Origin of the sequence: Thermochromatium tepidum ATCC 43061, assembly GCF_009664085.1 — a bacterium.
Lineage (GTDB): Bacteria > Pseudomonadota > Gammaproteobacteria > Chromatiales > Chromatiaceae > Thermochromatium > Thermochromatium tepidum.
Genome location: NZ_CP039268.1, coordinates 2,387,878 through 2,502,250 on the forward strand (window position 1 = coordinate 2,387,878; position 114,373 = coordinate 2,502,250).

Annotated in this window: 108 protein-coding genes, 1 other RNA gene and 2 pseudogenes (2 of these 111 running past the window's edge); 28 read left to right on the plus strand and 83 right to left on the minus strand. The window is 63.3% G+C overall.

Annotation, left to right across the window (positions count from 1 at the left end):
• A protein-coding gene (cas3, locus tag E6P07_RS10995) for a CRISPR-associated helicase Cas3' (RefSeq protein ID WP_153975648.1) crosses the window boundary here: on the minus strand, positions 1-1,594 show its 5' portion. 962 nt of this gene lie to the left of the window's left edge; only the first 1,594 of its 2,556 coding nucleotides appear in the window; it begins with the start codon at positions 1,592-1,594; the stop codon falls past the left edge of the window.
• A gap of 325 nt (positions 1,595-1,919) precedes the next feature.
• Between cas3 and E6P07_RS11000 the strand changes: the two genes are divergently transcribed.
• The gene (locus tag E6P07_RS11000) at positions 1,920-3,164 is read left to right on the plus strand and encodes a transposase (protein ID WP_153975649.1); all 1,245 of its coding nucleotides are present in this window, start codon (positions 1,920-1,922) and stop codon (positions 3,162-3,164) included.
• Positions 3,165-3,372: 208 nt separating this feature from the next.
• Here E6P07_RS11000 and E6P07_RS11005 read toward each other — a convergent pair whose 3' ends face one another.
• Genes E6P07_RS11005 through rph form a run of 3 tightly spaced genes read right to left on the minus strand, consistent with a single transcriptional unit; the run spans position 3,373 to position 5,398 of the window.
• The gene (locus tag E6P07_RS11005) at positions 3,373-4,071 is read right to left on the minus strand and encodes a YggS family pyridoxal phosphate-dependent enzyme (RefSeq protein ID WP_153975650.1); all 699 of its coding nucleotides are present in this window, start codon (positions 4,069-4,071) and stop codon (positions 3,373-3,375) included.
• Positions 4,068-4,676, minus strand: a complete 609-nt coding sequence (gene rdgB, locus E6P07_RS11010; protein ID WP_153975651.1) for an RdgB/HAM1 family non-canonical purine NTP pyrophosphatase — start codon at positions 4,674-4,676, stop codon at positions 4,068-4,070. Before rdgB ends, E6P07_RS11005 begins: the two co-directional genes overlap by 4 nt.
• Positions 4,677-4,681: 5 nt before the next feature.
• A complete protein-coding gene (rph, locus tag E6P07_RS11015) occupies positions 4,682-5,398 on the minus strand; it encodes a ribonuclease PH (RefSeq protein ID WP_153975652.1) in 717 nt (238 codons plus the stop codon).
• A gap of 371 nt (positions 5,399-5,769) precedes the next feature.
• On the opposite strand from rph, the gene E6P07_RS11020 reads away from it, so the two are divergent.
• Entirely contained in the window at positions 5,770-6,927 is a 1,158-nt protein-coding gene (locus E6P07_RS11020; RefSeq protein WP_153975653.1) for a porin, read from the plus strand.
• A gap of 73 nt (positions 6,928-7,000) precedes the next feature.
• On the opposite strand, the gene rpiA is transcribed toward E6P07_RS11020, so the two are convergent.
• The 5 genes from rpiA to E6P07_RS11045 all read right to left on the minus strand — a co-directional run bounded on the left by rpiA (position 7,001) and on the right by E6P07_RS11045 (position 9,092).
• Positions 7,001-7,660: a ribose-5-phosphate isomerase RpiA gene (rpiA, locus tag E6P07_RS11025; RefSeq protein ID WP_153975654.1), complete on the minus strand. Its 660-nt coding sequence runs from the start codon at positions 7,658-7,660 to the stop codon at positions 7,001-7,003.
• A gap of 21 nt (positions 7,661-7,681) precedes the next feature.
• On the minus strand, positions 7,682-8,305 hold the full coding sequence (locus tag E6P07_RS11030; protein WP_153975655.1) for a 5-formyltetrahydrofolate cyclo-ligase: 624 nt from the start codon (positions 8,303-8,305) through the stop codon (positions 7,682-7,684).
• A non-coding RNA gene (gene ssrS, locus E6P07_RS11035) (6S RNA) lies at positions 8,295-8,480 on the minus strand. The genes E6P07_RS11030 and ssrS overlap by 11 nt, the downstream gene beginning before the upstream one ends.
• Positions 8,481-8,493: 13 nt before the next feature.
• Entirely contained in the window at positions 8,494-8,871 is a 378-nt protein-coding gene (locus E6P07_RS11040; protein ID WP_153975656.1) for a cell division protein ZapA, read from the minus strand.
• Positions 8,868-9,092, minus strand: coding sequence for a TIGR02449 family protein (locus E6P07_RS11045; protein WP_153975657.1), 225 nt, complete (start codon positions 9,090-9,092; stop codon positions 8,868-8,870). The genes E6P07_RS11040 and E6P07_RS11045 overlap by 4 nt, the downstream gene beginning before the upstream one ends.
• A 140-nt stretch (positions 9,093-9,232) precedes the next feature.
• Between E6P07_RS11045 and E6P07_RS11050 the strand changes: the two genes are divergently transcribed.
• The 8 genes from E6P07_RS11050 (at position 9,233) to yihA (ending at position 17,067) form a co-directional block, all read left to right on the plus strand.
• A complete protein-coding gene (locus E6P07_RS11050) occupies positions 9,233-9,799 on the plus strand; it encodes a UPF0149 family protein (protein ID WP_281346830.1) in 567 nt (188 codons plus the stop codon).
• Positions 9,796-11,106 carry a Xaa-Pro aminopeptidase gene (gene pepP / locus E6P07_RS11055; RefSeq protein WP_153975659.1) on the plus strand — a complete coding sequence of 437 codons (1,311 nt, stop codon included), beginning with the start codon at positions 9,796-9,798 and terminating at the stop codon, positions 11,104-11,106. Before E6P07_RS11050 ends, pepP begins: the two co-directional genes overlap by 4 nt.
• A 2-nt stretch (positions 11,107-11,108) precedes the next feature.
• Positions 11,109-12,341: a 2-octaprenyl-6-methoxyphenyl hydroxylase gene (ubiH, locus tag E6P07_RS11060; RefSeq protein WP_153975660.1), complete on the plus strand. Its 1,233-nt coding sequence runs from the start codon at positions 11,109-11,111 to the stop codon at positions 12,339-12,341.
• The gene (locus tag E6P07_RS11065; RefSeq protein WP_153975661.1) at positions 12,334-13,566 is read left to right on the plus strand and encodes a UbiH/UbiF/VisC/COQ6 family ubiquinone biosynthesis hydroxylase; all 1,233 of its coding nucleotides are present in this window, start codon (positions 12,334-12,336) and stop codon (positions 13,564-13,566) included. The genes ubiH and E6P07_RS11065 overlap by 8 nt, the downstream gene beginning before the upstream one ends.
• A 418-nt stretch (positions 13,567-13,984) precedes the next feature.
• Complete coding sequence (locus tag E6P07_RS11070) at positions 13,985-15,238, plus strand: 6-phosphofructokinase (protein ID WP_153975662.1); 1,254 nt, start codon at positions 13,985-13,987, stop codon at positions 15,236-15,238.
• Positions 15,239-15,331: 93 nt separating this feature from the next.
• A complete protein-coding gene (gene ppa, locus E6P07_RS11075; protein ID WP_153975663.1) occupies positions 15,332-15,880 on the plus strand; it encodes an inorganic diphosphatase in 549 nt (182 codons plus the stop codon).
• Positions 15,881-15,883: 3 nt separating this feature from the next.
• Positions 15,884-16,372, plus strand: a complete 489-nt coding sequence (moaC, locus tag E6P07_RS11080) for a cyclic pyranopterin monophosphate synthase MoaC (RefSeq protein ID WP_153975664.1) — start codon at positions 15,884-15,886, stop codon at positions 16,370-16,372.
• 26 nt (positions 16,373-16,398) lie between these two features.
• Entirely contained in the window at positions 16,399-17,067 is a 669-nt protein-coding gene (yihA, locus tag E6P07_RS11085; protein WP_153975665.1) for a ribosome biogenesis GTP-binding protein YihA/YsxC, read from the plus strand.
• An 18-nt stretch (positions 17,068-17,085) separates the two neighbouring features.
• Here yihA and E6P07_RS11090 read toward each other — a convergent pair whose 3' ends face one another.
• The 31 genes from E6P07_RS11090 to E6P07_RS11240 all read right to left on the minus strand — a co-directional run bounded on the left by E6P07_RS11090 (position 17,086) and on the right by E6P07_RS11240 (position 49,952).
• Positions 17,086-19,650 carry a glycosyltransferase gene (locus E6P07_RS11090; protein WP_153975666.1) on the minus strand — a complete coding sequence of 855 codons (2,565 nt, stop codon included), beginning with the start codon at positions 19,648-19,650 and terminating at the stop codon, positions 17,086-17,088.
• Complete coding sequence (locus tag E6P07_RS11095; protein ID WP_153975667.1) at positions 19,647-22,748, minus strand: glycosyltransferase; 3,102 nt, start codon at positions 22,746-22,748, stop codon at positions 19,647-19,649. The genes E6P07_RS11090 and E6P07_RS11095 overlap by 4 nt, the downstream gene beginning before the upstream one ends.
• Positions 22,749-22,812: 64 nt before the next feature.
• Positions 22,813-23,280 (minus strand): DUF2802 domain-containing protein, encoded by a 468-nt coding sequence (locus E6P07_RS11100; protein ID WP_153975668.1) that lies wholly within the window; start codon positions 23,278-23,280, stop codon positions 22,813-22,815.
• 9 nt (positions 23,281-23,289) lie between these two features.
• On the minus strand, positions 23,290-23,691 hold the full coding sequence (locus tag E6P07_RS11105) for a hypothetical protein (RefSeq protein WP_153975669.1): 402 nt from the start codon (positions 23,689-23,691) through the stop codon (positions 23,290-23,292).
• Positions 23,692-23,814: 123 nt separating this feature from the next.
• Complete coding sequence (locus tag E6P07_RS11110; RefSeq protein ID WP_153976215.1) at positions 23,815-24,297, minus strand: chemotaxis protein CheW; 483 nt, start codon at positions 24,295-24,297, stop codon at positions 23,815-23,817.
• Positions 24,298-24,366: 69 nt separating this feature from the next.
• Entirely contained in the window at positions 24,367-25,269 is a 903-nt protein-coding gene (motD, locus tag E6P07_RS11115) for a flagellar motor protein MotD (RefSeq protein ID WP_153975670.1), read from the minus strand.
• A gap of 5 nt (positions 25,270-25,274) precedes the next feature.
• Positions 25,275-26,018, minus strand: a complete 744-nt coding sequence (locus tag E6P07_RS11120) for a flagellar motor protein (protein WP_153975671.1) — start codon at positions 26,016-26,018, stop codon at positions 25,275-25,277.
• Positions 26,019-27,095: a protein-glutamate methylesterase/protein-glutamine glutaminase gene (locus tag E6P07_RS11125; protein WP_153975672.1), complete on the minus strand. Its 1,077-nt coding sequence runs from the start codon at positions 27,093-27,095 to the stop codon at positions 26,019-26,021.
• The gene (locus tag E6P07_RS11130; RefSeq protein WP_153975673.1) at positions 27,092-29,185 is read right to left on the minus strand and encodes a chemotaxis protein CheA; all 2,094 of its coding nucleotides are present in this window, start codon (positions 29,183-29,185) and stop codon (positions 27,092-27,094) included. The genes E6P07_RS11125 and E6P07_RS11130 overlap by 4 nt, the downstream gene beginning before the upstream one ends.
• Positions 29,186-29,211: 26 nt before the next feature.
• On the minus strand, positions 29,212-29,979 hold the full coding sequence (locus tag E6P07_RS11135) for a protein phosphatase CheZ (protein WP_153975674.1): 768 nt from the start codon (positions 29,977-29,979) through the stop codon (positions 29,212-29,214).
• 4 nt (positions 29,980-29,983) lie between these two features.
• The gene (gene cheY / locus E6P07_RS11140) at positions 29,984-30,364 is read right to left on the minus strand and encodes a chemotaxis response regulator CheY (protein ID WP_153975675.1); all 381 of its coding nucleotides are present in this window, start codon (positions 30,362-30,364) and stop codon (positions 29,984-29,986) included.
• A gap of 49 nt (positions 30,365-30,413) precedes the next feature.
• A complete protein-coding gene (locus tag E6P07_RS11145) occupies positions 30,414-31,163 on the minus strand; it encodes an RNA polymerase sigma factor FliA (RefSeq protein ID WP_153975676.1) in 750 nt (249 codons plus the stop codon).
• On the minus strand, positions 31,163-31,993 hold the full coding sequence (locus E6P07_RS11150; RefSeq protein ID WP_153975677.1) for a MinD/ParA family protein: 831 nt from the start codon (positions 31,991-31,993) through the stop codon (positions 31,163-31,165). Before E6P07_RS11150 ends, E6P07_RS11145 begins: the two co-directional genes overlap by 1 nt.
• Positions 31,980-33,263, minus strand: a complete 1,284-nt coding sequence (gene flhF, locus E6P07_RS11155; RefSeq protein WP_153975678.1) for a flagellar biosynthesis GTPase FlhF — start codon at positions 33,261-33,263, stop codon at positions 31,980-31,982. The genes E6P07_RS11150 and flhF overlap by 14 nt, the downstream gene beginning before the upstream one ends.
• A 34-nt stretch (positions 33,264-33,297) precedes the next feature.
• Positions 33,298-35,394: a flagellar biosynthesis protein FlhA gene (flhA, locus tag E6P07_RS11160; RefSeq protein ID WP_153975679.1), complete on the minus strand. Its 2,097-nt coding sequence runs from the start codon at positions 35,392-35,394 to the stop codon at positions 33,298-33,300.
• Complete coding sequence (gene flhB / locus E6P07_RS11165) at positions 35,391-36,545, minus strand: flagellar biosynthesis protein FlhB (protein ID WP_153975680.1); 1,155 nt, start codon at positions 36,543-36,545, stop codon at positions 35,391-35,393. The genes flhA and flhB overlap by 4 nt, the downstream gene beginning before the upstream one ends.
• Positions 36,546-36,548: 3 nt before the next feature.
• The gene (fliR, locus tag E6P07_RS11170; RefSeq protein ID WP_153975681.1) at positions 36,549-37,331 is read right to left on the minus strand and encodes a flagellar biosynthetic protein FliR; all 783 of its coding nucleotides are present in this window, start codon (positions 37,329-37,331) and stop codon (positions 36,549-36,551) included.
• Between the two features lie 32 nt (positions 37,332-37,363).
• Positions 37,364-37,633, minus strand: coding sequence for a flagellar biosynthesis protein FliQ (gene fliQ, locus E6P07_RS11175; RefSeq protein WP_153975682.1), 270 nt, complete (start codon positions 37,631-37,633; stop codon positions 37,364-37,366).
• A 92-nt stretch (positions 37,634-37,725) separates the two neighbouring features.
• Complete coding sequence (gene fliP, locus E6P07_RS11180; RefSeq protein WP_153975683.1) at positions 37,726-38,475, minus strand: flagellar type III secretion system pore protein FliP; 750 nt, start codon at positions 38,473-38,475, stop codon at positions 37,726-37,728.
• Positions 38,472-38,888 (minus strand): flagellar biosynthetic protein FliO, encoded by a 417-nt coding sequence (gene fliO, locus E6P07_RS11185; protein ID WP_162008632.1) that lies wholly within the window; start codon positions 38,886-38,888, stop codon positions 38,472-38,474. Before fliO ends, fliP begins: the two co-directional genes overlap by 4 nt.
• Positions 38,889-38,896: 8 nt before the next feature.
• Positions 38,897-39,355, minus strand: coding sequence for a flagellar motor switch protein FliN (gene fliN, locus E6P07_RS11190; protein ID WP_425505133.1), 459 nt, complete (start codon positions 39,353-39,355; stop codon positions 38,897-38,899).
• A 54-nt stretch (positions 39,356-39,409) separates the two neighbouring features.
• On the minus strand, positions 39,410-40,387 hold the full coding sequence (gene fliM, locus E6P07_RS11195) for a flagellar motor switch protein FliM (protein WP_153975686.1): 978 nt from the start codon (positions 40,385-40,387) through the stop codon (positions 39,410-39,412).
• Positions 40,388-40,395: 8 nt separating this feature from the next.
• Entirely contained in the window at positions 40,396-40,971 is a 576-nt protein-coding gene (locus tag E6P07_RS11200; protein ID WP_153975687.1) for a flagellar basal body-associated FliL family protein, read from the minus strand.
• Positions 40,972-41,164: 193 nt separating this feature from the next.
• Positions 41,165-42,538: a flagellar hook-length control protein FliK gene (locus E6P07_RS11205; RefSeq protein ID WP_153975688.1), complete on the minus strand. Its 1,374-nt coding sequence runs from the start codon at positions 42,536-42,538 to the stop codon at positions 41,165-41,167.
• Between the two features lie 5 nt (positions 42,539-42,543).
• Positions 42,544-42,999: a flagellar export protein FliJ gene (fliJ, locus tag E6P07_RS11210; protein ID WP_153975689.1), complete on the minus strand. Its 456-nt coding sequence runs from the start codon at positions 42,997-42,999 to the stop codon at positions 42,544-42,546.
• Between the two features lie 13 nt (positions 43,000-43,012).
• Positions 43,013-44,398 (minus strand): flagellar protein export ATPase FliI, encoded by a 1,386-nt coding sequence (gene fliI / locus E6P07_RS11215; protein ID WP_153975690.1) that lies wholly within the window; start codon positions 44,396-44,398, stop codon positions 43,013-43,015.
• Entirely contained in the window at positions 44,395-45,285 is an 891-nt protein-coding gene (locus E6P07_RS11220) for a FliH/SctL family protein (protein ID WP_153975691.1), read from the minus strand. The genes fliI and E6P07_RS11220 overlap by 4 nt, the downstream gene beginning before the upstream one ends.
• Positions 45,282-46,298, minus strand: a complete 1,017-nt coding sequence (gene fliG, locus E6P07_RS11225) for a flagellar motor switch protein FliG (RefSeq protein WP_153975692.1) — start codon at positions 46,296-46,298, stop codon at positions 45,282-45,284. Before fliG ends, E6P07_RS11220 begins: the two co-directional genes overlap by 4 nt.
• Positions 46,285-47,910 carry a flagellar basal-body MS-ring/collar protein FliF gene (fliF, locus tag E6P07_RS11230; RefSeq protein ID WP_246173011.1) on the minus strand — a complete coding sequence of 542 codons (1,626 nt, stop codon included), beginning with the start codon at positions 47,908-47,910 and terminating at the stop codon, positions 46,285-46,287. The genes fliG and fliF overlap by 14 nt, the downstream gene beginning before the upstream one ends.
• Positions 47,911-48,050: 140 nt before the next feature.
• Entirely contained in the window at positions 48,051-48,389 is a 339-nt protein-coding gene (fliE, locus tag E6P07_RS11235; RefSeq protein WP_246172830.1) for a flagellar hook-basal body complex protein FliE, read from the minus strand.
• A 189-nt stretch (positions 48,390-48,578) separates the two neighbouring features.
• Positions 48,579-49,952 carry a sigma-54 interaction domain-containing protein gene (locus E6P07_RS11240; RefSeq protein ID WP_153975694.1) on the minus strand — a complete coding sequence of 458 codons (1,374 nt, stop codon included), beginning with the start codon at positions 49,950-49,952 and terminating at the stop codon, positions 48,579-48,581.
• A gap of 379 nt (positions 49,953-50,331) precedes the next feature.
• Between E6P07_RS11240 and E6P07_RS11245 the strand changes: the two genes are divergently transcribed.
• Positions 50,332-50,652, plus strand: a complete 321-nt coding sequence (locus tag E6P07_RS11245) for a late competence development ComFB family protein (RefSeq protein WP_153975695.1) — start codon at positions 50,332-50,334, stop codon at positions 50,650-50,652.
• Here E6P07_RS11245 and E6P07_RS11250 read toward each other — a convergent pair.
• On the minus strand, positions 50,649-52,058 hold the full coding sequence (locus E6P07_RS11250) for an HDOD domain-containing protein (protein ID WP_246172831.1): 1,410 nt from the start codon (positions 52,056-52,058) through the stop codon (positions 50,649-50,651). The two genes, E6P07_RS11245 and E6P07_RS11250, sit on opposite strands and share 4 nt — an antisense overlap.
• A 163-nt stretch (positions 52,059-52,221) precedes the next feature.
• Between E6P07_RS11250 and motA the strand changes: the two genes are divergently transcribed.
• Together motA and motB are read left to right on the plus strand one after the other, a co-directional pair.
• Positions 52,222-53,076 carry a flagellar motor stator protein MotA gene (motA, locus tag E6P07_RS11255; protein ID WP_153975697.1) on the plus strand — a complete coding sequence of 285 codons (855 nt, stop codon included), beginning with the start codon at positions 52,222-52,224 and terminating at the stop codon, positions 53,074-53,076.
• 21 nt (positions 53,077-53,097) lie between these two features.
• Positions 53,098-53,983: pseudogene (gene motB / locus E6P07_RS14235) on the plus strand (flagellar motor protein MotB).
• 54 nt (positions 53,984-54,037) lie between these two features.
• Here motB and E6P07_RS11265 read toward each other — a convergent pair.
• Positions 54,038-54,454: a protein phosphatase 2C domain-containing protein gene (locus E6P07_RS11265; RefSeq protein WP_281346831.1), complete on the minus strand. Its 417-nt coding sequence runs from the start codon at positions 54,452-54,454 to the stop codon at positions 54,038-54,040.
• Positions 54,455-54,789: 335 nt separating this feature from the next.
• On the opposite strand from E6P07_RS11265, the gene E6P07_RS11270 reads away from it, so the two are divergent.
• From E6P07_RS11270 to E6P07_RS11290, 6 genes are all read left to right on the plus strand, one after another.
• Complete coding sequence (locus E6P07_RS11270) at positions 54,790-55,203, plus strand: hypothetical protein (protein WP_153975699.1); 414 nt, start codon at positions 54,790-54,792, stop codon at positions 55,201-55,203.
• Positions 55,204-55,285: 82 nt separating this feature from the next.
• Positions 55,286-55,417, plus strand: a complete 132-nt coding sequence (locus E6P07_RS14020) for a hypothetical protein (RefSeq protein ID WP_281346815.1) — start codon at positions 55,286-55,288, stop codon at positions 55,415-55,417.
• Entirely contained in the window at positions 55,414-56,868 is a 1,455-nt protein-coding gene (locus E6P07_RS11275) for a DUF3375 domain-containing protein (RefSeq protein ID WP_153975700.1), read from the plus strand. The genes E6P07_RS14020 and E6P07_RS11275 overlap by 4 nt, the downstream gene beginning before the upstream one ends.
• A 130-nt stretch (positions 56,869-56,998) precedes the next feature.
• Positions 56,999-57,541 (plus strand): DUF4194 domain-containing protein, encoded by a 543-nt coding sequence (locus E6P07_RS11280; protein ID WP_246172832.1) that lies wholly within the window; start codon positions 56,999-57,001, stop codon positions 57,539-57,541.
• Positions 57,534-60,902, plus strand: a complete 3,369-nt coding sequence (locus E6P07_RS11285) for an ATP-binding protein (protein WP_153975701.1) — start codon at positions 57,534-57,536, stop codon at positions 60,900-60,902. The genes E6P07_RS11280 and E6P07_RS11285 overlap by 8 nt, the downstream gene beginning before the upstream one ends.
• Positions 60,902-62,119, plus strand: a complete 1,218-nt coding sequence (locus E6P07_RS11290) for a DUF3322 domain-containing protein (RefSeq protein WP_246172833.1) — start codon at positions 60,902-60,904, stop codon at positions 62,117-62,119. The genes E6P07_RS11285 and E6P07_RS11290 overlap by 1 nt, the downstream gene beginning before the upstream one ends.
• A 446-nt stretch (positions 62,120-62,565) precedes the next feature.
• Here the strand turns inward: E6P07_RS11290 and E6P07_RS11295 are convergent, their stop codons facing one another.
• The 15 genes and pseudogenes from E6P07_RS11295 to E6P07_RS11365 all read right to left on the minus strand — a co-directional run bounded on the left by E6P07_RS11295 (position 62,566) and on the right by E6P07_RS11365 (position 73,537).
• Positions 62,566-62,844: a hypothetical protein gene (locus E6P07_RS11295; RefSeq protein WP_153975703.1), complete on the minus strand. Its 279-nt coding sequence runs from the start codon at positions 62,842-62,844 to the stop codon at positions 62,566-62,568.
• Between the two features lie 187 nt (positions 62,845-63,031).
• Positions 63,032-63,313: a zinc ribbon domain-containing protein gene (locus tag E6P07_RS14240; protein ID WP_425505134.1), complete on the minus strand. Its 282-nt coding sequence runs from the start codon at positions 63,311-63,313 to the stop codon at positions 63,032-63,034.
• On the minus strand, positions 63,274-64,548 hold the full coding sequence (locus E6P07_RS11305) for a glycosyltransferase (RefSeq protein ID WP_153975704.1): 1,275 nt from the start codon (positions 64,546-64,548) through the stop codon (positions 63,274-63,276). Before E6P07_RS11305 ends, E6P07_RS14240 begins: the two co-directional genes overlap by 40 nt.
• Positions 64,545-64,751, minus strand: a complete 207-nt coding sequence (locus tag E6P07_RS11310; RefSeq protein ID WP_153975705.1) for a PIN domain-containing protein — start codon at positions 64,749-64,751, stop codon at positions 64,545-64,547. The genes E6P07_RS11305 and E6P07_RS11310 overlap by 4 nt, the downstream gene beginning before the upstream one ends.
• Before the next feature lie 177 nt (positions 64,752-64,928).
• Positions 64,929-66,476, minus strand: coding sequence for a methyltransferase regulatory domain-containing protein (locus E6P07_RS11315; protein WP_153975706.1), 1,548 nt, complete (start codon positions 66,474-66,476; stop codon positions 64,929-64,931).
• Positions 66,477-66,497: 21 nt separating this feature from the next.
• Complete coding sequence (locus E6P07_RS11320) at positions 66,498-67,070, minus strand: DUF8196 domain-containing protein (protein ID WP_153975707.1); 573 nt, start codon at positions 67,068-67,070, stop codon at positions 66,498-66,500.
• A gap of 203 nt (positions 67,071-67,273) precedes the next feature.
• Positions 67,274-67,486 (minus strand): annotated as a pseudogene (locus E6P07_RS11325) (transposase); the annotation flags it as partial.
• A 24-nt stretch (positions 67,487-67,510) separates the two neighbouring features.
• Positions 67,511-68,290, minus strand: a complete 780-nt coding sequence (locus E6P07_RS11330; RefSeq protein ID WP_153975708.1) for a cephalosporin hydroxylase family protein — start codon at positions 68,288-68,290, stop codon at positions 67,511-67,513.
• 3 nt (positions 68,291-68,293) lie between these two features.
• Positions 68,294-68,956, minus strand: coding sequence for a NeuD/PglB/VioB family sugar acetyltransferase (locus tag E6P07_RS11335; protein WP_162008634.1), 663 nt, complete (start codon positions 68,954-68,956; stop codon positions 68,294-68,296).
• The gene (locus tag E6P07_RS11340; protein WP_153975710.1) at positions 68,949-70,058 is read right to left on the minus strand and encodes a DegT/DnrJ/EryC1/StrS family aminotransferase; all 1,110 of its coding nucleotides are present in this window, start codon (positions 70,056-70,058) and stop codon (positions 68,949-68,951) included. The genes E6P07_RS11335 and E6P07_RS11340 overlap by 8 nt, the downstream gene beginning before the upstream one ends.
• Entirely contained in the window at positions 70,055-71,278 is a 1,224-nt protein-coding gene (locus tag E6P07_RS11345) for a class I SAM-dependent methyltransferase (protein WP_153975711.1), read from the minus strand. Before E6P07_RS11345 ends, E6P07_RS11340 begins: the two co-directional genes overlap by 4 nt.
• Entirely contained in the window at positions 71,275-71,835 is a 561-nt protein-coding gene (locus E6P07_RS11350) for a dTDP-4-dehydrorhamnose 3,5-epimerase family protein (RefSeq protein ID WP_153975712.1), read from the minus strand. Before E6P07_RS11350 ends, E6P07_RS11345 begins: the two co-directional genes overlap by 4 nt.
• 158 nt (positions 71,836-71,993) lie before the next feature.
• Positions 71,994-72,608 (minus strand): DUF8196 domain-containing protein, encoded by a 615-nt coding sequence (locus E6P07_RS11355; protein ID WP_153975713.1) that lies wholly within the window; start codon positions 72,606-72,608, stop codon positions 71,994-71,996.
• 286 nt (positions 72,609-72,894) lie between these two features.
• On the minus strand, positions 72,895-73,179 hold the full coding sequence (locus E6P07_RS11360) for a helix-turn-helix domain-containing transcriptional regulator (RefSeq protein WP_246172834.1): 285 nt from the start codon (positions 73,177-73,179) through the stop codon (positions 72,895-72,897).
• Positions 73,148-73,537 carry a type II toxin-antitoxin system RelE/ParE family toxin gene (locus E6P07_RS11365; protein ID WP_153975715.1) on the minus strand — a complete coding sequence of 130 codons (390 nt, stop codon included), beginning with the start codon at positions 73,535-73,537 and terminating at the stop codon, positions 73,148-73,150. Before E6P07_RS11365 ends, E6P07_RS11360 begins: the two co-directional genes overlap by 32 nt.
• A 117-nt stretch (positions 73,538-73,654) precedes the next feature.
• Between E6P07_RS11365 and E6P07_RS11370 the strand changes: the two genes are divergently transcribed.
• Positions 73,655-74,092, plus strand: coding sequence for a hypothetical protein (locus tag E6P07_RS11370; protein ID WP_246172835.1), 438 nt, complete (start codon positions 73,655-73,657; stop codon positions 74,090-74,092).
• A 714-nt stretch (positions 74,093-74,806) separates the two neighbouring features.
• Complete coding sequence (locus tag E6P07_RS11375) at positions 74,807-74,989, plus strand: type II toxin-antitoxin system YafQ family toxin (protein WP_281346816.1); 183 nt, start codon at positions 74,807-74,809, stop codon at positions 74,987-74,989.
• 119 nt (positions 74,990-75,108) lie between these two features.
• Here E6P07_RS11375 and E6P07_RS11380 read toward each other — a convergent pair whose 3' ends face one another.
• The 5 genes from E6P07_RS11380 to E6P07_RS11400 all read right to left on the minus strand — a co-directional run bounded on the left by E6P07_RS11380 (position 75,109) and on the right by E6P07_RS11400 (position 77,213).
• Positions 75,109-75,507: a type II toxin-antitoxin system VapC family toxin gene (locus tag E6P07_RS11380; RefSeq protein ID WP_211363110.1), complete on the minus strand. Its 399-nt coding sequence runs from the start codon at positions 75,505-75,507 to the stop codon at positions 75,109-75,111.
• Complete coding sequence (locus E6P07_RS11385) at positions 75,504-75,734, minus strand: type II toxin-antitoxin system Phd/YefM family antitoxin (protein WP_153975717.1); 231 nt, start codon at positions 75,732-75,734, stop codon at positions 75,504-75,506. The genes E6P07_RS11380 and E6P07_RS11385 overlap by 4 nt, the downstream gene beginning before the upstream one ends.
• 114 nt (positions 75,735-75,848) lie before the next feature.
• Positions 75,849-76,004, minus strand: a complete 156-nt coding sequence (locus E6P07_RS11390; protein WP_153975718.1) for a hypothetical protein — start codon at positions 76,002-76,004, stop codon at positions 75,849-75,851.
• Entirely contained in the window at positions 75,971-76,285 is a 315-nt protein-coding gene (locus tag E6P07_RS11395) for a transposase (RefSeq protein ID WP_153975719.1), read from the minus strand. Before E6P07_RS11395 ends, E6P07_RS11390 begins: the two co-directional genes overlap by 34 nt.
• Positions 76,257-77,213, minus strand: a complete 957-nt coding sequence (locus E6P07_RS11400) for a LysR family transcriptional regulator (RefSeq protein WP_153975720.1) — start codon at positions 77,211-77,213, stop codon at positions 76,257-76,259. Before E6P07_RS11400 ends, E6P07_RS11395 begins: the two co-directional genes overlap by 29 nt.
• Before the next feature lie 107 nt (positions 77,214-77,320).
• On the opposite strand from E6P07_RS11400, the gene E6P07_RS11405 reads away from it, so the two are divergent.
• From E6P07_RS11405 to E6P07_RS11415, 3 genes are read left to right on the plus strand one after another with little or no spacing between them, the layout of a single operon-like run.
• A complete protein-coding gene (locus tag E6P07_RS11405) occupies positions 77,321-77,887 on the plus strand; it encodes a type 1 glutamine amidotransferase domain-containing protein (protein WP_153975721.1) in 567 nt (188 codons plus the stop codon).
• 2 nt (positions 77,888-77,889) lie between these two features.
• Positions 77,890-78,753 carry an SDR family oxidoreductase gene (locus E6P07_RS11410; protein ID WP_153975722.1) on the plus strand — a complete coding sequence of 288 codons (864 nt, stop codon included), beginning with the start codon at positions 77,890-77,892 and terminating at the stop codon, positions 78,751-78,753.
• Positions 78,754-78,799: 46 nt separating this feature from the next.
• The gene (locus E6P07_RS11415) at positions 78,800-79,429 is read left to right on the plus strand and encodes an NADPH-dependent F420 reductase (RefSeq protein WP_153975723.1); all 630 of its coding nucleotides are present in this window, start codon (positions 78,800-78,802) and stop codon (positions 79,427-79,429) included.
• Positions 79,430-80,335: 906 nt separating this feature from the next.
• On the opposite strand, the gene E6P07_RS11420 is transcribed toward E6P07_RS11415, so the two are convergent.
• The 10 genes from E6P07_RS11420 to E6P07_RS11465 all read right to left on the minus strand — a co-directional run bounded on the left by E6P07_RS11420 (position 80,336) and on the right by E6P07_RS11465 (position 91,091).
• Positions 80,336-80,536, minus strand: coding sequence for a DUF2905 domain-containing protein (locus E6P07_RS11420; RefSeq protein WP_153975724.1), 201 nt, complete (start codon positions 80,534-80,536; stop codon positions 80,336-80,338).
• 1,072 nt (positions 80,537-81,608) lie between these two features.
• The gene (locus E6P07_RS11425) at positions 81,609-82,868 is read right to left on the minus strand and encodes a glycosyltransferase (protein WP_153975725.1); all 1,260 of its coding nucleotides are present in this window, start codon (positions 82,866-82,868) and stop codon (positions 81,609-81,611) included.
• Complete coding sequence (locus tag E6P07_RS11430; RefSeq protein ID WP_153975726.1) at positions 82,865-83,293, minus strand: type II toxin-antitoxin system VapC family toxin; 429 nt, start codon at positions 83,291-83,293, stop codon at positions 82,865-82,867. Before E6P07_RS11430 ends, E6P07_RS11425 begins: the two co-directional genes overlap by 4 nt.
• A complete protein-coding gene (locus E6P07_RS11435) occupies positions 83,290-83,538 on the minus strand; it encodes a FitA-like ribbon-helix-helix domain-containing protein (protein WP_153975727.1) in 249 nt (82 codons plus the stop codon). The genes E6P07_RS11430 and E6P07_RS11435 overlap by 4 nt, the downstream gene beginning before the upstream one ends.
• A 171-nt stretch (positions 83,539-83,709) precedes the next feature.
• Positions 83,710-84,345, minus strand: a complete 636-nt coding sequence (locus E6P07_RS11440; RefSeq protein ID WP_153975728.1) for a class I SAM-dependent methyltransferase — start codon at positions 84,343-84,345, stop codon at positions 83,710-83,712.
• Between the two features lie 2 nt (positions 84,346-84,347).
• The gene (locus E6P07_RS11445) at positions 84,348-84,971 is read right to left on the minus strand and encodes a DUF3782 domain-containing protein (protein WP_153975729.1); all 624 of its coding nucleotides are present in this window, start codon (positions 84,969-84,971) and stop codon (positions 84,348-84,350) included.
• A gap of 27 nt (positions 84,972-84,998) precedes the next feature.
• Positions 84,999-86,219, minus strand: coding sequence for a transposase (locus E6P07_RS11450; protein ID WP_246172836.1), 1,221 nt, complete (start codon positions 86,217-86,219; stop codon positions 84,999-85,001).
• Positions 86,220-86,260: 41 nt separating this feature from the next.
• Positions 86,261-86,500 (minus strand): DUF2442 domain-containing protein, encoded by a 240-nt coding sequence (locus tag E6P07_RS11455; protein ID WP_153975730.1) that lies wholly within the window; start codon positions 86,498-86,500, stop codon positions 86,261-86,263.
• An 11-nt stretch (positions 86,501-86,511) separates the two neighbouring features.
• A complete protein-coding gene (locus E6P07_RS11460) occupies positions 86,512-86,781 on the minus strand; it encodes a DUF4160 domain-containing protein (protein WP_153975731.1) in 270 nt (89 codons plus the stop codon).
• Between the two features lie 290 nt (positions 86,782-87,071).
• Positions 87,072-91,091, minus strand: a complete 4,020-nt coding sequence (locus tag E6P07_RS11465) for a beta strand repeat-containing protein (protein WP_153975732.1) — start codon at positions 91,089-91,091, stop codon at positions 87,072-87,074.
• 561 nt (positions 91,092-91,652) lie between these two features.
• Between E6P07_RS11465 and E6P07_RS11470 the strand changes: the two genes are divergently transcribed.
• From E6P07_RS11470 to E6P07_RS11485, 4 genes are all read left to right on the plus strand, one after another.
• A complete protein-coding gene (locus E6P07_RS11470; protein WP_153975733.1) occupies positions 91,653-92,987 on the plus strand; it encodes an ABC transporter ATP-binding protein in 1,335 nt (444 codons plus the stop codon).
• A complete protein-coding gene (locus tag E6P07_RS11475) occupies positions 92,956-93,750 on the plus strand; it encodes a glycosyltransferase family 2 protein (protein ID WP_153975734.1) in 795 nt (264 codons plus the stop codon). Before E6P07_RS11470 ends, E6P07_RS11475 begins: the two co-directional genes overlap by 32 nt.
• Before the next feature lie 69 nt (positions 93,751-93,819).
• Complete coding sequence (locus E6P07_RS11480; protein ID WP_211363112.1) at positions 93,820-94,824, plus strand: sulfotransferase family protein; 1,005 nt, start codon at positions 93,820-93,822, stop codon at positions 94,822-94,824.
• A gap of 2 nt (positions 94,825-94,826) precedes the next feature.
• The gene (locus E6P07_RS11485; protein WP_162008636.1) at positions 94,827-95,675 is read left to right on the plus strand and encodes a sulfotransferase family protein; all 849 of its coding nucleotides are present in this window, start codon (positions 94,827-94,829) and stop codon (positions 95,673-95,675) included.
• On the opposite strand, the gene E6P07_RS11490 is transcribed toward E6P07_RS11485, so the two are convergent.
• From E6P07_RS11490 to E6P07_RS11540, 11 genes are all read right to left on the minus strand, one after another.
• Positions 95,654-98,449 carry an RCC1 domain-containing protein gene (locus tag E6P07_RS11490; RefSeq protein WP_162008637.1) on the minus strand — a complete coding sequence of 932 codons (2,796 nt, stop codon included), beginning with the start codon at positions 98,447-98,449 and terminating at the stop codon, positions 95,654-95,656. The genes E6P07_RS11485 and E6P07_RS11490 overlap by 22 nt on opposite strands.
• Before the next feature lie 158 nt (positions 98,450-98,607).
• Positions 98,608-99,321, minus strand: a complete 714-nt coding sequence (locus E6P07_RS11495; protein WP_153975738.1) for a methyltransferase domain-containing protein — start codon at positions 99,319-99,321, stop codon at positions 98,608-98,610.
• 13 nt (positions 99,322-99,334) lie between these two features.
• Positions 99,335-100,741: a CAP domain-containing protein gene (locus E6P07_RS13760; protein WP_211363114.1), complete on the minus strand. Its 1,407-nt coding sequence runs from the start codon at positions 100,739-100,741 to the stop codon at positions 99,335-99,337.
• A 127-nt stretch (positions 100,742-100,868) separates the two neighbouring features.
• Positions 100,869-103,154, minus strand: a complete 2,286-nt coding sequence (locus E6P07_RS11505) for a S8 family peptidase (RefSeq protein ID WP_162008638.1) — start codon at positions 103,152-103,154, stop codon at positions 100,869-100,871.
• 180 nt (positions 103,155-103,334) lie between these two features.
• Positions 103,335-105,182: an asparagine synthase (glutamine-hydrolyzing) gene (gene asnB / locus E6P07_RS11510; protein WP_153975740.1), complete on the minus strand. Its 1,848-nt coding sequence runs from the start codon at positions 105,180-105,182 to the stop codon at positions 103,335-103,337.
• 20 nt (positions 105,183-105,202) lie between these two features.
• A complete protein-coding gene (locus tag E6P07_RS11515; protein WP_153975741.1) occupies positions 105,203-106,258 on the minus strand; it encodes an acyltransferase family protein in 1,056 nt (351 codons plus the stop codon).
• A 6-nt stretch (positions 106,259-106,264) separates the two neighbouring features.
• Positions 106,265-110,797 (minus strand): glycosyltransferase, encoded by a 4,533-nt coding sequence (locus tag E6P07_RS11520; protein WP_162008639.1) that lies wholly within the window; start codon positions 110,795-110,797, stop codon positions 106,265-106,267.
• Between the two features lie 26 nt (positions 110,798-110,823).
• Complete coding sequence (locus E6P07_RS11525) at positions 110,824-111,657, minus strand: ABC transporter permease (RefSeq protein ID WP_153975743.1); 834 nt, start codon at positions 111,655-111,657, stop codon at positions 110,824-110,826.
• Between the two features lie 29 nt (positions 111,658-111,686).
• On the minus strand, positions 111,687-112,775 hold the full coding sequence (locus E6P07_RS11530) for a glycosyltransferase (RefSeq protein ID WP_153975744.1): 1,089 nt from the start codon (positions 112,773-112,775) through the stop codon (positions 111,687-111,689).
• On the minus strand, positions 112,772-114,106 hold the full coding sequence (locus E6P07_RS11535) for an HlyD family type I secretion periplasmic adaptor subunit (RefSeq protein WP_153975745.1): 1,335 nt from the start codon (positions 114,104-114,106) through the stop codon (positions 112,772-112,774). The genes E6P07_RS11530 and E6P07_RS11535 overlap by 4 nt, the downstream gene beginning before the upstream one ends.
• Positions 114,107-114,113: 7 nt before the next feature.
• Positions 114,114-114,373 carry the final stretch of a type I secretion system permease/ATPase gene (locus E6P07_RS11540; RefSeq protein WP_246172837.1) on the minus strand. 1,474 nt of this gene lie beyond the right edge of the window, so only the last 260 of its 1,734 coding nucleotides appear in the window; its start codon lies beyond the right edge, outside the window — the gene reads right to left on this strand; it ends in the stop codon at positions 114,114-114,116.

Here is a 114,373-nt window from a genome sequence, read left to right on the forward strand (position 1 = left end):
CTGCGATCAGCCTGGGGATCAGGGCTTCGTCATCGTCCAGCAGGGGTGCGCATTCGACCTGGACTGTCCGCTCGCGCGCCGCGGGCATGGGCCAACGCCCGTTGCGTCCGGAAATGAGCGGATAAGGGCGCGCGCTGGCTTCGGCGAGGGAAAGCGGCGCCCGCGCAAAGAACTCGGCGGCAGCGGTTTCGCCCAGCGTCGCCGAGAGGAGCAGCGCCCAGCCACCCCGCTGCAGATGTCCTTGCAGGAGACCTTTGAGCACCTCGCGCATGTAGGGGTCGGAGGCATGCACCTCATCGACGACCAACAGGTGCCGGTCGAGACAGACCGAACGCAGCAGGCTGTGCTTGACCTGCAGTGCGGACAAAAGCGCCTGGTCGATCGTGCCCACGGCAACCGGCGCCGCCAGGAATCGCTTGGGCCGTTCCGCCGACCACAAACGCTCGCGCCGTCGGTCTTGTGCGTTGTCGTCCCAGAGTGCGCCTTGCGGATCGGTGAGGATGTCGTGCACCGGGCGACCATCGATCTGCACGTAGCCCGGGGCGGCGAGCAGCACCGGGCCGGGGCGCTGATGCGGCTCGAAGGCCGCGTCCACCGCCCGACGCACCCGCTCGTAGAGTTCGCGCGCTGCCACCCGTGTCGGCAGCGCGAAGTAGAGCCCGTCGACTTGGCCTTCGGCATAAAGGCGCAGAAACCAGGCCAGCGCCGCTTCGGTCTTGCCGGAGCCGGTGTCCGATTCGACGAGAAGCAGCCGGTTTTCGTCGTCCGTCGCCAGCGCTCCGGCCAGTGCGCCCTGAAGCGCAGTGGGTTTGAAGCGGAAGGTCTCGGCAAAGGATCTGGGCTGTCTTGGTTCCGGGGGGATGAGACCGATGGCATGCAAGGCACGGTCAGCAGCCTGTCTGGCAAACGCCAGGCGGTCTTCGCTGGCGCTTTGGCGATAAGGGAAAAACTGCGTGTCCGAGCCGATCCAGTCGGCGAGCATCACAAGGCCGGCAAAACGGTGCTGGAGTTCGGGAGTGGCGTCGATGGCAGGAGTATTTGCGCAGAAGGCGTTTGGGAACGTTTTACGGGCGGCGGCAGCCAATTCTTCAAGGGCGGCCTTGGGGTCGTAGTGGTCCGCAGGTTGCCAAAGCGCTTTGTGATGGGCGTTGGCAGGGTCACACAACCAGGCATTAAGGTCGTTCTCAGAGATCGGCCGGCCGTGATGCGAGAGGCTGGCGATGAGCATCTGCACCACTTGTTCTTCGTCGGCAAACCAGCCCTGGATGTTTTCCAGCACTTCTCGCCACTGTGGCAGTCGATCGTTCGGGTCGCCATCGAACAGAAAGGCCAAGGCTTCCATGACATGGCCTGCCGTTCGTTTAGCATCCGGGTCGGCCTTCGCCTGAAAGCCCGAATTGCATTTGCCGAAATCGTGCAAAAAGGCGATCACCGCCAGGCGGTCCTTGACGACCCCCGGCAAGGGAATGAATGACCGCGCAAGCACGCCTTGCTCTAGCAGCTGTCGCAAGACAATGGCCACATCGAGGCAATGATCGACGAGCGGATGAACGTGTCCATCTCGATGATATTTTCCCCAAACAGTCGCGGGCATCTTTGTATCTCCAGGTTGTTGATGCAGTTACACTGAGCAACACCAGTTTATAAGGTGGACCTGGGACAGAGCCGGTGGGACAAACTTAAGGAAACGCTGAATAACACCCTCTGGGAGAGGGTTGGGGTGAGGGAAATTAAGCCCATGATTTCATGACCCCCTCACCCTGCCCTCTCCCCCGCCCGCGGGGGCATGGGTATCTACACAAACCCGGCTCTATTCGGGGGATTTCTCGCGGGGAAGATGAGGTACAAATAAGCGGTATGCGACGAATTTTGGTGACAAGCGTCTTGACGAACGCTACGGGAAGCTGTTGAAGGGGCATATGAACTGTACTGGCCCCTTGGCAGCGGGAGTCAAAGCCGTGCCGGACGGGAAGAAAGCCGCGTCGCACGCCCAGGCGATGTGGCGATTTCTGGCGAATCCACGGGTGACGCCTGAGGGGCTGTCGGTTCCGCTGTTGGCGGCGACACGGGAGGCCGTGACGGCGGATGGCGGTGAGTATGTGTTGGCGGTGGCGGACTGGTCGAGAGTGAACGATGGAGGGCACGCCTCGAAACGGGATCGCCTGCAAATGACCCATGCCACGGATGTGGGCGACGAACTGCAAAGCAGCCTCCTGGTCAGTGCCGAGGATGGCGCGCCCTTGGGGGTGCCGGTGCAGGATCTGGTGACGGCCCAAGGCGTCTGGAGCTCGTGTGCCGACACGATCAGCCCCAAGGTGTCTTCGCCTCTGGACGAATTGAGCGAGCGGATGAGTTGGCTGGAGCAGCAGAAATTCGGCCCCCGGTTGGTACATGTGATTGATCGCGAAGCGGATTCGGTCGGCCATCTGCGCCGCTGGACGCGCGACGGCCAGTTGTGGCTGGTGCGCGCCAAAGGGAACTCGACGGTACGTTACGGCAACGGCTCGATGCGCATCGACGCGGTGGCCAAGCAACTTGGCTATACCCGAGAACGCCAGGTTCTCTGCCAAGGCCGACCGATCCAGCACTGGATTGCCAGTGCGCCGGTAGTTCTGACCCGGCCAGCGAAACCGAAGAAAATCGGCGCTGACGGGCGGCGGCAGCGACCGGTTCCGGGCGAACCGCTGAAGGCCCGGCTGGTGGTCAGTCGCCTGTACGACGAAGCCGGACATCTGGTGGCCGAATGGTTCTTGCTCACGTCGGTGCCTGAAACCGTCAGTGCCGCGCGTGTAGCACTGTGGTACGACTTCCGCTGGCAGATCGAATCGTTCTTCAAACTGCTCAAACAGGCAGGCCATCAACTGGAGCAGTGGGAACAGGAGAGCGGGGGAGCCCTATTCAAGCGTCTGCTGATCGCCACCCAGGCCTGTATCCTGGTGTGGCGCCTGGCTGCGCAGCAGACCGAGGAGGCACAAGCCGCCCGGCAGTTTCTCGTGCGCTTGTCCGGCAGGCAGATGAAGGCATCTCGCCTTGTTACCCCCTCCGCCTTGTTGGCTGGCGCTTTCATACTGTTCGCCATCCTCGATTCGCTTGATCACTCTTCCATCCCGGAACTCCGGGCCTTCGCCAACTCGATTCTTCTTGCTAACGGAGGGGATGGATGAAATTGTGTAGATACCTATGCCGCGGGGGAGAGGGGATTTATTCAGCGTTTCCTGAAATCACTTGCACCCAAGTGCAACGGCGTCCCCGTGCAGGGAGAAGGGAAAGCAGAAGAGGACCGGGGTTAAGGGGAAGGGGTGACTGAACCAGCACCACCAGTTCTGAAGGTGATCGCGCCAAGCCCTCCGGCTGGACTTGAGGCCTAGGCGATCAGCCTAGGCGCGCGCCAAAGATCGCTGACCCGATGCGCACCAGGGTCGCGCCCTCCAGGATGGCGGCCTCGAGATCGTCGGACATCCCCATCGAGAGCACCTCGAGCGGACAGTCGGGGGTCGCGAATCGATCGCGCAGTTCGCGGAGTTGACGAAACGGACGGCGCTGGGTGGCCTCGTCCTCAGACGGCGCCGGCAGGGTCATCAGGCCGCGCACGCAGAGCCCTGGGAGCGCGCGACAGTGTTCTAGGAGCGGACCCAGCGCCTCGGGGGCGACGCCGCCCTTGGTGGTCTCGCCGCTCAGATTGACCTGGAGACAGACATTGAGGGGCGAACGGCCCACCGGACGCTGTTCGCTCAGACGGCGTGCGTGCCCAGGATCGGCCAGGCCGTGCACCCAATCGAAATGGGCGGCGATCTGGCGGGTCTTGTTGGACTGGATGCGCCCGATGAAATGCCACTCGATGTCGGTGAGGTCGGTCAGCTGAGCCTGCTTGGTGAGCGCCTCCTGGAGATAGCTCTCGCCAAAGGCACGCTGGCCGGCTCGATAGGCGGCGCGGATCGCTGCGACCGGCTGTTGTTTGCTCACCGCGATCAGGCCCACCGCATCGACTGGCCGACCCGCACGCTTCGCTGCCGCCTGGATGCGCGCCAGGACCTGGTTGTGATGCTGGGCGATGATGTCGTCGAGCGTCATACCACAAGCTGCTCCTGCAACCGGCACAAGGCCTGACCACGATGACTGAGCCGGTTTTTGGTGTCGGGATCGAGTTCGGCGGCACTACAGCCCTGGGTCGGGACCAGAAAGATCGGGTCATAGCCGAAGCCGTTGGTTCCGCGCGGCTCAAACAGGATGCGCCCCTCCCAGGTGCCCTGACAGATCAGGGGCGTCGGGTCTTCGGCATGCCGCAGATAGACCAGGACACACTGGAAGCGTGCCGTGCGTTCGGCCTCGGGCACCTCTGCAAGCTCGGCAAGGAGCTGGCGCAGATTGGCCTCGTCCGTCGCGCCTGGGCCGGCATAGCGGGCCGAGTAGACGCCAGGGGCGCCGCCCAATGCATCGACCTCCAGTCCAGAGTCATCGGCGAGGGCCGGAAGCCCGGTGTGGCGCGCCGCGTGGCGCGCCTTGAGGATGGCGTTCTCGACGAAGGTCAGACCGGTCTCCTCAACCTCCGGGACGCCATATTCTCCTTGCGGGCAGATCTGGATCCGGGACCCGGCGAGCAGGTATTCGAGCTCGCGGACCTTGCCGGCATTGTTGCTGGCCAGGACGATGGTGGTGCTGAGCGGCGCTCGGGTCATACGGCCTAATCCTCCAGCGCGGCCCGTTGTGCGGCCTGGATGGTGCGGATCCCGGCGGCACCCAGCTCCAGGAGGCTATCGAGCTCAGCGCGGGTGAAGGGATGGCCCTCGGCGGTGCCCTGGATCTCGATGAGGCGCCCCTCGCCATCCATGACCAGATTCATGTCGGTCTCGGCAGACGAGTCTTCGGCATAGTTGAGATCGAGGATGGGAACCCCTCGATAAAGACCGACCGAGACAGCAGCCACCTGGCTCTGAATCGGATCGGTGTCAAGTTCGCCGTTGGCCAGCAGGCGGTCGATGGCCTCGCGCAACGCGACCCAGGCACCGGTGATGGCGGCCGTGCGGGTTCCGCCGTCGGCCTGGAGCACGTCACAATCCAGTGTCAGGGTCCGCTCGCCGAGGGCGCTGAGATCCACGGCGGCCCGCAAGGCGCGTCCGATCAGGCGCTGGATCTCCAGGGTACGCCCGCCCTGTTTGCCGCGTGCGGCCTCGCGCGGCGTGCGCTCATGGGTCGCGCGCGGCAGCATGCCGTATTCGGCGGTGATCCAGCCCTGCCCCTTACCCTTTAGAAAAGGCGGTACGCACGGTTCGAGGCTGGCGGTGCAGAGGACGCGGGTATCGCCGAACTCGACGAGCACCGAGCCCTCGGCATGGCGGGTGAAGCCGCGCGTGAAGCGGATCGGACGGAGTTCGTCGGGGCGGCGTTGGGAGGGTCTCATGTTGCTTAGCGGCTCCGGCATTGAGTACAGATCGGTACAGTGTACTGCGACCGTGGCGCGCGTGGCCAATGTCGCTAACCCAAACGTATGAAATGCACCGACCTGGGGCAATCCATGTGGCATCCGGAGTGACTTGCAGCTAAGATGCGCATGATTCATCTTGGATCCTGCGACAGGGTTTTGAGTCGAGGGTGTCCGCGACTCCACTGAAACCAGGAATGCTGCAAAAAAGACACACCTATTACTGGTGTGTCTTTTTTCGCCCAATCTGTTGCAAAACACCATTTCGTACTCTATAGTTCACAGCGCAAAGCATGATTGCGCTCGGTTTCTGCAGTCAAATTGACAAATTCACAACAGCGGAGAACAGCATGAACAAGAAACTTCTAAGCCTAGCGGTTGCCGCCGCGATGGTTGCCCCGACCGCCGCGATGGCCGATGCCATTCTGTACGGCAAGCTACACATGTCGATCGACTGGGCCGATGTCGAGGATACCGGCAATAAGGGTGAGCCCGGCTACAAGAAAGGCTTTGAGGGCTGGGGTCTGAACGGCCGCGCTGGGATTCCAGGTGAGAGTCGCGCTAACCGCATCGGCGTCAAGGGGTCCGAGGATCTTGGCAATGGCATGAAGGCCATCTATCAGGTCGAATTCGGTATCAAGATGACCGAAGAGAGCACCACTGGCAATGCCGCCTCCGGCTCCAACGACAGCATCACCATGCGTAACAGCTTCGCCGGGCTGACCGGCGATTGGGGTACCTTTGTCGTCGGTCGTAATGACACCCCGTACAAGACCTCGACTGGTAAGCTCGACCTCTTCTCCGACACCATGGCCGACTATAACGGCACCGTCCGCTTCGACGACGTCCGCGCCGATAACGCCATCGCCTATGTCAGCCCGAGTCTGAGTGGCTTCCAGCTGTCCGCTGCTGTTCATGCGGGTGGTGCCTCCACCGCCGGCTATGGTGAAAACATCAATTCCGACAGCCTGGCCGAGGCCTACTCCATCGCCGGTATCTACAGCAACGGCCCGTTCTACGCCTCGCTGGCCTATGAGTCACTCGGCAGCGAGCTGTTCATGAACACGGCCACCAGCGACAACAATCTCTCGCAGGGCTATGTCGACGACGATTACACCAAGTGGCGTGTCGGTCTGGGCCTGATGGACTGGAATGGCTTCACCCTGACCGGTATCTACGAAGAGCAGTCCAACCTGCCCGCGGGCCAAATCAACCCTGCTGCCAACAACGAGAAGCTGAAGGCCTGGCAGCTTCAAGCGGGTTACTCCTTCGGCAACAACATGGTCAAGGCCATGTACGGCAGCGGCAATCGTGACGGTCGCATCAATATCGGCGCCCCCAAAGATCTCAGGGACACCATCGAGGGTGATTACTACACCTGGGCTATCGCCTTCGATCACAACCTGAGCAAGCGCACCAAGGCCTATGTGCTCTACACCCAGGTCGACGACGATCGTCCCTCCGCGGATTGGGACGGCTTCTCGGTCGGTATGATCCACAACTTCTAAGCCTCAGGCTCAAAGTCATGTGAACTGAGAACGGGATCCTTAAGGATCCCGTTCTCATTTGGTTTAACTAGACTCAAGACCGGATGATCGTCCGTGGTCCCTGCGCCGAACCCAGGATCAGCACGTCTGCCGGACGCAGCGCAAAGATCCCAACCGTAACCACCCCGGCGATGTTGTTGATCCGCTGCTCCAAGCCCTTGGGATCCGTGATCTCCAGATTCTGAACGTCCAGAATCAAATTGCCGTTGTCGGTCACAAACCCCTCGCGCCACACCGGCGTACCGCCGAGTTGAACCAGCTCGCGCGCCACATAGCCACGCGCCATTGGAATCACCTCGACTGGCAGCGGAAAGCGCCCGAGCACCTCTACCAGCTTGCTCTCGTCGGCGATGCAGACGAAGGTGCGGCTGGCCGCCGCGACGATCTTCTCGCGCGTCAGCGCCCCGCCGCCACCCTTGATGAGCTCGAGTCGATGGTTGGACTCGTCGGCACCATCGACATAGAGGTCGAGCTCGCCCACCGCATTGAGATCGAACACCGGGATACCATGACGCCTCAGCCGCTCGGTCGAAGACTCCGAGCTGGAGACCGCACCCTCGATGCACCCCTTGATGCCGGCCAGGGCATCGATGAAGTGATTCACGGTCGAGCCGGTGCCGATCCCGATGATCCCACCCTTGACATACGCGAGCGCGGCCTCGGCGGCCTGTTTCTTTAGATCGTCTTGCTTCACGGATTGTCCTCCGATTTTTCGTTAGTAGAGACGGGATTCAGTGACAACCGCATCGAGCCGGATGTCCCAGGGACGCGGCTCGATCCGGTCGAGACGCTGACATTCGTGCGCCACACCAATCAGCCAAGGCCGGCGCCAACTCGGGTGACGCCGCCGCAAGGCCAGGGTGCGATCATAGAAACCGCCGCCCATGCCGAGTCGGTACCTCTGGGCGTCGAACCCGACCAGCGGCAAGATGATCAAATCGAGACATCGCACCCGGATCAGATGCCGGCCCCGCCCAGTTGGTTCGGGAATACCGAAGCGATTGGGTCGCAACCGCTCGCCTGCACGATAACGTGCAAACCAGAGTGCGCCCTGGCGCGGACGGCGTTTGAGCGGATGCAGAACCGGAAGATAGAAACGCGCACCCCGGGCCGCGAGGGGCGTCATCAGCCCGCGCGGGTCGATCTCGCCATCGGCGGGCCAGTAGAGCGCGATCTGCCGCGCACGCTTCACACGCAGAAGCCGAACCAGTCGACGCACCAACGCCTTGGACTGTTGGCGTTTCGCACGCTCACCCAGTGCACGGCGTGCCGCTCGCAGCTGCTGTCGGATTCGATTGAGGGGAGGTCTTCGGGGAGGTAAAGGAGAGACACCCCCCATCTGTGCCGTTGCCGACCCTCGTTCTTGAACCATAGGGTTCAAGTGGGGACGACGGGCGATGCTTCAGGCTTTCCGCTCGGAGGCGGACATGCACAACTGCCTTGCCGCGTTATCCCCGGGGTAGTGATTAGGCTCAAGAAAATACCCAGGCCGCTCTCGAACACTACAGGGGGTGTCTTGAATACAGGCTATACCCTTTCGCGCGGGGCGTCTAGGCCTGATTGCCCCAGATTCTCCGATTTGCCCTGGACGGACGTCTCCTCGTTCGCACCTCCGGCCAAAGCATGGTTGATACGATCCTGCAATTGTTGCAAACGCCTGGTCAGATCACCTTCGGAACTGGAACGGGCACGCTGGAGCTGGATGAGGTCATACGCGATGTTGAGCGCCGCCATGATCGCGATCCGGTCGGTGCCGACCACGCGCCCGGACTGGCGGATCTCGCGCATACGTCCATCAAGCAGCCGCGCCGATGCCTTCAGGTCGTCCTGCTCATGAAACTCGCAGGCGATCCGGTATTCCTTGTCAAGGATCTTGATAGTCAGTTGCAACGGCTCTTCGATCACAGATTCTCCTCCATCGCGCGCAATCGGGATAGCATGGATTCGACACGGCTCCTGGCTTGTTCGGTCTTTTCAATCAACTCGCTCCGCTCGGCAACAAGCAGCTCCTGACGCGCACGCAGCGAGGCATTTTCCTCCTTGAGCCTCTCGTTCAAGCGAATCAGGGCCATTACCTGAAGCTCAAATTGATCGAGGTCAAATTTGGACAAAGTCCGCGACTCCATTGGAATTCTGCGCACTATAGAAGGGGCTTGGCGGACGGTCAATCGGGCAGGTGTGCGTGCTATGATGGGGAGCCTTGTATCTAAAAGCCCAAGCATGCCTTCAATGACGGGAGGTCGCCACGGACATCCTCAACCCTGATATCGGGCGCTATCTCGACGCCGGACCGCTGACTCCCTCGCCCAGTGAGGCACACGGCCTGCTCTGTGGTCTGATCTGCGGGGGGGATCCGCACGCCCTGGAATCCTGGCTCGGCCAGGTCGCGCCCAGGCCCGAGGCGGGTGCGACCCTGGCCGCCGAGGGGCGAGCGGCCCTGCGTCAATGCGGTCTGGCCATCGAGCGCGAGTTCCAGGGGCCTGAATCCCTGATTCGGCTCCCCTCCCCCGCCGAGGATGCCGCCCCGCTTGGCGAACGCGCGCTCCGACTCTACGACTGGATCCGCGGGTTTCTCTATGCGTTTGGCCTGGTCGGGCGATCCGAAGCCGATCTTTCCGAACAGGTCCGCGAAATCCTGCGCGACCTGACCACCCTCACCCGGATGGATCTCGATACCCTGGAAGAGACCGAGGACAACGAGCAGGCGCTCGCCGAGCTGATCGAGTTCGTGCGGGTGGCGGCCATGCTGATTCATCACGAGTGCGCCGTTGTGCGCTTGCCGACCCGCGGCGGTCCAGCGCCCTCCACCGATCAGGAGACGGACCCCGGATGACAGGTGCCGAATATAGACGTCGCCGCCGCATCCTGGCCAAGGCCATCGGCCCGGAGGCGCTCGCCATCCTGCCGGCGGCGCGCGAGGTGACGCGCAATCGCGACGTCCACTACCCCTTCCGCCAGGGCAGCGACTTCAGCTATCTGACCGGCTTCCCCGAACCAGATGCCTGGCTGGTGATCGCGCCCAGGCGCAAGGAAGGCGAATTCGTTCTCTTCTGCCGCCCACGCGATCCGGAGCGCGAGCAGTGGGACGGGGCGCGTCTCGGGGTCGAGGGCGCGGTCGAGCGGTTCGGAGCCGACCAGGCCTATCCGCTGACCGAGCTGGATACGTTGATGCCGACGCTCATCGACGGACGCCAACGGCTCTACTATCCGATCGGCACGGAGGCGGCGCTGGATGCCCAGGTCATGGGCTGGGTCAGACAGGTGCGGGCCAAGGCGCGGACCGGTGCCGTCGCCCCCGAGACCTTCGTTACCCTCGAATCCGTGCTCCACGAGCAGCGTCTCATCAAGAGTCCGTCCGAGATCGCCGTCATGCGTCGTGCGGCCCGGATCTCGGCGTGCGCGCACAGCGATCTGATGCGTCTGTGTCGCCCTGGTCTGAACGAAGCCCGGCTGGAGGCCGAGTTCCAACACAGGTGCGCGCTGGCCGGCGCACGTCATCTGGCCTATCCGAGCATCGTCGCCGGCGGTGAACACGCCTGTGTGCTGCACTATGTCGAGAACAACGCCCCGCTGCGCGATGGCGATCTGGTGTTGATCGATGCCGGCTGTGAGCTGGATGGCTATGCCTCGGATATCACCCGCACCTTTCCGGTCAATGGTCGGTTCACCCCGGTCCAGCGGACGATCTACGAGCTGGTACTGAGGGCGCAACGGGCCGCCATCGAACGCGCGCGTCCGGGACGCCGTTGGAACGAACCGCACGAAGCGGCGGTCAAGGTCTTGACCAGGGGGCTGGTCGAACTGGGCATCCTCAACGGCAAGACCAAGGATCTGATCAAGGACGAGGCCTACAAGCCCTACTATATGCACCGCACCGGCCATTGGCTGGGGATGGATGTGCACGACGTCGGCGCCTACAAACGCGACGGCGATTGGCGTGAGCTACAACCCGGTATGGTACTGACCATAGAGCCTGGGCTCTATCTGGGCCAGGATGAGACCATCCCTGAACCCTATCGGGGGATCGGCGTGCGGATCGAGGACGATGTGCTCATTACCGAGCAGGGCCACGAGATCCTCTCCGAGGCAGCGCCCAAGGAGCCCGATGCAATCGAGACACTGATGCGACACAGGGGGTGACGATGGCAGAGTTCGATGTGGTGATCGTGGGTGGCGGTCTGGTCGGCGGCAGTCTGGCCGCTGCCCTGCGTGCGCTGCCGCTGCGGGTGGCGCTGATCGAATCCGCCCCAGTGCGCACTCCGAACCAACCGAGTCCGGACGAGCGCGTGATTGCGCTCTCGCTCGGCAGTCGGCGTATCTTCGGTGGGCTCGGTGTCTGGCCAGCCATCGCACCCGTGGCCGAACCCATCCTGAGCGTGCATATCTCGGACCGGGGGTATTGCGGTTTCACCCGACTCGAATGCCATGAGGTCGGCGTCGAGGCGTTCGGTTATGTGACGCCGGCGCGCGCCCTGGATCAGGTGCTCCAGGAGGTGCTCGAACCTGCCACCAATATCCACATCCTGCGTCCGGCCCGGTTGCTCGATCATCAGGCGGGACCCATAGGGGTCGCGCTGGACATCCAGGTCGGGGACGAACGCCGGGGCATCACGACCCGGTTGCTGGTGGCCGCCGACGGCGGCGACTCCAGTGTGCGCGACCGGCTCGGGATCCGGGTCGAGGGACACGACTATGGACAGGACGCGGTCGTCACCACCGTGCTGGCGGATCGACCCTGCCCCGGCCAGGCCTTCGAGCGCTTCACCGACACGGGCCCCTTGGCCATGCTGCCGATGCCAGGCGGACGCTACTCGGTGGTCTGGACCTGCCGCCCGACCGAGACTGCCGAGTTGCTCGCGCTCACAGAGAGCGATTTCAGCGCCCGTTTGCAGGCGCGTTTCGGTTGGCGTCTCGGACGACTGAGCGCGCCCTCGCCGCGTCAGGCCTATCCGCTCAGGCTCAGGCTGGTGCGCGAGACCATCCACGAGCGTCTGGTGCTGATCGGCAATGCCGCCCACACCCTGCATCCGGTCGCGGGTCAGGGCTTCAATCTGGGTCTGCGCGATGTCGCCGCACTCGCCGAGGTCTTGGGTGAGGCGGCTCGATGCGGTCAGGATCCAGGCTCAGCCGACACGCTCGCTGACTACAAACGCTGGCGCGGACGCGATCAGGTCGCGACCGCCTGGCTGACCGATACCCTGGCACGGCTGTTCGTGGTGCCCTGGCGTCCAGTGCGCCTTGCACGCAATCTCGGTCTGCTGGGGCTGGATCTGGTGCCCGCCGCGCGCCGGCGACTGGCGCGACGCCTCATGGGGCTCGCGGGGGCGCTGCCGCGTCTGGCCCGTGGTCTACCCTTGGAGGCACATCATGTCTGACACCCACACCGACTTCACTGTGGTCGTGGTCGGCGGCGGCATGGTCGGTGCCGCCTTTGCCGCCGCCTGCTCGGGGCATGGGTGCTCGATCGCTGTGGTCGAATCCCAAGAGCCCGTCCGCCGTTGGCCTCACGGCGAGATCGATCTGCGGGTCTCGGCCCTGAATCGGGCCAGTCAGTCCTTTCTAGAGCGGCTCGAGGTCTGGGATGACATCCGGGGGCTCGGGGTGAGCCCCTATCGCGAGATGCATGTCTGGGACGCCCTCAGCGGCGCCCAGATCCATTTCGATAGTCAGGCGCTCGGCGAGCCGGATCTGGGGCACATCGTCGAAAATCGCGTCATCCAGCGCGTGCTCTGGGAGCAGCTCGAAAACGCCGATGACGTCCAGCTCTTCTGCCCCATAGGCATCGTCGACCTGGAGCTTAACCCCGAGTGTTCGCGCCTGATCCTCAGCGATGGTCGCGCGATCACGACCCGGCTGCTGGTCGGCGCCGATGGTCGCGATTCGCTGGTGCGCGCCCTGGCCGGCATCGAGACTGAGGGCTGGGACTATGGTCAGCGTGCCATCGTCGCCCATGTCCGGCCGGACGAATGGCATCGCGAGACGGCCTGGCAGCGTTTCCTGCCGACCGGTCCGCTGGCACTCTTGCCGCTGGCCGATGGGCGCTGCTCGATCGTATGGTCGGCCGACGAGGCGCGCGCAGACGAGCTCATGGCGCTCGACGATGCCGCCTTCTCGACAGCGCTGAGCGAGGCCTCCGAATTCAAGCTCGGCACCCTGAGGCTCGACAGTCGGCGTGTCGCCATCCCGCTGCGCCTACAACACGCCAAGACCTATGTGCGTCCGGGGGTCGCGCTCATCGGCGACGCGGCCCATGCCATCCATCCGCTCTCCGGTCAGGGCGTCAATCTCGGCTTTATGGACGCCATCGCCCTGATCTCAGCCCTGGAGACCGGGCTGGCGCACGGGCGCGACCTCGCTGGGCTTTGGACCCTGCGCCGCTACGAGCGCGCGCGACGCGGTGAGAACCAGCTCATGCTCCAGGCGATGGACCTCTTCAAGCGCATCTTCGGCTGGGAGGGGCCGGCCCTGGTGCGCCTACGTGGGCTTGGGCTGAATGCAACCGATCGCCTGGAGCCGCTCAAGCGGCTGATCATGCGGCAGGCGCTTGGACTCGGATACGAGCCCGGTACCGGAGACAGGGAGGCCCCCTGTAGGCGGTGACCTGAGGCGCCCTGCGCCGTGCAACCATAGCGTCATGTACGATCGGTATAAGACCCGCCTCCAGTGTCCAGCCGCTCCAGGGGCCACCGGGCGGATCACTTCCAAGCGACCGGAAATCGCCTTGAGAAGCGCTGAAGCCCAGTCTCCCTGTGGCTGTGTGCCTCAAGGAGAGGCTGAAAAATCCATGGATGGATTGTTTCAGTGCCCCCTAGGGAGGCGCTAGATTGAGATTCGCGGCTAAAGTCGCTCCTACAACCCATTGATTTTGTAGGAGCGGCTTGAGACGCGATTCAGGGAGACATTGATTGTGTAGAGTGGCTTTAGCCGCGATTCAGGGAGACGTGATTTATTCGGCGTTTCCCTAGGATTCGGCCTGAGTCGCTCAGGATCCACTGCAACGAACCGAGGAGAGTCAATCGTGTCAGCCAAGAATGCCTTCTATGCCCAATCCGGTGGGGTGACCGCCGTCATCAATGCCTCTGCCTGTGGTGTGATCGAGACCGCGCGCCGTCACCCGGACCGGATCGCCAAGGTCTATGCCGGACGCAACGGCATCATCGGCGCGCTCACCGAGGATCTGATCGACACCAGCCTGGAGTCTGACGAGGCCATCGCGGCGCTGCGCTACACCCCCGCCGGCGCCTTTGGTTCCTGTCGCTACAAATTGAAGAGCCTGGAGGCCAATCGGCGCGAGTACGAACGTCTGATCGAGGTCTTCAAGGCCCACGACATCGGCTATTTCTTCTACAACGGCGGCGGCGACTCGGCCGACACCTGTTACAAGGTCTCCCAGCTCTCCGCGGGCCTGGGCTATCCGGTCCAGGCCATCCATGTGCCCAAGACGGTCGATAACGACCTGCCGATCACCGACAACTGCCCGGGGTTCGGCTCGGTGGCCAAGTACATCGCGACCTCGGCACTGGAGGCGTCCTATGACGTGCGCTCCATGGCCAAGACCTCGACCAAGGTCTTTATTCTGGAGGTCATGGGGCGACATGCCGGTTGGATCGCGGCTGCCGGCGGTCTGATCGAGGATCAGGGTATCCCGGTCGTGATCCTCTTCCCCGAGATCGAGTTCGATCAGGAGCGCTTCCTCGCCGCCGTCAAGTCCAGGGTCGAGCAGTATGGCTATTGCACCGTGGTGGTCTCGGAGGGCGCCAAGTATGCGGACGGACGCTTCCTCGCTGAACAGGGCACGCGCGATGCCTTCGGTCACGCCCAGCTCGGCGGTGCCGCCCCGGTGGTGGCCAATATGATCAAGGAAGGACTCGGCTACAAGTTCCACTGGGCGGTGGCCGACTATCTCCAGCGCGCGGCGCGCCATCTGGCCTCCAAGACCGACGTCGAGCAGGCCTATGCCATGGGTCGGGCGGCGGTCGAACTCGCGCTCGCGGGTCACAATGCCGTGATGCCCACCGTCAAGCGCATCAGCCATGATCCCTATGCCTGGGAGGTCGGCGAGGCGCCGCTGTCGGAGGTGGCCAACGTCGAGAAGTTCATGCCGCGGGAGTTCATCTCCGAGGACGGCTTTGGCATCACCCCGGCCTGCAAGCAGTATCTGATCCCCCTCATCCAGGGTGAGGACTATCCGCCTTTCGAACGCGGTCTGCCCAAATACGTCACCCTCAAGAACACCCCGGTCGAGCGCAAGCTCGGGGCGTTCGAGCTATAAGAATTGAAATCATCAAAGCTTATTTGAGCTACAATTGACGCCTTGTCGCGGGGGCGACAAGGCGTCAAGCTTATTCATTCATAAGGCCTGTTCATGGATCTGTCCAAGGTTTCGCGCGGGGACAATGTCCCCTATGCCATCAACGTCATCATCGAGATCCCGGCGCACTCCGAACCGGTGAAATACGAGATGGACAAAAAGACCGGCGCCATGTTCGTCGATCGCTTCATGTCCACCGCCATGCACTACCCCTGTAACTACGGCTATGTCCCGCATACCCTGTCTTCGGACGGCGATCCGGTCGATGTCATGGTGGTCACCCCCTATCCACTGATCCCGGGCTCGGTCATCAAGTGCCGCCCAATCGGTCTACTCAAGATGACCGATGAATCGGGCGACGACGCCAAGGTGCTGGCGCTGCCGATCGACAAGCTCTACAAGGGCTATCGTCAGGTCGAGAGTTTCCGCGACATGCCGCAACACCTCCTCGACCAGATCGCCCATTTCTTCGAGCACTATAAAGACCTCGACGAGGGCAAGTGGGTGCGGATCGCCGGTTGGGGCGACCGCGAGGAGGCTTGTCAGGAGATCCTGGCGAGCGTCAAGATGTTTGATGACGCCCCCGAGAAACCGGCCTTCTGATCGATGCTCACACACTTTACCCCAAGCGGCGAGGCCCGGATGGTCGATGTCGGCGCCAAACCCGAGACGGTACGGCGCGCGCTGGCCGAGGGCTGGATCCGGATGCAGCCTGAAACCCTGGACCTGATTGAACGAGGGGGCCATGCCAAGGGCGATGTGCTCGGGGTCGCGCGGCTGGCGGGTATCATGGGCGCCAAGCGCACGTCCGATCTGATCCCGCTCTGCCATCCGCTGAGCCTCACCCGCGTCGAGATCGAACTGACACCTGTTGCGGAGGCATCCGCCGTTCGGTGTCGCGCGAGGGTCGAGACCCTTGGCCGGACTGGGGTCGAGATGGAGGCGCTGTGCGCGGTGCAGATCAGTTTGTTGACGATCTATGATATGTGCAAGGCCGTCGATCGCGGTATGCGGATCACCGACGTCCAGCTGGTCGAGAAGTCCGGCGGACGCTCCGGGCACTGGAGGCGCGACGACCAAGACCCGACTCGCTGATCTGGGATCCGGGGTCGCTGCCAGAGATGCGTGATTCTCAGCCGACAGGGTTCAATGCCTTCTACCAGGGGGCGCGCTTTCTCACCGCCGCCGCCCGGCTCGACCAGGCGCCGGACGACCGGGGGCGCGAGGTCGCCTTCGCCGGGCGCTCCAATGCCGGCAAGTCGAGCGCCATCAACGCGATCTGCCACCAGAACGCGCTCGCCCGGACCAGTAAGACCCCAGGTCGCACCCAGCAGTTGATCTTCTTCAAGCTCGACGACGAGCGCCGCCTGGTCGACCTGCCCGGCTATGGCTATGCCAGGGTGCCCGAACGCGTCAAACTCGAGTGGCAGCGCCATCTTTCGCACTATCTGGAGCACCGCCGGTCGCTGGTCGGGCTGGTGATCGTCATGGATATCCGCCATCCCCTGACCGATTACGATCGTCAGATGTTGGACTGGGGGCAGCGTGCAGGGCTTTCGATCCTGCTGCTGCTCACCAAGGCCGACAAGCTCAAGCGCGGCGCGGCCAAGGCGGCGCGTCTGGCCGTCGAGCGTGCCCTGGCCGAGGCAGGGTCTGGTCAGGTCGAGGTTCAGGTGTTTTCGGCCCACGAGCGCCTGGGTATCGGGTGCGTCCAGGCCGTCCTGGATCGCTGGCTCGCGGTCGACACCTCAGTTCCAGACACCCCTAACCGGCTGGCCGCACCGCAGTGACCACGAGCGCGACCACCTTCAGCCCGAATCGACCAGCTCCAGATAGCGCGCGGCGATGGTGCGCCAGTCCAGCGCCGTGACAAAGGCGCGTGCCGCCGCGCCCAGATGCGCGCGCCGTTCGGGGTCGGCGAGCAGCTCGGCCACCGCCTGGGCGAAGGCGTCGTGGTCATCGACGATCAGCGCCTCGACCCCCGGGGTGATGGGGATGCCCTCGGCACCCTTGGCGGTACTCACCACTGCCAGTCCGGCAGCAAAATAATCCAGGATCTTCATGCGCGTGCCGCCTCCCTTCTGCAAGGGCACCACGGCCAGGTCCGCGCCCTTGAGATAGGGCGCGACCGACTCGACCGGTCCGGTGAAGCGCAGAGAGGGATGGAGCTCATTGGCCGGCGGATGGGGACCGATCGCCAGCACCCTGACTGCAACCCCCAACTGCTCGAGCCGCGGCAGGATCTCGTCCGCCATGACCTTCATCGCCTCCAGATTCGGCGGATAGAGATAGATCCCGTGATAGACCAGTACGGCACATTCGGGCGGGATGGCATAGAGCGCCCGGAGATCGAGCGGTGCGGCGCGTGCGAATGCCTCGAGATCGACCCCGTGCGGGATGAGATGCAGCCGCTCGGGCGCCACACCATCGGCCAGCAGACGCTGGCGGTCGGATTCGGAGACCACGACGACGGCATCCGAACGCTTGCACCACCCAAGTTCGACCTTGCGCAACACCTCATAGCCATGCGGGGACAGGTCCGGCACCTGTTCGGCCAGGCGCCGATACTCGACATTGTGTTCGACCAGGAGCGCGCGTCCGCCCAACAGGTCACGTGTCCAGCAGGTCGCGCGCCCATAGGCCGGGAACTCGGCCTGATAGACGCGCGCGCCGGTGATGAGCGCCAGATAGAGGGTACGCGCGATGAAACTCCAGTCGGCGACCGGTCGATAGAGGAAGGCATCCTCGGCTGGGATACCCGAGTCGAGCAGGAAGGCGCGCACCTGCTCTGGATCCGGCCCGAGCAGCTGCAACCAGAGCGGAAAGCGGCGCTCGCTCCACTGACCCTGGCGCACCTCGTGGTAGCGGACGCGATCCTCGCTGATCAGATAGACGGCCTCGACCGCGAACGACAGGCCCCAGGCGGTGCGCTCGATCTTGACCGCCGCACCGTGATTGGCCGGATGGATGTCCGAGCGCGAGACCAGGATCACAGCACGGCGCCGACCGAGACGCCCGAGACCGCGCATCAGGGTCGTCACCAGCGGCTTGAGCCAGGGGCGCGCCTGACCGAGTGCGGTGCGTGCCAGGGCCTTGAATCGCGCAGAACCTCGTGGCAGAACCCTGGCCACTGGGGTCTGGATGGACGGCTCGCACGGCGCGGCAGCAGATTGATCGGCCCTGGGCGGAACGGCTGGCGCGGTTGATTTCAGGTCGATCAGCGGCGCGCCTGGACAGGCGCGAACGGGTGTGGCCAGGAAATCGAGGACGGGTTGAATGGTTCGACCATAGTGGAAGCGTTCCTCGACCAGCCGCAGGGCATTGGCTGACTTCTCGGCGATCGTTTCGGGCCGCGCAAGGAGCGCAGTGACCAAGCCGTCGATGTCCTCGATCCGATCGATGACCCAACCGGCGTCATAGTCGCAAACCAGTCCGGCCAGCTCGGTATAGCGGTTGCAGATCAGCGGCAGACCCAGGCTCAAGAACTCCATGGCGCGAAACGACTGGCTGTGCCAGCGCTCGGGGTTTTCGTCGGCCAATTCCAGCCCGATGTGGCAGGTACGACGCAGATACTCACGCATCGCACCATAGGGCAGGAGTCCATGCCGCTCGACGATGGATTCAGGCCAGGCGCGCTCAGATTCACTGAGTTCCAGCGGCGCCTGATCGGCGTCATAGACATAGCGACCACTCAGAACCACCAGTCCCGCCCGCCCCCGGCCCTGACGGTCCAGCGCCCAGACCAGGGCATCGAGCCAGTCTTCGGTGCGGCGCCAGGGCCAGGAGACCCCGCCGGTGACCAGACGCAAGCGCGTCTCCGGTGAACAGGTCAGTGGTTTAAGACACTCGAAGCCCGCCGAGATGGGCACCACATCGATGGGTGCGGCGACGCGACAGTCGAATCCAGCCAGGAGCAACCAGGGCAACAGAAAACTGGCCTGGCGCTGGTTGCCGACCAGGAAGCGATCGGCACGCCGATAACAGAGGAGCGTCCGCCGGACCTCATCGGCCAGATCTAGATGCTCTTGATACATGGCCTCTAGGATCCGGGGGGCCACCACGTCGAGGATGAGCGGTAGGTCGAGCGACTCGGGCAGGAGCTCGATCAGCTCCCAATAGCCGACCAGCAAGGCATCCGGGGCCTCCTCCGCGATCAGGGCCGTCAGGGCATCCCGATCGCGATAGCTGCGCGCGCGCAGGCCAGCTCGGACGCCCCGTGGGGGCGGCCCACCCAGGGTCGCAGGATAGACCTGAACCAGCGTATGGCCGGCGTCGCTAAGTCCGAGCGCCAGGCCCCGCGCGCGCACACTGTTGCCGGAGGCGATGCGCCCAGGGTCAAGCGGCTCGCCATGGGTGATGAGCAGGATCTTCATGCCGCATGCCCCGCGAGGAGTCGTTCCAGGGTGGCGCGCGCGACCCGGCGCGAGAAATGCCGTTCGATGTTGTCGAACCCGGCCTGCACCAATCGCTGCCACAGCGAGGAGTCGCGATAGAGTCGGGCCACGGCAGCGGCGAATGCCTCTGCATCCGCGCCGATCAAGACATCGACCCCATCGGTCAGATACATCCCCTCGGCGGCACAGGGCGTGGCCACGACTGGCACGCCATAGGCCAGGCTCAGGTTGATCTTGCCCTTGACCCCGGCCCCGTAACGCAGCGGCGCGATCGATAGCCGGGCGCGTTCGAAATAGGGCCTGGGGTCCTCCACATAGCCAGTGACATGCAGCCCACGACGCGGATCTTCGAGTGCGCGGATCCCCGGCGGCGGGCGGCTGCCGAGGATGAAGGTCGGCACCGGACCGAGTTCGGACTCAACCCGGGGCAGGATCTCCTCGACGTAATAGAGCACGGCATCGACATTGGGGTCATGGTTGAACCCACCGATGAAGAGGATGGCATCGCGTTCCTCGAATGGGGTGTGGGTTGGATGGAGATCGTGGATATTGCTCAGGACCTCCAGCCGTGCCCCGGGGAGCTCGCGCGCCAGCAGATCGCGCTCGACCGGGCTGACCACCAGGGTCAGGTCGGCGCGCGCGATCAGGTCGAGTTCCTGGCGTCGGCGTTGGGCGGCGCGTTTGAGCGCCGCTGGGTCGTTCTTGAGTTCGGCCTCGCGCTGTTCGCGCAGGAAGTGCAGGTCAACGGTGTCGAACCAGACCTCGGCCTGTGGCGCATACCGCCGAACGACCTCGAAGAACTGGTCCGCGATACTGGCCCGACTCAGGATCACCAGGTCGTATCCGGCGCCACGCGCCTGCAGATGAGAGTGGATAGACTCGATCCGGGGTGCCGTGAGGACCTCCACCCCCAGGCGCTGGAGTCGCGAACCATAGGGCTCGACAGACTCGAGGTTGGAGGGGGCGAAGGCCACGTGCCAACCGAGCGCCAGGAAGGTCTCCAGAAGGTTGAGCATGCGCAGCGAACCCGAATCCTGATCCGGGGTCAGCATCACGGCATCGATCACCAGGAGGCGTCCCTGTTCGGCGCCCGCCGCGGCCGACCGTTCGAGACACACCAGGGTCACCTCGGGTTGATAGAGGAGCGTCCAGCCCTGGCTGCGCAAGGCATCCAAGAGCTCGGATATCTCTGTGGGGCGGGCGGTGCCCAGGACCGACTCCAGGGCACTCCGACTCAGCAACAATCCAACCTCGGAGGCCGAATCGATTGTACGCGGATAGCTGTACTCGGGCGCCTGGGGATCGGCGCCGGCACCGATCGGCCAGACCGTCCCGTCCAGGGCGCGGCGCCGTCCGGCCTCGATCAAGCGCCCGTCAGAACCGACGAGCTTGGGGCTGACCGCACCGACCCTAGGCACCTCCGGGTCGCCCTCCGGCACGCCGTGCAGCAGACACCACAGCCAGTCGCGCGGTCTGGCCTCCAGACAGTCGAGCATCAGGATCCAGTCGGCCTTGGTGGCGGCGAGCACAGCGTCAAACCGATCGGCGACGGACGCCCCCGGTTCGAGCGCCAGATGGCGCGCCTCGGGCACCCGACGTTCGAGCAGCTCGCCGATCAGATGTCCGGACGGGTGCAAAAAGAGCGGCTCGAACGGCGGCGTAGAGCGGCTCTGGATCAGTTCCTCCAGCAACCAGAGGGTGTGGATACAGACCCGTTCAAGATCGACCAGCAGCGCCACCTGAGGCTGGGGCTCGGGTCTGAGACCGAGCGCAGCGATCCGCGCGACCTGCCAGAGCGTCGCCAGCCCAGCCGTGCCTCGCCCGTCCGCGCGGCCCAGCTTGGCCACCAGCGCACGCGCCACCGGCCCGGCTCCATGAAACCTCAGGATCTCGACCAGGTGTTCGGCGTGCGACCCCAGCCTTGAGGCCGGGTCTGCGAGCGGGGCCAGGAGCCTCTGCACCTGGCGAGAGGCGGCACGCACTGGCCAAGTCAGCCAGTCGGTCAACCCCAGGATCCAACCCAGCCAGGAGCGGTAACGTTCCAGATCCGCGCGACACTGGAGCGCATCGCGCAGCGACCGGATCCCAAGCAGGTCGAGCAACTCGCGATCGGCATCCTGGCTGGAACGGGCGCTGAGGAGCTGCTGGTGCAGCGCCTGGAGTCGGGCCTCGAGCGCCTCTTTCTCGGATGCCAGCAAGGCATGACGGATCTTCCAGTCCTCGCGCTCGAGCCGCAGCGCGTGGGTCTGTTCGATGAGTCCGCGCGTCTCAGCGGCACACCGCTCGCGCAGCTCCAGATACATGGGCCGATGCTTGGCATACTCCACGAGTCCCAGCAGCTGGTCGAGCGTCCAGCGCGAACGCCACTTGTCGAAGAAGGCCGCCAGCCCATGCCTCAGTCGCTCATCGTCCTGCTGCAAACCGAACCCGCTCGCGCCCTGGATGCGATAGACCCCGGTGACCCGATCGACATGGATCAGCGGAGTGAGGGCGCTCAACTGAAGCCAAAAATCCCAGTCCTCATAGACCTCGAGTGACTCATCGAAGCGCAACATGTCGCCGACCAGCGAGCGGGCAAAGAGCACGGCATGGATCGGCAGATAATTCTCGAACAAGAGCCGCAGCGGATCATAGGGCTGGTTGAAGACGTGCACGACCTCCCACTCGCCTCCTGCCGTCTGGCGCCGGCACTCGATCCCGGCATAGGCCGCCCGGGCGTCGGTTCGCGATTCGATCGCCTCGACCAGACCGGCGACATGCTCGGGCAGCAGCCAGTCGTCGTCGTCAAGGAAGAGCAGAAAATCACCCTGGGCCGAGTCCAGGCCCAGGTTGGCCGCCGCCCCCCGTCCCAGACGGCGCCCGCTGGAGACCAGGCGGACCAGGTGTCCAGCGCAGGGCGGTGGGTCGAGTTCGCGACGGCCCCGGACATCGATCAGCACGACCTCGATGCGGGGATAGGTCTGGGCTGCGACCGAGTCGAGCGTCTCGGCCAGGGTCGCGCGCCCCAGGGTACGGATCAGGATCGAGACGAGCGGGCGGGGGGGAGGGTTGAATGGTTCCTGATCGGCTGGGGTCATCGCTCGGGCTCGTCGTCTTCGGCGGGGGATAGCGGCCCGCGGATGATACCACCTGTCAGTGGTCTCATGGCTTAGACGACGACTGTGTTCGCGCCACACCTGCACCGTGCAGGCTGAAGAGTAGATCGACCTCGGCCTCGCTGAGTCCGCAGAGCTTGCGGACCTCGTTGCGTCGGTGACCGAGCCGGATCAGTTCGATCGCCTGGACATAGAGCCCCTCATCGACGTCGCGCAGACGCAATTCGCTCTGCTGATCGGCGAGCCGGTCGAGCGCGCGCCTGACGTTCGACTGGTGCTGCCCCTGATCGATGACATCCTCGGCCACGGCCTTGATGGCGCCATGCAAGGCCAGGATCGCGGTATCCAAACCACGCTGATCGTGCCGCAACCTGGCCAAGCGCGCCTCCAGGGCGCGCTGCCGCGCCGCGCCGCGCACGGCCAACAAGAGGGCCACCAGGGCGATGAGCAACGCCAACACCGCGACCCAGAGTGGATCGAGCCGAATGATCTGCACCAGAGACGCAGCATCCATCACGATCCTTCAGGCGTACTCGTCAACATGGCCGCTGCTTCGCCCCTGGAGACGGGGCAAGGCGCCGGCCATCTGGGTCGGCAGACGCGCCTCGGCCTCGCGTGCCCTCGAACGCCGATCGGCTTGACGGCGATCACGCACGCGCCGCTCGGCCTGACGGCGATCGCACACACGCCGATCCAAGCCTGGACGATCGATCAGGCGCCGATCCTGCGTGCGACGCTCCTGGATTCGGCGCTCGCCGCGGCGCCGCTCGCCGCGGCGCCGCTCCTCGCGCTGGCCACGCCGATCGGCGCGGCGACGTAATAGCCAGGTACGCTGCTGTCTTAGTCGGCGCTCATGATCATCGCCCAGGGTTCGCGAAGGGGTTTGAGCCTGGACCGGCCCCAGCTCTCTGGTGGGTTCGTTCATGACCTCGCTACCCTTAAAAAAGGCTACCTGACCACCGTAGGGGCACGGCGCGCCGTGCCCCTACTGGATTCATCGGCCAGCGGAAGCGAAACATAAACCATGACGGACCACTCAAGTCCGTTCTCATAGCTCGCGCAGGCTTGCCCACTCCTCGTCGGAAAGCAGCTTGTTGAGGTCGACTAAGATGGTCAGACCCTCGTTGGAACTGCTGACGCCCAGGATAAAGCGACTGGTCTGGTCGTTGCCGACGGCAGGGGCCGGATCGATCGATTCTGCTGGGATTTGGACCACCTCGGCCACAGAATCAACCAGGATGCCGATGTTTTGGTTATCAACATCGATGATGACGATGCGCGATGACTCGTCCGGCTCGCGCACCGGCAGGGAGAGACGCCGACGCGCGTCGATCACTGTGACGACGTCGCCGCGCAGGTTAATGATGCCTAGGATGTAATCAGGCACACCAGGCACAGGTGTGATCTCGGTGAGTTTGAGCACCTCTTGGACCTGGAGGACGTCGATGGCATAGGTTTCGTCGGCCAGGCTGAAGGTGACATAGGAGGAGGAGCCGCTCGGCTGGCTCGCCCGCGAATCGGATGCGGTCATCATGTTGGCTCTCGGTTCGTCGTTGAATGCCTGTCTGGATGCGCCTGAACGTCACTTTACGATTAGACGTCAGCCAGGTTCCAGATCCGTTTTCAGACGTTCGGGCGCCCGCTGCCCACTCGCTTGGGCGGACTGTAAAACGGGCAGCACGATCACAGCGACCCGCCGGTTGCGCGCCCGCCCAGCCTCCGTGGCGTTGCTGTCGATGGGATGGAACTGGCCATAGCCAATGGCGACCATCCGCTCCGGATCGACGCCGTTCTGGGCAAACAGGTTGACCACGGTCGCCGCACGTCCGGACGATAGCTCCCAATTGGAGGGGTAGATGGTGTTGTTGATCGGCAGGTTGTCTGTGTGTCCCTCGACATGGATGCGCACGTCGTGCCCTCTGAGCAGCTGGGCAACCCGGATCAGGGCCGGACGCGCCGCCGGCTGCAGGGTCGCCGAGCCGCTGGAGAAGAGCAGATTGCTGTTGATTGAGACCTCTATCCAGTAAGGCTGGCGCTTGACCTCGATGTTGCCGGCCTCGATCAGCGACCCCATGGCCTCCTGCAATTCCTCCGCCATCTCCCGGATCTCACCGATGATGCGCCCAAGCTGCTCCTCGGAGGCCGTGCCGATGAGGGCGGCGAGCGCCACATCGGTCGGCGAGGAAGGTTCGAGACCCGGCGCGGGGGCCTCCTCGTCCGGGCTCGGGACGATGATCTCGACCGGGGCGAGCGAGCGGCGCACGTCCTCACTGATCGGGTTGAGCGCCTGCGTCGGTTCGCCGATCTGGATCGGATCGACGGCCGCCGGCGCGCCGAACGCCTCGATCAAGGACTCGGAGAGCACACTGTACTTACCGGCATCCACCACGGAGACGGCGTACATGACCACGAAAAAGGCCATCAGCAGCGTCACCAGGTCGCCATAGGGGATGGCCCAGGCCTCGTGGTTGAGATGTTCCTCACGCCGGTTATGTCGCGTCATCGTCTTTAGCCCTGGATGAAGCCATTGAGCTTGTTCTCGATGTTGCGCGGGTTCTCGCCCTCGGCGATCGCGACCAATCCCTCGACCAGCATGGTCTGATAGGTGATGCGCGCCTGAACAATCGATTTGAGCTTGTTGGACACGGGTAGAAAAAAGAGGTTGGCCAGACCCACGCCATAGATGGTTGCCACGAAGGCGGACGCGATCCCCTGTCCGAGCTTGCTCGGCTCAGCGAGGTTCTGCATCACCGCCATCAGGCCCATGACAGCCCCGATGATGCCGAGGGTCGGCGAATAGACCCCCATGCTCTCGAAGACACGCGCCCCCTGGAGATCGAACGACTCGCTGTTGTCGAGGTCGGATTCCAGGACCTGGCGCAATATCTGCGGCTCGGTGCCATCGACCAGGAGCTGCAATCCCTTACGCACGAAGAGATCCGGCTCGGTGTTCGAGCGATCCTCAAGCCCGAGCAGCCCCTCCTTACGCGATAGATGCGACCACTCGACGATACGCTTGATCATGGGTCTTGGCTCCAGTCGCGGCGGCTTGAAGACCCAGGGAAACATCCGGAGCGCATGTAAGAAGACAGGGACCCGGGTCTGCACCAGGGTCGCGCCCAGAGTACCGATCACCACGATCAGGAAGGCCGCCAGATTCCACAGCGCCTCGACCGAACTACCCTTGGCGATGACGCCACCGAGGATGGCTGTCAACCCGAACGCGAGCCCGATCAGGCTCAGGATGTCCATTCAGCAGAAACCCTTGACCAAGGCCGGTCCGACCTCCTTGAGCGGCAGGATCTGATCGGCCAGTCCGGCGTCGATCACCGCCGCTGGCATCCCATACACCACGCAACTGGCCGCGTCCTGCGCCCACACATGGGCACCATTGGCCTTGAGCTCACGCGCGCCCTCGCGTCCATCGGCGCCCATACCTGTCAGCACCACGGCCAGGACCTGGGAACGCAAGGCCGCGACCGCCGATTTGAATGTGATATCGACGCTCGGCTTGTAGATGGTGCCGGGTGGACTCTCCTCGATGCGTACTCGAGGCTGGGCACCGCCTTCGAGCACGAGCTGCACCCCGCCGGGCGCCAGCAGTGCACTGCCGGGTTTGAGGAGGTCACCTGACGCGGCCTCCTTGACCTCGATCTGGCACAGGTTGTTCAAACGCTCGGCAAAGGCCGGCGTGAAACTCGCCGGCATGTGCTGAACCAGGATGATCGGCAGCGGAAAATTCTTCGGCAATCCCTTGAGCACCTCTTGCAAGGCCACGGGCCCACCGGTCGAGGTGCCGATCAGCACCGCGCGCAGGCTACTGAGGGGGGTCGCGCTCGGCGAGAGGCGTGGGGCCTGGGCCGGACGTGCAGGCACCGCCCCGGTCGGCGCGGGACGATCGAGGGGCGCTGGGGTCGTCGGGCGCGCGAGCCGGGTGCGACCGAGCGCGCGCACCCGCCGGCGCAACAAGATCTTGGCCGAATCCTCGTCCTTGGCCATCTCGCTGAAGCGCTTGGGCAAAAAGTCCATGGCACCGGCGTCGAGCGCATCGAGCGTCGCCTTGGCGCCCTCGGTGGTTAGGGTCGAGAACATCAGGATCGGGCACGGCGATTCGGCCATGATCCGGCGCACCGCCGTGATGCCGTCCATCACCGGCATCTCGATGTCCATGGTGACGACGTCCGGTTTGAGACGCTTGACGACCTCGATCGCCTCCTGGCCGTTGGCGGCGGTTCCAACGACCTCGATCCCGACATCGGCATTCAGGATCTCGACGATACGTCGGCGAAAGAAACCTGAATCGTCGACCACAACGACACGCAGACTCATGCCGGCATCCCCATCTCGGCCAGTCGCGGTCGCGCATGCGAGGCCCGTCCGCCATAGCCCGGCTGGCTCATAAGACGCAGCAGCGCCGGGATGTCGATGATGAGCGCAATCCCACCGTCACCCGTGATGGTCGCGCCGGCCAGCCCCGGAACGCCGTGTAACCCCTTGCCGAGCGGCTTGATGACCACTTCCTCCTGACCAATCAGGTCATCGACGACCAGGCCGATCTTACGCTGTGCGACATGGACCACGACCACATGGGCATCGGGCTTGGGCTCGACCAGACGCTGGGGATGCAGCCAGCGCACGGCGTAATAGAGCGGTAGGGCATGGTTGCGCACCATGATGGCCTCCTGATCATCCACAAAATGAGTTCGAGTCAGATCCAGTTCCAGGATCTCCGAGACCGAGGCAAGGGGGATGGCAAAGCGGCGGCCATCGAGTATGACCATGAGCGCTGGCAGGATGGCGAGCGTCAGCGGCAGCTTGACGTTGAGCTTGGTGCCCACACCGACCTTGGATTCGATCTCGATGGTGCCATTGAGTTGGGCGATGCGGGTCTTGACCACGTCCATCCCGACCCCACGTCCGGAGACGTCCGAGATCTCCTCCTTGGTCGAAAAGCCGGCCATGAAGATCAGGTCGAAACACTCGCGTGTCGACAGACGTTCGGCCTGACTAGGGTCGAGCAGGCCCTTCTCGACGGCCTTGGCACGCAGCTTTTCGGGGTCCATACCGCGCCCATCGTCCTGGATCAGCAGCGAGATGTGATCACCTTCCTGGGCCGCGCCCAGCACCACGGTCCCGCGGCGCGGCTTGCCCTTGGCCTCGCGCTCATCGGGCGGCTCGATGCCGTGGTCGACCGCATTGCGGATCAGATGCACCAAGGGATCGGCGAGCGCCTCGACCAGATTCTTGTCGAGATCGGTCTCCTCGCCGAAGGTCTCTAGTTCGATCTCTTTGCCGAGATTGCGCGCCAGGTCGCGCACCACGCGCGGGAAGCGGCTGAAGACCTTCTTGACCGGCTGCATCCGGGTCTTCATGACTGCCGCCTGGAGGTCCGAGGTCACAAGTGCCAGCGAGGCGATCGCCTTGCCGATCTCCTCGTCGCCGGTGCGCATGCGCAGCATGCTCAGGCGATTGCGCACCAGCACCAGCTCGCCGACCAGATTCATGATCTCGTCAAGCCGCTGGGTATCGACCCGCACCGAGGTCTCGCCAACAGGGGCAGCCGGGGTGCGCTGAGTCTTGGTCGCCTCGGACGGATCGGTGACCGATTCGGGCGGAGAACCGACCACCTGAAGGCCCGAGGCCTGGACCGGCGGCGGACTCGGCCTGGGCGATGCGGACGGGGCGGAAACTGGCTCGATGGTCTTCTCCGCCCCCCTACCATGCAACTGGTCGAGCAATGACTCGAATTCTTCATCCGTGATCAGGTCACTGGCGTCGGTCGACGGTTCAGACGCCGCCGTCGCACCGGATGGATCTGAGTCGGCCGGCGTCGTCGGCGCCCGTGGCTGATCGGTGGGCGCCGCGGGCTGTCCCGAAAGGGCGTCGAGCAGCGCCTCGAACTCGGCCTCGGTGATCTCGTCGGTCGGCTCCGGCCTGGATTCAGCCTCGCTGGGTGGCGCCGGCATCGGATCTGGGACGGCGACCGGTCTTGGTTCGGGTACAGGCCTTGGCGTGGGCGCCCCGGCCGCGTCAGGGACAGCCAGCGCCGCCAGATCCGCAATCAGTGCGGGCGGGGCCGACTCGGGCTCACGCCCAGACTTGAGATCACCGAACATGACGTTGAGCACGTCGAGCACGCGCAGGACCGCATCCATGAGGGCCGGATCGATCCGGCGTTCGCCGTTGCGCAACAGATTAAAGACGTCCTCGGCATGATGACAGACCACGACCAGTGCGTTGAGATTGAGGAAGCCCGCACCACCCTTGATAGTATGGAAACTGCGAAAGACTGCATTGAGCAGGTCGCGATCGTCGGGATTTTGCTCCAGTTCGATCAGTTGCTCGTTGAGCGCCTCCAGCAGTTCACCGGCCTCGACCAGAAAGTCCTGGAGGATTTCATCGTTCGGATCTATGGCCATGTGAGATCACTCTAGGGTTCGGTGGGCTAGAAACCCAGGCTGGAGAGCAAGGCATCCACGTCGTCCTGGCTGCTGACAACATCGGCGACCATGTCCTGGGTATTGGGCACGATCGGACCATGGCCGCGCGAGTCCATCGAGTCACCCCCTTCTGCGACGACGGCCTTGTCCACCCTGGGCAGATCCATGCGCGCGCTTGACAGCCGGATGAGTCCGACCAGATTCTCCTCGACCTCCTGCACCAACCGGATGACGCGACGGATGATCTGCCCCGTGAGATCCTGGTAGTCCTGCGCCATCAGGATCTCGGACATCAGCGACTTGAGCCGCTCGGTCTCCTGACCCGTCTGGATCAGGAAGTCATCGAGCTCGCGGGCCAGCTCGCGGAACTCGTCGACCGACAGCTCGCGATGGCGAAATCGGTTCCACTGTTCGCGTAAAACCCCCGAACGCCCGTGGAGCGATTCGGCGATGGGCATGGACTCGTCAAGCGCATTGAGTGTGCGATGAGTCGCCTGTTCAGTCATGGAGACGACGTAGTTCAGGCGCTCCTTGGCGTCCGGGATCTCGTCGCGGCTCAGTTCGATCAGACGCGCGTCACCACGGAAGCTTTTGAGGGCCTCGTGGAGTTCGCGCGTAAGCTTGCCGAGCTCCTCGAAGAGCTCGCGCTCGTAGGGCAGACGCAGCTGCCGGATGATGTCATCGGCCTCCGAGCGCTGCCCCTTCTCCAGGCACTCGACCAGTTGCCGCGCCAGATCCAAATGGAGATTCAAGCGTTCTTCATCGGTATCCATCGACTCATCCCTGTGCCTCGATGCGTTCGAAGATCTTGTCGATCTTTTCCTTCAGGGTCTCAGCTGTAAAGGGTTTGACGATATAACCGTTGACACCGGCCTGGGCGGCCTCGACGATCTGGTCGCGCTTGGCCTCAGCCGTGACCATGAGCACGGGCAGCGACTTGAGCATGGGATCGGCGCGCACGGCCTTGAGCAGCGCGATGCCTTCCATGTTGGGCATGTTCCAGTCGGTGATCAGAAAATCAAAGCCACCCCCCTTGAGCATCGGCAAGGCGGTGCTGCCATCGTCGGCCTCTGCCGTGTTGTTGAAACCCAGATCGCGCAACAGGTTCTTGATGATGCGTCTCATGGTGGAGAAATCGTCCACGATGAGGATTTTCATGCCTTTGTCCATGCCATGCTCCACATGGAATCTGTGTTGGTTTGAGAATTCAGGCGTCCGGTCGCCCTACTTGGATCCAGTCGCTCAAACGGCCCCGCAGACGATGCAGGGCCTGACTGCGAATCTGGCTCACGCGCGATTCGGTGACGTCGAGGATAGCGCCGATCTCGCGCAGATTGAGTTCTTCGTCATAATAGAGCGCGAGTACCAAACGCTCGCGTTCCGGCAAGTCAGCCAGCGCCTCGGCCAGGGCAGCCGCGAACTCCTCACGCTCCAGCTGTTCGGTCGGCGTGGCGCCCCCACCCGGCAGCAGGCGGTCGCTGTCGGCGTCATCGCCGAACAGATCCTCCAACCCCAGGATCTGGCAACTGGCACTATCCTGCAACATGCCATGATAGTCGTCGAGTGTGACACCCAGTGCCTCGGCGATCTCGCGATCATTGGCTGAGCGCCCCTCACGCGCCTCGATCTGGCGAATCGCCTCGGCGATGCGCCGGCTGTTGCGATGCACAGAGCGCGGGGTCCAGTCGGCGCGTCTCAACTCGTCGATCATGGCCCCCCGGATCCGGATACCGGCATAGGTGGCGAAGTTCGCGCCCTGCCCCGACTGGAACTGGCGCGCGGCCTCGATCAGACCAACCATGCCGGACTGTATCAGGTCCTCGACCTGAACCGAGGCCGGCAGACGCGCCATCAAATGATGCGCGATGCGCCGCACCAAGTCGACATGCTCGGACACCAGCCGCGCCGTCTCCTCACCGGCGCTCGCATATCCAGTCCGAGAGCGACTCCGGATCATCAGACGCCTTGTTGCAATAGACGCTCAACAAAGAAGCCAATGCCACCGACATCGGTCACCCCAACGCGCCCTGCATCGATCCGGCGCGCTAGATCGCTGAAGACGCGACCGGACGGACTGCCCGGATAGAGGCTGACCACCGGCTGACGTCTCTGCACCGCCAGACGCAGCTTGTCGTCCACAGGGATCATGGCGGCCGGCTCCAGCACCACGTCCGGCAAATAGTTGGCGCAGACAGACGAGAGTTTGCGCATCAAACGCTGGCCAGACTCGCTGTCGCGCAGCATATTGCAGATGATCCGAAAACGACGCACCCCGTGCTCCTGATGGAGAACCTTGATCAGCGCATAGGCGTCTGTCAAGGAGGCCGGTTCGTCACAGACCACCACGAACACCTGCTGCACGGCCTTGCAGAAACTCGTGACCGAGTCATGGACACCAGCGGCGGTGTCGACGACCAGGATGTCGAGGGGTTTATCGTAGCTGCTGAAGGCGCGGATCAACCCTAGATGTTCTGCCGGGCTCAGGTTGGCCATGGACGCGATCCCCGAGGCCGAGGGTACCAGCAGCAAGCCGTCCGGACCCTGGATCAGGACATCCTCCAGGCGCTCGACGCGCCCGGCGACCAGGTCGTGCAGGGTCTTGGTCGGGCGTAATCCTAACATCAGGTCGGCATTGGCCAGACCCAGATCGGCGTCAAAGAGCATGACGTTGCGTCCCAGCCGGGCCAGGGCCACGGACAGATTGACCGCGACATTGGTCTTGCCGACACCACCCTTGCCGCTGGAGATGGCGATACTCTGAAAAGGCCGGTTCCTAGTAGGCTGCATGCATGGATTTCCTGAAGGGGACTACGGACTCCAACACGAGGCTGTCGCGTGTCGTGACGCACTGGGGACCGAGCGTCCGTGCGGCTGGGGTCTTGGACGCTGAGGGTCTGGAAGGAGGCTCGGACTCGTCGCGCGGCGCAAACCAGTGAGCCTCGATCCCGGCGGGTGCGGATGCCGCGGCCATCTGCACCGCTGGCTGGAGTCGTGGACTCGGCTCGCCCAGCGCTAGGCGCGTCAGATGCGCCGTGTCGGCCGGATGGAAGTCTTCCTCGATGCGCTGTCCGTCGCTCTGGAAGACCAGACCCAGCTGCTGTTCCAGCAGCACTGAGAGGATCTCGCCGAACCGTTCGGCCTCGTCGATCTTGGTCAGCACCAAGGCCGAGGGCTCGCAGCCTTGAAAGGCCCGAAGCACCTGACGCAGCACACTGGCCTGATGGGTCGCCGGGATCACCAGCCAGGTCTCGACCTCGACCAGGTGACGAATCTGGGCAAAGGGCTTGTGCTCGGCCGCGTCGCGCGCCGAACGCCCGGCGGTGTCGACCAGAATGAGATGACCGCTGGCGCAGCGACCGGCCAGACCGATGAGATCGCGTTCGCTCTCCAGTAGCATGACAGGCACGCCGGCCATCTGGCCAAAGACCTGGAGCTGCCTGTGTGCGCCGATGCGCTGACGGTCGAGCGTGACCAGTGTCACTGAGTCTGCACCCAGACGCCGGATGCGACGTAGGGCGAGCCGACACAGGGTTGTGGTCTTGCCCGCGCCTGTTGGACCAACGAGCGCCAGCACGCCGCCGTGCTCCAGTACATTGGGCGACACACTTGCGATCGAGGCTGAAAGTCGTGCGCGCAGACGGCCCCAGGCCTCCTCGGGCGTCTGCTCCTCCTGGATGCCGCCGACGAGCGAACGCACGAGCGTGTCGTCGAATCCACACTCGACGAGCCGCTCAGCGATCCCGGCGGCGAGCGGATGACGCACGGCCCATTGATCGCGTTCGCTCAGACCCTGCTGTTGTGCCAGCAGGGCGCGCAGATCGCGCAGTTCACGGCGCATCGCGGCCAGTTCGGAATCGGCGACGCTCGGGCGCGCCGCGCGAGGCACGCCGGGGCGCGTCTGTGCGGTCTGTTCGGACGGGACCTCGGTCGCCGCCACCACCTCCAGCAGTCCGTCAACGCGACGGCTCGACAGGATCACGGCATCCGGTCCCTGTTGTTCACGCACCTGGCGCATGGCGTCCTGCATGTTCTTTGCCTGATAGCGCCGTACATTCATCGCTCAAACTCCCGTTACTCGATCAGGCCCGTGCCTAGGTGTTGTCGCTCTTGCCCACGGTGGCCACAACCCGGATGCGTCGATTGTCGGGGATCTCGGTGAAGGCCAGCACGGTCAGGTTGCGCACCGCACCCCTTAGCCAGCCTGCGATCCAGGCACGGATCTCCGGAGCCACCACCAAGACAGCTGGCGCACCCTCGGCCTCTTGCTTGTGAGCCGCTTCCGCCACCGAGCGCTGGAGCCGCTCAGCCAGACCGGGCTCGATGCCGATGGTTTCGCCCTGACTGCCTTGCAGCGATTTGTGCAACAATTGTTCCAGGGATGGATCAAGCGCGATCAGCGGCAGCTCGTCGTCGGGGCCGACCAGATCCTGCACGATCGAACGGGCCAGCGCCACCCGCACCGCGGCGGTCAGGGTGGCGGGATCTTGACTCTTGACCGAGCGTTCCGCCAAGGTTTCGACGATGGTACGCATGTCGCGGATCGAGACCTGCTCGGCCAGCAGGTTCTGGAGCACCTTGAGCACCACACCCAGTGAGATGGTCTTGGACGACAGCAGGTTCTCGACCAGCTTGGGTGAACGGCGTCCGAGCTGGTCGAGTAGGTGCTGGACCTCCTCGTGCCCGATGAGGCGATGGGCGTTCTCGCGGAAGATCTGTGACAGATGGGTCGCGATGACAGTGGCGGCATCGACCACTGTATAGCCGGCGGCCTGGGCCATGTCGCGGTTGGCCGGGTCGATCCAGAGCGCATCCAGGCCGAAGGTCGGATCCTTGGTCGGCGTACCCTCGACGGTGCCGAACACCTGACCGGGGTTGATCGCCAGGTCACGATCGGGGAAGACCTCGCCCTCGGCCACGGTCACGCCCAGGATCGCGATGCGATACTGATTCGGCCCCAGCTCCAGGTTGTCGCGGATGTGCACCGGCTGGATAAGAAAACCGAACTCCTGCGAGAGCTTGCGCCGGATACCCTTGATCCGGGCCATGAGCTGACCGTTCTGGGTGCGATCGACCAGGGGGATGAGTCGATAGCCGACCTCCAGCGACACCAGATCGACAGGCGGCACATCCTCCCAGGATAGATCCCGATCCTCAGGTGCGGGCAATTCCAGCCCCGGCGGCAGACGCTCGACCATCTCTAGCGAGGGGGCTGCCGGCTTGGCGCCGATCAGGTAGGCGGCCCCGATCAGGCTGGAGGAGATCCCGAGAAAGACCAGATTGGGCATGCCAGGAATCAGCCCCAGAACCCCGATGATCCCGCCCGAGATATAGAGCACGCGCGGATTGGCGAACATCTGGCTGAACACCTGCTGGCCCATGTCCTGGGGCTTGGAGGTGCGGGTGACGATGATGGCGGTGGCCGAGGACAACAGCAGCGAGGGGATCTGGGCGACCAGACCATCGCCGATACTGAGCAGGATGAAGGTGTTGGCCGCGTCGGCAAAGCTTAGCCCGGCCTGGGTGGTGCCGATGACGATGCCGCCGATGACATTGATGAACAAGATCAGGATGCCGGCGATGGCATCCCCGCGCACGAACTTGCTCGCGCCGTCCATGGAGCCGTAGAAGTCGGCCTCCTGGGCCACCTCCTCGCGACGTTTGCGCGCCTCCTCCTGCGAGATCAGACCGGCGTTGAGATCGGCGTCGATCGCCATCTGCTTGCCCGGCATGGCGTCCAGGGTGAAGCGGGCGCTGACCTCGGAGACGCGCCCGGCGCCCTTGGTGACCACCACGAAATTGATGATGACCAGGATGCAGAACACCACCACCCCGATGGCAAAGTTGCCACCGAGCACAAACTGGCCAAAGGCCTCGATCACCTTGCCTGCCGCCTCGGTGCCCTTGCCACCGTTGAGCAGGATCACCCGGGTCGAGGCGACATTGAGGGCCAACCGCAGCAAGGTCGCCAGCAGGATCACGGTCGGAAAGGAGGCGAAATCGATCGGGCGCGGGGTATAGATCGCGACCATGACCACGATCAGCGACAGGGCGATGTTGAATGTGAACAACAGGTCAAGCAAGAACGGCGGCAGGGGCAGCACCAGCATCCCGAGCAGCGCGATCAGCAGGAGGGGCGTGCCCAGCCCCAGGCGCCCAATATCGCTCAGACGTTGAACCAGGGTCGTCATCGACGTCCTCGCCGACGACGCGGGGCGGTACGCGGATCCAGATAGGCCTCGGGCACCGGCAGGTCATCGGCCAACTCCACATCCGGATCCTCGCGCCGGATCTGATACACATAGGCCAGGATGCGCGCTACGGCGATGAACAGTCCGCTCGGGATCTCCTGATTCAGATCCGTGGTGAAATAGATGGCGCGTGCCACGCGCGGCGCCTCGACGCGCACGATCCGGTGTTCCTCGGCCAGCGCACAGATGGCTTTGGCCACCTCATCGGTGCCCTTGGCCAGCAGCCGGGGCGCAGACATGGTCGCGGGCACATAGGCGATGGCCACGGCATAGTGGGTCGGGTTGGTGATGATGACATCGGCCTTGGGCACCTCGGACATCATGCGCCGCTGGGCCATCTCGTGCTGCAACTGGCGCAGGCGGCCCTTGACCTCGGGTTTACCCTCGGTCTCCTTGAACTCGTCCTTGATCTCCTGGAGCGTCATGCGCAGTTGTTTCTGATAGTTCCAGATCTGGAAGGGTACATCGATGGCGGCCACCACCAGCAGGGCTGCCGCGGCGATGAGAAAGAGCCAGGCGGCCATGTGCGCGGTCTGGATGATCGCCTGATCCACCGGAAGTTCGCCCAGTGTGAGCAGATTGCCCCAAATACGCATCATGCCCAGGGTCGCCATCCCACCGACCAAGCCAAATTTGCCCAGTCCCTTGAACAGCTCTATCAGTCCCTGCACCGAGAACATACGCTTGAGACCGGCGATCGGATCGAGCTTGGAGAACTTGGGCATGAGTGCCTGGCTAGAGAAGTTCAAGCCCCCGACCAGGAGCGGCCCCATAAAGGCCATCACCATGAGCAGTCCGAACAAAGGCGCCAGGACCAGGAGCGCGCGTCCGAGTAGATGCTGGAGATGGGGGACCAGCAGACCCTCATCGAAGATCAGACCGCGCTCCAGCGTCCAGCCCTCGATCATCAGCTGACTGAGGCGTGTCGCCAGGCCGCCGCCGAGAAAGAGCAGAAAGGCCCCACCCATGATCAAGATAACGAAGGTATTAAGCTCGCGTGAGCGCGCGATCTGGCCCTTCTCGCGCGCCTCGCGCAAGCGTTTGGCGGTGGGGGCCTCGGAACGTTCCTGGCCGTCTTCGTTTTCGGCCATGGCTCAGATCCTCGCGATCCGCTCGACCAACGGCAGGGCCGTCAGCAGGAATTCGCCGATGCGCGCCGTCAGGCTCGGCAGCGTCAGCAAGACGATGAAAAAGCCGATGAAGATGGTGATCGGAAAACCGACGGCAAAGATATTGAGCTGGGGCGCGGCGCGGGTGACCACGCCCATGGCCAGATTGACCAGCAGCAGCGAGGCGACCGCCGGTAGCGCGATCAGCAGGGCAGCGGCGAACATTTGACTACCAAAGCTTACGAGATACCAGAGGTCATCGCGGTCTGGACCGGCCACCCCGATCGGAAAGGTCTCGAAGCTCTTGAGCAGCAGATCGAACAACACCAGATGCCCGTTCATCGCTAGGAAGATCAGGGTCGCTAGGATCGAGAGGTACTGCGAGATCATCGGCACCTGAATCCCGCCGACCGGATCGACCGCCGAGGCAAAGCCCAGCCCCATCGAAAGCGCGATCGCCTCACCGGCCTGATTGATCGCCGAGAACACCAGGGTGAATATGAAGCCCATGCTGATCCCGATCAGCACCTGTTCGATCGCGACCACCACACCGCCGACACTGAGCGGATCGATCGCCGGTACCTCGGGCAACTGAGGTACGATCATCCAGGCCAGCAGCAGCCCTAGCCCCAACCGCACGCGCGTATTGATCTGGCGCGCGCCGAAAACGGGCATCACCAGCAGCATGGCGCTGATACGCACGAAGGGCCAGACCAGTGAGACGACCCAGCGCAGGATATCGTTGGCCTCGAACGTAAGGGTCGACATGGTTAGGATGGCAGACGCGCGCGTCTATCCATTCAACCGATCAGGCTGGGGATGCTCTCGTAGAGCCGGGTGACATAGTCGGTGACCAGCTTGAGCATCCAGGGCCCGGCGATGATCAGGGCCGCCCCCACCCCGACCAGCTTGGGGATGAAGGTCAGGGTCATCTCCTGGATCTGGGTTGCGGCCTGAAACAGACTGATGGTCAGACCGATGATGAGACCAGCAAGCAAGGGCGGGGCGGATATCAGGAGGATGACCTCCCCGGCCTCCTTGCCGACATCCAGGACCATTTCGGGTGTCATCTTGGGTATTCCTCGTGATCGGTTCGCGTTGGACACAGGTCTTTGCGGTCAGGACATGCAGGATCGGGGCCGAATAGCCCAACCGACGCCACTTACATATAGAAACTGCGCGCCAGGGTGCCAAGCAACAACGACCAGCCGTCGACCAGCACGAACAGCATCAGCTTGAACGGCAGCGAGATGATCAGTGGCGAGAGCATCATCATCCCCATGGACATCAGCACGCTCGCGACCACCAGATCGATGATGAGAAAGGGGATCAGGATCAGAAATCCGATCTGGAAGGCCGTCTTCAACTCGCTGACGACAAAGGACGGGATCAGCAGCGTCAGCGGAATGTCGTCGGGCGACTCAAAGCCGTCGATCCCCCGAATCCCTGCGAATAGCGCCAGATCGGATTCACGCGTCTGGGCCAGCATGAAGGCACGCAGCGGTTTGACGGCCTTGGCCAGCGCCTCCTCGGTCCCAAGCTGCTCCTCCATGTAGGGCTGGATGGCGGTGTCGTAGATCTCCTGAAAGATCGGCGACATCACGAACAGCGTCAGAAAAAACGCCAGACCGATCAGCACCTGGTTGGAGGGGGTTTGGGTCGTACCCAGCCCCTGACGCAAGATACCCAGCACGATGATGATGCGGGTAAAGGAGGTCATCATGATGAGCGCCGACGGCAAAAGCGTCATCAGCGTCATGATGATCAGGATCTGGAGCGTGACCGAGTAGATCTGACCGCCATCTGGGGCGGTGGTGACGGTCACAGCCTTTAGACCACCGATCTGGGCCAGGACGAGGCCCGGCATCAGTGCCCCGGAGAAGAGCAAACCCAAGCGTGCGAGCCGTTTCATTCGGGCCTTTTGCCGTGCTTGAAGCGTTTGAGCAGCTCAGCGAAATCCCCGGGCGCGTCCGCTGGCAGCTCGATGGGTTGGGTGAGTCTGTGCAGAGGCGTCACACCCATTGCCGTCGCCGCGATCAGGATCTGCTCGGAGCCGACCTGGATCAGCATCAGCCGCTCGCGCGCACCGATCGCGCGTACGGCGAGAACCTGGATGACACCCTGTCCGGGCGTCGCCACACCCGGCACCCGGCGCAGAAACCAGGCCAGGACGACGATGGCCAGGAGCACCAGCACCAACCCGCCGACCAGCTGGCTCAGATAGCCGGTCGCAGGCACGGCGACAGACGCCTGGGACTCGGCCCAGACGAGACCGGGCGCAAGCCAAATGCTAGAGATGACCACCAGGCCGGATCGTGCGCGCACAGGTATCCTCACCTCAGCTTACGCACACGCTCGCTCGGACTGATGACATCGGTCAGCCGAATGCCGAATTTTTCATTGACCACCACTACTTCACCATGTGCGATCAGTGTGCCGTTGACCAGGACATCGAGCGGCTCGCCGGCCAGACGGTCGAGCTCGACCACCGACCCCTGGTTGAGCTGCAATAGATTGCGGATCGGAATCTTGGTACGCCCGATCTCCATGGAGATGGTCACGGGCACGTCCAGCACCATGTTGAGATTGACCTCGGAGACAGGTTCCGGCTTGGTCCCAGTGAAATCTTCCGGGCTCATGCGACGGATCTCCTCGGTGCCAGAGCGCGTCCCAGGCCGCCCGCCCTCTTTCTGTTCCTCGAGCGCGGCGGCCCAGGCATCGGCGATGGCCTCATTTGGGTCGATCTCGCCTGGATCCTTAGTCTTGTCGTTGCTCATGTGCAAAACCTCCATCCGTCATAGGGTATCGGCGAGTGTGCGCCATCGGATCGCTCGCCACCGGATGAATCAGCGCTTGATCTGCTCCAGGATCTTGATGGCATTGATGCCATTGGAGACCCCGAACTTACCACGAAAGAGCGGGATATCCTCAACGTTAAGGATGACGGTCTCTGGAAGGTCGATCGGAATGATATCGCCAGGCTTGATTTCAAGCAGTTGCTCGATCGTCAAGGTCGCCTCAGTCAGGATCGAGCTGATCTCGACCTCAGCAAGCGGGATTTCCTCCTCCAACGCCCGCTGCCAGCGCTGGTCGACCCCGCTGCGATCGGAGTGCAACCCCGTGTCCAGCACCTCGCGGATCGGCTCGATCATCGAATAGGGGAAGGTGACATGCAGATTGCCGCCGCCGCCCTCGAGTTCGATATGGAAGTCATTGATGACCACGATCTCGGTCGGGCTGACGATGTTGGCGAACTGCGGATTGACCTCGGCGTTGATGAACTCAAACTGCAGATCCATCACAGGTTCCCAGGCCTTTTGCATGTCTTCAAACGAGGCATTGAGCAGATTCCTGATCACACGCATCTCCATCGGCGTGAAATCACGCCCCTCGATGCGCGAATAGAAGCGCCCATCGCCACCGAAAAAATTATCGACGAGATTGAAGACCAGTTTGGGATCAAAGACAAACAGCGCCGTTCCATGCAGCGGATAGACGCGCACCAGATTCAGACTGGTGGGGACGTAAAGGGAGTGCAGATACTCTGAGAACTTGGTCACGCGCGTACCGATGACCGAGATCTCAGACGAGCGGCGCAGCATATTGAATAGATGGACGCGCAGATAGCGTGCGAAACGCTCGTTGATCATGTCGAGCGTCGGCATTCGACCGCGGACGATGCGATCCTGGGTCGCGAAGTCATAGGGACGTACCTGACCATCCGCCGGAAAGGGATTGGAATCGGTATCGATATCGCCGCTATCGACGCCATGCAGCAGGGCGTCGATCTCGTCTTGACTGAGGATGTCGGATTGCTGTGCCATCGTGCGATCTATTGCATGATGAGCTCGTTGAAGAGAACGTCGCGGATATCAGACGGCTCGCCGGTACGGGCCAGCAGCCGCACCAGGGTCTGGCGCAGTGATTCACGCAAAATGTCCTTGCCCTCGGGCGTATTGAGCGTGGCGTATTCCTGAGCCGCGAGCACCGTCAGGATGTCGTTGCGCAACATCGGCATGTGTTTGTCCACGGCGGCGATCACCGCCGAGTTCGGCGTGGCAATGTTCAGGCTGACACGCAGAAAGCGGACCGGGCCGCCAGGCGAGAGGTTGACGGTGAAGCTCTCGAGCTTGTGATAGACAAGCGGCCCGGCCACGGGTGCGGGTGTCGCGGCCATGCCCTCCTCGGACCGTCCGGCCGCCGGCGCGGCCCCATTCGTGGTCTCGGCGGACGCCTCCGGCTCGTCGGCGGACTTGCCACGAAAGAGGAAATAATAGGCCGCACCTCCGACGCCTGCGAGCAGCAGCAACAGGATCACCAAGAGGATGATCCATTTTATCCGACTGCCTGGCCCCTTCTCTGCCCCCTTTTCGGGCTGTTTCTTGTCGGCTTTTTTCTTCTCGGCCATGCTCAGATCCTCTCAAAGTCAGATTGCGCGTTCCATGGCGCGCGCACTGCAAACCCATGGATCCGGGCGCCCGACGCAGACGGCTGGGACTTCCGGATGAAGATGATCAAGGGACGATTTTAAGCCCTACCGCGGTGAACACCAGCCGCCACCCAGGGACGCCAATGCCGCGTCGACTCGACAGGTGACGGACTCAGGTAAAGACGTCGAGCCGCCGCGACAGCACCGAGAGGGTGTCATGGGACTGGATCGGATCATCCTCATCCTCGATCTCGAGAGACTGAACTCCAGTGGATTCAGCGCCTTCGCGACCGTTCCTACCGCGATCTTGCGGCGCTTGATCCGAGACCGAGACAGCGCCTAACAAGACGCCGTCCTGGGCGAGCGCCTCGCGCAATCTGGGTAAGGACGCCTCTAGCACCTCGCGCGCGACTGGATGCGCGGAGATGAACTGAACATGGGTCTTTTCGCCCTCCTGAACGACGCGCACGTCTAGGGTACCTAGACTGGGCGGATGCAGCTTGATCTCGGCCGTATCAAGTCCCCGATCGATCGACCAGCGGATATGGTCGGACAGGCGCTGCTCGCCGCCAGGTTGGAGCAAGCGGTTGAGATCCAGGGTCTGGAGACGCGCGCCGATCGGCGAGATCTCGGGTGTGGCGGCCGGCGTCCTGGGTGTGCCCGCTGGAGCCAGGACGGTCGATTCATTGGATTCCGGAACGGTCTCAAGCCCCAGGATCGACTCGAGACGGGGCTCGCTGCGCAGCGCCAGACCCGACCGTGCCTCAGCGATGGCAGGTAAGGCCGCATCAACGTCCGTGTTTGAGGCCGTGGCGATATTCGACCGGGCTTGCAGGGCATCACTGTTGAGCTGACGAGCAAGCCAAGCGGATGGGAACGAGGCCGACGCGTTCGATTCCAGGGTGTCGGGCTGTTGAGCCTCACCAGCCGCCGCTCGCCTGTCTTGACGCCAGGGGGTGTGCGCCAAGGTCTCCAAAACGGTGGAAGACACTTCCAGAAGCCCCCTCGAATCAGTGGCGACCCCAGGGGTGGACGAGGGGTCCGACGCAACGAGCGGCGCCGCTGTCGAGGTCGGCAGGATTCGGCTCGCTTCGCTCAATCGCTCCAGAATCACAGTCGGGAGCATCGTAAGCCAAGCAGGGGCCTCCGACACCGGCTGTGGCGCATCATCACCGGATGACGTCTCGTCGGAGGTCCGCCCCTCCTTGGTGAGACCCAGCGCTTCTGGGTCACCCACCTGTTCGCCAAGCCCCATTGCCACGGACAGTCCAAGGGAGGTCGAATCATTCCGCCCCTGGACGAGCGTCAAAAACTCCACCACCAGGGTCTGGTTTGGGATGGATGCGATCTCAGCCGGATCGGCCCCGCGCTTGATCAAGAACGACTTGATCTGGCCGGCCAGCGACTGAACAAATTCGCCAATACCGGCCTGGTCCAGCATCTCAGTCCAGCCCGAATTGCCCAAGCGCTGGAGGTCATCCAGGTCGCCCAGGAGGCCTGACAACAGGCCCGAGAGCCCGCTCGGCATGGTCGTCGTCTGCATCATCGCGATCACTCCTCGCCAGACGCCGAGAAACCGGCGTCTCGATCGGAATCAAAGGCCTTACGTGTAGCCCACATATCGAGTTCGTGCTGCTGGCGTCGCCCCTCAGCGATCGACTCGAAGCGACGGCGGCGCTCGATGAGCTTTTCGAGCGAGCGACTGGCCTGATGGCGCTCCATCCAGGCCGAGCGTGCCTGATCGACCTGGATCTGGGCGGCCGCCACGCGCAGATCCTGTTGTTGCAGCGCCTCGCGCAGCTGATGGTGCATGAACGAGAGCTGTTTCATCAGATGCACATCGTTTGGAACAGGGGCATTGAGATAATTTTTCTGGTATTCGAGCAGCAAGGTGCGTTGCTGCTCAAGCCGGTTGAGCTCGGCCAGACGGCCGGCAAGCGCCACAGCCGCCTGGTTCTCCTGGGCTTGACGGATCTTCAGCAGGCGCTGGAAGCGTTTGACGCTCATCTAGATCCACTCCTCACTGGGATGGTGGCAGACCCACCAAGTCGAATAGCTGCCGACGCGACTCCTCGAAGCCGGCCTTCTCCAGCCGACCCTGGGCCAGATAGGCCTCCAGACGCGGATGCATGGCCACGGCCTCGTCGAGCGCCGGGTCCGCGCCCTTGCGATAGGCACCGACCGCGATCAGGTCGCGATTGCGTTCATAGGTCGACATCAGGCGGCGAAAACGATGGGCCGCCTTCTGGTGCTCGGGGGTCACCACCGCGCTCATGACGCGCGACACCGAGGCGCCGACGTCGATGGCCGGATAGCGCCCGGTCTCGGCGATGGCGCGTGAGAGCACCACATGACCGTCGAGGATGGCGCGTGCCGAATCGACGATGGGATCGTTCTGGTCGTCGCCCTCGGCGAGCACGGTATAGAAGGCCGTGATCGAGCCGCCGCCCCGGTCGCCATTGCCGGCGCGCTCGACGAGTTGCGGCAGACGCGCAAACACCGAGGCCGAATAGCCCTTGGTCGCCGGCGGCTCGCCGATGGCCATGGCGATCTCGCGCGCACCCTGTGCAAAGCGGGTCAGTGAGTCCATTAGGAGTAAGACGTTCAGACCGCGGTCGCGGAAGGATTCGGCGATGGTCGTCGCGACCCAGGCGCCGTGCTGACGCAAGAGCGGCGACTGATCAGCCGGCACGGCCACGACCACGGTCCGGCGGCGCGCCTCCTCGTCGAGGATATCGTAGATGAACTCGTTGACCTCGCGCCCACGCTCGCCGATGAGTCCGACCACGATGACATCGGCCGCGGTGTGGCGCGTCATCATGCCCAGGAGCACGCTCTTACCCACGCCGCTGCCGGCAAACAGCCCGATGCGTTGACCGCGCCCGACCGATAGCAGCCCGTTGAGCGCGCGAATCCCGACATCGAGCGGCTCGGTGACCGGTGCGCGCCCAAGCGGGTTGATCGGGCGGCCCTCGATCGGCGCCATCTCGGCGGTCCGGATGGGACCAGCGCCATCGAGCGGCCTGCCGAGTGCGTCGATGACGCGCCCAAGCAACGCCGGACCGACCGGGATGCGCCGTGCCTGTTCCAGCGGCTCGATGCGTGCGCCCGGCGCCAAACCCTCGAGCTTGCCTTCGGGCATCAAAAAGGTGCGCTCGCCCTGAAAACCGACCACCTCGGCCGCCAGCCGCTTGCCCTCGACGGTGTGGATGGCGGCCCGTCCACCGACCGGCAGGCGGATACCCTCGGCCTCGAGGGTCATGCCAACCATCCGCGACAGCCGCCCCTCGGGTTGCGGCGGTGGGACCTCTTCGAGACGCCGGCGCGAGCGCGCCAGTCGGTCGCTCAGACCATGCACCAGCCGTTGTGAGCCTTGTTGTTTCAGCGTCTCGATGACATCGCTCATCTGGGCAGCACCTCGGTCTCTGGGTCCGGGACAGACAGGGGTTCGACAAGGACCTCCCCTTCGGATTCGGGCCGGGGTTCAGGCATGGACCCAGCTGGGCGCTCTCCGACCGTCGTCTCGGTCCTTCCGGCCTCAGGGACTGACTCGGGCTCGGCCACCGGCTCGGGCGGCCCCAGTTCAGCCCAGATCGCCTCGATTCCCTGACGCAGCCGTGTCTCCAGGGTCGCGTCGATCCGGCTCGGGCCGCTGATCAGGATACAGCCGCCCGGCTCGACCTCGGGGTCAGCGATCCAGGTCAGCTGCTCGTCGTTGGCCTCGGCATAGGCGGCCAGAGGACCATGATCGCGCGGATTGATGTGAATCCGCAGCGGATGCTTGCGCGAGGGCAGCTGCTCGATCGATGCGCGCAGCACCTGCTGGATGAGCTCGGGCCGGGTGGTCAGCTCGGCCATGACCACGCGCCGCGCCAGCGCCGACACCAGTGCCAGCAGCTCGGGTTCTAGGGCATCGACCGACTCGGCCAGCGGATCGGCCAGGGCGCGCGCGATCCCCTCGAGCGCGGCCACCGTCTCGCGCAACGTCCGCTCCTGGGTCTCGCGCCACTCCCGCTCGCGCGCCTCGCGCTCGGCGCGTTCGGCCTCCGCCTCACGAGCGGCCTGCTCGCGCCCCTCGCGATAGCCCGCCTCATAGCCGTCGCGATAGCCGGCCTCGGCCCCCTTGCGCCGCGCCTCCGCCTCCAGGTTCGCAATCTCCTCTGGTGTGGGCGGCGGTGGCCCCTCGGGCTCGGGATTCACCACGGCATTCGGATCGAAGTCGACATCGGGCGGTAGCCAGCGCCGGATGTCGGCGGCCAGACGTGCGTCAGCGGACGAGATGAGGCGATTCACAGCATGGCCTCCCCACCCTTGCCGCCGAGCACGATCTGACCACTATCGGCCAGACGCCGCGCCACGGCCAGGATCTCCTTCTGCGCCGCCTCGACATCGCTGACGCGCACCGGGCCCTTGGTCTCCAGATCCTCGCGCAGCATCTCGGCAGCGCGCTTGGACATATTCTTGAAGATCTTGTCCCTGAGCTCTTCGTCAGCACCCTTGAGCGCCAATACCAGGGTCTCGGTATTGACCTCGCGCAGCAGGGTCTGGATACCGCGATCATCGACATCGACCAGATTGGCGAAGACGAACATCAGCTCCTGGATACGCTCGCTCAGGTCTTCGTCGACCTGCCGGACGCTCTCCATGATGGATGACTCACGCGTACCCTCCATGAAATTGAGGATATTGGCCGCGGTCTGCACCCCACCGATCATCGAGGACTTGGCCGTGCTCTTACCCGAGAGCTGGCTCTCTAGGATCTCATCGAGCTCTTGGAGGGCCGCCGGCTGCACGCCGTCGAGGGTGGCAATGCGCAGGATGATATCGGACTGCATACGTTCGGGGAGATACGAGAGGGTCTCGGCCGACTGGTCTGGATCCAGGTGCGAGAGCACGATGGCCACGATCTGCGGATGCTCGTGGCGGATCATCTCGGCGATGGCGCGCGGGTCGAGCCACTTGAGCGCCTCAAGCCCCCTGGAGTTGCGACCGATCAGGATCCGATCGATCAGACCGGCTGCCTTCTCGTCCCCCAGGGCCGAGCGCAGTACGTTGCGGACATAGTCATCGGCCCCGATGCCGAGCGCGGTTTGGTCCTGGATCAGCTCGGAGAATTCCTTGAGCACGGCATCGATGTCGCTGCGCGTGACCCGCTCCAACGAGGCCATGGCCGTACCGATCTTCTGCACCTCCTTGGGCCCCATGTGACGCAACAGCTCAGCGGCACATTCCTCGCCGAGGCTCATCATAAAGATAGCAACCCGCTCAGCACCGCTTTTCTTTTTATCCGTTTTATCCGTTGCCATCTTCGGCCAACCACTGTTTCATGACCTGGACCACGCGCTTGGGATCCTGGCGCACCATCTCGCGCACTGCCTCGAGGTCGAGTTGCTGGCGATCCGGCCCCTTCGGCCCTATGAGTGCCGCAATGGCCGAAGGCTCGTGCGTCAGCGACACGATCTCTTCGCCTTCCTCGCCCTCGGCTTCGCCCTCGCCTTGGGTCTCGTCCGTCAGCGCGGGCACCTCCTCGCCTTCTTCCAATGCCTCGGGTTCAGGCGGCTTGGGCAGGATCTGATTGAGTGCCGGCTTGACGACGGCCAGTATCACGATGAGTGCCAGCAGCAATCCGCCAATGATCTTGACCAGTTCCAGGAACCAGGGTTGGGTCCAGATCGGCTCTGCCGGTGTGTCCGGCTCAGGCACAAAGGAGACCGAGCCGACCTGGAGCGAGTCGCCGCGCGCCTCATTAAAGCCGATGGCCTCACGCACCAGATTGCGGATAGTTTCCATCTCGGCCTCGGAACGCGGCACACGCACAGGCTCGCCGGCCTCGTTGACCTGGTCGACATAGTCGACCACCACCGCCGCCGTGATACGTCGCACACTGCCGGGCGTCTCCTTGATGTGGGCAATGGAGCGATCGACCTCGTAGTTGCGAGTCGTCTGCTGGCTACGGCTGCTCGGTACCACCGTATTGGCCTGAGCCTGTTGCTGCTGACCGACTACGCCGCCCGCCGGCGGCTGATTGGTCAGGGCCCCCGGGATCCCGCCGACGAGCGGATCGGCACCGATGCGCTCTTCTTCGTTCAGCTGTTCGGAACGAATCGCCGTCTTGTCCGGATCATAGGACTCTTGAGTGCGTTCGACACGCGAAAAATCCAGATCTGCGACCACCTGCACCCTTAACCGGTCACGTCCGACGACGGGCTCAAGCAGCGTCAGAACCCGTTCGACATAGCGTGACTCGACGCGATGCGCGTAGTCGAGCTGATCGAGTGCCAGACGCTCCTCGCGCTCCTGGTCGTTGGCGGTCAACAGCCGCCCGGACTGATCGACTACAGTCACCCGTTCGGGGGTAAGCTCCGGTATGCTGGAGGAGACCAGATGCACGATGGCCCCGACCTGCTGCTCGGTCAGCTCGCGATTGCCTTTGAGGTGGACGACCACCGAGGCACTCGGCGGCACACGCTCGCGCACGAACACCGAACGCTCGGCACGGGCGATGTGCACCCGTGCCCTTTCAACCGGCTCGAGCGCGGCGATGGATCGGCCCAGCTCGCCCTCGATGGCGCGCTGGTAGCGAGCCCCCTCGATCAGACGGCTGGTGCCGAAACCAGACTCCTGCTGGAGGAGCTCGAAACCGATGTCGGCCTGTTTCGGCAGGCCCTGCCCGGCGAGCAATAAGCGTGTCTCGGCCACGCGCTGCTGCGGGATCTCGATGCGTCCAGAATTGTTGTCGACCCGATAGGGCACACCTAGCCCGGTCAGGGCCTCCATGATCTTAGCGGCCTCGGTGGCCTCAAGCTGGCTGAAGAGCGGCACATAGGTCGGTCTGAGCGCCCAAAACAGGATGGCCACGACCGCCACCAGTCCGCCGGCGAGCATGCTGATGAGCGCGATCTGGCGCCCGACCGGCATCTCCCGAAAGCCCTGGAGACCAAGCGCCAGGCGCCCGCCCAGGGTATTCGGATCGGCGGATGGGGGTTGATCCTGAGTTGGATTCTCGGTGATGGCGGTATCGATGGCGGCCATATCGGGCTAACCCTAGATGCCTCGACCTAAACCTGCATGCTCATGACTTCTTGATAGGCCGACAACAACCGGTTGCGCACCTGGTTGGTTGCCTCAAACGCGATACTGGCCCGGTTCATGGCCACCATGACCTGGGGTAGGCCGACCTCCTTGTCGCCCAGTTCGAAACGTGTCTGCAAGGTTGTGGATTCCTGCTGAATTGCATTGACGTCGCGAATGGCGTCGCGCAATTTGGCGGCAAAATCGTCATTCATGCCGCGCCCTTCCTTGACCTCGGCGATCGGCGCCACGGTCTCGACACGACCCGACTGGGCAAGCGCACGCATCTGCGCCAGCACATTCTGGATCTGCATCTCGCCGCTCATCACTCTAGGAAACTCCTGGCTCATGCCTCTTAGGGTCGAGGCCCGTCACCGCACCGTCCCGCGTCGATTCGTCGGGGGAAACGGCCATCACGTGGATTGCAAGGAGATAAGCAAATTGGATGCCGACGCCAGTCGGCACAGACGGGACTCAAAACGACGTCTTTTTGACGCTCGGGTCAGGAGCCTGTCTTAAAGATCGAGATCCGCAGATTCGTCGCGCGCGTCACGCTCCAGCCCGAACTTGCGCATCCGCTCGACGAGGGTGGTGCGGCGCATCCCGAGCCGGCGCGCCGCCCGGGCGACGACGAAGCCGTTCTGTTCGAGCGCGGTCTGGATCATACGCCGCTCCAGATCGTTGAGATACTCGCGCATCTCGGTACCCTCGGGCGGCAACAGATCCTCGCCGAGTCCGGGTGGCGCACCGCTCAGGGGCGACCCCGACGCCCTGCGTCCATCCGGCACGAGCTCCAGACCCTCGGGCCGAAAGCGACCGGGCAGCTGCGCCAGGTCGACGAGCTGATCTGGATACATGATGGAGAGCTGCTCGAGCAGATTGGCCAGCTCACGCACATTGCCAGGCCAGGTCTGTGCACTCAGGTGCTCCAGCACGCGCGGGGTGAGCCGGGCCGGCCTGCCGCCCTGCTCGCGCAGACGCGCCTCAAGGTTGGCGATCAACAAGGGGATGTCGCTGGCGCGCTCGCGCAGCGCCGGTAGCTCGATCGGGAAGACATTGAGCCTAAAGAACAGATCCTGGCGGAAGAGCCCGGCCGCGACGGCCTCCTCGAGATTGCGATGGGTGGCCGAGATGATGCGCGCATTGGTCTGGATGGGTTTGTTGGAGCCGACGCGCTCGAAGGTGCGCTCCTGGAGGACGCGCAGCAGCTTGACCTGCATCGGCAGCGGCATGTCGCCGATCTCATCGAGGAAGAGCACGCCGTCACCGGCCAGCTCGAAACGACCGGCGCGCGCCGTGAAGGCACCGGTGAAGGCGCCCTTCTCATGACCGAAGAGCTCGCTCTCGAGCAGATCGCTCGGGATCGCCCCACAGTTGACGGCGACGAAGGGCTTGTCGGCGCGATTGGATGCAGCGTGGATGGCGCGCGCGACCACCTCCTTGCCCGATCCCGTCTCGCCGAGGATGAGCACGGTCGCATCGGTGCGGGCGACCTGGGCGATCAGACGCTTGACATTCAGCATCCGCGGATGCTGACCGACCAGGTCGATCCCAGACGGCGGCTCCGGCTCGGATTCGACCTGCAGGCGTTGCAGGACCTGAATCACCAGACCGGGGGTCAGAGGCGTGTTGACGACATAGGCGCGTCCATCGGTCCGGACCGTGCTGCCGTCGAGCGGCTGGCAGACGAGCGGCGGACGCGCAGACGCCGGCAGACACGCCAGTACCCGCGCGACGCCGTCGGCCGTGTCACAGACCCAGAGCGCCGCCAGGTCTGCGTTTACGGATGCCTCCGGACGTGCGAGATCACACACCTCGCATCCCAGGAACTCCAGAACATGCCGCGTGGCGAGACGCGCGGACTCATCGCCATACAGACCGATTCTCATCACCGAGCGTTTTCCCCTCTCTCCCCTCAAGCCAGCCGTAACGAATGAGAACTGAGCGGCCGCGCTCCTATTAACGCGACCCTAAAAGGGATATGGATCGCGCCTTACGGCGCTCCCGCCATCCTCGCGCCTTACGGCACCCCTAAAAAACCCGCCGACCCGCTCCTCCGAGATCCACCTTGACAGGGCCAAGGCGTGAAATCGTTCTATGGTTCACGCCTTCCCGGAAGACCGCTCGAGGCATGTTTTAGCCTCTTGGCCCGATGGTCTTTATGGGCGATCTTAATAACTGCTCCAGGGACAGTGGATAAAGTCATTCAGCAAGACCAGATCCAGTCTTGTAAGATGATGTGATCGACAGATTGTCTGAGTTGAGATCATGCTCGCGAATATCCAGAACTATTACGAACCCCTGGTCATGCAGTCCATCCGGGACAAGCTCTCGGGGCGAGACGAGGAATACGACGCCGACCTCGTGGCCGACCTCGCCTGCCTGGCGCTCAATGCGCTGCCGGCCCGTTATGTGCGCCACACGGTGGACCTCTGGTCCCATCTCGGGGACAGCGAACGCGCCGCTGTGTCTCGCGAGGTCGAGGAGGCCGTCGAGTCCGCGTTCGTTGTGATGCGCCGCCGTCGCGAAGCGCGCCGCACCGAGATCGAAGCCCAGGAACCGTCCAAGACCCGCCTGCCCTGGACCTAACCAGAGGGCGAGCACGGGCCGAGACACTCCAAGGCCCTCTCGGCGAGCGCCGACAGCTCCAAGAACCCCTGATAGGCGCGAGCGTCGAGCGCACAGTCGGACGATCGGCGATCGGCATAGACCAGTCCGACCGGACGGCCCGCCACCCACACCGAGCGCGCCATGAAATGCCCCACAGACGTCAAGTTCTTGACGTCTGTAGGCACCTGGTCGCTCAGTTCGGCGTGGTTCGCCTCGTTCATCCACAGCGCCCCGGGTGCCGCCATCAGTTGGGCGAAGATTCCGCCCCGGTCGAGCGACAGACTAAAACGATTAAAGCGAGGCTCAAAATCCGTGCCGACGAGCTGCTCGGCCCTCAGGGTCTGCCGAGGCAGATCGAAGGCCGCGTAGACGACCCGATTCAGCCCGAGGCCGCGATGGAGTCCATGCAGCCAGGCCAGGATAAGCCTCTCGCGGTCGTTGATCCGATCGGCAGACAAGGCCCTGGCGGCACGCATCCACTCATCGGCACGTGGCGCTAGACAGAAGGGCGCCGCGCACAGACGATCAAGCCGCGCCGGCTCATCGCGCGGCAATGCCTCCAGCGGCCTCAGACCGTACAACAGCGCACGCTGGTTGAACCGACCGATCACCCGATCGAGTCGGTCGAACAGCGTCATCGGATCGCATCCAAGCAATTCCGAGACCAATTCCAGATCCCGCCCCTGCCCTGCATGCCGCCAACCGGCGAAGGCATGGCGCGCGATCTGGTTTGCCAGCATCACGTACAGCGGGCGCGGGTGGCGCGCGTTACGTCCGCGCATCGACTCGCGCGCCATCTCGGGCAGATTCCAGGCGCAGGCCAGGCCGTAGCCTAGCGCCTCCAGGCTCAGGCTGAGCGTCACGTATTCGGCCTCGTGTGGCAGGACGTGAGCGCACTCCATCATGTCCAGGTAACGGTCGATCCGGGCATCGCCATGCGCCAGCAGATACAGCTCGCCGAGGTTGTTGAGCAGGGCCGCGAGCGCGATCTCGGTCGGCACACGGTCACGGTCGATTTCGGCCCAGTCCAGGGCCAGCAGGGCGGCGAGCAAGGCCCGGCCGCAACCATGCTGATAATGCCTGAGTCGCTTGGCATCGAGCACATCCTCGGCCAGCGGGGCCTGGCGCTCGAGCTCCGCCAGCGTGTGCGTGCCAAGCATGTGGATGGCGTCCTCGAGCGTAGCGATCTCGAATCTGAAATGGCGATGCTCGACAGTGTTGGCACGCTGCAGAACGCGCAGCGCCAACCCGGGATCGCTCATCACCACCAGCGCGATACGCCCAAGCGATGCCCCTTTGTCAGACAGCACCCGCGCCAGCTCGTGGCGCGTGCGCGCCTGCACCGGCAGCTCATCGAGCCGGGCCGTTGCGATCAATTCGTCCAACCATCGCGATCCCATCGCGTCTTGAAACCTCAAACCGAATCATGGACGCCACCGGATGGGTGGGCATACGCTCGACGGGTGCTATATTAACGGGCACACGAAAGGCGCGTCATGCGTTCTCGCCCCCAGCCCCATCCGCCAGCGGCTCGGATAACAGATCCACGTGAACTTCATCCTGGGTTCGATCATCGTCGTCGCCTCCGTCTTGGGTGGCTTTGCCGCCGGCGGCGGACACGTCATCGCGCTCTGGCAACCCTTCGAACTGGTCATCATCCTGGGCGCGGCCGGGGGTGGCTTTGTTATCGCCAATCCGATGGGTGTGGTCATCCAGTCGCTCAAGTCTATCCCCGCGCTCTTTTCCGGCCCGAGGTACAAAAAGGCACACTACATGGAGGCGCTCGCCTTCATGTATGAGCTCTTCAACAAGGCGCGCAAGGAGGGACTCATGGGCATCGAGGCCGACATCGAGGAACCCGAGAACAGCGCGCTGTTTCAGAAGTACCCGCTCCTGCTCAAGAACCATCATGCCGTCGAGTTCATCTCCGACTACATGCGGCTGGTGGTCAGCGGCAACATGAACGCCTTCGAACTCGAAAGTCTCATGGACATCGAGCTTGAGATCCATCATCACGCCGCTGCCGAGGTCTCTCATGCCATACAGCGGGTGGCCGATGGTCTGCCCGCCTTCGGTATCGTCGCCGCTGTGCTCGGCATCGTGCACACCATGGCGGCGCTCGGTGGCCCGATGCACGAGATCGGCAGGCTGGTGGCCGCCGCGCTGGTCGGAACCTTCAGTGGCATCCTGATCTCTTATGGCTTCGTTGGTCCCATCGCCAGCTACCTGGGACGGCTGGCCGACGATGAGACGCACTATCTGTCCTGTCTCAAGGCGTGCATCCTGGCCACAGTGCAGGGCTACAGCCCCCAGGTCGCGGTCGAGTTCGGACGCAAGACCATGCCGCCCGAGCTGCGTCCCACGTTTCCGGAGTTCGAGCAGCACCTGCGAGGAACCAAGTAGCGCGGGAGTCGCAACCAGTCCATGGCGATCAACGAATCCAAACAGCCCATCATCGTCAAGAAGATCGTCAAGGGGGGCGGACATCACGGCGGGGCCTGGAAGATCGCCTTCGCCGACTTTGCAACCGCCATGATGGCCTTCTTCATGCTGCTGTGGATCCTGTCCGCAACCACAGAGGAGCAGAAGGCGGCGATCTCGGACTATTTCAACAATCCCTCGATCTTCATGGGCGTCGCGACCTCGCCCTCGCAGGCCATCGGCGAGGGCACAGGCTCCAAGCCCTCGATCCTCGACTTCGAGGGCGCGATCGACATGGGCCCCCCCCCAGGATCCCAAGCTGACACCCGAGCAGATCCAGGCCCTGGCCGATGCGCAGGATGCCGAGCGCTTGGCCTCGCTCAAGGAGATCCTGGAGCGCAAGCTAGATCAGAGCAGCACGCTGGCCCCCTACAAGGACCAGCTCCTGATCGACATCGTGCCCGAGGGGTTGCGCATCCAGATCGTCGACAAAGAGAACCGCCCCATGTTCGATCTCGGCAGTGCCAAGCTCAAGAGCTACACCGAGGACATCCTGCGCGAGCTGGGGGCGCTGATCAATCAGGTGCCAAATCGCGTCAGTCTCACCGGACACACGGACGCGCGTCCGCTGGGCGGCCCAGCCTACAGCAATTGGGAGCTGTCTACCGAGCGGGCGAATGCGGCGCGGCGCGCGCTGGTGGCCGGTGGGATGCGCGAGGACAAGGTCGGGCGCGTGGTCGGTTTTGCCTCAACCATCCCCTTTGACAAGAACGACCCGAACAACCCAATCAATCGTCGGATCAGCCTCGTCATCATGACCCGTGAGGCCGACGCGGCCATGCGCGAGGAGCGCACCCTACTCGAATCCGATGGCAAACCGGTACCCTAGAGTCAACCGCGCCTTCGGGGCCTTCTGGGTCTTCAATCGATTGACGTCAGCACATCAGGTTCCTTGCCGAAAGAGACGCAGGAGAGTGGCCGGCGGGGATGCCGGCTGGGGGCGCGACTCGAGTTCCGCTGCCCGCGCTGCGGGCAGCGCGAGGGCGGCAGATCGGCAGGCGAGAGCGCATCCGAGCGCGGATGTCAGGTCATGCGCCACCCACAGCGCGGGCAACGAAACTCGAGCGGTGTCGATAAACATCGTCTGGTTCGCAAACTCCCCTTTGGCCGACGACGAGTCGCTCAGGCTGCGCAACCCCGCATGCGTCTGAGCCACGATCGCCTCATCCCCCACCTGCCACCAAAAGACATGGAAGCGTCCAACCGCTGCCAGCAGCAACGTGGCGCGCAAATCCCTGGGGTTTCGCCGCTGCAACGCTGCGTAGTCGTCAAGCAAGCCTGAGGAGTCGGACAAGGCCATCGTCGTGGAGAAACAGGTGAACAAAACCGAGCCAAGAAGCCGAGTGGCGGAATCTGTGGAGCGAATGGCCTTGGCGAAGAGGAAACCCTGAAAGGATGCCCGTGACCGGGACGCAGAGCCTGGGGCAAGCGGAGAGCGGACTGGGCAGGGTATGTGCAGCGGCAACGTCTTCGCGTCTGACTCGAGGCAAGCGCCGGATGCGTTAGCAGCGCACGTCCGGATCTGTGCCGGGGGATTGGTCGATGAGAAAAACCCTTGTCAATCAATTCTCTACGTCGACTTGAATTTTTCCCGACAGCCTGTCAAGCTCATAGACCCAGATTAGCGAGGTAATCATGGCATTCACGGAATTTATTTTCGACCGACAAGCGATCCAAGAACGGGCGGAGCAGGCTCGCGCCAATCTCAAGGCCAAGCGAGGTCTATCGGATGCGCTTGGGTTCGCGATCGATGTCATCTGGGATCGCCTCAATCGTGACCCCATGAACTACCGGTCCTATGGCCCCTACTGGTGGACGGTCAAGGACGTGCTCCAGCGGCACGGCAAGGAGATCGGGCAGGACTCACATGAGATGGTGCGGTCGGTTTATTCCTTTGAAGATGATTACGAGAGCCTGATCGCCGCTGAGACCTTCCGTGACTGGTATCTGGACACGCAGTTCAAGGGAACCAATCAGTTCCTGCTCGACCGCGAGACCGGGGAGACCTATACCCTGTTCGACTCGGACATGGAAATACCGCTGATCTAAGCCAGCGCGCGGCAGACCTATGTCACACTGAAAAGTGGCGGGCCTTCCCGTTCCTGACCGTGCAATTTCTCAACAGCGCGACTTGTTGGAAGGACTGAACCGACAAACGCTGGCGCCCGACGCCAAGCGCCTCGAAGCCACCGCCATGCGCCAGTCGGCCTGGGCCACCTTCGAATCCGCGCTGTTTACTCCCGGCGAGCTGGATACTGCATGACGCTCGACTTCGCCACCCTCGATGCCCTGCGCACCCACCACCCGGCCTGGCGGCTGCTGCGTTCGGATCATGCGCCGCTGGTGGCGAGCTTTCTGCACCGGGTGTTCGTCGCCCCCAATGTGCGGGTGATGAGCGAGGCCGATTTGGCGGAGGCGCTGGAGGATGAGTTGTATGCACTGCGACTGCAACTGGGCGAGACCGCGTTTCCCAAGCCGGCGACCGAATACCTGAACGACTGGGCCTTGCCGGATAAAGGCTGGCTGCGCAAGTTTTACAAGCCTGGCAGCGACGAGGCGCAATTCGATCTGACGCCGGCGACCGAGAAGGCCATCGCCTGGCTGGGGCAACTTTCCGAGCGCCAGTTCGTCGGTACCGAATCGCGCTTGCTGACGCTCTTTGACCTGCTCAAGCAGATGAGCGAGGGCAGCGAGACCGATCCGGAAAAGCGCATCGCCGAACTGCAAAAAAAGCGCGATGCGATCGATGCCGAGATCGCCCGCGTGCGCTCGGGCGATGTGCCGCTTTTGGATGATGCGGCGTTGAAGGATCGTTTCCAGCAGTTCATGCAGGGCGCGCGCGAGTTGCTCGCCGATTTCCGCGAGGTCGAGCACAACTTCCGCCAGCTCGACCGGCGCGTGCGCGAGCGCATCGCGCTGTGGGAGGGCGGCAAGGGGGCGCTTTTGGAGGAGATCATGGGTGAGCGCGATGCGATTGCCGATTCCGACCAAGGCAAGAGCTTCCGCGCCTTTTGGGATTTTTTGCTCTCCAGCCGCCGCCAGGAGGAGCTGTCCGAGCTTTTGGAACGAGTGTTGCAACTACCGGCGGTAGTGGCCATGCGACCCGATGCCCGTATCCGCCGCGTCCATTACGACTGGCTGGAGGCTGGTGAGCACACCCAGCGCACCGTGGCGGCGCTGTCGCAACAATTGCGCCGCTTTCTCGACGATCAGGTCTGGTTGGAAAACCGCCGCATCATGGATATCCTGCGCGGCATCGAGAGCAAGGCGCTGGCGCTGCGGGAGGCCCCGACGGCAGGCGCCGTGATGGAGCTGGCCGAGGCACGGGCCGACATCGAACTCATCATGGATCGCCCGTTGTTTACGCCGGCGGTCAAGCCGGTTTTTGCCCACCTGGACTTGCTGGCGGGCGACGAGGCGATCGACCCTTCGGCCTTGTTCGAGCAGGTGGTGGTGGACAAGGCGCGGCTGATGCGCCACATCCGCCATGCCTTGCAAAACCGCAGACAAATCACCCTGCGTGAACTGGTCGCCGCCCAGCCGCTGCAACAGGGCCTGGCGGAACTGGTGGCCTACCTGCAACTGGGCAGCGATGCATTCAATGCCGTGGTGGACGAGGACACGCCGGAGGCCATCCACTGGCAGGCCGAAGATGAACAAGGCGAAGCGGTGACGCGCACGGCCCGCCTGCCACGGGTCATTTTCATGCGCTGACCGCGAACGGACACGGAAACGTCATGGAGCAAGACTTCACCACTGCCCCGGTTGGATCGAATGCCGATTTGTCGTCTTTGCTGATCGGGCTGCTCAAAGGGGTGCAATACCGGGAACAGGATGAGCGTCAGTGGGCCGCCTGCTCAGCCTGCAAGCGCGGGTGCGGGATTATGTCGCGCTACTCAATCTGGATTTGGTGCTGGACGAGGCCGAAGGCTATGCCTTCCTGAAAAACCGCCCTGAGCCGGCGGAGGATGATCCGGCGCCACGCCTGCCGCGCCTGATCGCGCGCCGGCCGCTGTCGTTTGCGGTCAGCCTGTTGCTCGCTTTGCTACGCCGGAAGCTGGCCGAGTTCGATGCCGGGGGCGGTGAGACGCGCCTGGTGCTGTCGCGCGACGAGATCGTCGAGCTGGTGCGCGTCTTTCTGCCCGACGGGCCGAACGAGGCCCGGCTGATCGACCAGATCGAGACCACCCTCAACAAGGTGGTCGAGTTGGGGTTTCTGCACAAGCTCAAGCCCGCCAGCGGTAGCGCGACGGGGCCGGCGCATTACGAAGTGCGGCGCATCCTGAAGGCCTTCGTCGATGCGCAGTGGCTGGCCGAGTTCGATGCCCGACTGGCGGCCTACCAATCCGCCCTGTCGGGATCGGCCAAGGAGGCGCGCGATGGCTGAGGCGCAAACCCTGGGACTCGATTTCGTGGCGGACGATGCGTTGTCGGGTTTTCGCCTCGCCCGACTGGAGGTGTTCAACTGGGGCACCTTCGATGGCCGGGTGTGGACGCTGCGCCTCGATGGCAAAAATGGCCTGCTCACCGGCGACATCGGTTCCGGCAAGTCCACGCTGGTCGATGCCATCACCACGCTCTTGGTGCCGGCCCAGCGCATCGCCTACAACAAGGCCGCCGGCGCCGACAGCAAGGAGCGCAGCTTGCGTTCCTACGTGCTCGGCTATTACAAATCCGAACGCAACGAGGTCACCGGCACCGCCCGGCCGGTCTCCCTGCGCGACCACAACAGCTATTCGGTGATCCTCGGCGTATTCCACAACGCCGGTTACGACCAGACGGTGAGTCTGGCGCAGGTGTTCTGGATGAAGGAGGCGCAGGGTCAGCCCGCCCGCTTCTTCGTTGGCGCGGAGCAAAATCTGTCGATTGCCGAGGACTTCGCCGACTTCGGCAGCGATATCACCGCGCTGCGCAAGAAGCTGCGCAGCAGTGGCACCGAGCTGTTCGACAGCTTCCCGCCTTATGCCGCCTGGTTCAGACGCCGTTTCGGCATCGAAAACGATCAGGCGCTGGAATTGTTCCACCAGACGGTGTCGATGAAATCGGTGGGCAACCTCACCGACTTCGTGCGCAACCACATGCTGGAGCCTTTCGAGGTGGTCACCCGCATCCAAGCCTTGATCGGACACTTCGACGACCTCGATCGCGCCCATCAGGCCGTACTCAAGGCCCAGCAGCAAGTCGAGCTGCTCACGCCGCTGGTCGCCGACTGCAAGCGACATACTGAACTGGCGAACGAGGTAAATCGTCTGCGGCAATGCCGCGATGGTCTGCGCGCGCATTTCGCCGGCCTCAAACTGGGCTTGCTGGAAAAACGGCTTGGCCTGCTCGATGAAGAGTGGCGCAAGATCGATGGCCAGTTGCGACGCCTGGAAGATCGACGCGCGGAGCAAACCCGGCAGATCGATGAACTGAAGCAGGCCATCCACGCCAACGGCGGCGACCGTCTGGAGCGGCTGGCCAGCGAAATCCGCAAGAAAGAGCAGCTGCGCGATGCGCGCAAGGCCAAGGCGGCACGTTACCGTGACCTGGCCGCCGTGCTGGCCGAGGCGGTGCCCAGCGATGAGGCCAAATTTGCCGCACAGCATGCGCGCTTTGGCCAGTGGCTGGAAGAGGCGAACGAGCGCGACGCCGAGTTGCAAAACGTACTCACCGAGCACGGCGTCAGCCTGCGCCAGGGCAAGCTGGAGCACGACCAATTGACGGCTGGAATCGACAGCCTCAAGCGCCGGCGCAGCAACATCGATGATCAGCCGATCCAGATCCGCGCCGCGCTGTGTGCGGCGCTGGGAATCGATGCGGAGGACATGCCGTTTGCCGGCGAGTTGATCCAGGTGCGCGAGGAGGCGCGTGACTGGGAAGGCGCGGCCGAACGGCTGTTGCGCGGCTTTGGTCTTTCCTTACTGGTGCCGGATGTCCACTACAAGGCAGTGGCCGAATGGGTGGATGCCCACCATCTGCGCGGTCGCTTGGTCTATTTCCATGTACGCGCCCGCAAAGGCATCGATCTACCGCAGCTCCACCCGGATTCGCTGGTGCGAAAGCTCGCGATCAAGCCCGATTCGCCCTATTACGACTGGCTGGAACGCGAGCTTGCCCATCGCTTCGACTTCGCCTGCTGCGCCACCCAGGAGCAATTTCGCCGCGAGACGCGCGCGATCACCCGCGCCGGCCAGATCAAGGACCCGAGCGGCCGGCATGAAAAAGACGACCGCCATCGCATCGATGACCGCAGCCGCTACGTGCTGGGTTGGAGCAACAGCGCCAAGATCGCCGCGCTGGAGGCCAAGCGTCGCCAGCTCGAAAGCCGCCTTGGCGAGCTGGGCCATCGGATCGGCGAGATCGAGGCCGAGCGCCGCAGCCTGCAAGCCCGACGCGATGCGCTCACCCGCCTGGAAGAATTCACCTCTTTCGAAGAAATCGATTGGGCCAGCGTGGCAGCGGAGATCGCCATCCTCGACGAGGAGCGGCGGATGCTTGAGCAGACCTCGGATGTGCTCCAGCAGTTGAACGAACGCTTGCGGGCGCTCCAGCAGGCGCTCGCAGGCACCGATAGGGAAATGAATGAAGCGCGCGAAAAGCGCGCCAAGCTCGAGCAGCGCCGTGCCGATGCCGAGGCGCTGAACGCGCAGACGGCCCCGTTGGCAGAAGAAGCCGATGCCGCGCTCTTCGACACCCTGGAGGCCATGCGCGCCGAGGCCCTGGGCGAACACCAGCTCACCGTGGAATCGTGCGACCACCGCGAGCAGGACGTGCGCGGCTGGCTGCAAACGAAGATCGACAACGAGACCAAGACGGCGAACCGCCTGGCCGAGAAGATCATCAAGGCGATGGCCTCGTTCAAGGAGCGCTTCCCGCTCGAAACCGCCGAGATCGATGCCAGCCTGGCAGCGGCCTTCGAGTTCGAAAACCTGCTCGCCAAGCTCCATCGCGATGATCTGCCGCGTTTCGTGGCGCGCTTCAAGGAGCTGCTCAACGTCAACACCATCAACGAGATCGCCAACTTCAATGCCCAGTTGGCGCGCGAGCGCGAGACCATCAAGGAACGCATCGCCCAGATCAACAAGTCGCTCGCCGCGATCGACTACAACCCCGGTCGCTACATCGTGCTGGAATCGCAGGCCAGCCCGGATGCCGAGATCCGCAACTTCCAGCAGGATCTGCGCGCCTGCACCGAGGGCGCGGTGACCGGCTCCGACGACGCCCAGTATTCCGAAGCGAAGTTTTTGCAAGTCAAGGCGATCATCGACCGCTTCCGTGGCCGGGAAGGTCTGTCGGAGCAGGATCGGCGCTGGACGGCCAAGGTCACCGACGTGCGCAACTGGTTTTTGTTTGCCGCCAGCGAGCGCTGGCGCGAAGACGACACCGAATACGAGCACTACTCGGACTCGGGCGGCAAGTCGGGCGGCCAGAAGGAGAAGCTGGCCTACACCATCCTCGCCGCCAGCCTGGCCTACCAGTTCGGTCTGGAATGGGGGGCGCTGCGCTCGCGCTCCTTCCGCTTCGTGGTCATCGACGAAGCCTTCGGTCGCGGCTCGGACGAATCGGCGCAGTATGCCTTGATGTTATTTCGCAAACTCAACTTGCAACTGTTGATCGTCACGCCCTTGCAGAAGATCCACATCATCGAGCCCTTTGTTTCCAGCGTCGGTTTCGTGCACAACGAAGGCGGCCGCGCTTCCAGGTTGCGCAACCTGACCATCGAAGAATACCGGGCGCAGAAGGCCGCCAGCGGAAGGCAGGCGTGATGTGGACCACCGCGAAGGATCTGAAGGCGCAACTCATGCGGCTGTGGCAGCGCGGCGAACTGCTGCGCGATGCCGTGACCGGCCACGACCGTTTCCCCTTGCGGCTGACGATCAAAGGCCCGGCTTCGGCGGACATCACCGCGCGTTTCGAGGCCGTGCGCGTCTGGGCGGCGGAATTGGCCCATGCCGGCCCCGTGCGCCTGGAGTGGCAGGAGGTTCGCCACCGCGTGCAAGGGGTACAGCGGATGCCCTCGGCCGCCTGGATCGACGCGATGGAAGCGGCGCTCGCCTGGCTCGGCAAGCGCCGTGATTGGGAGCGCTTCAGCAAGCTGGCTGAGCTCACCCGGCGGCAAAATCCATCGTTGCTGCCCTGGCTGGAAAAGCGGCCTTTTCAGGCCCTCGAACTCGAAGCCGAATGGCCGCATTTGCTGGCCGTGGTGGATTGGATCGCGCAACACCCCCGGCCGGCGATCTATCTGCGCCAGGTGGATGTGCCGGGCGTGCACAGCAAGTTCATCGAGAGGCATCGTGCCGTGCTGGCCGAGTTGCTCGACCTGACCCTGCCTGCCAACGCCATAGACGCCAGCAAGACCGGTGTTGCCCAGTTTGCCGCCCGCTATGGTTTTCTCGATAAACCCACGCGGATTCGCTTCCGTCTCCTCGATCCCTCGATCCACGCCGTCGCCGGGACGTCGTGTCCGGACGTCACGCTGGATGCCGACAGTTTCAGTCGTCTGAGCATCGAGGTGCGACGGGTGATCATCACCGAGAACGAAACCAACTTCCTCGCCTTGCCAAACATACCGGGGGCGATGGCCCTATTCGGCGCCGGATATGGCTGGGAAGCGCTCGCCCGGGCGCGCTGGCTCGAACGCTGCGCGATCCACTATTGGGGCGACATCGATACGCATGGCTTTGCCATCCTGGACCGACTGCGGCAACACTTTGCCCACGTCGAGTCCTTCCTCATGGATCGCGCCACGCTCGAAGCCCACGCCGCCTTTTGGGGGCGGGAGGATACGCCGCAACGGGCCGACCTCGCTAGGCTGACGCAGGAGGAGCGGCGCCTCTACGACGACCTGCGCGATAACCGCATCGGCGAAAATCTACGCCTCGAGCAGGAGCATATCGGCTTTGGCTGGGTGAGCGAGCGGATCGGGCAAATCTGCCTTTATGGAAGCGATGAACCTAACGGACAGGACGACAACCACCCCTGAATATCGCCAGTCCGTTCCCTCACCCCAGCCCCTCTCCCCCGCAAGGCTACCGTATGCACACATTTTTTAGCCGCAAGCCATCATGGATCGCGTAGGCGCGGGTAGATGGGTCTGTAGGAGGGCCTTCATAGACCCTCCGCAAGGAAACCCGCGACTTGAGTCGCGGGAGGAATGGCGGGTGCGCGAAGCGCACCATGTGGTGTATAATACAGTGTGGTCTCCGGGCGCACGCCGACTGCAACGCCAGTCGAAACCTTGCCCGGATTGGCAGCGGGGCCCCGCTGCCAAGGGCGGCTGTAAACACGCCCAATGTTGGGGATGCGGTCAACCATGTTTGCTGCGTCTTACAATAAAGCCTTCGACTTCAGTCGAGGGTTGTTTACACGATGGCCTTGTCCGACTCCTCGTCCCGCTCTGCTTGCCGATCGGTCCTTCGACTTGGGCCATCATTGGCATCGCTGCCCCGCGGGCGAGGCCTCCCGGGTTCCGCTGCATTCGACTGCCACGAAGGTATCGCCACCGACCACCAACAGGTCGATCTCGATGGTCTCGCCGCCGCGGCGCGAGATGACGCGCCGGTGGACTTCGCTGATATCGAGCCCGCGCGTGCAAAAGAGATCCACGAGCGCCGGCTCGACCATCGCCTCGACGAACTCACCCAGCCGGTTGCCCAGGTCACCAAAGCGGCGCGAGAGTTTGTCGAAGCGCTCGAACACCTCGCGCATCTGCGCTTCGGTCTCCTGAAACCGGCGGTCGGTCTCCTGGCTAGGTCTTGTTTTAGGGCGGTGCAGTCACCGTTCCATCAGACTTACTCATTCCTGCTCACACAGGAACAAAGCTGATTTCCTGCTTCGCAGAGGCCGGTTTCGTCTTGAGCGCGCCCAAGACCAGAGCCCACCTCTCCACAGGCTGTCACCGAGCAATCAGCTTGTCGCTGAAAGGGCTGGCAGCCGCCAACCGAACTCTCGGCCACTTTTTCAGATTGATCGCCGCGTTCGCATCGCGGTCGTGGATACTTCCGCAATCTGGACACGTCCACTCACGCACCGACAGCGTCTGAGGACACACCCCCAAGAACTCGGCGGCCTCTTGAATGCATGACCATCTTGCGTGACATGCAGATATTACAACATTCTCGCAAAAAAGTTCAACTATTAACGAAACTGGTCGAGCCCCCAAAACCCCTGCACCCACGCGATCTGTTTGGGCAGGCAAACCGTCTTGAGGTCATAGTGCGCCTGGGCAAAGGCGCGGGCGTTGGCACCCAGGCGCTGCCGCGCTGGCGGGTCAGCAAGCAGGGCGCAGATTTCGTTGGCAAGACCCTCGATGTCGAAGAAGTTCACCAGCCGCCCGGTGTCGTCGTGGTAAATCGCCTCGCGCAACGGCTGGGTGTCGCTGGCGACGATGGCACAGCCGGCGCTCATCGCCTCCAAAAGGCTCCAAGAGAGCACGAAGGGATAGGTCAGATAGACGTGGACGCTGGACAGTTGCAACAGCGCAATGAAGTGCGGATACGCAATGTTGCCGAGGAAATGCACCCGCTGCCAGTCGGCATCCGCAATCTGCGGGCGCACCTCGTCGATGAAGATCTGCCTCCAGGGGCGGTTGCCGTAATGCTCGGGGTCAGGCCGTGCGCCGTAGCTCACCTCACTGCCGCCGACGATCAGCACGCGGGCGTTCGGGCGGCGTTTCAGGATCTCCGGCAACGCCCGCATGAAAACGTGATAGCCCCGGTAGGGTTCGAGGTTGCGGTTGACGAAGGTGACGACCTCGTTGTGGCGTGTGAACCTGATCTGTTCGCCGACCTGGGTGGTCAGGGTGAGTGACACATTCGGGTTGGGCGAGATCGCCTCGGTGTCGATGCCGTCGTGCACCACGGTGATCTTGGACCGGAGGGGCTCGGGAAAGGTGCTCGCCTGCCAGTGGGTGGGGCTGATGGCGGCATCGGCCAGCTCAAAGTGCAGGAGGTTATTGAGATTTTTGAGCCGGAGCCGACACGCCTCTCCTTCTGGGTCGGCGGAAGGAAACTCCGGGTCGAAGCCCACATCGGCCCCCTGGGGGTGATAGAAGAACTCGCAGTAGATGCCGAGTTTGGTCTGGGGCCAGACCTCCTTGACAAAGAGGCTCTCGCCCCAGCCGGGGTGGGCGATGACCGCATCGGGCGCAAAGCCCTGGGCTTTGAGGGCCTGCAGCGCGCGAAAGGCGGCCTCAGCCCGGATCACCTTGGTCTCGAAGTCAGCGACCCACGGGTGCACCGTGGGCGAGGTGCCGCGGCCGACGGTGTAGGGCACGAGTTTTACACCTTGCCATTCCCCGGCCTCGATCTTCTGCAGGGTCATCGCGACAACCCTGTGGCCCTGCGCCGCCAAGGCGGGTGCTAAGTGCTTGAACTGCCAGGGGAAGTTTTGGTGGAGGAAGAGGAGCTTCATGCTGCTGGCTGCCATGGATCGAGGGGCGCCAGGCCCTCGATGCCGGCGAAGTCGTGCGTATGGCGCGTGACCCAGTTGATCCGGTGCGCCAGGGCAATGGCGGCGATCTGCGCGTCTTCGACGTTGATCGGACGCCCTGCGCCGGTGCACCGCGCAACGATGGCGGCGTAGCGGCTGGCCGCCTGCGCATCGAAGGCAGGCAACGCCCGGCAACATCTTCGGCAAACATGGCCGTCGCCGCCTCGCGCAACCCGTTTTTGCGCTGCCCATCGGGCAACAGGGCGATACCCAGTTCGATTTCGGCGCGGCTGAACATTAAACAGCAATACCATCGCTTTACAGGCGCCTCGCCACGCAACGGTGCCAGGGACTGGCGCCGCTCAGGCCACCTGAAGTGCCTTCCATAGGGGCAGGTGCTTTTCAGCAAAGGTCTGGGCCTGGGTGCTGAGCTCGGCGAGGTTCTCTTCGGGGGTTTGCAGGGCCTGCCCTTCCTTGATCAGGCGCTGGCCTTGGGCGGCGAGAAGCTGCCAGACAAAGTTCGCCCAGTCGGGCGGGGTTTTGTGGCCCTGTTGTTTGGCCAACACAAAGAGCTGGTGAAACCGAGGCGCGCCCACACCGCCTGCAGTGACGGGGCTGGCCAGATACCCGATGTCACTGCTGCCGCGGCTTTTGAGCATCAGGTGGGCATTGAGCCGCTCGGTGACCTTTTTGGCTTTGGCGCTGTGGGCCTCGTCTTGCGCGGGGGCGAGCGCGCCGTTGCCCATGAGCACGAGCACGGCTTGCAGCAGCTGGCCAAAGGTGATGGCTTGGCCGCTGGCGCTGGCCTGCAGCGCGGTTTCGAGCTGGCCCAGGGTCTTGGGCTTGTGGTCGGCCAGTTGGTCGAGGATGGGGGTGTAGATGGCCTCTTGCAGCGCGGCTTCGCCCAGGCTGCCTGTGACCTTGAGGGCGACGTCGGCGCGGGGCTGCACCAGCACCACGCGCTCATCGCGCAGGGCCTCCATCTGCTCCAGGGCAGACAGGCGCCGTGCGCCCTTGACCCAGTAGTCACGGCGGAATTGCTGGTTGACGCAGAAGTCGCGCACCAGCTGGCGCACCATCGGGTCGGGGATGGTGGCGAGCAGCCGTTGCTGCTCGGCGCTCAAGTGAATGGCGTCGATGGCATCGAGCGTGTTGGCCGAGCAGGCCCAGGTGAGCTTGGCGCTCCCAAGCCACTCGCCCATGCGGGCCACGCTCATCGGGTGCCAGTCGCGGTTGAAGTATTCATGCGCCAGGTAGTGGCGGTTTTGCTCTTTGATGCGCTTGAGGCGCTCGGCAATCTGTGGGTTGGCGCGCGCGTAGGCTGGGTTGGCGGCCAGCAGCTGCTCGGCAAAGTGGAGTGCGGCATCGATCCGGCTGACGATGCCGACACCGTCGGCGCCCAGCACCCGGGCGTGTTCGGTCAAGAGCTCGCGCAGGGGCACCATGGCCGCCCAGCCGGGCTGGGTGTTGTAGCTGATGTAGAGCACGCCGCCCACCTTGAGCTTGCGGCGGATGAAGTCGACGATGACACGGCGGTTGTCGTCCGAGATCCAGCTCCAGATGCCGTGTAGCCCAATGTAGTCGAAGTCGGGCAAATCCGCACGGTTGGCAAAATCAGCAAAGGCGTCATCGTAGAGCTTGGCGCCCGCGCCTGATGCGGCCGCGAGCTCCTGGGCAAAGCCGGCTTGCGCGGGGTTAAAGTCGGTGCCATACCACTGCACCGCACTGCCTGCGGCGTGCAGGTTGATGCTCATACCTTGGCCAAAGCCGAGTTCGCACGCCGTGCCCACTTGTGGGGGCACGAGGCCCTCATGGAGCAAGGCCAGCCGCAGACGCAGCGGGTTGAGTTCGGGGTAGTAGCCGTAGGTGTAGGTGATGTCGGCCACGTAGCCGGCGGTCCAGTCGGTCATGAGAAAGCTCCTTGTCGTGCGTTACCACACCCGCGGGGAAAAGTTGGGCGCGTTCTTCAGCACGACCGCCTCGCCTGACTGCGCCAACACCCACAAGCCGGCAGCCTCGGCCGCCTTGGCCGCCTCGTCATCGACCACCATGCCAGCGACTGCCCCGTGAATCTTCATGTCCGCGTACTTGGGCAAGAGGCGCTTCATCTTCTCCATCCGCGCCAGGTGTCGCTCGACCGCTTCCTCGGTCAGCCGACTTTTGCACTCCACCGCCACGGCCGTGTCGCCATCGACGACCAGAAGGTCGATCTCGATGGTCTCGCCGCCGCGGCGCGAGGTGACGCGCCGGTGCACTTCGCTCACATCGAGCCCGCGCGCGCGAAAAAGCTCGACCACCGCCGGCTCGACCATCGCCTCGACGAACTCACCCAGCCGGTTGCCCAAGTCACCAAAGCGGCGCGAGAGGTTGTCGAAGCGCTCGAAGACTTCGCGCATCTTGCGGTCGGTCTCGCGCATCTGCGCTTCGGTCTCTTGGAACTTGCGGTCGGTCTCTCGAAAGAGGGCCTTGATCTCCTCCCAGCTCATCTCGGCGGCGGTGCTCATGGGTATGCTTCCTGGGTTTGCATTGTTTTCAATTATCGCACAAACGCACCAGCGGCACCCCTAACGAGCAAAGAGAATCGGGAAACGCAGAACGAGGCTACGCCGCCTTCAGCAGACTGACTTTCACTGACCGTCTCGACTGTAGCTTGCGCGGTCATCGTCTCGATCGCTTGCTTGACGCGTTTTTCCACCACTTCCGGCTGCAAGCGCGCTTTCAGGCTCGTGTAGTCGCTTGCTTCCGGCGTCTTGGCAATCCCGGCGCGGATCGGATTGAGATCGACATAGGCCACCGCCGCGAGCAGCGCCTGCTCATCCAGAAGCGCCTGGCTATTGAAGCGGCCTTCCCAGAAGCGGCCCTTGACGCCCTCTTCGGCATTCGCCTGTCGGGCGATGCCTTCGTTGAGGAGGCGCATAAACCTAAAAACGCTCTACTAATAATCTCACCGAATCCTTTTCAAATACCCATCCGGTGCCACGGTGATCAGCAGTTTGTGAGGGATGCTTTTGTCGATCTCGAACTCGGGATGGGTCTTGAGATAGTCACACACCGCCGTCTTGGGGTTGTTGCCCTTGTCCCATGGGCGATCGGGAAAGCTGCCCGGGGGCATGTCCTCAATGATGGTGTCGAAGACGACGCAGTAGCTTCCGACACTGACCAAGGGGGCGTAGGCTTCGAGCTCGGCCAGCACGTGGTCGTGGGTATGGTTGGAATCGAGGCAGACGAGTACGCGCTCGTAGTCTTTGGCAATGGTTTTGACTTGCGCGATCACTTCAGGGGCAATCGATGAACCTTCGATCATCTGGATGCGGGTGGACATCGGGTGCGCTTCGATGGCGGCGCGATTGTGGGGGCGAATCTCGATATCGATGCCCAGCACCTTGCGGCGCGAGGCACGTGGGTCGAGCGTCTGGCCAGACTCGATGGCATCGCATAGATCGAGCAAGGCCAGCAGTGAAGCATAGAGGATGAGGGAACCGCCGTGGGCAATGCCGGTCTCGATGATCAGGTCGGGCTTGACCTGCCAAATGAGTTCTTGCATCGCGACGATGTCTTGGGGGTACTGGATGATGGGGCGGCCGAGCCATTCAAAGTGGTAAGAATACTTAAATCGATTGGCGTGGATTATCCATTTCAATGATTGTTCAACAAGTGCTACATTGGCGCCTTGTTGGGCGACTTCTGCAGCGCATTCCTGCTTAAATGTTTGGTAACGGTTCATTGACTATCGGTTCTTTTGTTGAGAAGACTTTCTGATAATGTGCGCCGGATTACCCACCACAACGACGCCTGACGGTATGTCGTTGATGACTACAGCACCAGCGCCGATCAGTACATCATTGCCAATGGACAGACGCGGCAGAATTACAGCTCCAGCGCCAACCATGACATTACGGCCGATGTTCACGCAGCCACAGACGGTTGCTCCCGGTGCTAAGTGACCACCGTCACCTAGTATGGACTCATGATCTAGAGAGGCTTTGTGATTGATAATACAGGCTTCACCAACTCTTGCGGCGGCGGCGACTACAGCTTGTGCGAGTATCTGCGAACCTTCCCCAAACGATGCGGTAGGGCTAACCGACGCGAGCGGATGAGTTATGGTGGCCAAACGCAAACCGCGATCACGGAATAGCTGCTGGATGGCGAGGCGATCATCGCCTCGGTGACCACCTATGGCTACGAAACCTGTAACTCTGCTTGGGTCTGGATGACTACTTATCCAATCTTCGAAGCCAGAAAGACCATGAAAAACAGGCACACCGTCTATGACAGAAGTGACAGGGTTTTGATCAAACAGTGCGATTACACGAGCACCCCTGACGGCGAGGGTCTCGGCTAATACCATGGCATGGCCAGCACAACCCCAAATAATGCATTCATGCATTGAAAAGTCCTTCAATAACCTTTACGACTCGACCCAATTCTTCTTCAGTTATATTATAGTAACTAGGCAAGTTGATGGCTCTCCCCGCTATATCCCAGGAGAGTGTATTATTTGGGATCGGCTGAAACATCGGCAAACTCGACAACGGCCAAAAAAACACTCTTGCATCGATATTCTCCTCGGCAAAAGCGCTTAGTAACGCTTTTCGCGTAACACCGGTTTCCTCATCTAAAACGATGGTCGGCATCCAGAAACCATTTTGGGTGCCCGATGGCTCCGGGTTCATGCGAATGCCGGGCAGATGGCTTAGCTGTTGCTGGTAGTAGAAGAATATCTCTCTTTTGCGAGCGATGAGCTCATCGATCCGCTCCATCTGTGCACAGCCAATCGCCGCCTGGATGTTCGACATCTTGTACTTGAACCCTACCACTTCCGGCCAGAATTGCCGGGTTTCCCCCCGTCGGCGGCCGTGATTGCTCAAGGTCAGCACCCGTTCGTAAAGGTCGGGGTCCTTGGTAACGAACATGCCGCCTTCGCCAGTAGTGATGGTCTTGGTGCCGTGGAATGAAAAGACGCCAAACTTGCCCATTGACCCGGCACGTTTGCCACGGTAAATGGAACCGATCGCTTCTGCCGCATCTTCGATAATGGGAATCCCATATTTCTCACCGATTGCAATAAGACGGTCCATGTCGCAAAGGTTGCTGTAGAGGTGAGTGGCGATGATGGCGCGGGTGCAGGGAGTAATCGCCTTTTCGGCTTGCTCGGGATCGATACACCAGCTATCGGGCAGGATGTCGACAAAGATCGGTGTCGCCCCCAGATGAACAACGGGCGCAACTGTGGCGATCCAGTTGGTGTCAGCAAGAATCACCTCGTCGCCTGGTTTGACCCCGAGCGCAGCGAGACCCATGTGTAAAGCGCCGGTGGCGCTGGATGTGGCAATGGCAAACTCCACCCCCAGATGTGCTTTGAACAGGTTCTCGAACCGCTCGATGTACTCATAGCAACGCTCGCCCCAACCATGTGCGGCGGCATCGGTTGCATAGGCCATCTCTTTCTCGGTGATCGATGGCTTGGTGTAGGGAATTCTGGGTTTCATTGGATTTTCAGCTCCGGTACCGCCGTGACGAATCGCCCGCCCCACTGCCGAATGTAATCAAGCTGCCTCATGATCTCTTCGCGCAAGTTCCACGGCAGGATCAGCACGTAGTCGGGCTGGGCGGCCATCAACGCGTCGGGTGGCCGGATCGGGATGCGACTCCCAGGCAGAAACTTCCCCTGTTTGGCAGGTGCCGCGTCGCAGACGAAAGGGAGCAGATCAGGCTTGACGCCGGCGTAGTTGAGCAGTGTGTTGCCCTTGGCGGCGGCGCCGTAGCCAACGACCTTCTTGCCGGCGCGTTTTTGTTCGATGAGAAACAGCAGCAGCTCGTCCTTGATCCGCTCGGCGCGGGCCTGAAAGCCCTGGTAGGGGGCCAGTGTCCGCAAGCCCCGTGCCGACTCTTCGACGAGCAGCTTGGGCACCGTCGCCTCGGTGGGGCGAGGGTCATCGACATGGCAGCCATAGACGCGCAGGCTGCCGCCGTGGGTGGGAAGTTGCTCGACATCGAAAACGCGCAGCCCCGCAACCGCGAAAATCCGGGTGACGGTATAAAGAGACAGGTACGAGAAATGCTCGTGATAGACGGTGTCGAACTGGGTCTCATCGATCAGCCGCAAGAGGTGCGGAAACTCCAGCGTGATGGTGCCGCCGGGTTTGAGTACCGCCTTTAGCCCGCGGGTGAAGTCGTTGATGTCGGGCACATGGGCATAGACGTTGTTGCCGACCACCAGATCGGCCTGCTTGCCTTGCGCCGCCAAGGCCTGGCCCGGCACCTCGCCAAAGAATTCACGCAGGATGGGCACGCCGAGCGCCTCGGCGGCAGCGGCGGTGCTGGCCGTGGGTTCGATCCCTAGACACGGGATGCCGGCGGCCACGAAGTTTTTCAGCAGATAGCCGTCGTTGGCCGCGATTTCGATCACGAAGCTCTCTGGGCCCAGCGCCAGCCGCTCGCGGATCGCTTCGGCGTAGCGCCGGGCGTGTTCGAGCCAGGTGGTCGAGGTGGAGGAGAAGTAGGCGTAGTCTTTATTGAAGAGCTCATCGGCGCGGGCGTAGTCTTCGGTCTGCACGAGCCAGCAGCGGTCGCAGACGTAGAGCTTGAGGGGATACCAGGTCTCCGGGGCGTGCAGGTCGGCGTCCGTCAAGTAGGCGTTCGACGGGGGCGCAAACCCCAGGTCGAGAAAGACATGGGTGAGTGGTGCCTGGCAGTGGCGACAGTTCATGCGGCAACTCCGGCAAAATCAGCAGGCAGCGGCGCCGCGCCGGCGTCGCGCTCCGAGAGCTCGGTGATTTCCTGCGGCCAGGCGATGGCGAGCCGAGTCTCCTGCGGATGGATCCGCCCTTCGGCTTGCGGTACGTAGGGGTGGGTGTGCAGGTAAAGGAGTTCCACCGCGTCGGTCAGCGTCTGAAAGCCGTGGGCACAGCCTTCGGGGATCAGCAGCGCCGCGCCGTTGTCGGCGCTGAGCCGCTCGGCGTACCAACAGAGGAACGTGGGCGAGCCCTGGCGCAGGTCGACGGCCACGTCCCAGACTTCGCCGCGTAGGCAGATGACCAGCTTCATTTCGGCATGGGGCGGATACTGAAAGTGCATTCCCCGTACCGTACCGCGCTTGGCGGTGTAGGAGTGGTTGATCTGCGCAATCGGTTTGTTCCAGCCAGCAGCGCCGAGTTCTTCGGCGCAAAAGAGGCGCGCAAACGCACCGCGAGCATCGGCGAGGGGCTTGCGTTCGATGCGATGGAGGCCAGCGAGCGGCAGGTTGGTGAGGGTGAAGCGGTTCATGTCAGCGCCCCATACTCGGCGAGGAGAGCTCAGGGTCCCCGTAAGTAAGCTTCACTGCGATATTTTATTCATTGGCGCTCGCATTCTCGCGTTCAGGTTTTCGCAAAAACCCTGCCTTCCTTGCGGGGCGGGGAGTTGCCTATGATCTCAAGCCCCCATCACCAGACGCGCGGCTCGAACGAGTCGTCGTTGATAAGCCGCACCGTCTCGCCCGACTGCGCCAGCACCCATAGGCCCGCCGCTTGGGCGGCTTCGACCGCCTCGTCTTCGACCACCATGCCAGCGACTGCCCCGTGAATCTTCATGTCCGCGTACTTGGGCAAGAGGCGCTTCATCTTCTCCATCCGCGCCAGATGTCGCGCAACCGCTTCCTCGGTCAGCCGACTTTTGCACTCCACCGCCACGGCCGTGTCGCCATCGACGACCAGAAGGTCGATCTCGATGATGTCCCCTCCGCGGCGCGAGGTGACGCGCCGGTGCACTTCGCTCACATCGAGCCCGCGCGCGCGAAAAAGCTCGACCACCGCCGGCTCGACCATCGCCTCGACGAACTCACCCAGCCGGTTGCCCAAGTCACCAAAGCGGCGCGAGAGGTTGTCGAAGCGCTCGAAGACTTCGCGCATCTTGCGGTCGGTCTCGCGCATCTGCGCTTCGGTCTCTTGGAACTTGCGGTCGGTCTCTTGAAACTTGCGGTCGGTTTCCTTGCTCTGGACGGCCAGCTCGGCGACAAGCGCTTTAATGTCGTCCCAGCTCATCTCGGCGGCGGTGCTCATGGGTCACTCCCGGCATTTCGCGGCTGCCATTATCGCGTATGGGGCGGGCACAAGGGTCTGAACGGAAGCGGCGGTCGTGGGCGTGGATCTTCCGTGAGGCGCACAGAACCTGGGCAAACGTGGTCTATGCTCCTGTGGCCTGCTGAGCAAGCTGCGTTTGGCGCATCTTGCATCAAGCACCAAGAGATGCGGAACTTGGATTGTGGATTTTTCCAACACCAGCGAGCTGGCCCCGTCACCGATGACATCGAGGGCTTGCATGCTATCGCCGACGAGCAGGGCTGCATCATGTGTGAGCCTGATGTTGCCCTTGAGGGCTCAATGGCTGAATGGCCAGGCGCATGCCCATTGCTTTCAGAATCGCCGACAGGGTCTTGAGCTCGGGGTTGCCCTTCTCGGATAGTGTTCGGTACAGGGTATGGGCATTGACGTCGGCCTGCCGCGCCACTTCCTGGACACCGCCGAACGCTTTGCTCAGGGTACGCAGTGCCAGCATCAGGTCGGTCTCGTCGCCGTCTTCCAGCACAGAATTGAGGTAGTCAGCGGCCAGTTGCGGGTCTTTGCGGAACATCTCGACCGTCGCTTCCTCGTGAGTTCGGTATGTCTTGGCCATTTCGCCTCTCCCAGTCCTTTAACAACCTTACGGCACGTTCGATGTCGCGGCTCTGCGAGCGCTTGTCGCCGCCGCTGGTCAGCAGGATCACCCTTCTGCCCACATGAGCGTAGTAGACGCGGTAGCCGGGCCCGACATCCACCCGCAGTTCCCACACACCGTCGCGCAGAGGCTTGCAATCACCAAACAAGCCCAGTTCCATGCGAGCAACACGCTTGATGATCGCCACCTTGGCCACCCGGTCACGCAGGGAGTCGAGCCAATCCTGGTATAGGTCGTTCTCGGCGTCGTCGAGGTAGTGGATGATCTCGTACATGGCTCATTTTAGCTTTTAAGCGAAATATTGCAAGCCTCAGAGCTTGCCCAAATACGATCTTCACGTATCCTTGCGCGCTCTTTTGCACAGAGGATCGTCTTGGAAATCTGGTTACTGATGCCGCTGCTGTTCGCTGGTGGCTACCTGCTGGGGCGCTGGCTGATCGCGTGGCTGCGCCTGCGCTTTCCGTGGCTGACGCGTTTCATGCGCTTTGCACCAGGCACCTCCATCAGATGGTTGCGGGCCCGGTCTCGATCACGGCACGCCAAGAAAATGGCCGACGGCAAAGCCCGCGGGCGGCCACCCACCCCGCCGTTCATTGTCGATGCCATCATCGCCATCAAGCGGGACAACCTGCGCTACAGCGCCGGACACATTGCGCGCATGATCTCCGGCGGCGAGCTCCATTTCCGCATCAGCAAGAGGACGGTTGCCCAGATTCTCAAGGCGCACGGTTTCACGCCACGGCCGAAAGGCAAGCGTCCTGCACGCGAAGAAGAACCCGGCTGGCTGACCACACTCTACAACCAGCACGTGATGGCCATCGACTTTTAAGGTGGTGCTTGACCTCACGGGCAAAGCGCTGTTCATCTTCAACCTGATCGACCATGGGCGGCGCGTGCTGCACTGGTCACGCGCAACCTACCACCCCACTGCCGAGTGGGTGGCCCAGCAACGGCGCAACGCGTTCATAGACCCTCCGCAAGGAAACCCGCGACTTGAGTCGCGGGAGGAATTGCGGGCGCGCGAAGTGCGCCATGTGGTGTATAATGCACCGCAAGCGTGGTCTCCGGGCGCACGCCGACTGTAACGCCAGTCGAAACCTGGCCCGGATTGGCAGCGGCGCCCCGCTGCCAAGGGCGGCTGTAAACACGCCCAATGTTGGGGATGTGGTCAACCATGTTTGCTGCGTCTCACAATAAAGCCTTCGACTTCAGTCGAGGGTTGTTTACGGACTCGGATGAGTTGCCGCACGCCCCCACATGGCCAACGGTGGGCAGCCGCCGATATTGCCGGAGGTGGCGAACATACCCGCAGTCAACGACCAGGACTTCTTCAAGACGCCAAGAAAGCTCGTGCGCCAGAAGTGGCTCGGCGGCTTGCACTCCAGCTATCGCTGGACGGCGTAATTCCGGACTGACGGGTTCGGTGATTCACGGCCATCGGCGCCGACAGCCGAGGCTATAGCGCGCCCGAAAACCACCCATTGCAGTGTCCCTTATTTGACTTGCAGAGATCGGACGTCACGTCAAATTAAGTGTAACTTCCTTGCAGCGCTTGGCGACTGACGAACCCTTGCCCGTCAGCCAACGGGATCACGCACTGACCGGCAACTGGTCGGGCTATCGGGAATGCCACCCCAAGCCCGACCTGCTGCTGATCTACAAGAAGCCGGATGACGATACCTTGCGCATCGCCCGACTGGGTTCGCACAGCGAGTTGTTCAGCTGATGGCGTGAATCACAGCCACCAGCCATTTCCAAAAAAACCGTGGTCTGTCCCCTATTATTGCGCCTGCTCGGACGCTGGCACAACCGACGCTGGCGGAACGGCGGAATAGCGGTGCCGTTCTACTGGTCGGCGGGAATGCGCGCAAGGGTGCCGGCCCAGTCGAGAATCAGCCGGTCGGCGGTCATCAGTGGCGTGTTGCGGTCGATGGCGGTGGCCACAATGAAGCGGTCGGCGGGGTTGCGATGCAGGTTCTCAAGCTGGGTGGCCAGCAAGGCGATGCGGCCATCGACCGGAATTTCCGTCAGGCCCGCCCGCAGCCAGTCCTCGCGCCACAGCACAACCGGCATGGGCAGCACGATGCGGCCGCGTTCCGCCAGCATGGCCACCTCCCAGAAACTGATGGCGCTGACCGCCACCTGCCCGACACGCCAGTCGGCCTCGATCCGCTGCCGCGCTTGCACCCCGAGCGCGGGGTCGTCGCGATCCATCCACAACAGGGTGTGGGTGTCGAGAATCACGCCAGCGCTTTCCAGAGACCGTCTTCCAGTGGTGCCAGGACGTCACCGTGAATTTCAAGGTTCCGGTGCAGGCCAAACGGGGAGTCGATACGCTGTCCGGAAAAGGGACGCAATTCGGCCACCGGCTTGCCATTCTTAGTGACGACCCAGACCTCGCCGGTGGTCGCCACGGCATCCATCAGGGCGAGACACTTGGCCTTGAATTCAGAGGCTTGAATGGTGTGCATGGCGTTCTTTCTGTGGATAACCATGCACGTGACTATAGTCACCAGAGTGGTCTTCTTCAATACCGTCCGCAAAGTCGCTGCGCTTCTCCAGCGGTTGGCTGGACGGAGCGAGGCTCACGCCGCCTTCTTCTCGAACACGCAGCTTGCCGCCCGCATCCCACGCAGGAACTTCGCCTGTCGCCGGGCAGCAAGCTCGACCAACGCCGCCGGCTTGCCGATGGCGCTGCCAAACTCCTTCAGAAACTTCGTGCCATGCTCGATGAACGCCACCGTGTCGATCCCCAACCGGTGTTCTTCATACTTGCCTCATACTTGCGATACGCGCCACGCTCCCCGCTGCGTTCGTGAAGTCCCGCCCCGATCTGGCTGGAAACCTCGTAATCCATCAGCTTCGCCAGTACGCCTTCCACCAGCGAACGCAAAAAATCTTCGCCGCCCTGTTGCCTGATCATCTGCACAAATGCCATGCTGTCGTCGGCCATCGTCTTCTCCTCGGTCAAGTTGTTAATCGCAATCTCAACCTTACCGAAGTTCTTGATGACGGTGGCCAACGCCACCTTCGCTCAGAATTACACCACTTGCGTGGACTCTATCCACGCCGGCGCGCATCGCGTCGACCGCCAAATCGATGAATGCCCGGACCTTGGGTGTCAGGTAGCGGGCACTGGCAAACACCGCATGGATGGGTACGGTGGGGACTGCCCAATCGCTCAGCACCGGCTGTAAGTGGCCATCCCGAACGGCAGGAATTGCGATGATCAAGGGTAGCTTCGCGATGCCCAGTCCCGCGATGGCGGCGTTCCGCACGGCAAAGACGTTGTTCGCCTTCAGCCGCGATTGCCGCACGATCCGCTCCTGACGTCCCTCTTGTGACAGGATCCACGACGCCTGATGGCTGCCGCCCGCAAAGGCCAGAATGTCGTGACTTGCCAGATCGCCCGGTAGTGCAGGGGTTGTGCGCCGTGCCAAATAGGCAGGCGCCGCAAACAAGCCGTATTCCATCTCGCCCAGTTTGCGCGCGGTGAGTGTCGAATCCGCCAGCGGCCCCACCCGGATGGCCAGGTCGAACCCCTCGTGCACGATATCCACGAGCCGCCCGGTGAAGTCGGCGTCCACCCGGACTTGCGGGTAGCGCTCCAGGTAAGCGGTAATCCAGGTGCTGACCGCAATCATGCCGAACTCCACACCGCAGGTCAGGCGCAAAGTTCCCCGCGGCTCACTGTGCGCCTGCTGCACCGCGCGTCGCGCCTCGTCGGCTGCGCCGAGGATGCCGACCGCCCGTTCAAAAAACTCACGCCCGACTTCGGTGAGCGACAACGAACGGGTCGTGCGTGCGAGCAGGCGCACGCCCAATTCGGCCTCGAGCTGGCTGACCACGCGCGAGACATGCGCCTTCTGGCTGCGCAGCTGCTCGGCTGCGCGGGTGAAGCTGCCGGTCTGCACGACCTTGACGAAGGTTTCGAGCTGACTGAGTTCCATTGTTGTGTTTTGTGGCAACAGAGATTCGCATTCTGACCGATTTATCTTAAGTCGGAAACGATAGACACTGCACCCGGTTTCATCTTCCGCCTGTTCCGGAGATCGCCATGAGCCTCAAAGACCCCAATGTCCTGAACCCCAACGCCAAGAAGCGCATCGCCATCGTGATTGCCAACCCCGCCGTCTCCAGCACCACCGGCTGGCCGGTGGGTTTCTGGTGGAGCGAGTTGACCCACCCGTACCATGTGTTCACCGAGGCCGGCTACGAGGTCGACCTGTTCAGCCCGAACGGCGGCCCATGCGAAGCCGACGCGATGAGCGACCCGAACGACCCCAGCGGCTCCAGCAAAACCGACTTGATCAGTGCGGCGGTGCTGGCTTACGCCAAGGGAGCGGATGGCAAACTGATCGCCAAGGGCAAGACCGTGACCGGATTTGCCAACTGCGAGGAGGACTACGCGGACAACGCGGTGTGGAACTACGGGCTGCTGCCGCGCGACAAGCATGTGATGCCCTGGCGCATCGAGGACCGGCTCAAAGCCATCGGTGCCAACTACGTGCAGGCCGGCCTGTGGCGCAGCTTCGCGGTGCGCGATGGCAACCTGATCACCGGCCAGCTGAACTTCTCGGGCGAAGAAACCGCTCGGCTGGTCGTCGAAGCGCTGGGGCGTTGAGCATGAGCAACATGCCCCGTGTGCTCGTCACCGGCGCCACCGGCAACATTGGCCGGGCCTTGGTCGCCCAACTGTTGCACGACGCCCCCGATTTCGAGGTCATCGCGGCCTCGCCCAAAGGGGAGCCCGTATTGCAGGCTCCCGGTCGCGCCTTGAACCTCCTCGACCCCGCATCGACCCTATCGGCCATGCAAGGGGTGGATCGGCTGTTTCTGGTCACGCCGGCGCATCCCGACATGGAAACCATGACTCTGCATGCGGTCAACGCGGCCCGGCCGCAGGGTGTCCAGCACATCGTCAGGGTCTCCGGCGCCGGTGCAGACCCGACGTCAGACATCGCCATTGCCCGCTTGCAAGGGCGCTGTGACCAGATCGTCATCGACTCGGGGATCACCTACACCTTGCTGCGCCCGAAGAACTTCATGCAGAACTTCACCAGCTTCCTGCGCGACATGATCCGCTCGGGCACGGTGTACTCGTCTCAAGGTGAGGGGCGCGTGCCCTTCATCGACGCACGGGACATTGCGGCTGTGGCCGCTCGGGTTCTGATGGCACCCGATGACCACGCCGGACGGGCCTACACCCTCACCGGGCCGCAGGCGCTCACCAACGCCGAGGCGCTGGCGGTCATCAGCCGCGAAATCGGGCGAACCGTCACACTGGTGCCGATCAGCGAAGAACAAGCCATTTCGGGGATGCGCCAAGCCGGCATGCCTGAGCCCTTGGTGCAGGCGATGTCGAGCCTGAATCGCATCATCGCCGCTGGCTGGGTCGCCGAAGTGACCGAGGATGTCCCGCGCCTGCTGGGCCGCCCCGCGACGGCATGGCCGGACTTCGTGGCCGAGCACCGCAGTGTATGGCTTTGAGCACGCAGTCCGCACGTCTAACCCACGTTCTAGACAGGAGAAAGACATGAGCATTTCCATCATTGGTGCCGGCAACGTCGGCATGGCGCTGGGCAGCGCGCTGACCCGACGTGGAGAGTCGGTGGTGTTTGGCGTGCCGGATCCCGACAAATATCGGGACGCAGTCTCCGCCTTGGGGGATCGCGCCCGCGTGACCACGACTGCGCAGGCGATTGCCGCCAGTGATGTCGTGATTCTCGCGGTGCCCTATGCGGCGCTGCCCGCGATCGCGCAAAGCGTGCCCGACTGGCAGGGCAAGATCCTGGTCGATGCCACCAATCCGTTGGCCCAGGGATTGAATGGCTTGTTGGTCGGCACCACGACGTCGGGCGCCGAGGAACTCGCCAAACTGGCCAAGGGCGCGCGTGTGGTCAAGGCGTTCAACACCACCGGCGCTGAAAACATGGCCGATAGCCACTATCCAAACGGCGTGCCGATGATGCCGGTCTGCGGTGACGATGCCGATGCCCGCCAGCGGGTGATGGCGCTGGCCACGCTGATCGGTTTCGATGCCGTGGATATGGGCCCCCTCTTGGCGGCGCGCTATCTGGAACCGTTTGCGATGACATGGATTCATCTGGCCATCAAGCAAGGCTACGGTCGCAAGTTTGCGTTCGGCATGTTGCGCCGCGACTGAGGGCCCGCGCATCAGCGAGCGTGACGACAGCCTCGCATCGCCAAGGGCCGCAAGGCCAGCTGGTTCGGACCATTGATCAAGCCGGTGCTCGTGTTCGACCTGGTTGGCTGGGTAAAGCCCCCATCAGGTGGCCGCGGCTCTATTCGTCTTTGGCTTGCTAGTCATCTGGTGAGGTGATTGAGGCAGACCTTCTTTGACGCGCGCCTGGGCGAGGACTTGCCGGCCCAGTGCGGGCCCGGTCGAAGCAGAGGCTGGCGGTCGCCTGACTGGCCAGTGGCGAGACCGAGCTGAGCGCAGCGCGGGCTTGAGTCATCCTCTGGCGCTGACTTTCCCCGTGGCTGGCCGAATACAACACGCTCCCGTTGTCGCCCTACGTGGAACATCTTCCCAAACGGTTCGGACTTGGCCGCACTCGCAGTCGGGGCGGCCATCTCGTCAGTCGGGGGGCGCCTTGATCGGATCGGCGCCTTCGACTGATTGCGTGTCCAGTGTGAGTGTGAAAGAGACTGTGGCCCGCAGGAGGGCTACCGATCGCCGAGCAGTACAGAGCGATCGCCAGTGATTCCGCTCAAGCCTGCGCTGGTTGCAGATGCCGGTCGTTTGGAGACGGTGCACCGTCCACCCGCGAAGCCCGACGCCGTTCCGGGCTTTTTCATAGACCCTCCGCAAGGAAACCCGCGACTTGAGTCGCGGGAGGAATGGCGGGTGCGCGAAGCGCACCATGTGGTGTATAAGACAGTGTGGTCTCCGGGCGCACGCCGACTGCAACGCCAGTCGAAACCTGGCCCGGATTGGCAGCGGAGCCCCGCTACCAAGGGCGGCTGTAAACACGCCCAATGTTGGGGATGTGGTCAACCATGTTTGCTGCGTCTCACAATAAAGCCTTCGACTTCAGTCGAGGGTTGTTTACTTGCGCCACAGCCAGAAAAGAAGCGTCAGCAGCAGCGACAGGACGATCGATGTCGTCAGCGGGAAGTAGAAGCTAAAATTCTCCTGCTCGGTGCTGATATCGCCGGGCAGTCGACCGAAGGGCAGTTTCGTGAGCCACGGCCAGAGCAGGCCGGCGGCGATGAGCAGTGCGCCCAGAATGATCAACAGGCGTTGCACTTTAGGGTTCAGGGTTCATGTTCAAGATCAAATAGTGGGGCTGCAGGAGACTGGCGTCAAGTCTTCAACCCAGATTGTCCATTAGACCAGGCAGGATCCGTATGAAAGGCATTTCGACATATCGCTTTGCCTATTGCTACGGCTTGGGGCCTACAGGGGGCGCCTTTGCACCCGCGCTCCTCGCCAATAGGCACCGTATTGGCTCGTCGCGCTGAGACAAATTCGCACACCCTCGGCTGCCCAATCCGGTCGCGTTCCAATGGACAATCCGGGTCAAAAAAAAGTCGCAGCGAACCGGACCCATGGTCCTGGCGGCGATGAGTAGCGCTTGTCTGAGAAGCTGGATCCCGAACAGCCCCGATCAGAGCGCACCTCACGGCACCGCAGCGGCCAATGGGGATACCCGGCTTCTAGGAACGCTATGGCGAAGCGTAAGCTAAGGAAATGCTGAAGAAATCGTCGCGAGCGGGTGGAGGGCAAGGCGATTGGTGCGCAGGATGCAAGAAACGAGCCATTGGCGAAGTTTCGGCGAAGGCTCACATGAGCGCAGCGAATGTTACGCCGAAGCCACATATCAAGTAGATAGGCGAGCATCCGCGCACCGCGAGCCTCTCGCCCGCGCAGCAGATTTATTCAGCGTTTCCCTAGGGTCTGTTCTCAATTAAGCGAATAGCCGTATGCCGAATGGAAGGGATGCTGAATAAATCGTTCGCGGTCAATGACATGGCGAGGGGCTGTTCACAGCGGATGAATTATGGTCATATCCTGACTTTGAATTAAGTGGGTGTCCTTAAATATGATCCTTAAATTAAGTGGGTGTCCTTAACTCGCGTTTCTGCGCAGGGCACAGCGAAACCATCGGCGGTGAGTCGACCACGATCGGGAAGGATGAGATGAATTTTCAAGCGAAGCGGGAATGGGTTGAGTCGCGTGCGCCTGGCCTCGCTCCCCTAGACCCATAAGGGCTGGCACTATAGCACAAAGCCCGGCTAAACTTCCGGCTATGCCGCGCGGCTTCCCTGCTTGATTGGCCATCCCGTGAATCGAGGCCCTCGCATTCGGGCGGCGCCCGTTACCCCGCCACTGCCCGCACCCACTTAAGCTGCCTGGGCAGGCAAACCGTCTTGAGGTCATAGTGCGCCTGGGCGAATGCTCGCGCATTGGCCCCTAGGCGCTGCCGGACTGCAGGGTCGTCAAGGAGCGCGCACACCTCGTTGGCCAGCCCCGCGACATCGAAAAAATTCACGAGCCGCCCGGTCTCGTCGTGGCGAATCGCCTCATGGAGCGGCGGCGTGTCGCTCGCCACGATCGCACAGCCCGCGCTCATCGCCTCCAGCAGGCTCCACGAGAGCACAAACGGGTAAGTGAGATAGACATGCACGGTCGACAGTTGCAGCAGCGCGATGAAGTGCTGGTAGGGGATGTTCCCCAGGAAGTGCACCCGCGCCCAGTCGGCATCCGGAATACGCGGGTGCACCTCGTCGATGAAGATCTGCTGCCAGGTGCGGTTGCCGTAGCGCTGGGGGTCGGGGCGCGCGCCGTAGCTCACCTCATTGCCGCCGACGATGAGCACGCGGGCGTTCGGCCGGCGCTTGAGAATCTCGGGCAATGCGCGCATGAAGATGTGATACCCACGGTAGGGTTCGAGGTTGCGGTTGACGAAGGTGATCACTTCGTTGTGCCGGGTTAGGGTGATCGGCTCGCCAGCTTGGGGCGTGAGGGTTAGCGACACATGCGGGTTGGGCGCGATCGCGTCGGTGTCGATGCCGTCGTGCACCACGGTGATCTTGGATCGAAACGGCTCGGGGAAGGTGCTTGCCTGCCAGTGGGTGGGCGAAATCCCCGCATCGGCCACGTCGAAATGCAGCAGGTGGTTGAGGTTCTTGAGCCGCAGCCGGCACGCTTCGCCTTCCGGGTCGGTCGAGGGGAATTCGGGGTCGAACCCCACATCGGCCCCGTGTGGGTGGTAGAAGAATTCGCCGTAGATCCCCAGTTTCGTGCGCGGCCACACCTCCTTGACAAAAAGGCTCTCGCCCCAGCCGGGGTGGGCGATCACTGCATCGGGCGTAAAGCCCTGAGCGTTCAAGGCGCGCATCGCCCGGAAAGCAGCTTCGGCCCGAATCACCTTGGTTTCGAAATCGGCGACCCACGGGTGCACCGTGGGTGAGGTGCCGCGGGCCACCGCATAGGGCATCACCCGCACCCCTTGCCAGGTGGTGGCCGGGACTTTCTGGAGCGTCAAGGCGACCACCTCATGCCCCTCAGCCGCCAAGGCGGGTGCCAAGTGCTTGAACTGGCCGGGGAAGTTCTGGTGGAGGACGAGGAGCTTCATGCCGTCCACTGCCACGGGTCAACGAGCGCCAGACCTTCGATGCCGTCGAAGTCGCGCGTATTGCGGGTGACCAGCGTCAGGCGGTGCGTCAGGGCAATGGCGGCGATCTGGGCGTCTTCGACGGTGATCGGGCGCCCCGCGTGGGTGCGTCGCGCCACGATGTCGGCATAGCGGATGGCCGCCTGCGCATCGAAGGGCAGGCAGCGTCCGGCAAAGTCTTCGGCAAACATGGCTGCCGCCGCTTCGCGCAAGCCATCTTTGCGCTGCCCATCGGGCAGCAGGGCAATACCCAGCTCGATTTCGGCGCGGCTGATGGCCGAGACCCAAAGCTGATCCGCCGTTTGGGCGTCGAGCCAGACCACCACCTGGGGCGCAGGCGCTGGACGCATGCACTCGGAGAGCACGTTGGTGTCAAGGAGCATCATCGCGTTTCTGTCCAGTCGAGCGCAGTGCGCGGCAATGACCGCGGCGGGATATCGATCTCGGCCGCCGCCGAGGCAAAGCGGCCCACCAGCCGCTGTCCCAGCCCTGTGGCCGGCTGCGGCTGGGCCAGGGCCTGGCGCAAGATGGCGCGCACCTCCGCTTCCATCGAGCGGCCGTGGCGCGCGGCTTGCACGCGCAGCGCGGCTTTCAGATCGTCATCCAACTGGCGGATGGTGAGCGTGGCCATGAAAACCTCCCGTAATGATAGCATCGCATTCATTGTACTCATTGCCTGAGAACGCCACAAGCCCGCTGTCATCGACGCGAACAGCGCCACTTCAGCCGCCCCAGTTTCACCAGCCAGGCCAGGGCGCGAAAGACAAGTGGTTGCCGCTGGGTCGGGAGGGAGGTTGCCTGCTCAAGAGGCGTCCGCTGCGCGCTCAGGCGCGGCGAGCGGAAAGTGCTGAGCCGCCAGCGCGCGCAGTGCTGCCTCCTCCATCGGCCCCTTGCTGGCAAGCGCCCAGAGATCGAAGTAGGGGGCAACGCCGCGACGCAGCGCGGCAACGTGGGTAAAACCGACGGCAAGGAGCGTGTGGGTGAGCACCGCCTGGGTAAACCCGCAGCGGTGCGCCATGTAGCGGTTGCCGCGGGCCAAGGCGGGGCGATGGCCGTAGAGGATGTCGATCGGGGCGATCGGTCCGGCAGGTGCCGTGTAGCAGGGCTCCAGGAGCTTACCCTCAGCCACCAGCGCGCAGACCGATTGCAGATCGGGGCAGGTGATGACGGCAAAGCCGTCGGGCTTCAAGACGCGCCGGAACTCCTGGAGCGCCACGGGCACTTCGTGCGCTTCCAGGTGCTCGAGGTTGTGACTGGAGAAGATGGCATCCACCGAAGCATCTGCCACTTCCGCCATGTCGGTCATGGTGCCTACGACATCCGGGGCCACACTCGGGTCGATGTCCAGGCGCAGTTCGTGCCACTCGGGGGTGTTGAAGCCGCGTGTGGTCTGGTCTTTGTGCTTGGCGCCGCAGCCGACGTGGAGGAAGGTGGGCACGGCTACCACGCCTTGGGCTGGAACGCCTCGTCGTTCAACAGCCGCATCGTCTCGCCTGAGGGGGCAAGTACAAAGAGCCCCTTACGATAGGCGTAGGCAGCGACTTCCTCGGGCACGACCATGGCAGCGACTGCCGCCAAAAGCTTATAGCCGCCATACTCCGGCCAATACGTCTTGAAGTGCGCCAGGCGCTCGAGGTGTTCATTGACGTCATCGACCGAGAGGTGACTTTTGCACTCAACGGCAATGAGGGTATCGCTGTCGATGACCGCCAAATCGACTTGCGCCAGTAGCCGTCCGTCATCATCGCGGCAAGTGAGGTCTTGCATCGTGCGGTGCACTTTCAGGCCCCGCGCCTGGAAAAGCGCCACCACAGCCGGCTCGACCATCTCCTCGACAAACTCGCCCAGCCGATTGCCCAGGCGACCCAGATCCCGCGAGATGCGCTCAACCAGGCGGCGGGTCTCGCGCATCTGCGCTTCGGTCTCCTGGAATTTGCGGTCGGTCTCCTGGAATTTGCGGTCAGTTTCCTGGAACTTGCGGTCGGTATCCTTGCTTTGGATGGCGAGTTCTGCCACGAGGGCCTTGATCTCGTCCCAGCTCATCTCGGCGGCGGTGGTGCTCATCGACGTCTCTCCCCGGATTGCATGGCTTCATTCTCGCACAGCCGTCGGCACCCTTGACAAGGCAAGAAAATCGGGAATCGCAAAACGACACGACGCCGCTTCACTCTCGAACACCCGATTGGCCGCTTTCATCCCACGCAGGAACTTCGCCTGCCGCCGGGCGGCAAGCTCGACCAATGCCGCCGGCTTGCCGATGGCGCTGCCGAATGCCTTCAGCAAGCTCGTGGCATGTTCGATGAACGCCTCCGTGTCGATGCCCAGGCGCTCCAGGAGTTTCGGCGTCTTCTCGGGAATGAAGCCGCGCTTCTTGGGGTGCACGCATCGACCGAGTGTTTCGATGAGGTCAATGTAATCCTCGAAGGCGAAGGGTATCGCCCAATCTTCGCGCCCTGTCGCATCGAAAGGAAGCAAGGGGGCCGGCGTCAGTTCTGCCATCGCCGCTTCGTTCGTGTCGAGGGTGACGGAAGCCTTGCTCGCCGCAAGCGCTTCCTGAGCCGCCACGACTTTTTCCGCGCCGTGCCTGCCGACCTCGCTTTCATCGGCCGCAGTGATTGTCGGCGCTTGCATCGTCGCGATCGCGTGCTGGACGCGCTCTTCCACCACCTGCGGCTGCAGGCGCGCTTGCACGCTGGTGTAGTCGCTGGCTTCCGGCGTCTCGGCGATCCCCGCGCGGATCGGATTGAGATCGACATAGGCCATTGCCGCGAGCAGCGCCTGCTCATCCAGAAGCGCCTGACTCTTGAAGCGACCTTCCCAGAAGCGGCCTTTCACTTGGTCCTCCTGGTTCGCCAGCCGCGCAATCCCCTCGTTGAGCACCCGCATGAACCAGGACAAATCCGCCAAGCGGGCACGGTAGAGCTGCGCCCATTCCTGCACCCGCGCAAGCTCCGCCATCCCCAACTCGCCCCGGGTGCATGGATCGAGGTACCGCCGCACCAGCAGCGGGCCGGTGAAAAGCTGCGTCCAACGCATGAGCACCTCGTCATCGCTCAGGGCCTGCGCGCGCTGGGCATCGACCCGGAGCACGATGTGGTAGTGGTTGCTCATCACCGCATAGGCGGCCACATCGATGGTAAAGACCAAGGCGAGCTGCCGGATGCGCGCCTCGATCCACCCGCGGCGGTGGTCGAAGTTCTTGCCCGTGTGGGCGTCCTCACCGCAGAGGAAAGCACGCCGCACACAGCGGCTGACCACGTGATACCACGGGGTGTCGGAAAGCGAAACCAAGGTCGAGCGGGGGCGGGTCATGGGCGACGGATGGCAGAGCAGAGAATCATGCAGCTGTCTTCTCAGGTGGCGTGTTCGAAGGAAAGCTCGTAGAGCGTCTCGGGGGCAATATCGATTTCACCCGGCCACACAACAGTGCCGTAATCAACCCGCGCCAACGCAAAGAACGCCGGATTTTGCAGGCAGCGATAAATGGGTAAATGCAGGTAAGGACGCATATCGAATCGCCGCTTCTCGCCGTTGGAAAATGTCAGCGCTAGATGAAAGTTTGGCTCAACTGCAACGGAAGTCACCCTGATCATGGATGGCCTCCTCAGCGCAACGGCTCGATTTTGAAAATTGGCTCGCCCTTTGCGGCCAAGGCCCAATCAGCCATCAGTTCCTCCTCATGGATCGCTATCCAGGCTTGAAGAATGCGCAGTTTCTTAAGGGGCAATTCACCTTCAATGAGTTCCCCGTCTGGAATCGAAACAACCACCTCGCCCCCCCGATACTCCACGTGCAAGTGTGGCAAGTGATGCTGCTGGCTGTCCATGTAAAACATGCGGATAACCAAACCGTAAAACATGCTGATGGTGGGCATAGCGAGCCTCATGAATAGCGAAGTGTCCCGCCATAAGCGGACCGCACACCTTACATGGTCTGTACCCTATTACCGACGAAACCAGGGTCGAGCGGGGCGGGTCATGGGCAAAGGATGGCAGAGGGTGGGGAGGATGTCCGGCGTTCTATTTTCTCATTGTTACCTAATGTTGAAGAAAAACCCCGCCCTTCTTGCGAGAGGCGGGGCAAGTGGTTTTGACTCCAGCGTTTTGCAGGCTTCGAGGAATGGGCCGGAAAATACGACCTACCCTCTATCCCGCCTTGCAACGCTTAGGCAGCGATGATTGCCAGGTTGTTATTGTTGAACGCGGCGTAGTCCGACGCGCTCATCGAGATGCTGCCGATGATGGTGATCGTGTCGGTCGTTTCCACCGTCGTATTCACACCCGAGTCAACCAAGCCGACCACCGCCCGGCTGTTGGTGGTGTCGTAGAACATCACGAAGATGTCATCGCCTGCCGCCACCAAGCCGGTTACCGTCGCTGTCCCGATCGCGGCGTTGAAGGCTTGCTGCGCCGTCAAGCCTGCCGTCGCAACGCCCGTCGTCAGCTTGATGAGGTCGGTGCCGGTCACGATGCCCGCCGCGCCGGCGTTTTGGGCGACATTCATGACCGTGGTGGCACCCGCTGCGTCAGCGGCTACTCCACCAAAGAATGCGGTACCACCAAAGTAGTTACCGATGGCTGCCGACAGTTGCAGAATATCCGTCGTCGTCGCCGTGCTGCCGACGGTGAAGTCGGTGATATAGGCCACATTGTTGTACAACCCCGGCAGATTATTAGAGGCAGCGGCGCCCCGCAGGATGAAGGTGTCGAAACCCGCACCACCGGTCAGCACGTCGCCAGCGGTGGCAGGGTTGCCCGTCACCACGTTGGCGATCGTGTCATTCCCGTCGCCGCCGTTGATGATGTCGCCAGCGGTGGAGCCGTTGAGCGTGTCACCATTGGCCGTGCCGGTGATGCTGGTCGCGGTCGTGCTTGTGCCGCCGGTCAAGGTCAGCGTCGCCGCGCCGGTCATGCCCGAGGCGTCGATGCTGTCGGCGCGCACCGCGCCAGTGAAGGTGATATTTTGGCTACCGGTGATCACCAGCGCTTGAGTGGCCGCGGTGTCGGTGATGGTGAAGGTGCCGCCAAAGGAACCCGCGCCGCCTTGCACCAGCAGGTTAACGGTCTCGGCGCCGTTGATGGTGACGTTACCGCCGCCAAAGGTGTTGCCGGCGCCACTCGAACCCAAGGTGACATTGAGGACGTCGTTGGTGGCCGTGCCCGCGACGTTGACGGTCAGGTTATTGCCGCCGGAGTCGTTGCCCTGCAAATCCAAGCTGTTCGTGCCAGCCGCGTAGCTCACGGTACCGGCACCAGCCATATCCGCCCCAAACCGCAGCCCGGTCGCACCGAAGTTGCTGACGGTCACCGTGCCGTTGAGGCCATCGGACAAACCAATGACTTCGATATTCGACACATTGCTCTGAACCGTCGTCGCGCCGGTGGCTTCAGTGTTTTTGAGCACCAGGCGGTCGGTATCGTCGCCGCCGTTGATGGTATCGTTGGCGGTGTAGGTGCCGTTCATGTCGATCACGTCGTCCTTGGAGCCGCCGGTGATCTTCATGTTCTGCGTATTGCCTGCAGCGACTTGCAGGTTGGTCAGCTTGCCGGTGAAGGCGCTGGCATCGACCTCGGTCACCGTGGTGTCGCCCAGCGGCAGGGTCAGATTCTGGCTGCCGGTAACCACAACCTTGGCCAGCGAGTTACCAGCGCCATCGGTAAGGCTGGTCAGCACGTTGGCCACCGTGCCTTGCGAATCCACGGTGATGGTCTCATAGCCGCTGCCCGCCGCCGACGGCTGCAGGGTGACCGTGCCCCCCGTGACCGAGCTGAGCTTGAGGGTCACGGCGTCCGACGTGCCCGACATCTTGCTGGACGCATTGGTCAGCGTGAAGTCCTGGTCCGTGTTGGAGAGCTCCACCGTGGTCGGCACGCCCTGGACGTTTTGCACAGTCGCGGTCGCGCCCGCGGCCGTGTTGTTGCCCGACTTGATGGTGGTGAGCTGGTTGTCGCCATTGGCGAGATCGAGCGTGAAGGCAGCAGCAATATTGCTCAGGTCGAGCTGCAGCACTTCGATGTTCTTCACCGAGGTCGGTGTGACGGTAGTAGCAGCAGTGTTGATGTGCTGCACGAACAGCGTGTCGGTGCCATCGCCGCCATCGACGGCATCGGCGTTGCCCAGGGTGTTGAGTTGGCCCGCTGAGGTGACAGCGAGGCTTGCGTCGAAGGTTTCGCCGGCCGAGGTACCGGTGATGTTGTCCACACCGGTAGTTAAGGTCTGGCCCGACGTGGATGACTTGGTGGTGAAGTTCAGCGTGGCGTTGTCGCTGATGCCCGCAAAGGCGTTGCCGTCCTCGTCCAAAATGGCGGTGGCGCTGACGTTGACCGCGTAGCTGGTGCCGGCCTTGAGGTCAGCGGTGGGGTTGATGGTGACGGTGTTGCCGCTGACGCTGACTTGGGTCGCGTCTTGGGTGTTGATGACGCGGTTGTCGGTGGCGTCGCTGATGTTGACCAGGGTGATGGTGCCGATGCCGAGCTTGACGGCTTCGTTGAAGGTCAGCGTCAGGTTGGCGTTGGCCGCAAAGTCGGTCGCGTTATCCGCCGGGTTGCTGCTCGTGAGCGTGGGCGGGGTGGTGTCGGTGGAGGTGGCTTTGGTGGAGTCGATCTTGTCGGCCTTGTTGCCCAGCGCGTCTTCGAGCACGGTGCCATCATAGGCGATGTAGGTATCGCCCGAGCCCAGCGCCGAGGCGAGGGTGAGCGTGACGGTGTTGCCCGAGATGGTCGCGGTGTTGATGGAGTAGCTGGCGCCGCCCTGGGTGACGGTAAAGAGCGCCGAGGGGTTGGACAGGGCCACGACCTTGAGCGCTTCGTCGAAGTTGATCTTGACCGTGGTGCCCGAGGCCGCGGCGCTGACGAACTTGGGCCCGATGTCGTCGACGTCGGTCACAGTGAGGGTGACGTCGGTGTCGGCGGACTTGTTGCCAGCCGCGTCGATGGCGCGCACCTTGAGGGTGAAGGTGTTGGGCGTGGTCTCGAAGTCGTTGGCGGCCTTGGTCTTGTCCGCACCGGCCTCCGTCAGGGTGATCTTGCCGTCTTTGTCGATGGCAAAGAAGCCGTCGTCGTTACCGCCGACGATCTCGAAGGTGGCGATGGTGCCAGCAGCGCCGCCGACACCGACGTCGCTGGCCTTGACGGTGCCCACGACGAAGCCCTCGGCCTGGTTTTCGTCGTAGGTAAAGGCCTGGTTGGCATCCACAACGGGCGCGGTGGTGTCGGTCTCCCCATCTTTGATGGCGACCACGCCGCTGTTGGCCACCGTCTTGTTCGAGCTGTCGAGCAGGGTGACCCTGAAGCCTTCGAGCCCTTCGGTGCCATCGTTGGCCACCGGGGTGAGGTCGAAGGTGGCGCTGTCGCTGCCGGCCTTGATGGTGACGCTGGAGACGACATCGGCGGGGAAGTCCGCCGCGCTGGCCTTGCTCAGCGTGCCGCCGTTGTCGTCGCCCGTGATGGTGACGGTAAAGGTGGTGTCGGCATCGACTTTTTGCGCGGCCTTGACCGTGAAGCTGAGCGCCGTGCCTTCTTCGACCTGGCCCGAAGCGGCAGTGAGGGTGAAGGTCTGGCCCGCGCTCCCGCCGCTCACGATATCCTGGATGGTCTCGTCGATCTGATCCTTGGCCGCCTGGCCTGTTGTGTCATCCGTCACGCCGGCAAGCAACTGAACCGCCAGGCTCGGGTCGTTCTTGAAGGCGTTGTTTTCGTCCACCGTATCGAGTTGCTTGGTAAACTCGACGGCCACACCGGTCTTGGCGATCATGGCGTCACGCTGCGCGGACGTCAGTTGACCGCTCAGATCGATGGGCCAGTTGGCCGGCTGATCGAACCCGCCATCGACATTGGGCATGAGCTTGAGGTCATTGAGCATGGCATTGGCCAGGCCCTTAAGCTTGATTATGCCCTGATTGAGCAGGCCGACATAGTAGTTGTAGAGATCCATCGAGGGCTGAGAGCCGGTCATGCGCTCGAACATCTCGGTGACGATCTGGCCGTTGTTCTTACCGGCGGTCGCGGCCTCAAGCAACGGGGTCAGATAGCTGACCAGGCTCGCCCCAGAAGGCTTCCAGACGCTGCCGTTGTTGTCGGCCAGGACCTGGCTGTAGGCCGCCAGCTCATCGGAGCTGGCCGGACGACCCAGGGTGACCAGGAAATAGGCAGAGACCTTGGCTTGATATTGCTCGGCAGTTGGCATGGTGAAAACTCCCTAGAGAGTGAGAGAAAGAAAGGTTGAGTCTGTGATCGAGGACTTGCCCAATGACCTCGGCGCCTTAACGGTCACACACCCGAGTTCTTAAAGGCCGGGCCACATTCAGGTTACTTAATACACTAAAACCACGGAAAGATCAAAGCCTGTGGTGTGCAAAAAAGCATCATGCCGTCACGTATGTTGTGATTTACCAACAGAGCCCCCTCTCCCTGGCCCCCCTCCCCCGAACCGCGGGGGGAGGGCCTCGTCACACCGGCGAAAGCCGGTGTCCAGAACCCCCGAACCGCGGGGGGAGGGGATTTGATCAGGGTCTCCTTAAAACAGGCGCGATGCGCACTAGTGTAGTCGATGGATACCTTAGGCTGCATCTAGAGTTTTCCTCCGGGAGGACAACAATGGTTCGAATCGCCTCGGCGAGGGTCTTAGATCCGCTCGGCGCCTTCTGGTTCGGCGTCCGATCGAACGCCGAGGCCATCCGGATACCAGCGCCCTGGATCGTTTAAACTTGGGCCTTCATCACCCAAAACCAAGGACACCCGACCACTGATGCCCGAGGACCGCCACGGCCCCGCCCTGGAACTCCAGGGGCTGGGTAAATGCTATCGCCTCTATGACCGCCCCCAGGATCGACTCAAGCAGTCTCTGGCCGATGGGCTCAATGCCTTGGCCAACCGTGCCCGCGCCCGCCTCGGCTACCCGCCCCGCCCCGCCCGGCATTACGCCCGTCCGTTCTGGGCCCTGCGCGGGGTGGACCTGCAGGTCGCCCGCGGCGAGACGCTCGGGATCATCGGACGCAACGGCTCGGGCAAATCCACCCTGCTGCAACTGGTCGCCGGCACACTCAAACCCTCCGAAGGCCATCTCCGCACCCACGGACGCGTCGCCGCACTGCTCGAATTGGGCAGCGGCTTCAACCCCGAGTTTAGCGGACGCGAGAACGTCTATCTCAATGCCGCCATCCTCGGTCTGCAACGCCACCAGATCCAGGACCGCTTCGAGGCGATTGAGTCCTTCGCCGGGATCGGCGAGTTCATCGACCAGCCGGTCAAGAATTACTCCAGTGGCATGGTGGTGCGGCTCGCCTTTGCCGTCTCGGTCTGCGTCGACCCTGACATCCTGATCGTCGACGAGGCGCTCGCGGTCGGGGATGCCGCCTTCCAGTTCAAATGTCTGCAACGGATCCGCGAACTGACCGAACGCGGCACCACCCTGCTGTTTGTCTCGCACGACCTGGGCATGGTCAAGACCTTCTGCCATCGCGCCCTCTATCTGGAACAGGGCCAGGTCAAGGCGATCGGCGACCCGGAGGCCATCGCCACCCAGTACCTGCAAGACATCCGCGCCCGTCAACGCGCCGAGCTGGAGGCCGACGCCCCACCGATCACCTGCCGACCCGCACTCGGCCCCAGCGACAAGGCCGCGGCCTTCGGCGACGGCAGCGCCGAGATCCTCAGCGCCCATCTCGGCGACAGTGAGGCGGCGCGCGGACTGTATGAGGTTGGCAGACCGGTCGAGTTAGAAGTGGAGTATCGGCTCACCGAACCCCGAGACAGCGCCGCGACCGCGGATCGGGACACCTATCTGGCCGTCGTCATCCAGAACACCAAGCTGCTTGAGCTCGGCGGACAACGCTTCCGCCTGCCGCCCGCGCGCGCAGGCCGGGTGCGGGTGCGCTGGATCAATCGCCTGGCCCCCGGCGAATATTTCATCAGCCTGCGTCTGGAGCGGCGCATCGGCCAGGACGTCTATCTGCCCCAGGTGGTCCAGATCGCCGCCCTGGGCCTGACTAGCACCTGGGACGAACGCGCCTTCCTGGGTATCATGGACCCTGAGATGAGACTCGTGACCGATGCGGATCATTGCACTGCTGGCGATTCGTAACGAAGCCCTCTACCTGGAACGCTGCCTGCGCCACTTAAGCGAACAGGGCCTGGAGTGCTATCTGATCGACAATGAGTCCGAGGACGACGGACCAAAGATCGCCCGCGCCTGGCTCGGACGCGGGCTGATCGGGATCGAGTCCTACCCCTACCCCGGCTTCTATGACTGGCGCGGGATCCTCGAACGCAAGGCCAAACTCGCCGCCGAACTCGGCGACCACTGGTACATCCACCACGACGCCGATGAGATCCGGCAGTCGCCCATCGCGGGACAGACCCTGGCCGAGGCGATCGCCGCGGCGGACGCCGCAGGGGCCAATGCCATCGATTTTCTGGAGTTTGTCTTTGTGCCCACCGACCGCGCCCAGGACGCGCGCGGCACCGATTATGTCGCCACCCTGCCGCATGCCTATTATTTCCAACCCAACCCACTGCATCGGGTCACGGCCTGGCGCTGTGCCGGACCGGTCGATCTCCTGACCTACGGCGGACATCGCGCCGAGTTCCCCGACCGGCGCCTGAGCCCCAAGCCCTTGATCCTGCGTCACTACCCGTTCCTGAGCTGGTCGCATCTGCTGGACAAATACGGACGCGAACGGCGCTATTCCGACTATGAGGTCCGTGAACTCGGCTGGCACGGCAGACGCGCCTGTTTTGACCCGAGCCTCGCGCGTCTGCCGGCACCCGAGGGGCTGATCCAGCCCGACCGCGAAGGCTGGCGCACCGATCGGCCCTGGACCCGGCACCCCTTCCTGGAGGGCTAGCGCAGCTCCTTAATGACTGGCCCCTTCTTTTCCTCTTGGGTTTTTGTCTGCATTCAAGCCGTCTCTCGTATGATCCGGCACCCCGAAGAAGCCATGATCCTCACCCACAAGATCGCCCTCGACCCAATTGGGGTAGGGGCGCCTTCAGGCGCGATGACTCCTAACGAGATCGCGGCTAAAGCCGCTCCTACGAAGCCGCACACCCACACCCCACCTGCCCCCTTCATCATCGGCGTGAGCCGCTCGGGGACCACCCTGCTGCGTCTGATGCTGGATGCCCATTCGCAACTGGCCATCCCGGCTGAGACCCATTTCATCCCGGAGCTCTGCGCCGACCCGCCGCGCGATGGGGCTGTGTGTCTGGCGCGACTGCGGGCCATGCCGACCTGGGAAGACTTTCATCTGGAGGGGACCGATTTCGCCGCGCGCTTGGAGTCATTGGTGCCTTTCGACCTGGCCGAGGCGCTGCGGCTGTTTTTTGGTTGCTATGCCCGAACCCAGGGCAAGCCGCGCTGGGGCGACAAGACCCCGCCCTATGTCGAACAGGTGGCCGCCATCGGGGCGCTCTTGCCCGAGGCGCGCTTCGTGCACATCCTGCGCGATGGGCGCGACGTGGCCCTCTCCTACCGCGACAAGTGGTTCGGGCCGGGCACCGATCTGACCGCCGCGGCGCGGCTCTGGCGCGACCGCATCCTGGCGGCACGCGCCCAGGCCGAGCGCCTGGAACCCGGACGCTATCTGGAACTGCGCTTTGAGGATCTGATCGCCGCACCCGAGCACGAGCTCAGGCGGGTGTGCACCTTTCTGGAGCTGCCCTTCGAGCCCGGGATGCTGGATTACCACCAGCACGCCGCCTCGCGTCTAGACGAGTTGGGTGACCGGCGCGACGACAAGGGCCGGGTGAAGGTGCCGCGCGAACGGCGTCTGAGCATCCATGCCAACACGACGCGCCCACCCGACCCGGCCCAGTCCGGCAAGTGGCGCACCGGTTTGACGCCCGAGGAGATCGCCCGGTTCGAGCGCGAGGCGGGCGATCTGTTGACGGCGCTTGGGTATGGGCTGGCCGAGGTCTGAGGGTGGCGATCCGCAACGTGTGGCGTCGATCTGCGCCTAAACGCGAGACGCCCCCCCCGATCCTCATCGGCGGCTTCTATCGCTCCGGCACCACCCTGCTGCGGCGCCTGCTCGATGCCCACCCCGAGGTCCACTGCCCGCCGGAGCTCAAGTTCATGCGCGACCTCTTGGGCGAATATCGCGACGACCCCTACGGCCATCTGCGTTTCTCCAACACCTGCCGGGCGCTGCCGCTCGCCGAGTCCGAACGCCTCGCCATCTGGGGGCGCGCCTATGCCGAGCTTCGCACCCGCGCCGCCGAGCGCCTCGGCAAACGCCGCTGGGCCGACAAAGACCCCGAGAATGCGCGCTATCTGCCGTATTGGGAACAGGCGCTGGGGTCAAACTTCGTCTATGTCCATCTGGTCCGAGACCCGCTCGACACCCTGGCCTCGGTGCGCGAGATGGGGTTTGAAAAGAGCCTGCCGCCCGGGCTGGCAGAACAGGTGGCGCTCTGGCGCGCCAATGCAGAGGCGGCACTCCAGTTCCGCGAGCGCGCCCCGGAGCGGGCCTCTGTCCTGAGCTACGAGGCCCTGGTCAAACGCCCGGGGCCGACCCTGGAGGCCTTGCTCGCCTGGCTCGGTCTCGAACCGGACGACAGCCTCATCCAGGGTCTGACCGACCCGGCGCGCGGACGCGGGCTAGAGGACCCCAAGATCGACCGGACCTCGGGCATCCATGGTGAGGGCCTGGGCCGCGGGGTCCGCGAACTGGATCCCGCCAGCCAGGCATTCATCGCGACCGAACTGGGCGCACTGTATCTGGACCTGCTTCGGGCGAGCGGCGCTGCTCACTCGATCCGTGCCCGATAGCGGGCCAACTGCTCTTCGGTCAACAGGTCCCGAATCGCGGCCCCGCCCGTCCAGCCCGTGGGCTGACCATAGGTCCCGTCGGCCTTGGGCATGATCGCCAGGTCGTTGAGGATGGCATTGACCAGACCGCGCTCACGCACCGAGCCGCTCACCAGGGCCTCGATGTAGTAATCGAGGATCCGCGGGTCGAGGTCGGAGGATGAGCCAAAGAGGTTTATGAACACCTCATCCACCCGAGAGCTCGCCGTGGCGCGGTCGAGCGGGGCGGTGCCCCAGCCCATCTGATCGCTGAGATACGTCTGAAGCCCAGCCCCTGTGGGCCTCCAGACGCTGCCTTTGTTGTCGCGCAGCACAGCGCCCCACTGGGCCAGCTCAGCGTCGGTGGCCGTGCGCCCGAGGACCCCCAAGAAATAGGCATTCACCTTGCGGTAGTAGGACTCGGCCGTGTGGCCAGCCGAGGCATAGGAGACGATCCGGAAGTTTTGATGGGGTTCGGACCATTGCAGCGTGACACTGTCGCCCAGACGCGGGAAATCAGACACCGAGTGCAGACGCTGCACGCCGGTGATGCGGCCCTGGCCGGCGGGGGTGGCGACCTGGAAGTGGCGGGTCTCGACCAGGGCGCCATCGAGGAACAACTGGATCTGATGCGCTCCATCGGCATACTCGGTCCAGTCGATGGCACGGGCATAGCCGTTGTCGCTGTCGCCGCAGACACCGAGCGTATCCGCGCGCTCGCTGCCGTAGGGCAGCGCGAGCCGCACCCCATCGAGTTCGGCCTCGACCGTGCTTGCGGTGCAGGCCCAGCCGCGGATGAGTGCCTGGCCGCTCTCGACCCCGCCAGGCAATGGGCTCTCCCAGTGACCGGCCACCGTGGCACTGCTCGCCCAGTCTGAAAAGTCAGAGGTCGTGATCGCGGCCTGGCTGACGACGAAGTTTTGATGCGGCTCGGACCACACCAGGGGCGTGGTCAGACCTGATTTCGGGAAGTTCGTGACCCAGGTGGTTGCACTCAGCCCGGTGAGGAAGCTCGCGCCCAGGGTGGTGACCCTGACTCGAGCCTCGGTGAGCGGCTGGTCATCGGCGAGCAGGGTGAGGGTATGGTCGCCATCGCCGTATTCGGACCAGTTGATGGCGGCGGCAAAGCCGTTGTCCCTATCCCCACAGATGACCTGACTGTCGGGACGTTCAGCCCCATAGGCGGCGCCCAAGGGGGTGCGGTCATCGACCCTGAGGCTGACCCGCTGGGCCTCACACACCCAGCCGTGGACCACGCCGATCCCGCTCTCGAAGTTGCCGTTGATCGGGGTGTCGAGCTGGTAGCGGTTGGCGGCTTGGGTGAAGTTGGCGGTGACCTCGACCGATTGCGTCAGGGTCAGGATGCAGTCTTGGTCGCCGGTGCAGCCGCCACCCCAACCGGCAAACTTCCAACCGGCATCCGGGATGGCGGTCAGCTGGACCTGGGTACCGATGGGGAACGCCGCCTGACAGACGTCCGGACAGTCGAGGGTGCCGCTTGCATCACGCACCCGCCCGGAACCTGCGACCTTCAGGCTCAGGACGGCCGGCGCCGGCAGTAGGCTCAAAAAACCCGTGCCGCCGGGATCGCGCACCCGTACCGGGTTGCCGATGGAGACGAGGTTGTCCTGACCCTGCCCGAGTTGTCCAACGCGACCCAGACCCCAGGCCCACACGAGACCGCCCTCGCTTACGAGGAGATTGTGATCCCCGCCGGCGGCGATGGTCTGGGGCATCGCCGAGGTATAGCTCTCCATGTCTACCCGGGTCGGCACCTCGACCTGGGAACTGCCGGCCTCACCGAGCCCGAGCTGACCGTACCAGTTGTTGCCCCAGGTCCAGACCTGGCCATCGGCCAGCCGGACGATACTGTGCCGCCAGCCGAGCCCGAGCGCGGTCGGCTCGGCGCTCGGCAGGTTGAGCACGGAGACCGGGCTCGGGCTGGGGGTGGTGGTGCCATTGCCGAACTGACCAAATTCGTTGTCGGAACCCCAGGCCCAGAGCGTAAAGACTTTACTGTCGCGGCCCTGGGCGAAGGCGAGGACATGGTTCGTATGGGTGGCGATCCGGCTCACCGTGCGCAGACTGGTGACCTGCACCGGAAAGGTCTCGATGGAACCCTGAGTCCCGAGACCGAGCAGACCCTGAGAATTGTCGCCCCAGGCCCAGAGGGTGCCGTCGTCCTTGATCGCAAAGCTCTGGGCATAGCCGGCCGCGGCGGCGACCACGCCACTCAGACCGGGCACCAGGGTCGGGACACTGGACACCTCGCCCCAGCCCGGGCTTCCGTTGCCGAAACGCCCACCGTCGTTGGCGCCCCAGACCCACAGTCGCCCATTGTCAGCGACCGCGAGATTGTGCCTCCAACCGGCGGCGATCGCCTTGATCCCGGTCAGCCCCTGGACCTGAACCGGGGTGGCGCGGTCAATCTGGGATCCGTCACCGAGCTGGCCATCGGTATTGGCCCCCCAGGCCCAGAGGGTGCCATCGGCTTTCAAGGCCAGGCTGTGGTCGGCGCGCGCGGCAATGGCGATGACGTCGGTGAGACCCTGGACCTGGACCGGCAACGCGCTCAGCAGACCTGATCCGGACTGGCCGTTGCCGAGCTGGCCACGGGTATTGCTGCCCCAGGCATAGACCGTGCCGTCGCTATGTAGGGCGAGCGAGTGGCTTTCACCCGCGGCCACTTGGGGGGTGGCGGCCTGGGCCGGGAGACTCGTCAGGATGAAAAGTCCAAGGAATCCGAAGAGGCGCATGGCTGGGTTCAGCTTTGAAAGATCCTCTGACATCCGTCGAGTGAGACGCTGATCGATCCCATTCGCGGCCAAAGTCAGTCCTACAAACCATTGATGGTGTGGGAGCGGCTTGAGCCGCGATTGATTCGGTGTTTCCATCGTTTGCTTCAGCCCCGAGATCAATCCAGCCGGGGTTGAGGGACGGACTGGAGGATGGCGATGATCTCGGTGTCGTTGCGTTGGAACTCACAGAGCCGAAAGGCGCCGCTCAAATACAGCCGCGCCTCGCTCAAAAAGGTCTGGAACGAATCGCCGTCCCAGACATGGAAGTGGATGCTGTAATCGATCTCGAGCAACCGCTCCAGTTGCCGCTCGGCCTCGACCGGATCGAGGATCTGGTTGACGTATCTCACCCATTCGGCGAAGTGGGCCCGGCGCGAGACCTCAGGCCCGTGTTGGTCGTCGCGGACGAGATGCTCGAAGGGGGTGAGCGGGCGCGCGGCGTCGAAGCAGTATCTCTTGTCCGGGACTGCGTAATAGATCATGCCTCCTGGCCTGAGCTTGGCGAGATGGGTGCGCATGGCACCGAGCGGGTTTTCGCAGTGTTCGAGCATGTGGTTGGCGATGATGAAGTCGAGCTCGCCGGGGGCAATCTGGGTCAGGCGCTCGCCATCATCGATGATGTCCACCTCGACGAGGTCGCAGCCGTCTAGCTCCGGATACTGACGGCGCAGCTGCTCGGGCGAGAGTCGATCGACATAGCGGATCTCCTCGACCGCCGGCCCGACGTGCAAGGGGGCGTGCAAGGCGCCGATCTCGATCCCCCGCCCGGTGAGATAACGCTCACTGAGCCGTCGCCGGGCGGCGAGCATCTGGTTTGGAATCAAACCCATCGGGGCGTCCTGCTCACTCGAGCCGTGCCCGATAGCGGGCCAACTGCTCTGCGGTCAACAGGTCCCGAATCGCGGCCCCACCCGTCCAGCCCGTAGGCTGACCATAGGTCCCATCGACCTTGGGCATGATCGCCAGGTCGTTGAGGATGGCATTGACCAGACCGCGCTCACGCACCGAGCCGCTCACCAGGGCCTCGATGTAGTAATCGAGGATCCGCGGGTCGAGGTCGGAGGATGCGCCAAAGAGGTTTATGAACACCTCATCCACCCGAGAGCTCGCCGTGGCGCGGTCGAGCGGGGCGGTGCCCCAGCCCATCAGACCGCTGAGATACGTCTGAAGCCCAGCCCCTGTGGGCCTCCAGACGCTGCCTTTGTTGTCGCGCAGCACAGCGCCCCACTGGGCCAGCTCAGCGTCGGTGGCCGTGCGCCCGAGGACCCCCAAGAAATAGGCATTCACCTTGCGATAGTAGGACTCGGCGGTCGGTTGGTCATCATCGGGGGGGACGGGGGGACAGGTCGAGACACCGGCCTGACGCCCGAAGTTTTGGGTCCAGTAGTCCCCATAGGTGCTGCTGGCGTTATAGGCATAGCCTACGCCCAGATCACAGACGACGGTGTTTAAGATATTGGCGCGGTGCCCGGGGCTGTTCATCCAGGCATCGACGACAGCGGTAGGCGAGCTCTGTCCGGCTGCGATGTTTTCTAAGGCAGAGTTCCACTGATAGCCGGCAGCGGTCATGCGATCGCCATGGGTGCGACCATCGAGTCCGGTGTGGCTGAAATAGTCGTTGGTGGCCATGTCGGTCGAGTGTCCGCGTGCCGAGGACCACAGACGGTCGTTCCAGGCCAGTGAGGACAGGCCGTTCATCCGGCGTTCGTTGTTGGTGAGGCGCGCAGTCTCGGTCTCGAAGGCCAAGACGGTCGCAGGTCGCAGTTCAGCGGCAGGGGTGTGCTCGGCAAACAAAGGTTCGGCACCGGGAGGTTCGGCACGGGAAGTAAGCTCACGCACGATGTGCCAGTCGTCATCGAACGGACGGATCTGGAAGACGGCAGCCGGGGTTCGGATGGTGCCCGAGAGCGTGGTCTCGCCCACGGCCAGATGGGCGCTGACCCCCTCTTCGTCCGCGCCATGTCCCCACCAGGAGCGGCTGCCGAGCCGCTCGTCGCCGATCTCGTCGCAGACGAGCCACAGGGTCCGGTCGTCGAAGAGATCGAGCACGACCTCGCCGCCGGGTTCCAGCGGCAGGGCCTCGATCCGGACCTGAACGAGCCGCTGACGCCACACCAGCTCGGCGGCCTGATCCGGAATCGCCACCTCAGGCGCCTGGGCATCCGCGAATAGCCGGACCTCCGACCCTACCCCAGCCACGGGGAAGGCCACGATCAATACCAACATCAAGGCCAAGAATCGTTCGATCATGGTCCACCTCTCCATAATGAAGCTCTGAATAACCCCCTCTCCATTGGTGGAGAGACTTGGGGTTGAGGGAAATCAGCGTCTCAGTAAAAACCTAAACTCAAGTTGTTTCATAGCGGTTTTCGGCACTTCAAAAATCCTCAACCCGTGCCCGATACTGGGCAAACTGCTCTGCGGTCAACAGGTCCCGAATCGCGGCCCCACCCGTCCAGCCCGTAGGCTGACCATAGGTCCCATCGACCTTGGGCATGATCGCCAGGTCGTTGAGGATCGCATTGACCAGACCGCGCTCACGCACCGAGCCGCTCACCAGGGCCTCGATGTAGTAATCGAGGATCCGCGGGTCGAGGTCGGAGGATGAGCCAAAGAGGTTTATGAACACCTCATCCACCCGAGAGCTCGCCGTGGCGCGGTCGAGCGGGGCGGTGCCCCAGCCCATCAGACCGCTGAGATACGTCTGAAGCCCAGCCCCTGTGGGCCTCCAGACGCTGCCTTTGTTGTCGCGCAGCACAGCGCCCCACTGGGCCAGCTCAGCGTCGGTGGCCGTGCGCCCGAGGACCCCCAAAAAATAGGCATTCACCTTGCGATAATAGTCCTCGGCGCTCGGTTGGCCACCCCCGGTGCCCGTGATGGCGATGGGGTTCGAGGCGGCCAGACCATTGTTGCCCTCGTTGCCCTCGGAGACCTCGCCCTTATTGTCGGCGTAGGCACCCAGATAATAGCTGCCCGTGGTCAGGGTCGCCGGGATACCCACGGTCCCTGAACAGGTGAAGGTCGCGCCGGGCGCCAGCGAGGAGACGTCGCAGCCCCAGGTAGTGTCGACATCATTGATGGTGATGCTGCCGTCGGCGGAGAGGTAATAGCCGAGTCGGAAGGCGCCGGCCGCCGCCGTGCCCTGGTTGCTGACCGTCGACGCGGCCGTGATGCTGCCACCGGCCGTGCCCGTCGTCGGGCTGCTGACGGTGGTGACGATCAGGTCGGGCTTTGCGGTCCCGCCGCCGCTGCAGTTGAGGGTGCTGGTGAGACGCTGGGCGGCGGCGGCGACATCGATGCGCGGCTTGGTGATGCCGTTACGCCAGTCCGTCACGGATTTGCCGCTGACCTGGAGCGCGGAGAGGATGTCGTTGGGTGTGGCGGGCGAACAGAGGCTTTTGAGCGCCGCTGCGGCACCGGCGACATGGGGCGAGGCCTGGGATGTGCCGCCCTGCTCTAAGCCGGCGGCCTCGATGAGCGCGCCCGGGGCGAGCAGGCTGATGAAACTGGCCGAATTGGAGAAACAGGTGACCTTGTCGGCGGACGTGACAGTGTCGGTGCAACCACTCCAAGTGATCCCACCGACATTCGAATCATAGACGGCGCCCACGGAGACGGCGCCCGGAACGCAGGCGGGGCTCGAGAGGCCATCGGTGTAACCCTCATTGCCCGAGGCGACCGCAATGAAGATGCCGGCCGAGCGCAGGCTCGAAAAGGCCGCTTCATAGCTCGACCCGCTACAGGGGGCGGTGTATTTCTGGTCACCGCCCAGACTGAGATTGACGGCCACGATGTTGTAGGTGGCGCGGTTGGCGATGGACCAATTGAGCGCCGCGAGGATGTCGCTATCCAAGGCCGTGCCACCCGCCCCGAAGACATCCAGGGCCGCGATCCTGGCCTGGGGTGCGACACCCAGCACGATGCCGGCGACATTGGTGCCGTGCCCATCGTCGTCTCGGCTCCCGTCGTCGGTCGGGAAGTCAAGGGCATAGACCACCTTGCAGGAACCGCCCGGCGCAGTACAGGAGCCAAAGGCGGATCTGGTGTAGTCCACGCCGGTATCGAGCACCGCCACCGTGGTGCCGCTACCGGTCGCCCCCAGTCCATAGGCAGTGGGCTGCTCGATCAGCGGCAGACTCTGGTTGAGCTGGAGAGACTTGACGCCGACCTCGTGCACGGCCTTGACGCGGGGGTCGTGACGCAGGGCCTCGAGGGCCTGGAGCGAACGGACCCGCAGCACATTCAGGGGCAAGTGGCTGTAGTCCTGGACCTCCTCGATATCGAAGACCTGCATCTCGTGGAGCACATCGGCCTTGGTGAGACGCTGACCGCGGCGGATCGTCGTGTCGTCGGCGTTGGCCGGCAGGTTCGGTGCGACGTATTCGACGATCAGCTCGACCTCACGTCCAGCACGCAGCCGCTCCAGGGTCGCCGGACGCAGACCCACGCTGGGCGCGGTGAAGGTATCGACCCGCCCGGGCGCCCCGACCGGGCGCTCGGATGGCCATGACGGCTCGTCCCAGTCAGTGTCTTGATCGCTCGCCCCGCCCCACCAAGTGCCCGATGGCTCCACGGATGACGATTCTTGATGGGTGGTGCCTCCGGATGTTCCGGCCGCCGACGCGACCAAGGACCAGCCGAGGACGAGGACCAGCGCGACCATGACCGGAAACCATCGAGGCAGGCAGGCTCGCGTTCGAGATGCGAAATCGGATGCATTCATGAGAGCGGCTCCTTTGAGATCGAGGCCTGCACAGACATCCATCGGCACAGGGTAGCCCTTGGAGGGGCTGCACAGATTGAATACGGAGTTTGGACGACCGATTCGTCCGACTCCATGCGCTTAGTCTAGATCATAATCACGCCTGAGCAGGCCAATCCGGGCGTTGGCACTCCGGTGCCATTCCAGGAGCAGGACCAGCGCGAAGACTAGGCGCTCATTCGGAAATCCGCGCGCGTGTTCATCAGCGAGCCGCTCGGCGAGTGCGGTCTTGCACAGCCCCGGCAGTCTCCGTTGATCGAGATAGTCAGACAGGGCGCCATGCCGGTTGAACCATTGCCCCAGCCACTGACGCATGGGCAGCACGAATCCCTGCTTGCGACGCTTCAGGATCTCAGGCGGCAGCCAGCGGCGCGCGACCCGGCGCAGCGCGACCTTGCTCTCGGCACCGGTTTGGCGCCGGCGAGCGGGCAGGTGGAGCGCGGCATCGACCAAGGCCGGGGCGAGAAAGGGGGCGCGACCTTCCAGGCTATGGGCCATGGACATGCGGTCGAACTTGACCAGCAGGTCGTCCGGGAGCCAGGTCGCGAGATCGGCGGCGGTCGCGCGCTGGAGCGGATCCTGGGCCGTCTCCAGCCAGTCCAGGAGCCGGGACTCCCAGTCGTCCAGGGCCTGATCCCGCCATTCGGGCTCCAGGAGCGCCTGACGCCCGGCCATATCGGTCAGCAACGGAAAGCCGGACGGGGTGGCCGGATGCCGATTGCGGATGAGCCGCTTCAGATCCGGATGCCGGGGGTGGCGCGACAGTAGACGACGCAGGATTCCAGCGAGTCCGGGTCCAGGTGCGAAGGCTTGGTAGTAGCCATAGCCGGCGAAGATCTCATCGGCGCCCTCCCCGGCTAGGACCACGTTGACATGAGCGGCAGCCTCGCGGCAGAGCCAATAAAGCGGCAACATGGCCTGATCGCCGACCGGCTCATCGAGCGCGCGCGCGACCTGGGGCAAGAGTTCGATGAAATCATCGCCCCGAAACTCGAAGTGATGGTGTCTGGAGCCGATGTGCTGGGCGACGGCGCGCGCAAAGGGGCTCTCGTCGTGCCTGGCGCTGGTGAAACCCATCGAGAAGGTATCGATGGCAGGCTGGGCGCGGGCGGCGACGGCGGCGACGATCGAGCTGTCGAGCCCGCCCGAGAGGAAGACCCCGACCGGGACGTCGGCGATGAGACGGCTGGTGACGGCCTTCTCGATGCATTCGGCCAGGGTATCGTCCGTGATGTTTCGCGAGGGGCCGAGCGATTGGACGAAATAACGCCGACGTTCGACGATGGCGGGATCGTCGAGCCGGATGCGCAACAGCTCGCCGGGCAGGACGCGCTGGATGGTGCTGAAGATCGTCCGCCGTCCGGGCGCAAAATGCAGGGCAAGATAGCGCTCGAGCGCCAGCGGATCCAGGCCCTGATCCTGACCAGGCAGGGCGGCCAGGGTGAGCAGGTCGGAGCTGTAGGCGAAGACGGGGCCGACCTGGGTGAAGAAGAGCGGTTTTTCACCGAAGCGGTCGCGCGCCAGGATCAGCTCGCGCCGATCGCGGTCGAGGATGGCGAGTGCATACATACCGTCGAGACGGGCGAGCAGTCCATCGATCCCCCAGTGCGCGTAGCCGTGCGCCAGCACCTCGGTGTCGCTGGCGGTCTGGAAGCGTGCACCGAGCGCCTGGAGCGCGCGTCTGAGTTCGCGATGATTGTAGATCTCACCGTTCTGGAAACAGACCACCTGGCCGTCGCGGGCCTTGAGCGGCTGCCAGCCGTGCTCGAGATCGATGATGGCGAGCCGGCGCATGCCCAGGGCGATGCCCGGCTCGAGATGACGACCCTCGCCATGCGGACCGCGCAGGTGCATGGAGGCGCCGATGACATCGAGCAGGCGCCCAGCACGATGGCAAGGATAGCCGATCAGACCATAGATGCCGCACATTGCAGACTCACCAGCCCGCCTCAGTGGCGCGGTTTAAGTGCCTTGAACCAAGAGTCGTCGACGCGTGATTTAAGCCGACGGTACAACCAGACATCAAAGGCCCCCCACAGCCCCCCCAGCGCGAGCGCCAGCGACAACGCCACGAAAGCGAGCACGGCGGGATTCGGCAGCCACGGACCGAGGATGACGATGGCACCTGTTATCACTGGGACGTGCATGAGATAGAGCCCGTAGGAGGCATCCCCCAAGCGCACTAGCACCTGCTGCGGGAGATTGCTTGGTTGGACCGGTTTAGCGCTGACCGCCGCCAGTACCCAACAGGCAAAACCAAGTGCCTGCCAGGCGAGCTGATACTCGGTCTTTGGCGTTGTGTAAGCCAACACCAGACACAGAAGGCCTAACATCGTAGCGATACCGACTGGCATGCGCCCACCGCGACGATAGACACCATAGGTCAGAACGCCCGCGATGAATGGCAGATTGAAGCCCGAGAACAGGATTTGAGATAGCTCCGGCGTAAAACTCGTCCAAACACTGGGCAGGATCCGGTCGGCGCCCCAGATCGCAAAAATCCAGACGAGCATGATCCCTTCGGTGATCCAGGGTGCGCCAAACCAGGCCAGCAGGAAGAGGAGCGCGTAGAAAAAGACCTCGTAGATCAGCGTCCATTCGACACCGATCGGATAGATCGCAGGTCCAATAGGCAACAATAAGAGAACCCCTGGGTCGAGCCACTGATCGCTCTGTGCTGCACCCCCGAGTAGTGGCACAAAAGCGACGAGCACGACGGTCATCCAGTAGATGGGATAAATCCTGAGAACACGATGGATCAGAAATTGATTTGGCCGACTCCTGAGTAATACATGGCTCAGTACGAACCCAGAGATGACAAAAAAGAGTTGTACGCCCCAGGCCAGGACGAACCAGGGGCGACCGACCGGCCCCAGGCCGGTCGCCTCGCCAACATAATGGAGCGTGTGGTAAAGCAATACGGCGCCCGCGGCGAGCGCGCGCAGGATTTGGATGCGCTGAAAGCGTCCAGCGCGCCCTGTTGCTTCAGCCTGGCCAGCTAACATTTCAAGCTAACCGCCAACCCGTTGGTTTTCGGACAACTCCGCGGCCTCTTCGAACAATCGGGCATAGGCGGCCACCATCTCGTCGAATTGGGTGAGTGAGCGCAGGACCAGGGGCGCATTGCGCCTGTAGCGCGCCAGACGCTCTTGGTCGTCCAGCAACGCCCGCAGCCGCTCGGCCAGGACGCGCGGCTGCCCGGCCGGATAGAAGTCGGCATTGATGCCCTCGCGCACCTGTTCGACGACACCATAGGTCGGCGCCGAAATGATCGGTAGCTCGAAGGCCATGGCCTCGAGGATGACGCGCGGATAGCTCTCGATGCGCGAGGTGCAGACGAAACAATCGGCCGCCGCGTAATAGAGTGCCGGCTGATCGACCTCGGCGATGATGTGGATGCGCTCGCGCCGCTCGGGCGCCAATCCCTCGCGGGCGCGATGCAGCCTGAGGCTGTAGTCGCTCGGCCGGTCGCCGACGATGAAGACACGCAACCGTGCTATCGCCTCGGGCGGCAGATGGGCGCAGGCCTGGACCAGATCGAGCTGCCCCTTGCGCTCGCAGACCGTGCCGAGCAGCAGGACGACGAACTCCTGATCGGCGACCCCGAGCCGACGGCGCGCCTCCTGCCTCGATCCCTCCTGGAGCACACCCTCAAAACGTGCCAGATTGAGCCCGTTGTGGATCACCGAGAAGTTGTTGCGGCTGTTGAGCGGCTCGAACTGGCGCCGCGTGCTCTCGGCGACGAAGATGACGCGGTAGGGCTCAGTAAAGCAGCCAAGGGCCTCGACGGCCAGCGACGGGGCGAGGAAGTCGAAATAGGTCTGCCAGGGTTCGCTCTCGCGCACGTTCCAGAGGCTGGGCTTGCCCAGACGCCGGGCAGCGGCGATGGCATAAAAGGTCTGGAGTGTATTGGCATAGATGAGATCGACCCCGAGCGACGCGGCCAGTTCGGCGAAGCGCCCGATGGCCGCCTCATAGGCCTGGAGGTCAAAGACACCTAGCAGCGGATGGGGCTGGACCAGGACCTGGATACCGGCCTCTTCATAGCGCGCACGCAGCGGTCCATCGGAGGGCGAATAGACGATCGGCTCCAGGACGCCGGCCTCCTTGAGCGCCAACGTGAGCTCGTACTGACTGTAGGGCGCGCCCTCGTGATTGAGCGTGAAGGCACACAGGAGCGCACGGATCGGTCGGCGCGCCGATCCCCGAGGCAGGCGGCGCGCGGCGATCCGGAACCCTTCGTCTTCAAGCGACAGATGCGGGCTGTAGTAGGGGTCGCGATAGTCGCGATAGCGTTCACGGAAGTTCAGGACCTCAGAGGGGTCATCCAGACCCAGCCCACGCGAATGGCCCTCGTGATGGTAGAGCTCGGCGCCTGGGGCATAGACACAACGATACCCAGCGGCGATCAGGCGATAACCGTAATCCACATCGTTGTAGGCCACGGCGAACGCCTTCTCGTCGAAACCGCCAAGCGACTCGAAGAGTGCGCGTGGTGTCAGCAGGCAGGCCGCGGTCACGGCCGAATAGTTGCGCCCGACCATGGCAAAGGAGAGATAGCCATGATGCCAGCGCGGATGATTCCTGAAGGCCGGTCCGGCCAGACCATCGTAGTAGCCGTGCACGATGCCTGCATGCTGGATGGTCCCATTGGGGAAGAGCAGACGTGCCCCGACCGCCCCGACGCCTTCGAGACGCGCATAGCCCATCATCTGGCTGAGCCAGTCGGGTGCGATCACCTCGGTGTCATCATTGAGGAACAGCAGATAGTCGCTGGTGACCTGACGCGCGGCCTGATTGTTGATGGCCGCGAAGTTGAAGCCCTCTGGACCGTTCGGGATCGAAAGTACGGGGTGTTGGATTCCAGCGAGATAGCGCCGGGTCTCGGGGTCGTCGCTCCCATTGTCGATGACCAGGATCTGATGGTTGCGATAGCTGGTGCGGGCGAGTGAATCGAGACAGCGCTTGAGGATACGCCCATTGTTGCGACTGGGGATGAGGATGGTGACGCTGGGGCCCGTGTCCGGGAAGCGATGCCAGTAGATCCCGAGCCCGCCGTGTTTGGCCCAGAGTGGTCGATAGGCCGTGGCCGCTAGCCCACGTCGGCGAAAGGCCTCGTTGAGCGCACGCTCACCGGCCTCGAAGCTGGCCGGTTTGGCATTGCCGCTCGTGGCTGTGGAGCCCGGTAGGGCCCGCCAGTGGTAGAGGATGCGCGGGATGTGACGCACCGAGCGCACCTGCTCGCTGGCACGCAATGCGAGGTCATAGTCCTGGGCCCCTTCGAAACCGACCCGCAGTCCGCCGAGCGCGCTGAAGAGCTCGCGCCGGATGACGAAGAGATGGCTGAAATACATGTAGTGGAGCAAGAGTTCGGGGCTCCAGTCTGGCTTAAACTGCGGGTCGTAGCGCCGACCCTCGAGGTCGATCTTGTCGTCATCGGAATACAGTAGATCGGTGTCGGGCTGATCGATCAGGGCAAGCGCGACCTCCATGAGCGCCTCGGGGGCGAGTAGATCGTCTTGATCGAGCAGACAGAGATGGGAGCCAGTCGCCAGCTCGGCGGCGCTATTGGTGCAGCGGCTGATGTGACCATTGGTCGTCCTCAGCACGATCCGGATGCGTGGATCCTCCGCTGCCAATTCGCGCAGACGTTCGCGCACCCAGGGCTGGGTACTGGCATCATCGGCGATACACAGCTCCCAGTGTGGATAGATCTGGGTGCGGACCGAGTCGATCGCGGCCTCGAACAGTTCCCGCGGCGGGTCATAGACCGGCATGACCACCGAGAGACGCGGCCAGTCCTCCTTGGGCCGCTCTGCCATCCGGCGTTGGTAGCAGGCGAGGTCAGCGGCGGTGAGTCCGTTGACTGCAATCCAAGCCTCATAGGGATCGACCGGGGATGGACATCTGAAGCCGACGGGCGGCGCAAGCGCTAAGGTCTGCGATCGCAGTTGGGCCTGATGGACCCGGAAGGCGAGTTGGATCAGCTGCGGTAGCTCTGCCGGATGCGGAAGGCGCCGATGATTGCGATACCAGGTGCGCGCGGCGTTCCAGGCGAAACCGGTGAAACTCAGCGCGCGCCTCAAACCTGGGATGAACACCGACTTGAGGCCCAGATCGGGCAAGATAAGCAGGCCCCTCGCCTCGACCGACTCGATATGGCCATCGGCCAGCTGGGCCAAGATACGCAGCCGATAATGGCCCGGGGTCAGATTGACCTGGACGCAGAAGCCAGCGTTCGCACCATGTTCGATCAAGGCATGGGCGGCGTGCACGTCTGGACGGGCGTGACCATAGTCACAGGGGACCTTGAAACCATCGATCTCAAGGTGCAGCGACTCGATCGCCTGCTGCGGATGGAGACACCAGCCAGATAAACGGATGGAACCGGCCAACCCCAGTCCCCAGCGCGGGGTCTCGAGGAAAAAACGCACCTGAGCAGGCAGGGTGTATGCGGCCAATGCCCGCTGACAGTCCTCGAGCCGGGTCGCTAGTTCCTCGACCCTGGACTGGAGTGAGACGACAGTCTGGCGGGCTGTGTCGAGCTCGATCTCTAGACACCGATGCGAGTCCCGGGAGACCTCGAGCTGACGCTGGAGGTCGTCGATGTTCTGGCGGGCTGTGTCGATCTCCCGTTCGCGCAGCGCCAGTCCTTTGCGCAGATGCAAAGCCTCCCGTTCGACCAGGTCAAGCAGCCACGGCAGATCGCGCTGTCGATCCAATGTGAGCTGATGCGCGATCTCAGGCAGACGTTCGGCCAGATGCTTCAGTCCATCTGGCGTACGCAAGAGACGATGGAGTGCGGCTACGAACGCCGGGATGCGATCCCGGGCCTCGGGGATCCGGGTGTCGAGATCGAGCGCGTGCGAGAGACTGGGATCGATCAGGTCGGACGACGACAGATCGGGCGGGGGGGCGTCGATCCAGGCCCTGGACTCAAGCCAATCGACTAAGCGCGCGATCTCATGCCCAGGGGCGGCGATGAGATCTTCATAGTGCACCAGGATGGATTCATTCGGATCCACGGCCCCGAGCGCCTCGAAGAGATGCAGCCCCCATAGCCATAACCCCTTGAGCGGATCGAAACCGTCGCGGCGCGCCAATGAATCGGCGCAGGCGAGTGGGTCGCGCACCATCACCAGATAGCCGAGACGATAACCGGCCTCCTTGAGCAGGGCCTGCCACACCGGAAGCAATCGACACAGACGGGGATCCTTGATGGCAATCCTCGGGGCATCCCCAAATACCTGGGACAAGAGCCCTTGGAAGCGAGGTCGGGCATATTCGATCAGGGTCTCGGTCGCAGGCAGCTCGTGAAACAGGCTATGCCAGTGCGCGTCACCGCTCGCGAGCAAGGCATCGTTCAAGTCGATGACGGATTGCGACTCGAAATAACCGCGCGGATTCCAGGCGTTCGCCTCGATCAGATCCCGACCGAGGTAAAAACCGACCCGCCCCAGGAGCTCAGCGACGGCGCTGGTGCCCGCGCGGTGCATGCCGATCACGAGCAGACAGGATTTGGGTTGTTCAGTGGAAGCTAGCATGCAGGTCATCGGTGATCCCGAGCCGGTCATAAGACATCCGCGAATCCATCGCGCGTAAATTGAAACCACCAATGACCGAGCCAAAGGATGAAGAGCGCCATGCCGCTGTAAAGTAGCCAACCCATGACATCGGGCAACAGGCCGAAAACGAGCACTTTACGGCCTTCCTCGATCATGAATGAGAGTGGGTTGAGTGTCATCCACACCTGAAAGGGCTCCGGAAGACGTGAGACTGGATAGAAGACCGGCGACAAAAACAGCAGGATCGTGGTCAAGACGCCGATCACCTGACCGATGTCCCGCACAAAGGTGCCGAGGGAGGCCAGGATCAGCGCCAGCCCGGCGATCAGGAGCACGAACGGCAAGAGCAGGATCGGCAGCAGGAGCGCGGTCGCCGGCAGGGTCCCCTTGAGCAGCCATTGCACCAACAGCAGGGCGATCACACTGACCAAGGCGTGGAAGCCAGCGGCCAACACGAGGATCCAGGGGAGGATTTCGAGCGGAAAGATGACCTTTTTGACGTAATTGGGGTTGTGAAGGATGACGCTCGGTGCGCGGGTGATGCACTCAGCGAAAAAGCCGTACACGATCATGCCGACGAAGAGGATGATCGCAAAATCGACACGCGACTCATCGGCTAACCCCCAGCGCGACTCGAAGATATAGGAGAAGACGAAGGTATAGACCGACAGCATCAGCAAGGGATGCAAGAGTGACCAGGCGATCCCCATAAAAGATCCGCGATAACGCCCAAGCACCTCACGCTGAGTCAGCTCGATGAGCAGGCGCCGATGGGTCGAGAGCGGAACGAAACAGGTCGCTAGGGGGCCAAGAATTCGAACGATTGGACTCGAGGTCATTCAGGACTGGCCTTGATTGGAATTGAATGTCAGCGCCGATACAGCGCAGCGAGTTGACTCAGCACGACTTTGAAATAGCCGGGTTGATAAAAACGCTTGCTCATCCGCTCGGAGAGCCTGGGTGCCCCCTGTTGGACGAGCCGCCGATGAGTGCGCCGCTCGGCGATGCAGGCCGGAAGCCCGCGCCAAGCATCCCGATAGACGCGATAGACGACCTCGGGGTGTCCGGCCAACAGGTGGCGGACGATTGCCAGGGTGTGGGCAAGGAGCAGCCAATGGAGATGGCGCAGGAGGAGACGCGAGGAAAACCACTTGGCATGCATCCAGATGACGTTGCGCAGTCCGTGATAGGCGATGAAGGGATTATATCCCTTCCCCGTGCTGCCCTGACCCTGGTGTAGGGCCACGAGCCTATCGACATAGGCGGGTCGATAGCCCTTGAGCAAGGCCCGCACGACCAAGTCGGTGTCTTCACAGTAACAAAAGAATCTTGGGTCGAGCACATAGCCGAAGGAGTCCTGCATATCCTGGATGAAGGCACGGTCGAGCAGGCAACAGCCGCCGGTCGGCCCTAAGAATGGATCCTGGAGATCGAGGCGGTTTGCCGGCATCAGACTGGCGTGGAGCGTGATGCCGAGCGTGTCGATGGCCTGGGGATCCATCAGGTCGTGCAGACGCCCACCGACCATCCCAACCTCGGGTGAGGCGGTGAGCGCCCCCAACAATTCGCTCAACAGCGGCGGCAGGCCAACAGCATCGTTGTTCAGGAGCAAAATGGCACGGCAGCACTCGTCTGCGAGGAGTACCTCGATGGCGAAATTACAGCCTGCGGCAAAACCCAGATTGACGCTCGAGACGAAGAGACGCACTGAGGTGTGTTGGAAACATTCAAGCAACTCAGGCGAGAGGATCGATCCAGCCTCCTCGGGTGCATTATCCAATACGAGGATCTGGGCGGGTGCCGGATCGAGCTTGGTCAGCGACTCGAGACAGCGCCGCGTCAACGATGGGGTTCGATAGTTGATGAGAACGACGCCAACACCAGAAGCATTGGGACAAGGCGCCTTCCAGACGAAACGTTCTTCGACGGTCGTCGGGTCCAGGTTGGCGTGAATCATTCCTCCCGGAAAGCCTGGGCCACCCGATCGGTGAGCGGACGCACCAGATAGTCGAAGAAGGTGCGCTCGCCGGTCTTGATCAGGGCCTCGACCGGCATCCCGGCCTGCAGTGTCCGCCCTTCCAGCTTGGCCAGCCCCTCGGGCGTGACCTCGATCCGCGCGAGATAATAGGGGTGGTTGGTGGCCGGGTCCAGGAGCCGGTCGGCCGAGACCGTCAACACCCGCCCCTGGATGACGGGGGTGGTGCGGGCATTGAGGGCGCTCAGACGCAGATCGGCCTCGAGCCCCGGGGCGACACGGTCGATGTCGATGGGGTTGACTCGGGCCTCGATGACCAGGGATTCGCCCTCGGGGACGATATCGAGGAGCTGCTCACCGGGACGGATGACACCCCCAACGGTATGCACGCTGGAGCCGACCACCGAGCCACTGACCGGTGCCCGTACCACGGTCCGTTCCAGTTGTTTGCCGAGCGCGCGCATGCGCTCGCGTAGGTCGGCGATCTTGGTCTCGACCTCGCGCAGCTCGGTGACAACGTCACTGGTGAATTTGCGCTTAAGCTGGGCGATCTGGATCTCGGTCTCGCCGATCTGGATGCGCGCCGCGGCGATGTCGGACTGGTGCTGGGCGCGCTCGCCCTGCAATTCGGCCGACAGACGCTCGTATTCACGCAACAGGCGCTTGTCGCCGAGCCCTTTGTCGAACAGTTTGACCAGACCCGCGATCTCTTCTTGATAGAGGTCGATGCGCTTGGTCTTGCTCGCGATCAGTGCCTCGAGACCCCGAATCTGCTCCTGGAGCTGGTCGCGACGCTGTTCGAGGACCTGCTGTTCGCCGCGGAGCGAGCGGCGGCGTTCCTCAAAGACGCGCTGCTCGCCAGCGATGGCCTCGGCGAGGCGTGGGTCGTCGTCGGCAGCGAGAAGATCAGGGGGAAAGGGGATGTTGGCGAGGTCGTCGCGCTCGGCGATCAGGCGTGCCTCCTGGGCGCGCAGGGCCAGGAACTGACCGCGCGCGATCTCGAGCTGGGCACTGGCCTCGGTGTCGTCGAGCCGGATCAACACATCGCCCTCGTTGACCCGATCGCCTTCGCGCACCCGGATCTCACTGACGATCCCGCCGTCGAGATGGCGCACGGTCTTGCGTGCCGACTCGACCGCAATGACACCCGGGGCCACGGCGGCCCCCTCGAGCGGAGCCAGCATCGCCCAGGTGGTGAAGCCGCCGAACGCCAACAGCAGGATGAGCAGGCCGATCAGACGCTCGGGCTTGTCGTTGGTCGGGATGGAATCCTCGGTCGCGCCGAGACGACGGGGGGTGACTGTGATGTCCATGGCTGTCTCAACCGGCGGCTTGAGCAGGGAGTGTGCCCGTCGCAGGGCGCGGAACGGCGGTCGGACGGGCAAACTGAGCCAGCACCTGATCGCGTGGACCGAACATCGCGACCTGCCCTTCGCGTATCACCAGGATCTTGTCGACCGAGCCGAGGATGCTGGGGCGGTGGGTAATGATGATGACGGTCGTACCCTCGGACTTGAGCTGGGCGATGGCCTTGACCAGGGCCGATTCACCCTGGTCGTCGAGGTTGGAGTTGGGCTCGT

What these genes read in the sequence shown, in the direction of transcription:
- E6P07_RS11000 (WP_153975649.1), top strand. Translation starts at nt 1,920, where the DNA reads ATGAACTGTACTGGCCCCTTGGCAGCGGGAGTCAAAGCCGTGCCGGAC.
- E6P07_RS11005 (WP_153975650.1), bottom strand. Translation starts at nt 4,071, where the DNA reads ATGACGCTCGACGACATCATCGCCCAGCATCACAACCAGGTCCTGGCG.
- rdgB (WP_153975651.1), bottom strand. Translation starts at nt 4,676, where the DNA reads ATGACCCGAGCGCCGCTCAGCACCACCATCGTCCTGGCCAGCAACAAT.
- rph (WP_153975652.1), bottom strand. Translation starts at nt 5,398, where the DNA reads ATGAGACCCTCCCAACGCCGCCCCGACGAACTCCGTCCGATCCGCTTC.
- E6P07_RS11020 (WP_153975653.1), top strand. Translation starts at nt 5,770, where the DNA reads ATGAACAAGAAACTTCTAAGCCTAGCGGTTGCCGCCGCGATGGTTGCC.
- E6P07_RS11030 (WP_153975655.1), bottom strand. Translation starts at nt 8,305, where the DNA reads ATGGGGGGTGTCTCTCCTTTACCTCCCCGAAGACCTCCCCTCAATCGA.
- E6P07_RS11045 (WP_153975657.1), bottom strand. Translation starts at nt 9,092, where the DNA reads ATGGAGTCGCGGACTTTGTCCAAATTTGACCTCGATCAATTTGAGCTT.
- pepP (WP_153975659.1), top strand. Translation starts at nt 9,796, where the DNA reads ATGACAGGTGCCGAATATAGACGTCGCCGCCGCATCCTGGCCAAGGCC.
- ubiH (WP_153975660.1), top strand. Translation starts at nt 11,109, where the DNA reads ATGGCAGAGTTCGATGTGGTGATCGTGGGTGGCGGTCTGGTCGGCGGC.
- E6P07_RS11065 (WP_153975661.1), top strand. Translation starts at nt 12,334, where the DNA reads ATGTCTGACACCCACACCGACTTCACTGTGGTCGTGGTCGGCGGCGGC.
- ppa (WP_153975663.1), top strand. Translation starts at nt 15,332, where the DNA reads ATGGATCTGTCCAAGGTTTCGCGCGGGGACAATGTCCCCTATGCCATC.
- moaC (WP_153975664.1), top strand. Translation starts at nt 15,884, where the DNA reads ATGCTCACACACTTTACCCCAAGCGGCGAGGCCCGGATGGTCGATGTC.
- yihA (WP_153975665.1), top strand. Translation starts at nt 16,399, where the DNA reads ATGCGTGATTCTCAGCCGACAGGGTTCAATGCCTTCTACCAGGGGGCG.
- E6P07_RS11090 (WP_153975666.1), bottom strand. Translation starts at nt 19,650, where the DNA reads ATGAAGATCCTGCTCATCACCCATGGCGAGCCGCTTGACCCTGGGCGC.
- E6P07_RS11095 (WP_153975667.1), bottom strand. Translation starts at nt 22,748, where the DNA reads ATGACCCCAGCCGATCAGGAACCATTCAACCCTCCCCCCCGCCCGCTC.
- E6P07_RS11100 (WP_153975668.1), bottom strand. Translation starts at nt 23,280, where the DNA reads ATGGATGCTGCGTCTCTGGTGCAGATCATTCGGCTCGATCCACTCTGG.
- E6P07_RS11105 (WP_153975669.1), bottom strand. Translation starts at nt 23,691, where the DNA reads ATGAACGAACCCACCAGAGAGCTGGGGCCGGTCCAGGCTCAAACCCCT.
- E6P07_RS11110 (WP_153976215.1), bottom strand. Translation starts at nt 24,297, where the DNA reads ATGACCGCATCCGATTCGCGGGCGAGCCAGCCGAGCGGCTCCTCCTCC.
- motD (WP_153975670.1), bottom strand. Translation starts at nt 25,269, where the DNA reads ATGACGCGACATAACCGGCGTGAGGAACATCTCAACCACGAGGCCTGG.
- E6P07_RS11120 (WP_153975671.1), bottom strand. Translation starts at nt 26,018, where the DNA reads ATGGACATCCTGAGCCTGATCGGGCTCGCGTTCGGGTTGACAGCCATC.
- E6P07_RS11125 (WP_153975672.1), bottom strand. Translation starts at nt 27,095, where the DNA reads ATGAGTCTGCGTGTCGTTGTGGTCGACGATTCAGGTTTCTTTCGCCGA.
- E6P07_RS11130 (WP_153975673.1), bottom strand. Translation starts at nt 29,185, where the DNA reads ATGGCCATAGATCCGAACGATGAAATCCTCCAGGACTTTCTGGTCGAG.
- E6P07_RS11135 (WP_153975674.1), bottom strand. Translation starts at nt 29,979, where the DNA reads ATGGATACCGATGAAGAACGCTTGAATCTCCATTTGGATCTGGCGCGG.
- cheY (WP_153975675.1), bottom strand. Translation starts at nt 30,364, where the DNA reads ATGAAAATCCTCATCGTGGACGATTTCTCCACCATGAGACGCATCATC.
- E6P07_RS11145 (WP_153975676.1), bottom strand. Translation starts at nt 31,163, where the DNA reads ATGATCCGGAGTCGCTCTCGGACTGGATATGCGAGCGCCGGTGAGGAG.
- E6P07_RS11150 (WP_153975677.1), bottom strand. Translation starts at nt 31,993, where the DNA reads ATGCAGCCTACTAGGAACCGGCCTTTTCAGAGTATCGCCATCTCCAGC.
- flhF (WP_153975678.1), bottom strand. Translation starts at nt 33,263, where the DNA reads ATGAATGTACGGCGCTATCAGGCAAAGAACATGCAGGACGCCATGCGC.
- flhA (WP_153975679.1), bottom strand. Translation starts at nt 35,394, where the DNA reads ATGACGACCCTGGTTCAACGTCTGAGCGATATTGGGCGCCTGGGGCTG.
- flhB (WP_153975680.1), bottom strand. Translation starts at nt 36,545, where the DNA reads ATGGCCGAAAACGAAGACGGCCAGGAACGTTCCGAGGCCCCCACCGCC.
- fliR (WP_153975681.1), bottom strand. Translation starts at nt 37,331, where the DNA reads ATGTCGACCCTTACGTTCGAGGCCAACGATATCCTGCGCTGGGTCGTC.
- fliQ (WP_153975682.1), bottom strand. Translation starts at nt 37,633, where the DNA reads ATGACACCCGAAATGGTCCTGGATGTCGGCAAGGAGGCCGGGGAGGTC.
- fliP (WP_153975683.1), bottom strand. Translation starts at nt 38,475, where the DNA reads ATGAAACGGCTCGCACGCTTGGGTTTGCTCTTCTCCGGGGCACTGATG.
- fliN (WP_425505133.1), bottom strand. Translation starts at nt 39,355, where the DNA reads ATGGAGGTTTTGCACATGAGCAACGACAAGACTAAGGATCCAGGCGAG.
- fliM (WP_153975686.1), bottom strand. Translation starts at nt 40,387, where the DNA reads ATGGCACAGCAATCCGACATCCTCAGTCAAGACGAGATCGACGCCCTG.
- E6P07_RS11200 (WP_153975687.1), bottom strand. Translation starts at nt 40,971, where the DNA reads ATGGCCGAGAAGAAAAAAGCCGACAAGAAACAGCCCGAAAAGGGGGCA.
- E6P07_RS11205 (WP_153975688.1), bottom strand. Translation starts at nt 42,538, where the DNA reads ATGATGCAGACGACGACCATGCCGAGCGGGCTCTCGGGCCTGTTGTCA.
- fliJ (WP_153975689.1), bottom strand. Translation starts at nt 42,999, where the DNA reads ATGAGCGTCAAACGCTTCCAGCGCCTGCTGAAGATCCGTCAAGCCCAG.
- fliI (WP_153975690.1), bottom strand. Translation starts at nt 44,398, where the DNA reads ATGAGCGATGTCATCGAGACGCTGAAACAACAAGGCTCACAACGGCTG.
- fliG (WP_153975692.1), bottom strand. Translation starts at nt 46,298, where the DNA reads ATGGCAACGGATAAAACGGATAAAAAGAAAAGCGGTGCTGAGCGGGTT.
- fliF (WP_246173011.1), bottom strand. Translation starts at nt 47,910, where the DNA reads ATGCCGGTCGGGCGCCAGATCGCGCTCATCAGCATGCTCGCCGGCGGA.
- fliE (WP_246172830.1), bottom strand. Translation starts at nt 48,389, where the DNA reads ATGAGCGGCGAGATGCAGATCCAGAATGTGCTGGCGCAGATGCGTGCG.
- E6P07_RS11240 (WP_153975694.1), bottom strand. Translation starts at nt 49,952, where the DNA reads ATGAGAATCGGTCTGTATGGCGATGAGTCCGCGCGTCTCGCCACGCGG.
- E6P07_RS11245 (WP_153975695.1), top strand. Translation starts at nt 50,332, where the DNA reads ATGCTCGCGAATATCCAGAACTATTACGAACCCCTGGTCATGCAGTCC.
- E6P07_RS11265 (WP_281346831.1), bottom strand. Translation starts at nt 54,454, where the DNA reads ATGGCCTTGTCCGACTCCTCAGGCTTGCTTGACGACTACGCAGCGTTG.
- E6P07_RS11270 (WP_153975699.1), top strand. Translation starts at nt 54,790, where the DNA reads ATGGCATTCACGGAATTTATTTTCGACCGACAAGCGATCCAAGAACGG.
- E6P07_RS11275 (WP_153975700.1), top strand. Translation starts at nt 55,414, where the DNA reads ATGACGCTCGACTTCGCCACCCTCGATGCCCTGCGCACCCACCACCCG.
- E6P07_RS11285 (WP_153975701.1), top strand. Translation starts at nt 57,534, where the DNA reads ATGGCTGAGGCGCAAACCCTGGGACTCGATTTCGTGGCGGACGATGCG.
- E6P07_RS11290 (WP_246172833.1), top strand. Translation starts at nt 60,902, where the DNA reads ATGTGGACCACCGCGAAGGATCTGAAGGCGCAACTCATGCGGCTGTGG.
- E6P07_RS11295 (WP_153975703.1), bottom strand. Translation starts at nt 62,844, where the DNA reads ATGCGCGAGGTGTTCGAGCGCTTCGACAAACTCTCGCGCCGCTTTGGT.
- E6P07_RS11305 (WP_153975704.1), bottom strand. Translation starts at nt 64,548, where the DNA reads ATGAAGCTCCTCTTCCTCCACCAAAACTTCCCCTGGCAGTTCAAGCAC.
- E6P07_RS11315 (WP_153975706.1), bottom strand. Translation starts at nt 66,476, where the DNA reads ATGACCGACTGGACCGCCGGCTACGTGGCCGACATCACCTACACCTAC.
- E6P07_RS11320 (WP_153975707.1), bottom strand. Translation starts at nt 67,070, where the DNA reads ATGAGCACCGCCGCCGAGATGAGCTGGGAGGAGATCAAGGCCCTCTTT.
- E6P07_RS11330 (WP_153975708.1), bottom strand. Translation starts at nt 68,290, where the DNA reads ATGAACCGTTACCAAACATTTAAGCAGGAATGCGCTGCAGAAGTCGCC.
- E6P07_RS11335 (WP_162008634.1), bottom strand. Translation starts at nt 68,956, where the DNA reads ATGCATGAATGCATTATTTGGGGTTGTGCTGGCCATGCCATGGTATTA.
- E6P07_RS11340 (WP_153975710.1), bottom strand. Translation starts at nt 70,058, where the DNA reads ATGAAACCCAGAATTCCCTACACCAAGCCATCGATCACCGAGAAAGAG.
- E6P07_RS11345 (WP_153975711.1), bottom strand. Translation starts at nt 71,278, where the DNA reads ATGAACTGTCGCCACTGCCAGGCACCACTCACCCATGTCTTTCTCGAC.
- E6P07_RS11350 (WP_153975712.1), bottom strand. Translation starts at nt 71,835, where the DNA reads ATGAACCGCTTCACCCTCACCAACCTGCCGCTCGCTGGCCTCCATCGC.
- E6P07_RS11355 (WP_153975713.1), bottom strand. Translation starts at nt 72,608, where the DNA reads ATGAGCACCGCCGCCGAGATGAGCTGGGACGACATTAAAGCGCTTGTC.
- E6P07_RS11360 (WP_246172834.1), bottom strand. Translation starts at nt 73,179, where the DNA reads ATGTTCCGCAAAGACCCGCAACTGGCCGCTGACTACCTCAATTCTGTG.
- E6P07_RS11365 (WP_153975715.1), bottom strand. Translation starts at nt 73,537, where the DNA reads ATGTACGAGATCATCCACTACCTCGACGACGCCGAGAACGACCTATAC.
- E6P07_RS11370 (WP_246172835.1), top strand. Translation starts at nt 73,655, where the DNA reads ATGCCGCTGCTGTTCGCTGGTGGCTACCTGCTGGGGCGCTGGCTGATC.
- E6P07_RS11385 (WP_153975717.1), bottom strand. Translation starts at nt 75,734, where the DNA reads ATGCACACCATTCAAGCCTCTGAATTCAAGGCCAAGTGTCTCGCCCTG.
- E6P07_RS11400 (WP_153975720.1), bottom strand. Translation starts at nt 77,213, where the DNA reads ATGGAACTCAGTCAGCTCGAAACCTTCGTCAAGGTCGTGCAGACCGGC.
- E6P07_RS11405 (WP_153975721.1), top strand. Translation starts at nt 77,321, where the DNA reads ATGAGCCTCAAAGACCCCAATGTCCTGAACCCCAACGCCAAGAAGCGC.
- E6P07_RS11410 (WP_153975722.1), top strand. Translation starts at nt 77,890, where the DNA reads ATGAGCAACATGCCCCGTGTGCTCGTCACCGGCGCCACCGGCAACATT.
- E6P07_RS11415 (WP_153975723.1), top strand. Translation starts at nt 78,800, where the DNA reads ATGAGCATTTCCATCATTGGTGCCGGCAACGTCGGCATGGCGCTGGGC.
- E6P07_RS11425 (WP_153975725.1), bottom strand. Translation starts at nt 82,868, where the DNA reads ATGAAGCTCCTCGTCCTCCACCAGAACTTCCCCGGCCAGTTCAAGCAC.
- E6P07_RS11430 (WP_153975726.1), bottom strand. Translation starts at nt 83,293, where the DNA reads ATGATGCTCCTTGACACCAACGTGCTCTCCGAGTGCATGCGTCCAGCG.
- E6P07_RS11435 (WP_153975727.1), bottom strand. Translation starts at nt 83,538, where the DNA reads ATGGCCACGCTCACCATCCGCCAGTTGGATGACGATCTGAAAGCCGCG.
- E6P07_RS11445 (WP_153975729.1), bottom strand. Translation starts at nt 84,971, where the DNA reads ATGAGCACCACCGCCGCCGAGATGAGCTGGGACGAGATCAAGGCCCTC.
- E6P07_RS11450 (WP_246172836.1), bottom strand. Translation starts at nt 86,219, where the DNA reads ATGACCCGCCCCCGCTCGACCTTGGTTTCGCTTTCCGACACCCCGTGG.
- E6P07_RS11455 (WP_153975730.1), bottom strand. Translation starts at nt 86,500, where the DNA reads ATGATCAGGGTGACTTCCGTTGCAGTTGAGCCAAACTTTCATCTAGCG.
- E6P07_RS11460 (WP_153975731.1), bottom strand. Translation starts at nt 86,781, where the DNA reads ATGCCCACCATCAGCATGTTTTACGGTTTGGTTATCCGCATGTTTTAC.
- E6P07_RS11465 (WP_153975732.1), bottom strand. Translation starts at nt 91,091, where the DNA reads ATGCCAACTGCCGAGCAATATCAAGCCAAGGTCTCTGCCTATTTCCTG.
- E6P07_RS11470 (WP_153975733.1), top strand. Translation starts at nt 91,653, where the DNA reads ATGCCCGAGGACCGCCACGGCCCCGCCCTGGAACTCCAGGGGCTGGGT.
- E6P07_RS11475 (WP_153975734.1), top strand. Translation starts at nt 92,956, where the DNA reads ATGCGGATCATTGCACTGCTGGCGATTCGTAACGAAGCCCTCTACCTG.
- E6P07_RS11480 (WP_211363112.1), top strand. Translation starts at nt 93,820, where the DNA reads ATGATCCGGCACCCCGAAGAAGCCATGATCCTCACCCACAAGATCGCC.
- E6P07_RS11490 (WP_162008637.1), bottom strand. Translation starts at nt 98,449, where the DNA reads ATGCGCCTCTTCGGATTCCTTGGACTTTTCATCCTGACGAGTCTCCCG.
- E6P07_RS11495 (WP_153975738.1), bottom strand. Translation starts at nt 99,321, where the DNA reads ATGGGTTTGATTCCAAACCAGATGCTCGCCGCCCGGCGACGGCTCAGT.
- E6P07_RS13760 (WP_211363114.1), bottom strand. Translation starts at nt 100,741, where the DNA reads ATGATCGAACGATTCTTGGCCTTGATGTTGGTATTGATCGTGGCCTTC.
- E6P07_RS11505 (WP_162008638.1), bottom strand. Translation starts at nt 103,154, where the DNA reads ATGGTCGCGCTGGTCCTCGTCCTCGGCTGGTCCTTGGTCGCGTCGGCG.
- asnB (WP_153975740.1), bottom strand. Translation starts at nt 105,182, where the DNA reads ATGTGCGGCATCTATGGTCTGATCGGCTATCCTTGCCATCGTGCTGGG.
- E6P07_RS11515 (WP_153975741.1), bottom strand. Translation starts at nt 106,258, where the DNA reads ATGTTAGCTGGCCAGGCTGAAGCAACAGGGCGCGCTGGACGCTTTCAG.
- E6P07_RS11520 (WP_162008639.1), bottom strand. Translation starts at nt 110,797, where the DNA reads ATGCTAGCTTCCACTGAACAACCCAAATCCTGTCTGCTCGTGATCGGC.
- E6P07_RS11525 (WP_153975743.1), bottom strand. Translation starts at nt 111,657, where the DNA reads ATGACCTCGAGTCCAATCGTTCGAATTCTTGGCCCCCTAGCGACCTGT.
- E6P07_RS11530 (WP_153975744.1), bottom strand. Translation starts at nt 112,775, where the DNA reads ATGATTCACGCCAACCTGGACCCGACGACCGTCGAAGAACGTTTCGTC.
- E6P07_RS11535 (WP_153975745.1), bottom strand. Translation starts at nt 114,106, where the DNA reads ATGGACATCACAGTCACCCCCCGTCGTCTCGGCGCGACCGAGGATTCC.